Here is a 115,343-nt window from a genome sequence, read left to right as displayed (position 1 = left end):
CTCGGAAACCTGCTGCTTCAGGTCGCGGACGGTACGCTGTCGCTGACCGGCACAGACCTGGAAATGGAAATGATCGCGCGCGTTACGCTGACTCAGCCACACGACGCGGGTGCGACCACGGTTCCGGCACGTAAATTCTTTGATATTTGCCGTGGGTTGCCGGAAGGCGCTGAAATCGCCGTGCAGCTGGAGGGCGACCGCATGCTGGTGCGCTCTGGCCGCAGCCGTTTCTCGCTTTCCACGCTGCCTGCTGCGGACTTCCCGAACCTGGACGACTGGCAAAGTGAAGTTGAATTCACCCTGCCACAGGCGACGATGAAGCGTCTGATCGAAGCCACGCAGTTTTCTATGGCGCATCAGGACGTTCGATACTACTTAAACGGCATGCTGTTCGAAACCGAAGGTGAAGAGCTGCGTACCGTGGCGACCGACGGCCACCGTCTGGCGGTCTGTTCCATGCCAATTGGCGACTCACTGCCAAACCATTCGGTGATCGTGCCACGTAAAGGCGTGATTGAGCTGATGCGTATGCTCGACGGTGGTGATACCCCGCTGCGCGTGCAGATCGGCAGCAACAACATTCGCGCTCATGTCGGTGATTTTGTCTTCACCTCGAAGCTGGTTGACGGTCGTTTCCCGGATTATCGCCGCGTATTGCCGAAGAACCCGGACAAAACGCTGGAAGCGGGTTGCGATAGCCTCAAGCAGGCGTTTGCCCGTGCCGCCATTCTCTCTAACGAGAAATTCCGCGGTGTGCGCCTGTATGTGAGTGAAAACCAGATCAAAATCACCGCTAACAACCCGGAGCAGGAAGAAGCAGAAGAAATTCTGGACGTCACCTACGCCGGAGCTGAGATGGAAATCGGCTTTAACGTCAGCTACGTGCTGGATGTGCTGAATGCACTGAAATGCGAGAACGTGCGCATCCTGCTGACCGATTCCGTTTCAAGCGTACAGATTGAAGATGCCGCATCGCAGTCGGCTGCCTATGTTGTCATGCCAATGAGACTGTAATGTCGCTCACCCGTCTGTTGATCCGCGACTTTCGCAATATTGAAAGCGCGGATCTTGCTTTATCCCCGGGCTTTAACTTCCTGGTTGGCGCGAACGGCAGCGGCAAAACCAGCGTGCTGGAAGCCATCTATACGCTCGGCCACGGCCGGGCGTTTCGCAGTTTGCAAATCGGTCGCGTTATCCGCCACGAACAAGAGTCCTTCGTTCTGCACGGGCGTTTACAGGGTGAGGAGCGGGAAACCGCCATCGGCCTGACCAAAGACAAGCAGGGCGACAGCAAGGTTCGTATCGACGGGACCGACGGCCATAAAGTTGCCGAGCTTGCGCTGTTAATGCCCATGCAGCTGATTACGCCGGAGGGGTTTACTTTACTCAACGGCGGCCCCAAATACAGAAGAGCGTTCCTTGACTGGGGATGCTTTCACAACGAAGCCGGTTTCTTTAATGCCTGGAGCAACCTGAAGCGTCTGCTTAAGCAGCGTAACGCTGCACTGCGCCAGGTCACCCGTTACGCCCAGCTGCGTCCGTGGGACATGGAGTTAATCCCTCTCGCGGAACAAATCAGCCGCTGGCGTGCCGAATACAGCGCAGGTATTGCCGAAGATATGGCGGATACCTGCAAACAGTTTTTACCTGAGTTCTCTCTCTCCTTCTCCTTCCAGCGCGGCTGGGAGAAAGAGACGGATTATGCCGAGGTGTTAGAGAGAAACTTCGAGCGTGATCGCATGTTGACCTACACCGCGCATGGCCCGCACAAGGCGGATTTCCGCATTCGTGCCGACGGTGCGCCGGTGGAAGACACGCTGTCGCGCGGGCAGCTTAAGCTCCTGATGTGCGCGTTACGCCTGGCACAGGGGGAATTTCTCACCCGCGAGAGTGGAAGACGCTGCCTGTACCTGATAGATGATTTTGCCTCGGAACTTGACGACGCGCGGCGTGGGCTGCTTGCCAGCCGCTTAAAAGCCACGCAGTCGCAGGTTTTCGTCAGCGCCATTAGCGCTGAACACGTTATGGACATGTCGGACGAAAATTCGAAGATGTTTACCGTGGAAAAGGGTAAAATAACGGATTAACCCAAGTTGAAATGAGCGAGAAACGTTGATGTCGAATTCTTATGACTCCTCCAGTATCAAAGTCCTGAAAGGGCTGGATGCGGTGCGTAAGCGCCCGGGTATGTATATCGGCGACACGGATGACGGCACCGGTCTGCACCACATGGTATTCGAGGTGGTAGATAACGCTATCGACGAAGCGCTCGCGGGTCACTGTAAAGACATCGTGGTCACGATCCATGCGGATAACTCCGTCTCCGTCACCGATGATGGTCGTGGCATCCCAACCGGTATCCACCCGGAGGAAGGCGTGTCCGCTGCGGAAGTTATCATGACTGTGCTGCACGCAGGCGGTAAGTTCGATGATAACTCCTATAAAGTTTCCGGCGGTCTGCACGGCGTAGGTGTCTCCGTGGTTAACGCCCTTTCGCAGAAGCTGGAGCTGGTTATTCAGCGCGAAGGCAAAATTCACCGCCAGCTGTATACCCACGGCGTGCCGCAGGCACCGCTGGCCGTCACTGGCGATACCGACAAAACCGGTACCATGGTGCGCTTCTGGCCAAGCCTGGAAACCTTCACTAACGTCACCGAATTCGAGTACGACATCCTGGCGAAACGCCTGCGTGAACTGTCGTTCCTGAACTCTGGCGTCTCTATTCGTCTGCGTGATAAACGCGACAACAAAGAAGACCACTTCCATTACGAAGGTGGTATCAAGGCGTTCGTTGAGTACCTGAACAAGAACAAAACGCCAATTCATCCAAATATCTTCTACTTCTCCACCGAAAAAGACGGTATCGGCGTAGAAGTGGCGTTGCAGTGGAACGATGGTTTCCAGGAAAACATCTACTGCTTCACCAACAACATTCCACAGCGTGACGGCGGTACTCACCTTGCAGGCTTCCGTGCGGCGATGACCCGTACTTTGAACGCCTACATGGACAAAGAAGGCTACAGCAAAAAAGCGAAAGTCAGCGCCACCGGTGACGATGCCCGTGAAGGCCTGATTGCTGTGGTTTCCGTGAAGGTGCCGGATCCGAAGTTCTCCTCACAGACCAAAGACAAACTGGTTTCTTCTGAGGTGAAATCGGCGGTTGAACAGCAGATGAACGAACTGCTGAGCGACTACCTGCAGGAAAACCCGTCTGACGCGAAAATCGTTGTCGGCAAAATTATTGATGCGGCACGTGCCCGTGAAGCGGCGCGTAAAGCCCGTGAAATGACCCGTCGTAAAGGCGCACTGGACTTAGCAGGCCTGCCAGGCAAACTGGCTGACTGTCAGGAACGTGACCCGGCGCTGTCTGAACTGTACCTTGTGGAAGGGGACTCCGCGGGCGGTTCTGCGAAGCAGGGCCGTAACCGTAAGAACCAGGCTATCCTGCCGTTGAAGGGGAAAATCCTCAACGTTGAGAAAGCACGCTTCGACAAAATGCTCTCTTCTCAGGAAGTGGCGACGCTTATCACCGCGCTGGGCTGCGGCATTGGCCGTGATGAGTACAACCCGGACAAACTGCGCTATCACAGCATCATCATCATGACCGATGCGGACGTCGACGGCTCGCACATCCGTACGCTGCTGTTGACCTTCTTCTATCGTCAGATGCCGGAAATCGTTGAACGTGGCCACGTCTACATTGCACAGCCACCGCTGTACAAAGTGAAGAAAGGCAAACAGGAACAGTACATCAAAGATGATGACGCGATGGATCAGTACCAAATCGCCATCGCCCTTGATGGTGCGACTCTGCACGCCAACTCCAGCGCACCAGCGCTGGCAGGTGAGCCGCTGGAACGCCTGGTGTCTGAGTTCAACGCCACGCAGAAAATGATTGGGCGTATGGAGCGCCGTTATCCGAAAGCGCTGCTGAAGGAGCTGGTTTATCAGCCAACGCTGACCGAAGCTGACCTGAGCGATGAACAAACCGTGACCCGCTGGGTGAATACCCTGGTAAGCGAGCTGAACGAGAAAGAACAGCACGGTAGCCAGTGGAAATTCGATGTTCAGCAGAACGCCGCTCAACAGTTCGAGCCGATTGTTCGCGTGCGTACCCATGGTGTCGACACTGACTATCCGCTGGAGCACGAATTTGTTACTGGCCCAGAATACCGCCGTATTTGCACGCTGGGTGAGAAGCTGCGCGGTCTGATCGAGGACGATGCGTTTATCGAACGTGGCGACCGTCGTCAGCCGGTAGCCAGCTTCGAACAGGCGCTGGACTGGCTGGTGAAAGAGTCCCGTCGCGGTCTGTCTATCCAGCGTTATAAAGGTCTGGGTGAAATGAACCCGGATCAGCTGTGGGAAACCACTATGGATCCGGAAAGCCGCCGCATGCTGCGCGTGACCGTTAAAGACGCGATTGCTGCTGACCAGCTGTTCACTACCCTGATGGGCGATGCGGTTGAACCACGTCGTGCCTTCATCGAAGAGAACGCCCTGAAAGCGGCTAATATCGATATTTAATGCCGTAATACTGCAAAACACAGGCCGCGCTTTTAGCGCGGCTTTTTTGTAGGTGTGGGCAGATCCAGCGACATCACGGACGGTAAACGGCTCGCCAGCGTATCGATAGCAATTCTTACCCTTAGCGGCAGATGCGGCGTCTGCTGCCAGACCGCGTGAACGTCGAAACGCACATCCGGTGCCTGCTTTAAGAGCGGGATGAGTTTTCCCTGATGAATTTCTTTGCTGACCATCCAGCAGGGTAGCCATGCAATGCCGTGTCCGGCCAGCGCAGCGTCGCAGATCGCCTGCAAATCATCCATATTGAGTGATGACCGGGGAATAAATGTGCGCGGCGTTCCGTCGTTGTCCATCAGTTGCCAGGGGAGCACTCTGCCTGCGCGCAGATAGTTAATGGCCGTATGCAGGGGTAAATCATCAACGCTTTGTGGCTGGCCTTTCTTAAGCAGATAATCCGGCGCGGCGCACAGCACCATGCGGTGCTCCCCCAGTCTTCTGGCAACCAGCACGCTGCTGTCCTGAAGCACGCCGTTACGCACCGCCATATCAAACCCTTCCTCGACAAGATCCACCACGCGGTCACTGAATGACATTTCCAGTTCAAGTCCGGGGTGTTCCTGCGCCAGTTCAATCAACAGCGGGGCGACGCACTGGCGACCAAACAGCACCGGCATGGCAACACGCAGGCGGCCACTGACCTGCTGTTTCCCTGTTTCAAGCAGTGATTCTGCACCGCGAATTTCCTCCAGCGCGCGCAGACAGCGCTCATAAAAAAGCGCGCCGTTATCGGTCAGGCTCTGGCTGCGGGTGGTGCGCTGGAAGAGACGAACGCCCAGTCGCTCTTCGAGGCGAGCGATACTTTTCCCTACCGCCGAGCGCGATAAATGCAGGCGAGTTGCGGCCTGAGCAAAGCTCCCCGCCTCAACGGCGGCCACAAAAACAGGAATATCCTTCAGTGTATCGGTCATGAATTGTATCCATTGTGGCGACAATAAAGAGAAAACTTATCGCCACTGGTGATGGTGAGTCAACGGTAGACTGTGAGTCCTGAAACTCATTTGATGGCTGGAGAAATACAATGGCAGAGACAATGCAACGCTGGTCGATGAATGCCCTCGGGCGTGAAAACCTCAGACTCATTCAGGAACCTGTTCCACAACCTGGTCCAGGTGAAGTGCGCGTGCGGGTGAATGCCGTTGCGCTCAACTACCGCGATAAAATGGTGATTGAAGGCAACATGCCGATTTCACGTTCCTTCCCGTTCACACCGGCGTCTGACATGGCGGGCGTGGTGGACAGCATTGGCGAAGGTGTGACACGTTTCAAACCCGGCGCTCGCGTCATCTCAACCTTCTTCCCTGAGTGGATCGACGGCAAGCCGCAGGCGGACGCGCGCAATTTGCCCTATAGAACGTCCGGTGGATACTTCCAGGGGATGCTGGCTGAATATGTGATTGTGAATGCAGACTGGCTGGTGGCCGCCCCGGAAACTCTGGATGACGCAGAGGCCAGCACCCTACCCTGCGCAGGGCTTACCGCATGGTTTGCGCTGGTGGAACGCGGCCAGTTACGCGCCGGGCAATCGGTGCTGGTACAGGGGACGGGCGGCGTAGCGATATTCGCCCTGCAAATTGCAAAAGCACACGGAGCAGAGGTTTTTGTCACGTCCGGGAGTGATGAAAAACTGGCACTGGCCAAAAAACTCGGGGCTGACAAAGGGATCAACAGGCTGAAAGGAGACTGGGCTGAAGCCATTCTGGCGCTGACTCAGGATCGCGGTATCGACCATATTATCGAAACCGTAGGGGGTGAAAACCTGAAGCATTCCCTGCGCGCCGTTGCCGTTCATGGACGTATCTCGGTTATCGGCGTTCTGGCCGGGACCGAAATTTCACTCCCAGCTGGCGAGCTGTTGCTGAAATCTCCGGTTATTCAGGGGATTGGCGTTGGGCATCGTCGGGCGCTGGAGGATTTCGTTCAGGCTGTCGATGTAACCGGATTAAAACCTGTGATTGAGCATCGCTACCGTTTTGACGAGCTTGAACAGGCGCTTGAGCACCTCGATCGCGGTGCGTTTGGCAAAATAGTCCTCACCCGCGAGTGAATTGTCGTTCCCCGGGATAAGCCTGAAAAGGGGTGATCTGGTTGCGCAATCTAGCTCTATTTTTGTGTGCTTAATCGCGTTAGCATGGGTTGCATTCATTTATTCCGGGGACCTCATGGCTATCAAACTCATTGCAATCGATATGGACGGCACACTGCTGCTGCCAGACCACACCATCTCTCCAGCCGTTAAAAACGCAATTGCCGCGGCACGCGCAAAGGGCGTGAATGTGGTACTGACCACTGGCCGTCCGTATGCCGGTGTGCACAGCTACCTGAAAGAGCTGCACATGAATCAGCCGGGCGATTACTGCATTACTTATAACGGCGCGCTGGTGCAGAAAGCTGCGGATGGCAGTACGGTTGCGCAAACCGCGCTGAGCTATGATGACTACCTGTTCCTCGAAAAGCTGTCCCGCGAAGTGGGTTCTCACTTCCACGCACTCGATCGCAATACGCTCTATACCGCCAACCGCGATATCAGCTACTACACCGTACATGAGTCCTTCGTTGCGACCATTCCGCTGGTGTTCTGTGAAGCCGAGAAAATGGACCCGGCGACGCAGTTCCTGAAAGTGATGATGATCGACGAGCCTGAGATCCTGGATAAAGCGATTGCGCGCATCCCTGCCGAGGTGAAAGAGAAATACACCGTGCTGAAAAGCGCGCCGTACTTCCTCGAAATTCTCGATAAACGCGTGAATAAAGGTACCGGTGTTAAATCACTGGCCGATGCGCTGGGCATCAAACCTGAGGAGATCATGGCCCTGGGCGATCAGGAAAACGACATCGCGATGATTGAATACGCGGGTATGGGCGTGGCAATGGACAACGCGATCCCGTCGGTAAAAGAAGTGGCCAATTTTGTCACCAAATCCAACCTGGAAGACGGCGTGGCGTACGCCATTGAGAAATTTGTCCTGCGGTAACAGCAACCAAAATCATCAGCCTCGGTTATCAACCGGGGCTTTTTTTTGCGCTGAATTTATTGGATTGTTCTTTTTGTGATCTTGATTGTAGTACAACACATGTTGATTGTACTACATTATCATCAGGACAAAGATGAAAGGACTCACGTTTGTACTGCAAAAGTGAGGCGAAATTCGGCGGACACGGTAAAGTAGTGATGGACATACAGAGCACAAGGACTCTCCATGACGCTTAACAAAACCGATCGCATTGTCATCACGCTGGGCACTCAAATTGTGGGGGGCAAATACGTCCCGGGTTCGCCGCTCCCTGCTGAGGCCGAGCTGTGTGAGGAGTTTGAAACCTCGCGCAACATCATCCGGGAAGTGTTCCGCTCGCTGATGGCGAAGCGGCTGATTGAAATGAAACGCTATCGCGGCGCGTTTGTTGCTCCTCGCAACCAGTGGAACTACCTCGATACCGACGTATTGCAGTGGGTTCTGGAAAACGACTACGACCCACGGCTGATTGGCGCGATGAGTGAAGTCCGAAACCTGGTGGAACCGGCCATCGCCCGCTGGGCGGCGGAGCGCGCAACCTCCGGCGATTTGGCCCAGATTGAGTCGGCTTTAAACGACATGATCGCCAATAACCAGAACCGGGAGGCGTTCAACGAGGCGGACATTCGCTATCACGAGGCGGTGCTGCAGTCGGTGCATAACCCGGTGTTACAGCAGCTTAGCGTGGCGATCAGCTCGCTACAGCGAGCGGTATTTGAACGAACCTGGATGGGCGATGAGGCCAACATGCCAAAAACGCTCCAGGAACATAAAGCGTTGTTCGATGCGATAAGGCATCAGGACGGCGATGCGGCAGAGCAGGCGGCCCTCACGATGATCGCCAGCTCGACACGAAGGTTGAAGGAAATCACATGACATCTCGCTACATCGCAATTGACTGGGGATCGACCAACCTGCGCGCCTGGCTTTACCAGGATGGGCAGTGCCTGGAGAGCAGGCAATCAGAGGCAGGCATCACACGCCTGAACGGTAAATCCCCCGAGGCGGTGTTAGCAGAGGTGACGCAAAACTGGCGCGATGGCGCCACGCCGGTGGTAATGGCGGGCATGGTCGGCAGCAACGTGGGCTGGAAAATCGCCCCTTACCTGCCGGTTCCTGCGCATTTCTCTGCCATTGGCGAGCAGTTAACGTCCGTTGATGACAATGTCTGGATTATTCCCGGCCTGTGCGTCTCTCGCGACGATAACCACAACGTGATGCGCGGCGAAGAGACGCAACTTCTTGGCGCGCGCACGCTTTCTCCTTCTTCTGTTTACGTTATGCCCGGTACGCACTGCAAGTGGGTGCAGGCCGATGCTGAGCAAATCCATGATTTTCGCACCGTAATGACCGGCGAACTGCACCATTTGCTGCTGACGCTTTCGCTGGTGGGGGCGGGGTTGCCAGCGCAAGAGACGTCGCCCGCAGCGTTTACCGCCGGGCTTGAGCGTGGTCTCGCATCACCTGATGTTCTGCCGAAACTCTTCGAAGTTCGCGCCTCGCACGTGCTGGGAAATCTCCCGCGCGAGCAGGTTAGCGAATTTCTCTCAGGCCTGCTGATTGGCGCAGAAGTCGCGACCATGCGCGATTTTGTCCCGACCGGACAGGCAATCACGATTGTTGCCGGAAGCGCGTTAACGTCGCGCTATCAGCAGGCATTTCACGCTATTGGGCGTGATGTGGCGGCGATCTCCGGCGATACGGCATTTCAGGCAGGAATAAGGAGCATCGCTCATGCAGTGGCAAACTGATCTTCCCCTTATCGCGATTTTGCGCGGCATTACGCCCGATGAGGCGATCGCGCACGTAGGCGCAGTGATTGACGCCGGGTTCGATGCGGTGGAAATCCCGCTCAACTCTCCGGAGTGGAAAAAAAGTATTCCGGCCGTGGTGGATGCCTTTGGTGATAAGGCACTGATTGGCGCGGGAACCGTGTTACACCCGGAGCAGGTGGATGAGCTGGCGAAAATGGGCTGCAAGCTTATCGTCACGCCCAACATTAATCCTGAAGTGATCCGCCGCGCGGTGAGCTACGGCATGACCGTCTGTCCGGGATGTGCGACAGCTACGGAAGCCTTTACTGCCCTCGATGCGGGCGCGCAGGCGCTCAAAATTTTCCCGTCATCGGCCTTTGGCCCGGACTACATCAAAGCGCTGAAAGCGGTATTACCCACCAGCGTGCCGGTCTTTGCCGTGGGCGGCGTAACGCCAGAAAACCTGGTGCAGTGGATGAAAGCCGGTTGTGTGGGGGCGGGGCTGGGCAGCGATCTCTATCGCGCCGGGCAGTCAGTTGAACAAACCGCGCAGCAGGCGACAGCATTTGTGAAAGCGTATCGAGAGGCAGTGAAATGAAAATTACCAAACTCACCACGTACCGTTTACCCCCGCGCTGGATGTTCCTGAAAATCGAAACCGACGAAGGCGTTGTCGGCTGGGGCGAGCCGGTGATTGAAGGGCGTGCGCGCACCGTTGAAGCGGCAGTGCATGAGCTGGGCGAATACCTGATTGGCCAGGATCCGGCGCGCATTAACGACCTGTGGCAGGTGATGTATCGCGCGGGCTTCTACCGTGGCGGTCCGATCCTGATGAGCGCTATCGCCGGGATCGACCAGGCGCTGTGGGATATCAAAGGTAAAGTCCTGAATGCGCCGGTCTGGCAATTGATGGGCGGCCTGGTGCGCGACAAAATCAAAGCCTACAGCTGGGTGGGCGGCGACCGCCCTGCGGAAGTGATCGACGGCATTAAGCAGTTGCGCAATATCGGTTTTGACACCTTCAAGCTCAACGGCTGTGAAGAGATGGGCGTTATTGATAACTCGCGTGCGGTAGACCGTGCGGTAAATACCGTCGCGCAAATCCGTGAAGCCTTCGGCAACGAGATTGAGTTTGGTCTGGATTTCCACGGCCGCGTCAGTGCGCCAATGGCTAAAGTGCTGATTAAAGAGCTTGAGCCGTATCGTCCGCTGTTTATCGAAGAGCCGGTGCTGGCCGAGCAGGCGGAGTACTATCCGAAACTGGCTGAGCAGACCCATATTCCTATCGCGGCGGGTGAACGTATGTTCTCGCGTTTCGAGTTCAAACGCGTGCTGGAAGCGGGCGGCATTGCCATACTGCAACCCGATCTCTCCCACGCAGGCGGCATCACCGAATGCTACAAAATTGCCGGAATGGCGGAAGCCTACGATGTGGCGCTGGCACCGCACTGTCCGCTTGGGCCGATCGCGCTGGCTGCCTGTCTGCACGTGGACTTTGTCTCCCGCAATGCTGTGTTCCAGGAACAGAGCATGGGCATTCACTATAACAAGGGCGCGGAACTGCTCGACTTTGTGAAAAACAAAGAAGACTTCAGCATGGAAGGTGGTTTCTTTAAACCGTTAACGAAGCCGGGCCTTGGCGTGGATATTGACGAAGCCAAAGTCATTGAGCTCAGCAAAAATGCGCCGGACTGGCGTAATCCACTCTGGCGTCATGAAGACGGTTCCGTAGCCGAGTGGTAGTTCGCCGGATGGCGCTTCGCCACCGGACAAAAACCTTACCTACAAAAAAAATAACCCTCTGTAAATTACAGGGCATGGTGAGCGGCTTCGCTATGCCCAAAATCTGGAGACAGATTGCGATGGATATTCCAGTTACTGCTACAAAAACCGGGCGTCGCCGCTACCTGACGCTGATTATGATCTTTATCACCGTGGTCATTTGCTATGTCGACCGCGCCAACCTTGCCGTGGCATCGGCCCATATTCAGGAAGAGTTTGGCATCACCAAAGCGGAAATGGGCTACGTCTTTTCGGCGTTCGCCTGGCTTTATACGCTGTGTCAGATCCCCGGTGGCTGGTTCCTTGACCGCGTAGGTTCTCGTTTAACCTACTTCATCGCCATTTTCGGCTGGTCCGTGGCGACCCTGTTCCAGGGGTTCGCCACCGGGCTGATGTCGCTAATTGGTCTGCGCGCCATCACCGGGATTTTCGAAGCCCCGGCGTTTCCGACCAACAACCGCATGGTGACCAGCTGGTTCCCGGAACATGAGCGTGCTTCTGCCGTTGGTTTTTACACTTCCGGTCAGTTTGTCGGCCTGGCGTTCCTGACGCCGCTGCTGATCTGGATCCAGGAGCTGCTGAGCTGGCACTGGGTATTTATCGTCACCGGCGGGATCGGCATTATCTGGTCGTTTATCTGGTTCAAGGTTTACCAGCCACCGCGTCTGACTAAAAGCATCACCAAAGCCGAGCTGGACTACATCCGCGACGGCGGTGGTCTGGTAGACGGCGATGCGCCAGCGAAAAAAGAGGCGCGCCAGCCGCTGACCAAAGCGGACTGGAAGCTGGTTTTCCATCGTAAGCTGGTAGGCGTTTATCTGGGTCAGTTCGCGGTTACCTCGACGCTGTGGTTCTTCCTGACCTGGTTCCCTAACTATCTGACGCAGGAAAAGGGGATCACTGCGCTGAAAGCTGGCTTTATGACTACAGTACCGTTCCTTGCGGCATTCTTCGGTGTACTGCTCTCGGGCTGGCTGGCGGATAGACTGGTGAAGAAAGGTGTCTCACTGGGGGTCGCGCGTAAGACGCCGGTTATCTGCGGCCTGCTGATTTCTACCTGCATCATGGGCGCCAACTACACCAACGATCCGGTATGGATTATGACCCTGATGGCGGTGGCGTTCTTCGGCAACGGTTTTGCCTCCATCACCTGGTCACTGGTCTCATCCCTGGCGCCAATGCGCCTGATTGGCCTGACCGGTGGCGTGTTCAACTTTGTCGGTGGGCTCGGCGGCATCACTGTACCGCTGGTCATCGGCTACCTGGCACAGGATTACGGCTTTGGCCCGGCGCTGGTCTATATCTCAGCGGTAGCACTGATCGGTGCGCTCTCCTACATTCTGCTGGTGGGCGATGTGAAACGAGTAGGCTAAATCCCGCTGATGTTTTACCCTGATGCGACAACTGCGCATCAGGGTATCTCCATGAAACAAATCACCTTCGCTTCCCGCCATCACCAGCTGACCAATATCAATACCTGGACGCCGGACAGCCAGTGGCTCGTCTTTGATGTGCGCCCGTCGGGCGCATCGTTCACCGGTGAAACCATTGAGCGAGTCAATGTCAGTACGGGTGAGGTTGAGGTGATTTATCGTGCCACTGACGGCGCGCATGTCGGCGTGGTGACCGTTCATCCCGCTGAAGATAAGTATGTGTTTATCCACGGCCCGAAACACCCGGATGCAGACTGGCACTATGATTTTCACCATCGTCAGGGGGTGATTGCGCATCATGGCCAGGTGAGCAACCTGGATGCGATGGATATCACCGCGCCTTATACCGCAGGCGCGTTGCGCGGCGGCAGCCACGTACACGTCTTCAGCCCGAACGGGCAGCTCGTTAGCTTTACCTATAACGACCACGTCCTGCACGAGCGCGATCCGAAACTTGATTTACGTAACGTGGGTGTTGCCGCACCGTTTGGCCCAGTGAACCCACAGGGGAACCATCCGCGAGAATATGTCGGTGCATACTGGAGCGTGCTGGTGAGCCGCACGACGCCAACACCTCAGCCCGGCAGCGATGACATCAACCGCGCCTATGAAGAGGGCTGGGTGAGTAATGACCGGCTGGCGTTTATTGGCGATACCCTGTCAGTGCAGGGCGAGAAAGTGCCAGAACTGTTTATTGTTGAGTTGCCTGAGAACGAACAGGGCTGGAAGCAGGCTGGCGATGAGCCTTTGCAGGGTACGACAGAGACCCTGCCTGCCCCGCCAGCAGGGGTTAAGCAGCGTCGTCTGACCTTTACGCATCAAAGGGCGTATCCGGGGCTTGTGAACGTGCCGCGTCACTGGGTGCGCTGTAATCCGCAAGGGACGCAGATCGCGTTTCTGATGCGAGATGATAACGGTATTGTGCAGCTGTGGCTGATCTCTCCTGAGGGTGGCGAGACGCGCCAGTTAACCCATACGGAGAGCGGTATTCAGTCAGCGTTTAACTGGCACCCTTCCGGGAACATGCTGGGATTCGTGCTTGAAAATCGGATCGCCTGTTGCGATGCGCAGACTGGTGCGGTGACGTTTTTGACGTCCGATCACGGCAACCCACCTTCAGCAGATGCGGTAGTGTTTTCCCCAGACGGACGTTTTATTGCGTGGATGGAAGAGACAGGCGGTTTCCGTCAGCTTTGGTTAACAGAAACCGCGCAACACTAGCGTGGAGGCAATTCAGCGGGCGGAATAACGGCGTTTGTCGCCAGATTCTCCTGCTCGCTTTTTTCTACCCGTGAGCGCACAGAATTGTCCTTACGAAACATATCCCACGGCAGCAGAAGCGTATCCGCCACAGCCGTAAACGGCATATCCAGGATAACCAGGGATTTGGTGCCCCAGTTTGTATCGTCATCGGAGATCATCGCCGCGCTGGCACGTGTCCCAGGATATGTTCCTTCTTTACCGCCGGTGTGAGACATCACGCTCGAACACCCGCAAAGTAAAACTACCCCGCTGAACGTCGTCAGCTTTATCAGAACATTTTTCATCATCACTCAGTCATCATTAATGGCACTGCAAAGACCTGCAACTCAGGTTTATAGCGAGCCTTAACCAAAATGGATAGCCCGATAACCCCGCACTGTGGCAGCCATCGCAATTTAACCCTTTGTGCTGTTGTCCCAGTCTAAGCGAGATGCAAGAAAGTGCAAAAAAAAGTGCAGCTGTCGTGCTTGAAAAGCCCGGTTCCAGACCCATTTTAAGAATGTAACCACGAAAACGAACACGCCTGATGGGTGTTCGGGGTACTAAGGCCTGTCCATGGTGGAAGGCTACATTTTCTCGCTGATTTCAGGAGTTTTATTTATGCGTAACTTCGATCTTTCTCCGCTATACCGTTCTGCAATTGGTTTTGACCGCCTGTTTAACCATTTAGAAAATAACCAAAGCCAGAGCAACGGCTACCCTCCATACAATGTTGAGCTGGTTGACGAAAACCACTACCGCATCGCGATTGCTGTCGCCGGTTTTGCAGAAAACGAACTGGAGATCACCGCCCAGGACAACCTGCTAGTGGTGAAAGGTTCCCATACGGCCGAGCAGAAAGAACGTACCTACCTTTACCAGGGCATTGCAGAGCGCAACTTTGAACGTAAGTTCCAGTTAGCTGAGAACATTCACGTTAAAGGCGCGAACCTGGTTAACGGCCTGCTGTTTATCGAACTGGAACGTGTGATCCCGGAAGAGAAAAAGCCGCGTCGTATCGAAATTAACTAATTATGCGGGTCGCCTAAGCGGCCCATCCAGAATTGCTTGCCGTAATGGGAGCATATGCGAATCCATCGGGATTTGCAGGAATAACTGCGCACAAAATTAAACTGTGCCGAACTCGCTTCTCAGAAGGAGATTTAGTATGCGTAACTACGATTTATCCCCCCTGCTGCGTCAGTGGATTGGTTTTGACAAACTGGCTAACGCCCTGCAAAGCACCACTGAGCAACAGACATTTCCGCCGTACAACATCGAAAAGAGCGATGATAACCACTATCGCATTACCCTGGCGCTGGCCGGTTTCCGTCAGGACGATTTGGATATCCAGCTTGAAGGTACGCGTCTGACCGTGAAGGGTACGCCGGAAAAACCAGAAACCGAGACCAAATGGTTACATCAGGGATTGGTCACTCAGCCGTTTAGCCTGAGCTTTACCCTGGCCGATCATATGGAAGTCTCCGGTGCGACTTTCACCAACGGGCTGTTGCATATCGACCTGACCCGTAATGTGCCGGAAGCTATCGCGCCACAGCGTATCGCCATTAGCGAGCGGCCTGCGTTAAACAGTTAACAAGCCCGCCGATCCTGTAGGTCGGGTAAGGCGTAGCCGCCACCCGACAATACTCACCGACTGCACAAAGCCCTGCTCCGGCAGGGCTTTTTTGTGCGCCATCGCCCATACAACTACGTCTGGCTCTGAGAGAATCCTCGTCATAACTAAGGTTATGCACAGGAAGTGGATCATGAGTGATATCGCGTTAACGGTTAGCGTGTTGGCCCTGGTCGCTGTAGTTGGACTGTGGATAGGTAATATCAAAATCCGTGGCGTCGGGTTTGGGATTGGCGGGGTCCTGTTTGGCGGAATTTTTGTCGGGCACTTTGCCGACAAACTCGGGCTGGTCCTCAGCGCCGAAATGCTCCACTTTATTCAGGAATTCGGTCTGATCCTCTTCGTTTATACCATCGGTATTCAGGTGGGGCCGGGCTTTTTTGCCTCACTTCGGGTTTCCGGATTACGGCTTAACCTGTTTGCTCTCGGCATTGTGGTGATGGGCGGGCTGGTTACCGCTATTCTGCATAAAGTCTTTGATATCCCGCTGCCTGTGGTGTTGGGTATCTTCTCCGGGGCGGTGACCAACACACCGGCGCTCGGTGCGGGGCAGCAAATTCTGCGCGATTTGGGTATCGAACCCGGTATTGTCGACCAGATGGGGATGAGCTACGCCATGGCCTATCCGTTTGGGATTTGCGGCATTCTGCTCTCCATGTGGCTGGTACGCGTCCTGTTCCGGATTAACGTCGACAAAGAGGCGAAGGACCACGAAACCACCCTCACTAACGGCCATATGCCGATCAAAACCATCAATATTCGGGTTGATAACCCCAATCTGAACAACATGGCGATTCAGGATGTGCCGATCCTGAACAGCGCCAATATCATCTGCTCCCGCCTTAAGCGTGACGATATGCTGATGGTGCCCGCGCCAGGCACCGTCATTCAGCAAGGCGATTTGCTGCATCTGGTCGGCCAGCCAGGGGATTTAAACAACGCGCGGCTGGTGATTGGTCAGGAAGTGGATACGTCGCTCTCAACCCGTGGCACCGATATGCGCGTGGAACGTGTGGTGGTGACTAACGAGCACGTTCTGGGCAAGAAAATACGCGATCTGCAGGTAAAAGAGCGCTACGACGTGGTGATCTCCCGTCTTAACCGTGCGGGTGTCGAGTTGGTCGCCAGCCCGGAGGCCAGCCTGCAGTTTGGGGATATCCTCAACCTGGTCGGGCGGCCGTCTTCGATTGATGCTGTTGCGGATATGGTGGGTAACGCCCAGCAAAAACTGCAGCAGGTACAGATGCTGCCCGTGTTTATCGGTATCGGGCTTGGCGTGCTGCTGGGCTCCATTCCGCTGTACGTGCCGGGTTTCCCGGTTGCGCTGAAGCTGGGCCTGGCGGGCGGGCCGCTGATTATGGCGCTCATTCTTGGTCGTATCGGCTGCATCGGTAAGCTCTACTGGTTTATGCCACCGAGCGCCAACCTGGCGCTGCGCGAGCTCGGCATCGTGCTGTTCCTGGCCGTTGTCGGCCTGAAATCCGGCGGTGATTTTGTCGATACCCTGGTCAAGGGCGAAGGGATGAGTTGGGTCGGCTACGGGATATTTATCACGGCGATCCCGCTGCTGACGGTGGGCATTCTGGCGCGGATGTTCGCCAAAATGAACTATCTGACGCTGTGCGGTATGCTGGCGGGCTCCATGACGGACCCTCCCGCGCTGGCCTTTGCCAATAACCTGCACGCCACCAGCGGTGCGGCGGCATTGTCCTATGCCACGGTATACCCGCTGGTCATGTTCCTGCGCATCATCACCCCGCAGCTACTGGCGGTGCTGTTCTGGGGGATGAGCTAGTAATTCGTCCGGGTGGATGCGTCGCAGATGGTAGTCCACCTGGTAATCGCTGGTATTTCGGAACATCACGGAATAATTGAGGAACTCGCCGCTGTCGCTGTATGAGAGAGACGTAATTCGCAGCAGCGGCGTTTGTTCCGGCAGGTTCAAATAACCAGCCAGCTGTTTATCTGCCAGCACTGGCGTCAGGCTCTCGTAATTACCGCTGATAGTGATCCCGCACTCCTTCTCGATGTAATCAAACTTCGACCCTTCAAGATGCGCCAGCGACAGATTGCGAAACAGCTTCACGGGCATAAAGCTGTCCTCCAGCATCAGGGGTTTCCCATCAACGAAACGCACGCGACGCGAAAAGTAGATCCGTTCATCCACCTGTATCCGCAGCTGGCTGGCGATGGCGGGCGGTGCGGGCATGACTTCGAACTGCAACACCTTGCTCTGCACCTCTTTCCCCTGCTGACGCAGCACCTCCACCAGCCCGGTCAGGTTAGTGGTTTCATGGTGGACATCTTTACGCGATACAAACGTCCCGCTGCCGTGGCGCCGCTCCACCAGCCCCCAACTGACCAGCAGGTCCAGTGCCTTTCGAATGGTCATCCGCGCCACGCCGAATTCCTGTGCCAACGTCTTTTCACCAGGAAGCGGGCTGCCGATGTTGTAGTCCGACGAATTCAGCCGCAGCCGTAATCTGTCAGCAATAGATTTGTAGATCACCAGTAGACCTCTCTGCCCTTTTCTGGAGGTGGATTGCGTCCTGACATGTCCATATTTACAACGAAAAGTAGACCTGACTGGTCAAAATAAAACCATGAATGCGATCACGAATCGCAGCGGCACGCCATGTTCGCGCATCAGTAAGTTCTTATGCTCACCTCAGGCCAGCAAAAAACCATAAAGGCCTCTACCCCCTACAGGTTGTTACGTGAGGATTTAAAAATGCTCAGTCAAATACAACGTTTTGGCGGTGCCATGTTTACCCCGGTGTTGCTGTTTCCGTTCGCCGGGATCGTGGTGGGAATTGCCATCATGCTTCGCAACCCGCTGTTTGTGGGCGAGGCTTTAACCGCTCCGGATAATCTTTTCGCGCAGATCGTTCACATCATTGAAGAGGGCGGCTGGGCGGTGTTTCGCAATATGCCGCTGATTTTTGCCGTCGGCTTGCCGATTGGTCTGGCGAAGCAGGCGCAGGGCCGTGCCTGTCTGGCGGTGCTGATTAGCTTCCTGACATGGAACTACTTTATCAATGCGATGGGGATGACCTGGGGTCATTTCTTTGGCGTCGATTTCTCCGCCGAACCGACGGCCGGAAGTGGGCTGGCGATGATTGCGGGCATCAAAACGCTGGATACCAGCATTATTGGGGCGATTGTGATTTCGGGCATCGTCACCGCGATCCATAACCGCTATTTCGACAAGCCGCTGCCGGTTTTTCTGGGGATTTTCCAGGGTACGTCGTTCGTCGTTATCCTCGCATTCTTCGTTATGATCCCCTGCGCCTGGCTGACGCTGCTGGGCTGGCCGAAAGTGCAGATGGGCATTGAGTCTCTGCAGGCCTTCTTACGTTCTGCCGGTGCATTGGGTGTCTGGGTTTATACCTTCCTGGAACGCATTCTGATCCCAACCGGATTGCATCACTTTGTCTACGGTCCGTTTATTTTCGGCCCTGCGGCAGTGGAAGGGGGGATTCAGGTCTACTGGGCGCAGCATCTGCAGGAGTTCAGCCAGAGCACGCTGCCGCTGAAAACCCTATTCCCGGAAGGCGGATTCGCGCTGCACGGCAACTCAAAGGTGTTTGGCTCTGTCGGGATTGCGCTGGCGCTGTGGTACACCGCGTCGCCGGAAAACCGCGTCAAGGTAGCGGGGTTGCTGATCCCGGCCACGCTCACCGCCGTACTGGTGGGGATTACCGAGCCACTCGAATTCACCTTCCTGTTTATTTCGCCGCTGCTGTTTGCCGTCCACGCCGTACTGGCCGCGACGATGGCAACGGTGATGTACATCTTTGGCGTGGTAGGGAATATGGGCGGCGGCATGCTGGACCAGTTCCTGCCGCAAAACTGGATCCCAATGTTCCATAACCACGCCTCAATGATGTTCACCCAAATCGGTATCGGCGTCTGCTTCACCGGTATCTACTTCGTGGTCTTCAAAACGCTGATTGAGCGTCTGAACCTCAAAACACCTGGCCGGGAAGAGAGTGAAATCAAACTCTACAGCAAGGCTGACTATAAGGCCGCGCGCGAGCAAACCACCGCCCCGGCGGCGGCCAGCCAGCAGGTTGGACAAGCTGCCGGATTCTTACAGGCACTCGGCGGTGCGGCCAATATCGAAAGCATCAACAACTGCGCCACCCGCTTACGTATCGCGCTGGTGGATATGGCGAAAACCCAAAGCGATGACGTCTTCAAAGCCCTGGGCGCACACGGTGTCGTCCGGCGCGGCAACGGCATTCAGGTGATTGTCGGCCTGCACGTTCCTCAGGTGCGCGACCAGCTGGAATCGCTGATGAAAACCCCTTTAACGAATGAACAAACCACCCTGACAGAGGCTATATCATGAAAAAATTCTCAGTTGTCATTGCAGGCGGCGGTAGCACCTTTACGCCTGGTATCGTCCTGATGCTGTTAGCCAACCGCGACCGTTTCCCGCTGCGCGCGCTGAAGTTCTATGACAACGACGGCGCACGTCAGGAGACCATCGCCGAAGCGTGCAAAATCATCCTTAAAGAACAGGATCCGGAAATTGAATTCAGCTACACCACCGATCCAAAAGCCGCCTTTACCGATGTCGATTTCGTGATGGCGCATATCCGCGTGGGCAAATACCCGATGCGTGAAAAAGACGAGAAAATCCCATTGCGTCACGGCGTGCTGGGTCAGGAAACCTGCGGCCCGGGTGGGATCTCTTACGGCATGCGCTCTATCGGCGGCGTGCTGGAACTGGTGGATTATATGGAGCAGTACTCCCCGAACGCCTGGATGCTGAACTACTCCAACCCGGCGGCGATTGTGGCGGAAGCTACCCGCCGTCTTCGTCCGAACGCCAAAATCCTCAATATCTGCGATATGCCGATCGGCATTGAAGGGCGCATGGCGCAGATTGTTGGCCTGAAGGACCGCAAAGAGATGCGGGTTCGCTACTACGGGTTGAACCACTTCGGCTGGTGGACGTCGATTGAAGATCTGAACGGCAACGATCTGATGCCGAAACTGCGCGAATACGTTGCGAAAAACGGCTATGTCCCGCCTTCGGAAGATGCGCATACCGAAGCGAGCTGGAACGATACCTTTGCCAAAGCAAAAGACGTGCAGGCGCTGGATCCGGACACCATGCCGAACACCTACCTAAAATATTATCTGTTCCCGGACTACGTGGTCGCGCACTCCAACCCGGAACGCACCCGCGCCAATGAAGTCATGGATCACCGCGAGAAGCACGTGTTCAGCTCTTGCCGGGCGATTATCGAAGCCGGTAACTCCGCCGCCGGTGAGCTGGAAATCGACGAACATGCGTCGTACATCGTCGATCTTGCCACCGCGATTGCCTTCAACACCCAGGAGCGCATGCTGCTGATTGTGCCGAATAATGGGGCCATCCATAACTTTGATGCCGACGCGATGGTGGAAATTCCGTGCCTGGTGGGCCACAACGGGCCGGAACCACTGACCGTGGGCGATATCCCGCACTTCCAGAAAGGATTGATGAGCCAGCAGGTGGCGGTGGAAAAACTGGTGGTGGATGCCTGGGAACAACGCTCATACCAGAAACTCTGGCAGGCGATTACCCTGTCGAAAACCGTGCCGAGCGCGTCGGTCGCCAAAGCGATCCTCGATGATCTGATTGAAGCCAACAAAGAGTACTGGCCAGAGCTGCACTAATCTTCCTGACCGGCATCATCAGGGTGCCGGTCCTTTATCTTGCTTACTGCCGAAGGCGCATAGCCGAACTTATTCTTGAATGCTTTACTGAAGTGAAAAGAGTCAAAAAAATTCAGGATGTCCGCTACCTTGTTAACCGTATTTCCTTCCTGCCGCAGCAGCGATTGCGCCAGCTCCAGCCTTGCATCAAGGTAATATTCCTTCGGCGATTTTCCCGTATAGCGTAAAAAGAGCCGCCGCAGCCAGGCTTCACTGCACTGCATCCGCTGGGCCATTTCGGCCACGCTCCAGCGCTTTTGTACGCTGGCGTGCAGCTCTGCCAGAAGGTTTTCCAGGCGCAACAGTTCGCGGTCTTTTCTGCCGTTTTCTGAAATAAGACAAATCCACTGATAAATTATTTTAGTGAGAAACGCGACGGCAAGATTGTTTTTTATGGGGGAACGTAAAGCCAGTAATTCTGCGACCTCAGTCAGCTCTTTATTAAATTGTTCACCGTTATAAATTATGCCGGTCTGTAATATGGGTATTTCCATAATATTGGTGGGGATAAATTCCATCCAGTATTGTTCCCAGACCAGCCCGTCACAGTAATAAGATGTTATATCCGTCGGTTTTAAGAATATAACGTTATTTCCATTGAGCGTAATTTCGGAATTATCTTTGAGCTGGATCTTCCCGCATCCCTGAACGGTGTAAACGGCTACCCAGGAGTTGGCAATAAGCGGTTTTTTCTTATCACGAGGCCAGATAACACGGTAACTCTCATCTGCCAGCGTATGCCAAAGTGAGATCAGTGAAATTCCGCTTGAGATCACACTTTCATCAAGAACTAACGGAATATTGTACGTTGTTTCGTTTTTTACATGCGAAATTTGAATTTTTCCATTCATTTTAATTTCCCGTCAGCAAATTATGCCCACAACCCGAAGCGGAATTTATCAGAAAATTACCGCAATGGGGAAACCAGTCTTGTCATTTAAGATATCGAATAGCCTGGACCCGGTGCGTTTTATTCCTCTGTATACCCAAATGCCGGGCATAATCATAAATAAGGGCAACAAGATGAATATTCAGCAAATTGTGAGCTTTATTGCTTTTACGCTGCTGGTGGCTGTTATCACCTGGTGGAAGTTACGTAAGGCCGATACCGGTTCGCAGCAGGGGTACTTTCTGGCCGGGCGCTCGCTGAAAGCGCCGGTCATTGCCGCGTCGTTGATGCTGACTAACCTTTCCACCGAGCAACTGGTGGGATTAACCGGCCAGGCTTACCGTAGCGGGATGTCGGTCATGGCATGGGAAGTGATATCCGCTATCCCTCTGATTTTTCTGGCGCTAATTTTTCTGCCACGCTATCTACAGCGGGGCATTGCCACCATTCCTGATTTCATTGAAGAGCGTTATGACAAAACCACGCGCATCATCGTGGACTGCTGCTTCCTGATTGCCACCGGCATCTGCTTCTTGCCTATCGTGCTCTACTCTGGCGCACTGGCGTTTAATAGCATGTTCCACGTTACTGAAGCCTTTGGTATTTCTCAACATGCCGCCATCTGGGCGATGGCTGTGGTACTGGGTATTTCTGGCATTCTTTACGCCGTCGTCGGCGGGATGCGCGCCATTGCGATTGCGGATGTCATCAACGGTGTCGGTCTGGTCATTGGCGGGCTGATGGTGCCGCTGTTTGGCCTGATGGCGATGGGGGACGGCAGCGTGATGCGCGGCATTGATAAACTCACCCACGATCACAGCGAAATGCTCAACTCCATTGGCGGCAGCCACGACCCGGTGCCCATTGGTGCTGCGCTGACCGGGCTGATTCTGGTCAATACCTTCTACTGGTGTACTAATCAGGGTATCGTCCAGCGTACGCTGGCCTCGAAAAGCCTGGCGGAAGGGCAGAAAGGAGCGCTGCTGACAGCAGTGTTAAAGATGCTCGATCCGCTGATACTGGTGCTGCCTGGCGTGATTGCCTTTCATCTGTTCCAGGATCTGCCGAAAGCCGATATGGCCTATCCGGCGCTGGTGAACAAAGTGATGCCATTACCGCTGGTTGGCTTCTTTAGCGCAGTGCTGTTCGGCGCCATTATCAGTGCGTTCTGCGGGTTCCTGAACAGCGCCAGTACGCTCTTTAGTCTGGGCATTTACCGGCGCATCATCAATGAAAACGCTTCGTCTGAACAACTGGTACGGGTGGGGCGCCGCTTTGGCCTGATCGTCGCCATCGTCTCTGTGCTGGTCGCGCCATGGATTGCCTATGCACCACAGGGGCTCTATTCATGGATGAAGCAACTCAACGGTATCTACAACGTGCCGCTGGTGACTATTGTCATCATGGGCTTCTTCTTCCCACGCATCCCTGCGGTGGCGGCCAAAATGGCGCTGTTCTTCGGCATTGTCAGCTATATCGTCATCAACTACCTGGTGAAGTTCGACTTCCACTTCCTGTATGTGCTGGCCTGCACCTTCTGTATCAACGTGGTGCTGATGCTGGTGATTGGCTACTTCTTCCCGAGAGCCACACCGTTCAAATTCCAGGATGCGTTCGCCGTCGACATGAAGCCGTGGAAAAACGCCAAAATCGCCTCTGTTGGCGTCCTGTTCGCGATGATTGGCGTCTATTCCGGCCTGGCGCAGTTTGGCGGTTATGCCAGCCGCTGGCTCACCATTTTCAGCTATCTGGTGGTGACGGTGGTGGTGGTTTATCTGATTGTCGATGCCAGACGCTCGCGCCGTAACCCTCCGCTTATCTATGCTTCCGACGTTAAGGACAAACCATGAAACGCCCAAATTTCCTGTTCATCATGACCGATACCCAGGCCACCAACATGGTGGGCTGTTACAGCGGTAAGCCGCTGAATACGCATAATATCGATAAGCTTGCGGATGAAGGTATTCGCTTTAACGCGGCTTATACCTGCTCTCCGGTATGTACACCCGCACGCGCCGGACTGTTTACAGGGATCTACGCTAATCAGTCCGGGCCGTGGACCAACAACGTTGCACCGGGTAAAAACATCTCCACGATGGGTCGCTATTTTAAAGATGCGGGTTACCAGACCTGCTATATCGGTAAATGGCACCTCGATGGTCATGACTATTTCGGCACCGGCGTTTGCCCGCCGGAGTGGAATGAAGAATTCTGGTTCGACGGGGCAAACTATCTGGCGGAACTGACCGAGGAGCAGATTAACCTGTGGCGCAACGGGCTGAACAGCGTCGAAGAGTTACAGGCTAACAATATCGATGAAACCTTTACCTGGGCGCATCGTATCAGCAATCGCGCGGTCGATTTTTTACAGCGCCCGCAGACGGATGACGAACCTTTTCTGATGGTGGTTTCCTATGACGAACCCCATCATCCGTTTACCTGTCCGGTGGAGTATCTCGAGAAATATCAGGACTTTTACTACGATTTAGGCGAAAAGGCGCAGGACTCGCTGGCGGATAAACCGGTGCACCATCGTCTGTGGTCGCAGGCCATGCCGACGCCAGTAGAGGAGGGCAGCCGTTATTACCATCATCCGCTCTACTTCGCCTGTAATGACTTTGTGGATGACCAGATTGGCCGGGTCGTGAACGCGCTGACGCCAGAACAGCGAGAGAACACCTGGGTGATTTATACCTCCGATCACGGTGAAATGATGGGGGCGCACAGGTTAATCAGCAAAGGCGCGGCGATGTACGACGACATCACCCGTATCCCGCTGATCATGCGCCCGCCGCAGGGTGCGCCGAAGCAGGTTGATACGCCGGTCAGCCATATTGATCTGCTGCCGACCATGATGGCGCTGGCAGGCATACATAAGCCTGACATCCTGCCGGGCGACAATATTCTGGCGGCGGATGCGCAGCGTGGCGTGATGGTGGAATTTAACCGTTACGAGATAGAACATGACAGCTTTGGCGGCTTTATTCCGGTACGCTGCTGGGTTACGGATGCGTACAAACTGGTGCTGAACCTGTTCACCACCGATGAACTCTACGACCGTCACAACGACCCGGACGAAATGCATAACCTGATCGACTCGCCGCGCTTTGCCGGGGCGCGTAATCAGATGCACGACGCGCTGCTGGATTATATGGATAAAATCCGCGATCCGTTCCGTACCTATCAGTGGGCGTGTCGCCCGTGGCGTGCGGATGCCGCGCCGCGCTGGATGGGCGCTTTCCGCCCGCGCCCGGAAGATGGCTATTCGCCGGTGGTGCGTGACTACGACACCGGACTGCCAACGCAGGGGGTGAAGGTGGAAGAGAAGAAACAGAAGTTTTAAGGAGAACCCATGAAAATTTCCCGCGTCGGCGAAGCGCCGGACTACCGCTTCTCGCTGGCGAATGAACGCACGTTTCTGGCGTGGATCCGCACCGCGCTGGGTTTTCTGGCTGCGGGCGTTGGTCTCGACCAGCTCGCACCCGATTTCGCCACGCCGCTGATCCGTGAAGTGCTGGCGCTGCTGCTGTGCCTGCTTGCGGGCGTGCTGGCTATCTATGGCTACCTGCGCTGGTTGCGAAATGAAAAAGCGATGCGCCTGAAAGAGGATTTACCCTATACCCGCGGGCTGCTGATTATCAGCGTCATCCTGCTGGTGGTGGCCGTGGTGGTTATGGGGCTGGTATTCTATGCCGGATAGCCGTAAAGCCCGCCGCGAGGCCGATCCCGGTCTGCAACCGGAACGGACATCACTTGCCTGGCTGCGCACGCTGCTGGGGTATGGCGCGCTTATCGCCCTGGCCATCAAACATAACTGGCACCGTTCGGGCCTGCCGTTCTGGATCTCGCTCGGCGTGCTGGCGCTGGTGGCGATTATCCTGTGGCGTTACACCCGCAGCCGTAACCTGATGGACGTTGAACGTGGGGATTTTGCTCAACCGAAAGCCGTGCGTGACAAATTTATGATCGCTCTCGCTGTTCTCTCCCTCGCATTACTGTTTGCTGTGACACACTTAAGTCAAATTATGCTGTTTCTTGAGGATGTGTGATGACAGGATGTCATGTGATGGCCAAGCCGGCCAGTTCCCGCTGTAACCTGAACTGCCGCTACTGTTTTTATCTCAATAAACGCCAACAACTGCACATGGACGACGCCACGCTGGAGGCATTTATTCGCCAGCAAATCGCCGCTCAGCCGGGTGTCGATGTTCAGTTCGCCTGGCAGGGCGGAGAACCCATGCTGTGCGGCATTGATTTTTTTCGCCGTGCGGCAGCGTTGCAACAACGTTACGGGCAGGGCAAACGTATCCAGAACGCCTTTCAGACCAACGGCGTATTACTCAACGACGTATGGTGCCGCTTTTTCCGCGAGCATGGTTGGCTGGTGGGGATATCTATTGATGGACCTGCTGAACTGCATGATATCTATCGTGTTAATCGTCGCGGTAATCCCACCCACCAAAAGGTTGTTGCGGCGATTGCGCATCTGCGTGAGCATCAGGTTTCGTTTAATCTTCTGACGGTGGTTAGCCGTGAAAACAGCCAACAACCGGAGCAGATGTACCGCTATCTTCGCACGCTCGGCACGCCGTTTTTGCAGTTTATACCGCTAGTGGAGCAGGATAACCCAGCCTCGGTCACCGGCGAGCAGTGGGGAACGTTTCTCAAAACCGTTTTTGATATCTGGGTAAGAGAAGATGTGGGTCGCGTATATGTGCAGCTCTTTGATTCAATGCTCGGTGTCTGGAGTGGATACCCCGCGCAGATGTGTTCTCTGGCCGAATGCTGCGGACATGCGTTTGCGCTGGAGGCGAACGGCGATCTTTACCAGTGTGACCACTTTGTTTATCCCGAATATCGATTGGGAAATATTCATCAGACGACGCTGGCAAAGCTTAATGCCAGCAGTGCCGCGCGCGAATTTGGTACGTATAAGCAGCGCACATTATCGGATGAATGCAGGCAATGTCCGGTGCTTCGCCTGTGCAACGGCGACTGCCCTAAACATCGCCTGAACGGTAAAAGTGTGCTCTGCGTGGGTTATCGTGACTTCTTTTGCCATACTGCGCCCTCTATGCGGGTGATGCGTGATCTCATCAGGCATCACCGCTCGCCGATTGAGCTGATGGCGATGTTAACGGCCTTTTGCTAAATATTTCGCCATCTCGTCTTCCGGTACCATTCCGCCGCCGGTCGCCCAGACCAGGTGGGTGACGTTCGCACCGGCATCCACGCGCACCGGCCCGGCCATGCCTGCCAGCGCCGACGGTTCCAGGCGGATCCCTTCCTCCTGCGCCAGCCAGCCGAGCATGTCGTACATGCTCTGATCGGAAAGCGTATAGAACCCGTCAAGCAGGCGTTCCATCGCGCGGCCCACGAAGCCGGACGCCCGTCCTACGGCCAGACCGTCCGCCGCCGTCACGTTATCAATGCCCAGATCCTGCACCGCGATTTCATCGTGCAGGCCGGTGTAGACGCCCAGCAGCATGCACGGCGAATGCGTTGGCTCCGCGAAGAAGCAATGAACGTTATCGCCAAAAGCCAGCTTCAGGCCAAACGCCACACCGCCAGGACCGCCGCCGACGCCGCATGGCAGGTAAACATACAGCGGATGTTCTGCATCCACTACGCGTCCCTGGGCAGCAAACTGTGCCTTAAGGCGCTCGCCTGCTACCGCATAGCCCAGGAACAGGGTGCGGGAGTTTTCATCGTCAATGAAGAAGCAGTTCGGATCGCTTTCTGCCGCTTTGCGCCCCTGTTCCACCGCCACGCCATAATCCTGCTCATACTCCACGACGATCACGCCGTGGCTGCGCAGTTTGGCTTTCTTCCACTCGCGGGCGTCGGCGGACATATGCACCGTCACCTTAAAGCCGATGCGTGCGCTCATTATGCCGATAGACATCCCCAGGTTGCCGGTTGAGCCTACCGCAATGCTGTACTGGCTGAAGAAGTCCTTAAAGCGCGGCTCCAGCAGGATGCTGTAGTCGTCTTCAATGCTCAGCAATCCGGCTTCCAGCGCCAGTTTTTCGGCGTGGGTCAGTACTTCATAGATGCCGCCGCGCGCTTTGATGGAGCCAGAGATCGGCAGATGGCTGTCTTTTTTCAGCAGCAGGGTGCCAGGAATGTTTGTAGCAAATTCCTTCTCCAGCCGTTTTTGCATTGCCGGAATGGCAACCAGTTCAGATTCGATGATGCCTTTGGTCGCCGCTGTTTCCGGGAATGCTTTCGCCAGATACGGCGCGAAGCGGTTGAGGCGAGCATGCGCGTCGTCCACGTCGGCTTTGGTCAGCCCGACGTAAGGCAATCCTTCTGCCAGCGTGGTGGTACGCGGGTTAAGCCAGGTGGTTTCTTTCAGGGCAATCAGATCCTCAACCAGAGGAAACTGTGCGGTTAAAGTAGTGATAGTTGCGTTTTCCATAATACGTCTCTTCGCGCTCAGATAATGAAAGAAAGCAGGAATGTGCCGGCAAGTGCAAGCACCGAGGCGATAAACGTCGCCGTCGTATAGTATTTGAAGGTCTCATTCAGGGTCGCGCCGCAGTACTGCTTCACCAGCCAGAAGAGAGAATCGGTGACGATCGTGCAGCCAATGGCGCCGGAACCGATGGCAATAGTAATGATCTCCGGGCTCACGTTCGGATAGAGCGGCAGCATCGGTGCAACAATCGCGGTGGCGCCCATCATCGCCACCGTAGCCGAACCCACGGCGGCATGCAGAACCAGCGCCACCAGCCAGGCGAGCAGGATAGGGTGCATGTGCAGGTTCGAGAGAATATGCGCCAGCGTATCCGCCAGCCCGCTGGTTTTCAGGATGGCGTTAAACGCCCCGCCCGCGCCGATAATCAGCAAAATGTTGGCGATAGAGCCAAAACCGTGCTCGGTATGGGTCAGCATTGCGCCCATGCTCATATGCTGGCGGATCCCCAGCAGGTAGTAGGCGACAAACACGGCGATAAACATCGCAGTGATCGGGTTGCCGATAAACTCCAGTAGCGTATACAGCGTGCCGTCTTTCGCCATATTTAACTCAGCGATGGTTTTCACCAGCATCAGGGCAATCGGCAGCAGCACCGTGAACAGCGTCGCACCCAGCGATGGCAGCGTATGCTCTTCCCGCACTTTCAGGTCTGAAAATTCCGCCGGAACCGGTTTAAACGGCAGACGGTTGCCAAGCAGTTTCAGGAACAGCGGGCCGCCGATCAGCGAGGCCATCAGGCCCACCAGCAGACCGTAGACGATAACCGTTCCGACGTCCGCACCTAATTTATTGGTGACAAACAGCGCCGCAGGATGGGGAGGCACCACACAGTGCACCGCCATCAATGCGGTACAGAGCGGAATGGCAAGTTTGAGCAGTGAGGTGTGGGTCTTTTTGGCGATGGAAAACGCCAGCGGTATCAGCAGCACCACGCCCACTTCCACGAACAGCGTGATACCGCAGATCAGGCCCACCAGCACCATAATCACGTCTGCTGACAGCCAGCGGCAGCGCTGCAGTGCGATCCCGATGCGCTCTGCCGCGCCGGAGACTTCCATCATCTTGCCGAGAATGGTGCCAAGACCGATTACTGCCGCCAGGAAGCCCAGCGTACCGCCAATCCCGCTCTCAATGGCGTTCACCATATCCAGCGGGCTCATCCCCATCATGGCGCCGACGAAAAAGCTCGCCAGCAGCAGCGCGAGGAACGGGTGAAACTTCAGTTTTACGATGGTTAAAACAATCAACACGATGCTGACAAGCAGCGTTGCCACAACCCAGACCTGAGATCCCATATCTCACCTCACCCTTAAGTAATCTACGGGTATTGGACGAAAAAACGGCATGGGCTGACAAACGATATAAATTGGCTTTCAGATGAGCCAGATTGGATCAACTGAGTGACTAAACTCTAAAAAGTGCACTAAATTCGTATTAGGTTCACATAAATTCATCTTTGAACGGTATGCTGAACATGAAAATAAGGCGTGGGAATTGTGATGAACGATGTGAATGAAGCCCGAAACCGGCTGTTAAACGGCTGGCAGCTGTCGAAAATGTACACCTTTGAGGTAGCTGCCCGGCACGAGTCCTTCGCGCTGGCTGCGGAAGAGTTGTCGCTCAGCCCCAGCGCGGTGAGTCACCGCATCAACCTGCTGGAAGAGGAGCTGGGCATTCAGCTGTTTGTCCGCTCGCACCGTAAAGTCGAGCTGACGCAGGAGGGAAAACGCGTTTACTGGACGCTAAAATCTTCACTCGACACCCTGAACCAGGAGATCCTGGATATCAAAAACCAGGCGCTGTCCGGTACGCTGACGGTCTACTCCCGACCGTCGATTGCCCAGTGCTGGCTGGTCCCTATGCTGGGGGATTTTACCCGTCGCTACCCGTCTATTTCTCTCACCATCCTGACCGGCAACGATTACGTCAATATGCAGCGAACGGGCGTCGATCTGGCGCTGTATTTTGACGATACGCCGCCAAATCACCTTTCTCATCACTTTTTGATGGATGAGGAGATTTTGCCTGTCTGCTCACCGCAGTATGCCCGCGAGCATGAACTGCTGAAAAACCCCGATAACCTCAGTCACTGCACGCTGCTACACGACCGTCAGGCCTGGAGCAACGATTCCGGTACGGATGAATGGTTGAGCTGGGCGCAGCACTTTGCGGTGAATATGCCGCCATCGTCGGGCATTGGTTTCGATCGTTCCGATTTAGCGATTATCGCGGCCATTAACCATGTCGGCGTCGCGATGGGCAGAAAGCGGCTGGTGCAGAAACGGCTGGAACGAGGCGAGCTGATTGCCCCGTTTGGCGAAAAGACCCTGAAATGTCATCAGCACTACTATATTTCGACGCTTTCTGGCCGTCAGTGGCCGAAAATTGACGCCTTTATCGGCTGGCTGAGAGAACTGGCAGGTTGAAGAATTATTACGCTTTCGCTCTACACCAAATGTGAAAAAGCGTGCTAAATACAGGTAATGCTTTCGATTTATCCAGGGTAAACCGTGTTAAAGCTTTTTATTGCCTCTGCATTACTGATCTCTTCCGGCTGGGCGATTGCCGCTGAGCCGCCGCTGACGGCCGCCCTTTATGCGCAGCAGCTGGGTGTCGGGATGGATGTGGACTGGGCGCGCACCGAGCGCGGCATACGTGAATTCGACCCGCTGGTGGTACGCGATTTTCGAGCAAAAGGCATTACCCACGTGCGCATCCGCGTCGCCGATGAGCCGACGGAAGCGCGGCTGATCCACCTGCGCAAGCTGGTGGAAGCCTGCGAGCAGTATGGCGTGATCCCGATAGTCGCGTATCAGGCAGATGAATATAAAAACGACCCGAAAGCCGATAACGAGAAAGAGACGGTCAACTGGTGGATTGCCGTGGCGCACTATTTCGGTCAGAGCTACCCTCTGCTGGGTTTTGACCTCATCTATGAGCCGGCCGACAAGCTCAACCACAACCTGGCGTCGTTAAACCGCGTCTATGAAAAGACCATTAAAGCGATCCACGACATTGACCCGCAGCGCATGATCTTCATTGCGCCGCGCCTGCGTGCCGCGCCGGAGGATTTATCCAACCTGAAGCTGCCCGCGCACAGCCAGAACTACCTGCTGGCGGAGTGGCATATTTTCCCGTGGGGGCCGCTGAAGAATGGCGGCAAATACCCGTGGACGTCCGGCACGGCGGCAGAGAAAGCGGCTATCCGTAACCGCATCAATGCCGCGCTGCACTGGCAGCAAAAAACCGGGCACGTTAGCTGGATCGGGGGTTGGGGCGTTGGGGAATCAAGCCGTTTCACCCCAACCGCTTCGCAAATGGCCTTTGCCACCTTTATGGCCTGCGAGCTGCAAAAGGCGAAAATCCCGTATGCGCTTAACGCGGATTTCCAGTTTTACGACGGGGAGGAGGGCGCCTGGCGGCCTGCGCCAGAGCCGTTATTGCAGGCGATGATCGCCCCTGTCTGTGAAAAGCCCAGCGAAAAGCCGGGCCATCATGCGGTTAAACAGGCTGCTCGTGATGCGGGACACGCGACGCCAGCGGCAGCCAGCACAGTAAAATCAGCAGCCCCATCAGCGTCATCAGCAGGCCCAGACTAGCCTGCCCGGTCTGCGGCATCATGGCGGATAGCCAGGCCAGCGCGCCGGAACCGATGTTCTGCAAACCGCCCACCAGCGCTCCCGCAGTGCCTGCCAGGAACGGGAACGGCTCCATCGCGCCGCTGGTGGCGAGAGGGAACAACATCCCCGCACCGAAGAAGAACAGTGCCGCCGGGATCAGCAACGTCCAGACGGTCATCACGCCGAACAGCCCCGGAACCCACATCATTACGCCTGCCAGCAGGCAGCTAATGACCGATTGCCACATTAACGTCGAGAAACGTTTGTTGGGACGTCCGGCAAACCAGGCACCGAAGAACGCCGCAGGAATAGGCAGAATAAACAGAATACTGACCACCATGCTGCTCAGGCCAAGCCCTGCGCCCAGGAGTACACCGGAGCAGGCTTCGAACACCGCAATACCCGCCAGGCCACCGATCAGCATCAGCAGGTAACAGGTAAATGCCCCGTTGCCGAACAGCGTTTTATAGCTGGCAATAAGCTTCGTACGCGGTGCATCTTGCGGGCGCGTTTCCGGCATCCAGCGCGCCATGCTAAAAGTGACGATCATGCACAGCACCAGCAGGAAAGCGTAACAGGCACGCCAGGACCACATGGTATCCAGCAGTCCACCAATCAGCAGGGCCAGCAGCGGGCTGACCAGAATCCCCATGTTCAACAAACTGTTAGCATGGCGAAGCTGAGTGCCCTGATACATATCCCGCGGTAAGGTACGCGCCATCACCCCGCCAACGCCGGTACCGACACCCTGCAGGGCGCTGGCGGCAATCAACACGGTCAGGTTGTGGGTGGTCATCGCGATCGCCGTGGCGACCATGAAAATAGACATACCGACTAAAATCACCGGGCGGCGGCCGATACGGTCGGAGAGCGGCCCATAGAACAACTGCGAAACGCCATAGGTCAGCAGGTAGGCTGCCATCACGCTTTGTACTGCGCCCTCACGGACGTTAAGTTCCTTTGCCATGTCGGCAATCGCCGGAATGTAGATGGTTTGTGCCATCTGACCGACGGCCACCAGTAACACCAGCATCAACAATAAGTTAACGTTCCTTTGTTTTTTCATGTCGCTGAATACTTTTGCCAAAAGAGAAAAATGAAGAATAAGTGACTGCGCATTCCCATAAATGCGCGAGGAATCTACCACAGTGAGATGACAATTTAAGCATTGTCGTGGTGAATGAAAAAACCGGTAAAGGCAGGATTTGTAAACAAGATCGGCAACTAATGTTGCCAGTGGATTACGCCAGGCGTAGCAAGATAGCCCCGCCGGCAATACCCAGCGCAGCAGCGATGCGCAGGCCGGCAACCTTCTCTTTCAAAAGCACAAAAGCAATTAACGCACCGAAGAGAATTGAGGTTTCACGTAGCGCGGCGACAACCGCAAGCGGAGCCTGAGTCATCGCCCATAATGCCAGGCCATACGATCCCATCGTCCCGACACCGCCGAGCAGCCCTTTTTTCCAGTGCAGACCCAGGTAACGAGAGGCTTCGCGTCGTCGCGCGACCATCGCCCAGCACAGCAGACAGAAGCCATTCATAAAGAAGGTCCAGAGCGTATAACCCAGTGCGGTGTCGGATAAACGTACGCCCGTGCCGTCCACCAGCGTATACCCGGCGATAAAACATGCGTTGAGTAGCGCCAGCCATATCCCTTTGCGCGACCGCATACGGCCATTCATCGCCATGGCCAGAATTGACAGGCAGATCACGCCGATGCCGGACCATGCGAGCCATGAGAGGCTATCCCCGAGCACCAGCACGCTGATCAGCGCCACCAGCAACGGGGCTGTCCCGCGCATCAATGGATAGGTCTGGCTCATGTCTGAGACCTGATACGTCTTCGCCACCAGTACGGTATACACCACCTGTAAGGCACAGGAGACAATCAAAAACGGCCAGCTTTCTGCAGAAGGCTGTGGGGAAAACGGCAGTAAGACCAGAGCGATAACCGTGGCGGAGCCGCTGACGCTAATCGCGGAATAGAGCTTGTCCGTTCCGGCTTTGACGATGGCGTTCCAGCTGGCATGCAGCAGTGCGGCGAAGAGCAAAATGCAGAAAACGGTGATGGTCATGGGGTATCGGCTGATGAATTGTCACTCAACTGTAACACTCACACCCTGATGCTGCCAGCCGGTCACACCGCACAAAAGAGGCGGTGCGTCACCCGTGGTTCGTCCGAGACCAGCGTAAAACCCGCCCGGCGATAGAACCCGTAAGCGGTGTCAGGCGCGTGGGTATTGAGAAAATCAAACCAGATGCTGGCATCGGCCATCACCACGGTCAAAAGCTGTTTGCCAATGCCCAGCCCACGGCATTTCTCGCTGACATAGAGGTGGCGAATGCGCCCGGCACGCGGCTGCTGGCTGAAGGGATCGCGGTTGAGGCCGCACACGCCTACCAGTTTGCCGTTGAGAAACGCCCCCAGTAGCTTTTCACCCGGCGCGTTAAAGCGGTTTTCACCCCGCTGCCAGTTCTCTTCCAGCCTGCGCAGCATGTTGAAATTCAGTGCGATACTTTCCGCCTTCAGGGCGATGTAGCCCGGCTCATCCGGGGTGACGGGCTCAATTAACAGACGCGACATAGCATTCCCTCGTTATTAAAGAGGGGCGGTTGCCCGCCCCTCTCAGGTGCGACTTGAACCTGAATCACCGAAGGTATTTCAGGACAGCATCAAGCAGTTGCAGTGCAGCAACAATGAGTTTGAGGATAAGTATCACCATATCCACTACGCTCATACGCGTCTCCTTTTGGTAAAAAGGAGCACGATGCTGGCGTACCTTTCCGCCGCCTGTTGCCAGCACCTGGATTGACGTAACACAGTGTGCTCACTTCAGGGGTTAAGGCACTGACGGCACCACCCGTTTCAGCCAGGACTTTGTTGCGCCGGTAGAACAGCGGCCCCCTCGCGCACTGCGAACACCCTCAGTATAGATAAATACTGTATGCATGAACAGTATTTTATGGACAAAATTAGGAAGACGATCCATACTCAAAAACGTCAAAATCCGTGCCCGAATTGCGCGTTCTTCTGCGATCGCGTATACTTTTTGCGTTGACGTAACACAGTGTGTTCTGCGGCGACCAACCGCAAACCCTGATAAAAACCTCGCTTAGGCGGGGTTTTTTGTTTTCATCACCCAACAAACGAAACGTGATCCCTGACGCATTTTTGCGCAGATGAAAATATTTCCATTGTCACGCCAGAAAACCTGTGTTTGTATAAATTCCATCAATGATTCCAAACATAGGTCCCCAATGACTTCATCCATCTTCACTTCGACCCTACTAAAAACTGCGCAACCAGCCGCAGTGGTCGTCGTGCGTGTGGTGGTGGTCGTCGGCAATGCGCCGTAGGGACTGGATCAACACACGAATCCAAAACCCCGCCGGCGCAAACCGGGCGGGGTTTTTCGTTTAAGAGCCTCCCCGGAAAGTCGGCCCAGAAGAAAAGGACTGGAGCATGGCAAGTTCGGGCACAACATCCACCAAGACGCGTTTTACTGGCGCGCAGTTAATCGTTCATTTACTGGAACGACAGGGCATCACCACGGTTGCGGGTATCCCTGGCGGGACGGTACTGCCGCTGTACGATGCGTTAAGCCAAAGCACGCAGATCCGCCACGTCCTGGCGCGTCACGAGCAGGGGGCGGGATTTATCGCCCAGGGCATGGCGCGTACGCAGGGCAAACCGGCGGTCTGTATGGCCTGTAGCGGCCCCGGGGCGACCAACCTGGTGACCGCCATTGCCGATGCGCGTCTCGACTCCATCCCGCTGATCTGCATTACCGGCCAGGTACCATCCTCAATGATTGGTACTGATGCGTTCCAGGAAGTGGATACCTACGGCATCTCTATCCCCATCACCAAACATAACTATTTAGTTCGCGATATCGCCGAGCTTCCTCAGGTTATCAGCGATGCGTTCCGCATTGCGCAGTCCGGCCGTCCAGGCCCGGTGTGGATAGACATTCCTAAGGATGTCCAGACCGCAGAGATCGAGATCGACGTACTGCCTGAGCCGGGCGGCCGTGCCCCTGCCCCGGAATTCAGCGCTGAAAGCGTACGTGACGCCGCAGCCATGATTAACGCCGCCAAACGCCCGGTGCTCTATCTGGGCGGCGGGGCGATTAATGCCTCTGACGCGGTGCGTGAGCTGGCAGAGAAAGCCAACCTGCCCACCACCATGACGCTGATGGCGCTTGGTATGCTCCCGAAAGCGCACCCGCTGTCACTTGGGATGCTGGGGATGCACGGTGCGCGCAGCACCAACTACATTCTGCAAGAGGCTGATTTGCTGATTGTTCTCGGCGCACGTTTTGATGACCGGGCGATCGGCAAAACCGAACAGTTCTGTCCGAATGCCAAAATCATTCACGTGGATATCGATCGCGCCGAGCTGGGTAAAATTAAACAGCCGCACGTCGCGATTCAGGGTGACGTTGCCGAGGTACTGGCACAGCTGATCCCGCAGACAGAAGCGACCGGGCGTGAAGAGTGGCGTCAGCTGGTAGCCGACCTGCAACAGGAATTCCCTGGTGCAATCCCAACGGAAGGCGACCCGCTCAGCCACTACGGACTGATTAACGCCGTGGCTGCCTGCGTGGACGACAGCGCGATCATTACCACCGACGTGGGCCAGCACCAGATGTGGACCGCGCAGGCCTACCCGCTGAACCGTCCGCGCCAGTGGCTGACCTCCGGCGGCCTCGGGACCATGGGCTTTGGCCTGCCTGCGGCAGTAGGCGCGGCGCTGGCGAATCCGGACCGCAAGGTTATCTGTTTCTCCGGCGACGGCAGCCTGATGATGAACATTCAGGAAATGGCGACCGCGGCCGAAAACCAGTTAGACGTGAAAATCATCCTGATGAACAACGAAGCGCTGGGGCTGGTGCATCAGCAGCAGAGCCTGTTCTATAAGCAGGGCGTGTTTGCCGCGACCTATCCCGGTATGATCAACTTTATGCAGATTGCCGCCGGCTTTGGCTTGCATACTTGCGATTTGAACGCTGAAGAGGATGCCCACGCGGCATTGCAGGAAGCGATTTCACGCCCGGGCCCGGCGCTGATCCACGTGCGTATCGACCCTGAACAAAAAGTGTATCCGATGGTGCCGCCGGGTGCGGCAAATACTGAGATGGTGGGGGAATAAGCTATGCAGAAACAACATGATAACGTCATTCTGGAACTCACCGTCCGCAACCACCCTGGCGTCATGACGCACGTCTGTGGGCTATTCGCCCGTCGCGCGTTTAACGTTGAAGGCATTCTCTGTCTGCCGATTCAGGGCAGCGAGCACAGCCGCATCTGGCTGCTGGTCAACGACGATCAGCGCCTGGAACAGATGATGGCGCAGATCGATAAGCTGGAAGATGTCACCAAAGTGGCGCGCAACCAGTCCGATCCCACCATGTTTAATAAAATTGCGGTGTTCTTCGAATAAATCGCTCATTGCTTGAACACCCACGCGCTTATCGTTAAGGTAAGCGCGTTTTTTTATCTGCTCGCCAGGAACGCGCCATGACGACCATCGCTCTTATCGACGACCACCTTATCGTCCGCTCCGGATTTGCTCAGCTTTTGAACCTTGAACCTGATTTTCAGGTCGTCGCAGAGTTCGGCTCCGGGCGCGAGGCGCTGGCGGGTTTACCCGGACGTGGCGTGCAGGTCTGTATTTGTGACATCTCAATGCCGGATCTCTCCGGGCTGGAACTGCTGAGTCAGTTACCGAAGGGAATGGCGATCATTATGCTTTCGGTCCATGACAGCCCGGCGCTGGTGGAGCAGGCGCTCAATGCGGGGGCGCGCGGGTTCCTTTCAAAACGCTGTAGCCCGGACGAACTGATCGCCGCCGTGCGCACCGTCTCCACCGGCGGCTGCTACCTGACGCCGGATATCGCCATCAAGCTGGCCGCCGGGCGACAAGATCCGCTGACTAAACGCGAGCGGCAGGTGGCGGAGAAGCTCGCTCAGGGGATGTCGGTGAAAGAGATTGCCGCTGAGCTGGATCTGTCGCCGAAAACGGTTCACGTTCACCGCGCCAACCTGATGGAAAAACTCAACGTCAGCAACGACGTCGAGCTGGCGCGCCGCATGTTTGATAGCTGGCAATGAGCCCCGTGCTTTCGCGGCTGATCGCCGTCGTCGCCAGCTTTTTTATCTTCTCTGCCGCCTGGTTTTGCCTGTGGAGCATCAGCCTGCATCTGGTGGAGCGCCCGGAACTGGCAGTACTGCTGTTCCCATTCGGCCTGCGTCTGGGGTTAATGCTGCAGTGCCCGCGTGGCTACTGGCCCGTTTTGCTGGGCGCAGAATGGCTGATGCTGGTCTGGCTGGCGCAGGAAGTGGCGCTGGTGCATCTGCCCTTATTGATGACCGGAAGCCTGCTCACGCTTCTCCCTGTTGCCCTTATTTCCCGCTACCGCCACCAGCGCGACTGGCGCACGCTGTTGCGTCAGGGGGCGGCGCTGATTGCCGCCGCGCTGCTGCAATCTCTCCCGTGGGTCGGCGAGAAAGAGATGCTCAACGCTCTGCTACTGACCCTTACCGGCGGCCTGACGCTCGCGCCAACCTGTCTGGTGATCTGGCATTACCTCACCAGTACCGTCTGGCAGCCGCTGGGCCCCGCGCTGGTTTCTCAGCCGGTGAACTGGCGCGCACGGCACCTCATCTGGTATCTGCTGCTGTTTGTGGTAAGCCTGTGGCTGCAGCTTGGTCTGCCCGCTGAGCTCTCGCGTTTTACTCCGTTTTGTCTTGCCCTGCCGATTATTGCGCTTGCGTGGCACTACGGCTGGCAAGGGGCGCTTATCGCCACCCTGATGAACGCCATTGCACTGATAGCCAGCCAGACCTGGCACGATCATCCGGTAGATTTACTCCTCTCCCTGCTGGCGCAAAGCCTGACCGGGCTGCTGCTCGGGGCGGGCATTCAACGGTTGCGTGAACTGAACCAGTCTTTGCAAACCGAGCTGGCGCGCAACCGTCGTCTGGCCGAACGCCTGCTGGAAACCGAAGAGAGCGTACGGCAGGAGGTCGCGCGCGAACTGCACGATGACATCGGCCAGACCATTACCGCCATCCGCACGCAGGCGGGCATCGTTCAGCGTCTGGCGGCGGAAAACGCCGGCGTGAAGCAGGGTGGGGCGCATATCGAACAGCTCTCGCTGGGTGTGTATGACTCGGTAAGGCGTTTGCTCGGAAGGTTACGTCCACGCCAGCTGGATGATTTGTCTCTGGAGCAGGCGGTGCGATCGCTCATGCGCGAGATGGAGCTGGAAAGTCGCGGGATTGTCAGCCATCTCGACTGGCGGATTGAAGAATCGCTGCTGAGTGAAGGCCAGCGTGTGACGCTGTTTCGGGTGTGTCAGGAAGGGCTGAATAATATTGTGAAGCACGCCAATGCCAGCGCGGTAACGTTGCAGGCCTGGCAGCAGGACGAGCGTCTGATGCTGGTAATTGAAGATGACGGCTGCGGCCTGCCGCCGGGCTCCGGCCAGCAGGGATTTGGTCTGGCGGGGATGCGCGAGCGTGTGAAGGCGCTGGGCGGCACGCTGAATATCTCCTGCACCCATGGAACGCGCGTCTGCGTCAGTTTGCCGCTGAGGAGTTACCATGTTTAAAGCCCCGGCTAATGCCACCCCGATCGGCGATAAAAATGAAATTGACGCCCGCTATAGTTACTGGCGTCGCCATATTCTGATCACCATCTGGCTCGGCTATGCTCTGTTCTACTTCACCCGCAAAAGCTTCAACGCCGCCGCACCGGAGATCCTCGCCAGCGGCGTGATGGCCCGCACCGATATCGGCCTGCTGGCGACGCTGTTTTACATTACTTATGGCCTGTCGAAGTTCTTCTCCGGCATCGTCAGCGACCGCTCCAACGCCCGCTATTTTATGGGCTTCGGGCTGATTGCCACGGGAGTGGTGAATATCCTGTTTGGTTTTTCCACCTCGCTGTGGGCTTTTGCGCTGCTGTGGGCGCTGAACGCCTTTTTCCAGGGCTGGGGCGCGCCGGTTTGTGCCCGATTACTTACCACCTGGTACTCGCGCAACGAGCGTGGCGGCTGGTGGGCAGTCTGGAACACCGCGCATAACGTGGGTGGTGCGCTGATCCCCATCGTCGTCGGCGCAGCGGCGCTGCATTACGGCTGGCGTGCAGGCATGATGATTGCGGGCGGGTTAGCGATTATCGCCGGGTTGTTCCTCTGCTGGCGTTTGCGCGACAGGCCGCAGACCGTAGGACTTCCCGCGGTGGGTGACTGGCGTCATGATGAGATGGAAATTGCCCAGCAGCAGGAAGGGGCGGGGTTAACCCGTAAAGAAATCCTCACCAAATACGTGCTGAAGAACCCCTATATCTGGCTGCTGTCGCTCTGTTACGTGCTGGTCTACGTGGTGCGCGCGGCGATCAACGACTGGGGTAATTTGTACATGTCCGAGACGCTTGGCGCGGATCTGGTGACGGCCAACTCGGCGGTGACCATGTTTGAACTGGGTGGGTTTATCGGCGCGCTGGTGGCGGGCTGGGGATCGGACAAGCTGTTCAACGGCAACCGTGGCCCGATGAATCTCATTTTTGCTGCCGGGATTTTGCTCTCGGTAGGCTCGCTGTGGCTGATGCCGTTTGCCAGCTACGTGATGCAGGCGGCGTGCTTCTTCACCACCGGTTTCTTTGTGTTTGGCCCGCAGATGCTGATCGGCATGGCGGCGGCGGAGTGCTCGCACAAAGAGGCGGCCGGTGCGGCGACGGGCTTTGTCGGGCTGTTTGCCTACCTCGGCGCATCGCTCTCCGGCTGGCCGCTGGCGCGGGTCATCGACATCTGGCACTGGAGCGGCTTCTTCGCGGTGATCGCCATCGCGGCGGGGGTTTCTGCTCTGCTGCTGTTGCCGTTTTTGCACGCCCAGGTGCCGCGCGAAGCGTGATACGTCTCACCTTTTCGCCCCGAATGGGGCAAAACTAGGAAATATTCCCGGTTTCACCTGGACGCTGTCTCAGGCGTCTCTCCCGGCTGATTTTTACAATGCCTGCCATTCGCAGGTATAAAAATCAGCTCAGGAGCAAACCATGCTGGCCTTCTTAAACCAGGTGCGCAAGCCGACCCTGGATCTGCCGCTCGACGTGCGGCGTAAAATGTGGTTCAAACCGTTCATGCAGTCCTACCTGGTGGTCTTTATTGGCTACCTGACCATGTACCTGATCCGCAAAAACTTTAACATCGCGCAGAACGACATGATCTCCACCTACGGGCTGAGCATGACGCAGCTGGGGATGATTGGCCTGGGCTTCTCCATCACCTACGGCGTGGGTAAAACGCTGGTTTCCTATTACGCTGACGGCAAAAACACCAAGCAGTTCCTGCCGTTTATGCTGATCCTCTCCGCCATCTGTATGCTCGGCTTTAGCGCCAGCATGGGCGCGGGCTCGGTTAGCCTGTTCCTGATGATCGCCTTCTACGCCCTGAGCGGTTTCTTCCAGAGTACCGGCGGGTCGTGCAGCTATTCCACCATCACCAAATGGACGCCACGTCGCAAGCGTGGTTCGTATCTCGGCATGTGGAACATCTCCCACAACCTCGGTGGTGCGGGGGCGGCAGGCGTGGCGCTGTTCGGTGCCAACTATCTGTTCGACGGCCATGTGATCGGCATGTTTATCTTCCCGTCTATTATCGCCCTGATCGTCGGTTTTATCGGTCTGCGCTTCGGTAGTGATTCCCCGGAATCTTATGGCCTCGGCAAAGCTGAAGAGCTGTTTGGCGAGGAGATCAGCGAAGAGGATAAAGAGACCGAAGAAAACGAGATGACCAAGTGGCAGATCTTTGTTGAGTACGTGCTGAAAAACAAAGTGATCTGGCTGCTCTGCTTCTCGAACATCTTCCTGTACGTGGTGCGTATCGGTATCGACCAGTGGTCAACCGTGTATGCCTTCCAGGAGCTGAAGCTCTCTAAAGAGGTCGCGATTCAGGGCTTTACCCTGTTCGAAGTGGGCGCGCTGGTCGGCACGCTGCTGTGGGGCTGGCTCTCGGATCTCGCCAATGGCCGTCGCGCGCTGGTGGCCTGCATCGCGCTGGCGCTGATTATCGCCACCTTGGGCGTTTACCAGCATGCCAGCAACCAGTATGTGTACCTGGCGTCACTGTTTGCGCTCGGCTTCCTGGTGTTTGGTCCACAGCTGCTGATCGGCGTGGCCGCCGTTGGTTTCGTACCTAAAAAAGCGATCGGCGCTGCCGATGGGATTAAGGGCACCTTCGCCTATCTGATTGGTGATAGCTTCGCCAAGCTCGGTCTGGGGATGATCGCCGACGGCACGCCAATTTTCGGCCTCACCGGCTGGGCTGGCACCTTCGCCGCGCTGGATGCGGCAGCGATCGGCTGTATCGTCCTGATGGCGATGGTCGCGGTGCTGGAAGAACGTAAAATTCGCCGCGAAAACCGCGCGCAGAAGCAGAAATTGAAAGCAGCCTGAGTGTGCAGGTGACTTCTTTGCCCGGCTGACCGCCGGGCTTTTTTATTAACTGAGTTAAGACCTACCCCAAAACAAAAATATCCCCTGTTGACGGGGTGACTGTGCCGGGCAACCACAAATTGCCCCATTTACCCGTACAGTGGCAGCCCATTATTTTGTCCGGTTTTAGGCCGTGTAGAAACTGCCTGACTGCCCAGAGCTTACGAGGTGATGCACTGCGAAGATGGAAACCACCGAAAATTGCATGGATGTGATTGATGCCAGTTATGCTCTGGCAGTGACGCACAATATCCATCAGACCCCGGTGACCGCAGCCGATAAAAATGATCAGTCCAAGGTCAGATTTATAAATCAGAGCCCCTTCATCTTTTACATAGTCCGCATTCGCTTTTTTTCTGCCGATAACACCGTATGCGTGCGGTTTGGCGACAGGAATCTCCCCTGACCACATAAAACGCTTTCCAATCTGAAGCGGGGTACTGCTGTATTCCATGCGATAGCGTGAATAATCATTATTCAGCGACAATTTTTTTAGTCTGGCGGTATACCCTAAAAAAGGTATTGCCGAGTAGCGCTCACAGGCCACGTGGGGATGGCATACGATCCGGCAATTATCCGGTAACCACGGAACGCCGCCGCAATGGTCATAGTGCCCGTGAGAAAGTACCGCTGCGGTCAGGCGGGTCAAATCGATGCCCATTAGAGCAGCGTTATACAGGAAGCTATCATCAGGACCGGTATCAAACAGAATGGAATCATTTTCATCCTGTATAAACAGGCTAAGTCCTGCTTTAGCCCGCAGTAAGTTTTTACCGCCGGGGTTAGCCCGATTCTCCAGCAGGACACTGATTGTTATGGACATGTTCGCTCTTTCCCTGAAGTGATTATTTGTTACCGCCAGGCATTGACCATACACCGTGGATATACAATCGTCCCAATAAAAACCAAAGTGGCTTTCCTGCCCTTTTTCCAGCGCTTTTCAGTTCACTATTATGGTTCTGCCCGCTTTTGACGCCGTGTGTTTCCCGCTATGATGAGCGGCTATTCTAAGGAGAACGCATGGTCTGGATAATGCTGGCAACGCTTGCTGTGGTGTTTGTGGTCGGATTTCGGATCCTGACCTCGGATTCCCGACGCGCCATCAAACGCTTAAGCGAACGTCTGGGGATCACCCCGATGCCCGTTGAGTCGATGATCGACCAGTTTGGCAAAACGCCGGGGAATGAGTTTATTCGTTATCTTGAGCGCCCGGACGAGGCGCACCTGCAAAACGCGGCACAAGTGTTGCTGATCTGGCAGGTCTGCATCGTCGATGGTAGCGAAGAGAACCTGCACACCTGGCACCGCATGCTGCGTAAAGCCCGCCTGGCTGCGCCAATCACCGATGCGCAAGTCCGACTCGCGCTCGGCTTTATGCGCGAGATCGAGCCCGATCTGCAGGAACTTAATGCCTTCCAGCTACGCTACAACCAACTTTTCTTGCCGGAAGAGGGCGTGTTTTACCTGCATTAAGCCATTTTGCCGCACAAGATATTCTGCGCGTTCAGAATTTCTTCTCTGTTTTCATTGAGGCGGGTTGCCGCGTAGATATCAATATTTAATCTCTTTGCTTCATCGTCCGTTAGCTCCCGGTAGCATAGCCCCTCCTGATTGAAGGTGCATTTTGACTGCGGTAGCAGCGCAAATCCTTTCCCTCTCGCTATTCGACTCAGCATCACGAGTGAATCGTCCGGCTCTTTTATTCGTTTCAGCGGTGTTTTCAGCGTGTCAAAGTAGTTTTCACATTTGTCGTAAAATGAAGGGTTTGCACTTCTGGAAAACCAGAAAATGGGTAAGTCACTGATATCTTCGAGGGAGACTTTTTCTTTCAGGCTGGCAGGGTGTAAAGAGGGCATGGCGATGAGTAACGGCTCCTGACAGACCCAACGGTACTGAACAATATCTTCATGGCCTGTCCCTTTTTCCCCGGTTAACACCAGATCCAGCATATTTTTTGACAAGCTTTGCAGCAGCTGGGCTGACGTCAGGTCCGGTGTTTCGACATCATCCCCGGCGTTCAGTTTTTGCAGCTGGCTATTCACCGGTTCAATATATTCAAAATTAAGCGTTCGCGTGAGTCCGATACGCAGGTTGGTTTCAGAAGAGAGTGAATCCGATTTTAGTTCACTGATTTCGCGTAGGATTTTCTCAGCTTGTACCACCAGTGCACGTCCCGCTTCTGTGAGGCTGACGTCGTGCGTACTCCGACTGAAAAGCTGGCGCTGCAAAACGGCTTCAAGACATTTTATCTGGCGAGTCAGGGGGGGTTGCGTCATCCGCAGACGTTCAGCAGCCTTGCGGAAGTTCAACTCATGTGCAACAGCGAGAAAGCATTGCAATTGTTTGATACTGGGAAGGTTATTGCTGATTAAATGTTCTGCTGTAGCCATAACGGTGATCCTGAAAAGCGAAAAGGTATTTTCGTCTATTTTCTCGTCTCAGATCTTACACGGTAATGCTTAAAATAAAAACCTAATTCAATAGTAATACAAAAACTATATTACAGATTTAATAATTCCATTTGGACGCTGAGTTGATAAATTCTCCCTGTAATTATTACTCTTTATTACAAGACAAATGTGCCCTTTAAAATTTTTTAGTATTCGCGTTATTTAAATAATTATTGAGGTAAGTAATATGGATTCAGAAAAACCTACGCAAAAGATGACCATAAAGTCGTGGCTTGCTTTATTTATTCTGGCAATTTCAACGTTCACCATTGTCACCACTGAATTGGCACCTGTAGGGTTATTAACGCCTATCGCCGAAGGTCTTCATTCTTCAGAATCCGCGATTGGCATGACCGTTTCTCTTTATGCATGGGTCGGGGCATTAAGTGCACTGTTTGCCTCTGTGTTTTTGGGGAATGTGGCAAAGAAGCGTCTTTTACTGGTGCTCACCGTCGTTCTTATGATGTCCAATGTCCTGGCCGCTACGGTAGACACTTACAATGTACTGCTCAGTGCACGCGTATTGGGTGCACTTGCGCATGGGGCATTCTGGGCGATGATCGGCGTGACAGCGGTAGCCATCGTTCCTGCAAGATATATCGGGACGGCCACATCAATCGTGTTTGGCGGCGTATCTGCCGCAAGCGTGTTTGGTGTACCGATATCTAACTATATTGGCATTCATTTCGGCTGGAGACAGGCATTCTGGCTGATGGCGACGCTCAGCGTCGTGGCTTTTGTGGGGATTACTGTTCTTGTTCCACAGATCACCAATAAGAGTGCAATTGGTCTTGATGCGCTGAAAAGCGTGCTGAAATCATCCACGCTATGGAAAATTTACTCTGCCACATTGCTTGCCGTTACCGCCCACTTTGCTGCATTTACCTACATTGAGCCCTGGTTACATACGCAGAGTTTACTCACCGCTGCTTTTATTCCTGCTGTGCTTTTTGTTTACGGCATCGCGGGTCTGGCCGGGAATTTCCTGACCGGGGTATTGATTGATAAATATCTTAAGGTGACGGTGGCTTTATCCGTTCTCCTTATCTGTGCAGTGTTGATCACCCTGGGATTGTCAGGTTCTTCGCTCTCTGCCGCATACATTTTGACTGCCATGGTTATCTGGGGTGTAGCGGTGTCAGGCATCTTTGTCGGCTTCCAGACATGGGTATTACGGATGGCGGAAGATAAAACGTTTCCTGCCTCGGCACTCTATGTTTCGTTTTTTAATATCGCCATTGGTATCGGCGCGTCAGTGGGTGCCTGGATGGTGTCATCATTCTCGGTCCCTCTTCTGTATATCGTAGCAGGTACAGCCATCGGCCTTTCCGTTCTGCTTGTTGCGATCGTTCCTGCAAGTCTTACTGCTAAACACTCTCACGTTGAGAAATCGTATGAGCCAAATTAATGGCAGCATGCGGTACAGCGGAGAAATAAAAATATCATGAGTTCTTCAGATATAAAAAAACCGGGTTACCCGGTTTTTTATTTTTATGATAACGTATCAGGCATTCACCCCTTTCATACCCTCTGCAGAATAGCGATCGCCTTTTATGTCTATTTGTCGATGAAGAGTGTTCAACGAATCAATATCTGTATTCTCAAGCACAATGTCGGCAGCGCGCGCATTCTCGGTCAGATAATTGAGGTGCTTCGTGCCCGGAATGGGGACCAGCTTATCGTATTGCGCTAACAGCCATGCAAGCGCAATCTGACCTGCGGTACAGCCATATTTTGTCGCCAGCGGAGTAATGATATCGAGCAGCTGGCGATTATGATCGAGACTGGACTGAATAAAACGCTCGTTATTCTTGCGGAAATCACCCTCTGCAAAATCACTGTTGTTCAGGTATTTCCCGGTAAGGAAGCCTCTACCGAGAGGCGAGTAAGGAACCAGGCCGATATCCAACTCTTTCACGACCGGCAGAACGGTATCTTCAATATCACGCGTCCACAGGGAATATTCTGTTTGCAGCGCGGTGACAGGATGTACTTCATGGGCTCGTCGCAGCGTGGAAGCTGAAACCTCACAAAGACCAATATGGTTAATTTTACCTTCTTTAACGAGCGCACTCAGGCAATCCATGCTTTCTTCGATCGGTGTTTCGTTGCTCACTCTGTGAAGGTAAAAGAGATCGATGCGCTCAACGCCAAGGCGCTTAAGGGATTCGTTACAGCAACGGATGATATAGTCGGGTTTGTTATTAATGGAGCGGGCATAGGACTCGTCGGGAGAGCGATCGATACCGCACTTCGTGGCAATTTTAAACTGCTCGCGTGTGCTTTTATCCAGCCCGGCAAGAAAGTGACCGATCAGCCTTTCATTGTGACCGCGGCCATACAGATTTGCGGTATCAATGAAAGTCACGTTCAGTTCAATGAGCTTATGCAACACCTCAAGTGATGCATAGTCATTCGCCTGCCCGTAAAATTCACTCAGCCCCATCGCACCAAAGCCAATAGAACTAACAGTAAGATTTTGAGATAAGTTACGAGTTTTCATAGTTTCTCCTTTTCAGACGCTATGATTGTTTCACCTCAAATGTGGATACTGAATTTTCATTTTCGTTATGCTGAAAAGGTATCAGGGTAATGGTGCCAACTTACTGATTTAGTGTACGATGGTGTTTTTGAGGTGCTCCCGTGGCTTCCATCTCCATCAGTTGTCCCTCCTGCTCAGCTACTGAAGGCGTGGTGCGTAACGGTAAAAGTACTGCCGGACATCAGCGCTATCTCTGCTCTCACTGCCGTAAAACATGGCAACTGCAGTTCACTTACACCGCTTCTCAACCCGGTACGCACCAGAAAATCATTGATATGGCCATGAATGGTGTTGGATGCCGGGCAACCGCCCGCATTATGGGCGTTGGCCTCAACACGATTTTACGTCACTTAAAAAACTCAGGCCGCAGTCGGTAACCTCGCGCATACAGCCGGGCAGTGACGTCATCGTCTGCGCGGAAATGGACGAACAGTGGGGCTACGTCGGTGCTAAATCACGTCAGCGCTGGCTGTTTTACGCGTATGACAGGATACGGAGGACGGTTGTGGCGCACGTCTTCGGTGAACGCACTCTGGCCACACTGGAGCGTCTTCTGAGCCTGCTGTCGGCCTTTGAGGTCGTGGTATGGATGACGGATGGCTGGCCGCTGTATGAATCCCGCCTGAAGGGAAAGCTGCACGTAATCAGCAAGCGTTACACTCAGCGAATTGAGCGGCATAACCTGAATCTGAGACAACATCTGGCAAGGCTGGGACGGAAGTCACTGTCGTTCTCAAAATCGGTGGAGCTGCATGACAAGGTCATCGGGCATTATCTGAACATAAAACACTATCAGTAAGTTGGAGTCATTACCAGGTATCAGTTCCCGCCGATCTGCCTCCCGGAAAATTAAAAACGACAAAAGTTGTCAAATCGTTAAATTCGTCACACTTTTGATGATAAACTGCGCGACTTTTCCGCACGTTTTTATCTTCAGGTGACGCCATGACAGAACATATCCAGCCCACGACCAGACCGCAGACCAAAGAGGTTTCACGCCCGAACTGGTCGGCGGTTTTCTCCGTGGCATTCTGCGTCGCCTGCCTGATTACCGTTGAGTTTTTACCGGTCAGCCTGCTGACGCCCATGGCGCAGGATCTGGGCATTTCCGAAGGTGTGGCGGGACAGTCTGTTACCGTAACTGCCTTTGTGGCGATGTTCGCCAGCCTGTTTATCACCCAGGTGATTGGTACCATTGACCGCCGCAAAGTGGTTATTCTGTTTAGCGTGCTGCTGACGCTCTCCTGCCTGCTGGTCTCGTTTGCTGAAAACTTCACTTTGCTGCTGCTCGGCCGTGCCTGTCTGGGTTTAGGCTTGGGCGGTTTCTGGGCGATGTCAGCATCCCTCACTATGCGCCTGGTGCCCGCGCGCACGGTGCCAAAAGCGTTGTCCGTTATCTTTGGTGCCGTTTCTATTGCTCTGGTGATCGCCGCGCCGCTGGGCAGTTTCCTTGGTGGGATTATCGGCTGGCGAAACGTGTTTAATGCGGCGGCGGTAATGGGTTTTCTGTGCATTATCTGGGTGTGGAAAGCACTGCCGTCCCTGCCCGGTGAAGCCGCGCATCATAAACAGAACATGTTCAGCCTGCTGAAGCGCCCGGGTGTGCTGGCGGGGATGACTGCTATCTTTATGTCTTTCGCCGGGCAGTTTGCCTTCTTCACCTACATCCGCCCGGTGTTTATGACCATGGCGGGCTTTGACGTGGATGGCCTGACGCTGGTGCTGTTGAGTTTCGGTATCGCCAGTTTTGTGGGCACCTCACTCTCGTCCCAGTTCCTGAAACGCTCCCTGAAAGTGGCGCTGGCGGGCGCACCGCTGGTGCTGGCTATCAGTGCCACGGTTCTGGTGCTGTGGGGTAGCGATAAATGGGTGGCGTCGGCGATTGCCATTATCTGGGGCTTTGCCTTTGCGCTGGTGCCGGTGGGCTGGTCAACGTGGATCACCCGCTCACTGGCCGATCAGGCGGAAAAAGCCGGTTCCATTCAGGTGGCGGTGATCCAGCTGGCGAACACCTGCGGTGCTGCCATCGGCGGTGTTGCGCTCGACCATCTGGGGTTGACGTCACCGCTGGTGATTTCCGGTACGCTGATGCTGCTGACGGCGCTGCTGGTGGCGGGTAAGGTTAAAGCGAAGTAGTGGTTTTCTCCCTCTCCCCGTGGGAGAGGGAATCTGGCTACGCCGATGTCTGAACCCGTCTTCTCGAATCCATCGAAATCAGCACTACCGACGACACAATCAACAGCGTGCCCAGCCAGTCCGGCAGGGTGAACGCCACGCCCAGCAGGATAACCGACAATAGCGCGCTGCTCAGCGGCTCGGCGCAGCTCAGAATGCTCGCCTTTGGCCCGCCAATCATCTGCGCACCTTTCAGGTACAGGCTGAACGTCAGCGCGGTACCGATCACCACCAGGTAGAAGAACGCCAGCAGCAGGCTGCCATCAATGACAAACGTTGTCCCGCGCCCGGCGTAGAACGGAGTCAGCATTACCCCGGCAATCAACATACTCCAGCCAACAATCGGCAGCGTGCCGTAGCGGGCGATCAGCGTTGACGGGTAAGTGGTATAAAACGCGGCGGCAAAGGCGGAAGCGATCCCGAAGAACAGCGCCGCAGGCGAAATAGAAAGTGAGGTTGGATCGCCATGCGTCACCAGCAGGAACGTGCCGACAAGCGACGTCATTATCGCAGATAAGACAAACACACCAGGGCGCTTTTTCCGCGCCAGCGCAAACCACGCCACGATGATGGTCGGCGACAGGAATTGCAGCACGGTGGCGGTTGCTGCGTTGGATTTTTCAATCGTCAGCAGGAAAGTAAGCTGCACGGTGAGCGCGCCAACCAGCGAGAAAATCAGCAGGCTGAGGGCATCTTTTCGATTTTTGATGACCGAGAAAATCTTGTCGCCGTGAACAAAGGAAAGCGTAAGCAGGATCACGCCGGTAAACAGCAGGCGAACCATGGTCAGATAAGGCGAAGAAATATGGCTTTTCTCCATGATGTACTGCGCGCAAACTCCTGAGCTTCCCCATAAAACGGCGGCGATCAGGACGTTCAGCATCCCTTTACGTGTGGAACCCATGTTCTCCCCTGTTATGTTGGTTTTTTCCCAGCATAACATGGGTCGATTGCCTGTGGCGTGCAGCCAGGAGCCCTAAACCAGACTCGTCATGGGAAACGTAGCGGCGTACTTAATAATCTTCCATACAATCCACCTGACCAATCGCAGCCCAGTAGGCGTCCAGATTGTCGCGCTTCACGGCGGTAATGGCGTTTTTGATCAGGAGTTGATTGGCCTCGGACGACAAAATCATCTCCTGCCAGGCTTTATCGCTCTGCTTTTTCTGTGGCGTACAGGTTTTCTTAATATCTTTAAGGACCTGCTGCTTTATTTGTGCCTCTTTCGCCGGGTCGTCCTTTTCCTGTGCATGGACAAACGCGGCGAAGAGCAGACAAACCAGCAGGCAGACCAGGTGCGCAGCTTTCATCAAAACCCCCTTTAGAAGTCACATGCTTCCTATGAAATATATCGTTACATTCAGTGTAGCGACTCCAGTCGAAAGTATGAATTTTCTCCAGGATGAGTGTGTGAGATAGTGAAACGGCACAGAAAAATAAGGAGAAAAATATGCACCTGAGCATTACTGATACAGTCACCACGCAAGAGAAAGAGGAGTTACTGACGGGGCTGAGAGCCTATAACGGGCAGTTTCTCGATCTATCGAATTTTAGCGGTGAAATTGGCGTTTACATGCGAGATGAAAATGGCGTGATGCTGGGCGGATTAATTGGCGTACGTAAAGGCGACTGGCTGAATATCGACTTTCTCTGGGTCAGCGATACCGTGCGGGGTTCCGGTGTGGGTAGCCAGATCATTAAATCGGCCGAAGAGGAAGCCAGACGCAACGGCTGTAAACATGCGCTCGTCGACACCGCCAGCTTCCAGGCGCGCCCGTTCTATGAAAAACAGGGGTACCAGCTACAGATGTCTTTGCAGGATTATCCTTATCCTGGCATGCAGCGACATTATCTGGCGAAAGCGCTTTAAATCCTGAATCTGTAGGCAGGATAAGCCCGGCAATCGACCGCATATAACTTATCCTTCTTATTGATTCTTTTTCGGTTTTTAGCTCATCGCCGCGTTGTCGATATAGTCATCAAAACGTTTATCAAAAGGAACTGTATCGTGAAACTCCGATTGGGTGTGCTTCTTCTGACCGGCCTGCTGCTGGCGGGCTGTGACCAAAGTGGCAATGATGTTAAGCACATTAAAGTGGGCGTCATCAATGGCGCCGAACAAGACGTGGCGGAAGTTGCCAAAAAGGTGGCGAAAGAGAAATATGGCCTGGATGTGGAGCTGGTGGGCTTCAGCGGATCGCTGCTGCCCAACGATGCCACCAACCACGGTGAACTGGATGCCAACGTCTTCCAGCATCGCCCATTCCTTGAAGAAGATAACAAGGCGCACGGCTACAAACTGGTCGCCGTGGCGAACACCTTTGTTTTCCCGATGGCCGGGTATTCCCGCAAGATCAAATCCGTGTCCGATCTGAAAGATGGCGCGACCATTGCTATTCCGAACGACCCGACTAACCTCGGCCGCGCGCTGTTGCTGCTGCAAAAAGAGAAGCTGATTACCCTCAAGCCAGACGTTGGCCTGCTGCCGACGGCGCTGGATATCACGGCAAATCCCAAAAACCTGAAAATTATGGAGCTGGAAGGGGCGCAGCTGCCGCGCGTGCTGGATGACCCGAAAGTTGATGTTGCCATCATCAGCACCACCTATCTCCAGCAAACCGGGCTGTCGCCGGTGCATGACGGCGTATTTATCGAAGACAAAGATTCACCGTACGTGAACATTGTGGTGACGCGTGAAGACAACAAAGACGCAGAAAACGTGAAGGAGTTTATTCAGTCGTATCAGTCACCTGAGGTGGCGAAAGCGGCGGAGACGATCTTTAACGGTGGGGCGGTACCAGGCTGGTAAGCACGCTGGCGGGGAAACCCGCCTTTTCCTATTGGCCCGATTCCATCGATCATCGCCCTTTAGCCCACATCGCAAAACTGCCCCTCTGGCTATTCTCCTTATCACACCAACCGGAGGATACCCTATGAACATCACCCAAATTCGCAATGCCACTCAGCTGATTACCTACGCCGGAAAACGTTTATTAATTGACCCAATGCTGGCACCAAAAGGCGCGTATCCCGGTTTTCCGGGCACGGCGCGTGCAGACATTCGCAACCCGATGGTCGACCTGCCCGTTGACGTAAAAACGCTGCTGGATGCCGATGCCGTGATTGTCACCCACACCCATGACGATCACTGGGATCAAACGGCCATTGAGCTGATCGCCAAAGACAAACCGGTCTATGTGCAAAACGACAGCGACGCCGCGTTGCTGCGCACCCAGGGGTTTACCCACCTGACGGTGATGACCGAAGAGACTCGCTTTGGCGATATCCGCATCACGAAGACCCACGGTGGCCAGCACGGTACCGATCGTGCTTATGCGGTGCCAGAGCTGGCAGAACGTCTGGGCGAAGCCTGCGGTGTGGTGTTGCGCCATCCTGATGAGAAGACGCTGTACATCGCAGGCGATACCATCTGGCGCGAAGAGGTGGCGACCGATCTGCAAAAACACCAGCCGGATGTGGTAGTACTGAATGCCGGTTACGCGCATGTGCTGGGTTTCGGGCCGATTATCATGGGCGAGCAGGACGTGCTGAACGTCCATTTCCTGCTGCCGCAGGCACAGATTGTGGCGGTCCATATGGAGGCGATCAACCACTGCCTGTTAACCCGCCACGCACTGCGTGAGTACGCCGAAGCCAACCAGTTCAGTGATGCGCTGAGCATTCCACAGGATGGCGAAAGCGTTATATTCTGAGTGTTTAAAGGGGAAGGGAGAGACAGATGCCGCCAGTAAACGTCGCGATTGTTGCGGTGGACGGGTTTAGCCCGTTCCACTACTCCGTTCCCTGCATTCTGTTTGGTGATACGGTATCCGGTGAAAAGCGCTTTAACGTGACGATCTGCGCCGAAACGCCGGGTTTTCTCACCTCAAAAGACGGATTTGCCCTCAACGCCACGCAGGACTACACCGCTATTGGTCAGGCCGATATTGTTGTCGTTCCCTACTGGCAGCATGTCCTTGAACGCCCGCCTCAGGTGCTGCTCGACAGCCTGGCGCAGGCAAGAGACAACGGCGCGGAAATCGTCGGGCTTTGTCTGGGATCATTTGTGCTGGCCTATGCGGGCATTCTCGACGGCAAACGTGCGGCCACGCACTGGGAGTTTGAGCACCAGTTCCAGTTGCTTTTCCCGAACGTTCAGTTGGATATCAACGCCCTCTACGTGGATGACGACAACATCATCACTTCAGCGGGCACCGCCGCTGCGCTGGATTGTTGTTTGTACATTATCCGCCAGCGCTTTGGCAGCGTGGTCGCGAACCAGATTGCCCGGCGGATGATTGTGCCGCCGCACCGTGAAGGCGGACAGGCGCAGTTTATTGCCCAGCCGGTGCCAAAAGACACCCGCGATGCGCGGATTAACTGCCTGATCGATTATCTCCAGCAGCACATTACCGAGCCGCATAATCTGGACTCGCTGGCGGAGGTGGTTTCCATGAGCCGCCGCACCCTGACTCGCCATTTTATTAACGCTACGGGGATGAGCGTCGCCGACTGGCTAACTGCGGAACGGTTGCGACGCAGTCAGATATTACTGGAAGCCGGAAATATACCGATTGAACGCGTGGCAGAACAGGTGGGATTTGTGTCGGCGGTGACGTATCGCCAGCAGTTTAAAGCGCGTTTTGGGGTCAGCCCGGCGGAATGGCGAAAAACCTTCCGTCTTCACTGCTAGTGTATTAGGGCTTACTCAAGATTTAAGGGTTAGTTAAATCATTTCGTATTTATTCTTAATACCCTTCTCACTTTTCTGAAAGAAAGATTTATTTTAGGTTCCCTAACGTAAATTACATATACTCACTTTAGGAATACTCTTATATTACTAAAATAATAATTTCGAACATTTTTGTGGCATGGATGAATAGCTCCGGAATAAACAATAGAATAATTTCATTAGTAAATTATGCTGCTGCTATCTTATTAGCTGTGTTTTTTTTAGCGAGCGCAAATGCTGCGCCGCTGTCGCCAGCCGATCGCGACTCCATTCAACAGCAACAGCAGCAGCTTTTATTACAAAACCAGCAACAGCGTGAAGAACTGGAGCGCAGTATTCCTCGCCCCGCGCCTGCCAGACCGCTACCTGTTACCGGATCCGGGCCCTGTTTCACCATTCATACCATTACCCTTTCCGGTGCGACCTTAATCTCCCCGAAAACCCGTCAGACCCTTGTCGCACCGTGGCAGGGGCGGTGTCTGGATATGGCGAAAATAACGGAACTTCTCGCCCATATTTCTGACTGGTATATCAGCCGGGGATATATCACCAGCCGCGCTTTTCTTACCGAGCAGGATCTCTCCGGCGGCCAGCTGGATATTGTTGTGCTGGAAGGCCGGCTGGAAGCGATCCGTCTGGAAGGCGAAACGCCGCGCATGCTGAAAATGGCTTTTCCGGGACGGGTGGGGGGCATTCTTAATTTACGCGACATCGAACAGGGCATGGAGCAAATTAACCGTTTGCGCACCGAACCGGTTCAGATCGAAATTCTTCCGGGGACGCAGGCCGGATATTCCATCGTTAATCTCACGGCAAAACCGGAATTTCCCTTAAGTGCATCCGTAAGCCTGGATAATAGCGGGCAGAAGAGTACCGGGGAAGATCAGCTGAGTGGCGTGCTCACCGCCAATAATATGCTGGGGCTGGCGGATAAATGGTTTGTCAGCGGCGGGCGCAGCAGTGATTTTGCCAGCGCGTACGATGCGCAGAATTTCCAGGCGGGCGTCAGCGTGCCGTTTGGTTACGGATTACTGGACTACAGCTACGCCTGGAGTAACTACCGGACCACCATCAGTAACCAGGGGTTCAACTGGCTCTCCACGGGCGATACCAAAACCCACCGCGTTAACGCGTCATGGGTGGTCTTCCGCAACGGGGATGTCAAAACCGGCATTGCGGCAGGCGTGGTTCAGCGCTCCAGCCGCAACTGGCTTAACGACGCGCCGCTTCAGAGCAGCACGCGTAACCTCTCCAGCCTGGTCCTGGGAATTACCCACACGCAAAAAATGCTGGGCGGTGTGGCGACCTTCAACCCGACCTGGAGCCACGGTATGCCGTGGTTCAATGCCGAAACCGACGAAGATAAGTCCGGGGATATGCCGCGCGCTGAATTCCGCAAATGGAGCCTGAACGCCAGCTTCCAGCGGCCGATTACCCGTAACGCCTGGTGGCTGACCAGCGCCTACGGCCAGTGGTCGCCCGACCGCCTTTACGGCTCCGAGCGCCTGACGCTCGGCGGTGAAAGCTCCGTGCGCGGTTTTAAAGAGCAGTACCTGTCCGGGGACAACGGCGGCTACTGGCGTAACGAGCTGGGGTATTCCCTCTTCACCCTCCCGGTGCTTGGTGCGGTGAGCGCAACGCTCGCCGTTGACGGCGGCTGGCTGGAAAAAGACCGTCAGGACCGCTTTGCCTCCGGCACGTTATGGGGTGGTTCGGTGGGGCTGAGCAGCGCAGGGCGCTGGTACAGCAGCCAGATTTCGGTCGGTACGCCGTTGCACTATCCCGACTGGCTCGGCCCGGATCATGTGAGCGTTAACTGGCGCATTGCCTTCATGCTTTAAGAGACTCTACGACTATGGATACCCGTCACCCACCCGTTCGTTTCTCGCAGCGTCTGATCAGCTGGATTGTCTGCGGCCTGATGGTCTGGCAGCCGATGGCACCTGCCGTCGCGGCGGCGCTTACGCCGACCGGGCAAACCACGGTCGATCGGGCGGGGAACGGGGTGCCGGTCGTCAACATTGCTACGCCGAACGGGGCGGGTATTTCGCATAACCAGTTCGGTGAGTATAACGTCGGCAAAGAGGGGCTTATCCTCAACAACGGTACGGACCGTTTAACCCAGACCCAACTCGGCGGGCTTATCCAGAACAACCCCAACCTGCAGGCCGGGCGGGAAGCGAAAGGCATCATCAACGAAGTCACGGGGGCAAACCGCTCCCAACTGCAGGGCTATACGGAAGTCGCCGGCAAGGCGGCAAACGTCATGGTGGCCAACCCGTACGGCATCACCTGTAACGGGTGCGGATTTATCAACACCCCGAACGTCACCCTGACCACGGGGAAACCGCAGTTCGACGCCAGCGGTAACCTGCAGGCGCTGGAGGTGACGAAAGGCGCCATCACGGTTGAAGGCCAGGGGCTGGATGCCAGTAAAAGTGACGCGCTGACGCTGATTGCGCGCGCGACGGAAGTGAACGCCGCGATACATGCGAACGACCTGACGGTAACGGCAGGGGCGAACCGCGTGGGCGCAGACGGCAGCGTCAAACCGATTGCCGGTGAGGGCGCCGCGCCCGTGGTGGCCGTGGATACCGGCGCGCTCGGCGGGATGTATGCCAACCGTATCCGCCTGGTCTCCAGCGAGACGGGCGTGGGGGTGAACCTCGGCAACCTCACCGCGCGCCAGGGCGATATTCAGCTGGACGCGGGCGGGAAACTGACGGTCACCAACAGCCTGGCCAGCGGCTCGATTACCGCGAATGGCGCGGGAGTGGTCCTCAACGGCAGCCATCAGGCCGGGGGCGCGCTGAATGTAACCAGCTCGCAGGATGTGGAACTCAATAACAGCACGCTCGCCAGCCAGGGCGATATGCGCCTTTCCGCTGCGGGGAAAGTGCAGACGACGGGCGGCGGGACAAACAGCGCGGGCGCGCTGTCGGTGAGCAGCGGGCAGGGGATGACGCTCAGCAATACCTCCCTGGTCTCCCGCAGCGCGGCGACGCTGGACAGTAAAGATACCCTGATCGTCAACGGCGGCGGCGTGTCGGCACAGGGTGGGGCGCTAACCGTCACGAGCAAACAGGGAATGGCGCTTGCGGATGCAACGCTGACGGGTCAGGCCGACACTACGCTGTCCACCGACGGCAGCCTGACGCAGCGCGGCGGCAGCGTCACCAGCAAAGGCGCGCTCAGCGTGGCGGCCGGGAAAGATATCACGCTGACGAATACCCGCAGCGGTAGCGATACCCGCGCGACGCTCAGCAGCGGCGGTACGCTGACATCCACGGCCAGTGCGGTCTCGGCAGGGGAGAGTCTGGCCCTGAGCGGCGGACAGCTGGTGATGGACGGCCAGAGCCGGGCCGATGCCACGGGCGATGTCCGCCTGACGGGCAGCACCGTCAGTAGCCAGGGGCAGGTGAATGCAGGGCGCGACATTGCGCTCTCCGGCAACAGTGTGTCCAACAGCGGCCAGCTGGCGGCGAAAGGCCACCTTGACGTGAACGCAGGAGAGCTGACAAACGGCGGCACGGTGCAGGGTAATGACGTCACCCTGAAGGGGCAGACGGTTACCAATAGCGGCACCTTGCAGAGTGTCGGCAACCTGGCGTTAAGCGCCGGAACCCTGGAGCAGCGGGGCACGCTGAGCGCGAAAGGCAATGCAAACGTCACGGTGCAGCAGACCCTGCGTAACGGCGGCAGCCTGCTGGCTGACGGCGCGATGAGCGTGACGGCAGACGCGCTTGAACAGAATGGCACCCTTTCCGGCGCGACGGCGCTGACGGCGCAGGCCGGTACTCTGACCAGCGGTCAGGCGTCCCATACCACCAGCCAGGGTAACGTACAGATTACCGCGACCCGCAGCGCCAGCCTGAACGGGCAGACGGACGCGGCGGGGGCAGTCACCGTCAGTACCGGCGACCTGACCACTGGCCAGGATGCGCATCTGCAGAGCGGGCAGGGGCTCACTCTGCAGGCGCAGAATGCCGCGCTGAACGGCACGCAGGCGGCGAAGGGCGCCCTGTCGGTGACGGCGGGCGCGATTGCGCATACCGGGAAATCCACCGGTAACGCGCTGAGTTTTAACGCGACCGGCGACCTGAACAGCGGCGGAGAGCTTACCGCCAGCGCCATCGCGCTCAGCGGACAGAACATCCTCCAGTCCGGCGTCGCAAAAGCGGACCGCATGACCCTGACGGCTCCTGAACGCATCACCAACAGCGGTACGCTGGTTGCCGGTACGCTGGCGCTGGACGGTGCGGCGGTGGAGAACAGCGGGCTGCTGCAGGGGACCACCCTGCTCGGCCTGAAGACCGGGTTACTCACAAACCTCGCGGGCGGATCGGTCTACAGCACGCAGGATTTAACGCTGAACGTCCCAACGCTGGCTAACAGCGGGCTTATCACCACCGACGGCGCGCTGCGCCTCCGGGGCGACACGCTGACAAACCAGGGCGAAATCAACGGCGTCAGCCTGAGCAGCGACTACCTCAGCCTGACCAACACCGATACCGGACGCCTGCTGGCGGACGACCGGCTCACCCTGAACGGCACTGCGTTTACTAATGCGGGCAATATTGCGGCCAGCGACCTGCACATCACGGCGGACAGCCTGCAGAACCAGGGCACCGTCGAGGGGGACTTGGCGCTGACGCTCGGCGTAACAGACCTCACTAACCGTGGCGCGCTGCGCAGCAGCGGAACGCTGACGCTCGGCGGTGAAACGCTTGGCAACAGCGGCGAGCTCAGCGCCACCGCGCTGCTGCTGAACCTGACCCGCCAGGCCAGCAACGATGCCGACGGGCGGGTGATTGCCCGGGACGGCCTGACGCTGACCGCCGCCAGCCTGACGAACAGCGGGCTGATGGCCGGTACCGACGCGCAGTTTAACAGCGCGTCGGTGACCAACGACGGCACGCTGCAGGGGACACATTCCCTGACGGCGACAGGGGCACAGCTCAGCAACCAGCAGGCGGGCATGCTACTCTCCGGCGGCGCGCTCGACCTGCACCACACCACCCTGAACAACGCCGGGCTGCTGCAGGGCAACACCCTGAACCTCGCTACCGGCGAGTGGATTAATACCGGTAACGCGCTGGGGGAAACGGGCGTGACGGCGGCGGTGACCGGCATGCTGACCAACAGCGGTAAGGTGCTCAGCCAGCTGGCGCTGGACGTCCAGGCTGGCAGTAGCGATAACCGTGGCCAGCTGCTGGCGAAAGTGCTGACCCTGCGGGGTGACCTGCAGAACAGCGGCCTGCTTCAGGGCAGCAGCACGCTGGCCTGGTCCGGGAACACCTTCGCGAACCAGGCTCAGGGGCAGGTGACGGGAGGCGAAACCCTGACCCTGAGCGGACAAACCCTCAGCAACGCGGGCAGCCTTCAGGCGCGCAGCGCGACGCTTGAGGCAGGGAGCCTGAATAACCAGGGCAGCGTTCAGACGCTGGACGGCCTGACCCTTTCCACGACCGGCAGGCTGGATAACACAGGTGCACTGCTCAGCCAGAACCTGTTTACGCTGACGGCGGCGCAGCTGTTCAACGACGGCCAGCTGGCCGGGAAAGCCCTCACGGTGAAGGCTGCGCAGCTGAACAACACCGGGATTCTTCAGGGCAACGACACGCTGGCGCTGACCACCCGCGCGCTGAGCAACGGCGCCACCGGGCAACTGGTGAGCGGCAGCCCTCTGGATTTATCCCTCGACACGCTCGATAACGCTGGTCTGCTGCTGGTGAACGGCGGGTTCACCCTGCGGGGCAGCGACCTGACGAACCGGGGCGATATTCAGGCGCAGAGCCTGGATTTGGGCCTGAGCAAGGCCCTGACCAATACGGGGAACATCGTTGCCACCGAAGATGCTGCACTTAACGCAACGACGCTGACCAGCAGCGGCACGGTGGCGGGCAAAACGCTGACAGCAGGCGGTACTGAGCTGCGCAACAGCGGCCTGATGCAGGGCAGCAACGCGGTTAACGTCACCGCCGACCGCTTTATCAACGAGCTGAACGGTAAATGGCTCTCCGGCGGCGGCTTCACGCTGACCGGCGGACAGCTGACGAACGCCGGTACGCTGCAGGGCGCCACGTTGGGCATGACCGGCACCGCCCTCACCAACAGCGGCACGGTAAACGGGCAGACGGGACTCAGCGGCACGCTCAGTGGGGCGTTAACCAATACCGGGCTGCTGCAGAGCGGCGGCACGACCACCTTCACCGCGGACACCCTGGCGAACCCGGGGCGCATCACGGGCGGTACGCTGTCCCTCACTGCCCGCGATATGAACAACGGCGGGCTGATGCAGGGAACGAACGGTCTGGCGCTCACCGGCACCACGCTGACCACGGGCGCGACCTCGCGCACCCTCTCCGGCGGCATGCTGACGCTGGATGCAGGCCATCTGACCACGCAGGGCACGCTGCAGGGGAACGGCGCGGACATCAGCGCCAGCGACTGGACGCACGGCGGGTCTCTGCTCAGCCAGGGAACGCTGACGGCCACGACCGGCGGCACGCTGACCTCAACCGGCTCGCTGATGAGCCAGGGCAGGGCGGATATCTCCGCACAGACGCTGGATAACCGCGGGCAACTCCTCAGCGAGGGCGATGTGACGCTCGGCGGCAGCACGCTTAAAAACAGCGGCACCGTGCAGGGGAACACCCTCGCGCTGCGTCAGAGCAGCATTAACAACCAGGGCACCTTAACCGGTCTGCAGAGCCTGACCGTTCAGGGGCAGCAGCGGCTGATGGCGCGCATGGCGATGGCCGCGCCGCAGCAGGAGCTGATCAACGACGCAGGCGGTAAGCTTCTCACCCAGGGTACTCTGACGATTGCGTCCGGGGCAGTGACCAACGCCGGCAGCTGGCAGGCACAGAACATCCTGCTTAACGCCCGGTCGCTCACCAACAGCGGCGCGGTGCAGAGCGCCGACGCGCTGCAGATGACGCTGACCGATACGCTCACCGGAACCGCAGGCAGCAGGATCACCGCGCTGGGTGCGGCAACGCTGCAGGCCGCAACGCTGGCGAACCAGGGGCAGTGGGCGGCGAAAAACCTGACGCTGACAGGCGGCACGCTCAGCAACAGCGGCGCCATCAGCGGCGTGAATGGCCTGACCCTCAGCCAGACCGGCGCGGTCAGCCAGCAGTCTGGCGGCACCCTGCTGTCCGGCGGGGCGCTGAACGTCGCGGCGGCCTCCGTCACCAGCGACGGCAAAATGCAGGGGGGCACGCTCGGCATCACCACCGGGGCGCTCACCAACAACGGACGTCTGCAGGGCGATAACGGCGCGACGCTGGCCCTAAGCGGGACGCTGACCAACAATAGCGGGGGCGAAATCGTCAGCCGCGATGCGCTGACGCTGACCACGCCCACGCTGTTTAACTACGGCCTGATCCAGGGCGGCGGCGAGACGCGCGTGACCGCCTCCTCCCAGGCGCGTAACGACGGCAGGCTCCTCTCCGGTGCGCGCCTGACGCTCGGCACGCCGCAGTTCACCGGCACCGGCTGGCTGCAGGCCACCGACCTGATCCTGAATGCGGCAAACGCCACCAACGGCGGCACGTGGGTGGCCGATCGCGCCACCCTTACCGGCACCACCTTCGCCAGCCAGGGCACCACCCAGGCGGGACAGCTGACGGTTAACTACAGCCAGCTGAACAACAGCGGCACGCTGCTCGGCAACACGCAGCTGAATATTGGCGCGGACCAGGTAACCCAGAGTGCGGGCGGCAAACTGCTGAGCGGCGGCAACCTGTGGCTGCAGAGCCGGGGGCTGGACCTTACCGGCCAGCTGGTGTCCCTGGGGGACTTAACGCTGCAGCTGACGAACGCGTTTACCAGCCGAACCGCCGTGGCGGCAGGCAGAACTCTGACCATCAACAGCGGCGGCGACATCGATAACCGCAGCGTGCTGCAGGGGCAGGCGGTGAACCTGAACGCGGGCGGGCAGCTCAGCAACAACGGACAAATCACCACCGGCGGCAGCTCGAGTACGCTCTCCGGCAGCAGCGTGGCGCTGAACGCCGCGGGTTCGGTGCAGGGCGGAGGTGACATCACCGTTGCCAGCCGGAGCAATATTACCGTGGACGGCTTCACCGGCACGCGCGGCTCGCTGACCCTGAGCGCGCCGGGTTCCATCGTCAACACCGCGCTGCTGTACGCGGCGAATAACCTGGCGCTGTTTGCCGACAGCATCACCAACCAGCGCGGCGACATCATGGCGGGGAACAACCTGTGGATGCAGCGGGATGCGGCGGGCAATGCCAACAGCCAGGTGGTGAATACGTCAGGGAATATTGAGACGCAGAATGGCGATATTGGGATCAGAACGGGGCATTTGCTGAATGAACGTGATGGACTGAATATCAGTAGCTATGAAAATAAATACTCGAATGCTTTACCCGACACGTCTAAGTATCTGAGCCGTGTTTATTATGTGAAAGATAAGCCGGATTTTGAAATTAGCCTGGAGGAATGGAAGAACAATGGAGAGCAGGTTGTTTATCATTCATGGCAAAATTGCACGGGAGCAATGAATGAACACTGTCGTGATGTAATCGAATATCGTCTGTCTGGCGAAGATACCAGACGATTTATTCTTAGTGATTCCGTCGTTCAGGTTTCAGCTAACGGGGGTGCGGCTCGCATTGCCGCTGGGCGCGATATTAATATTAATGCTGGCTCAATGGAAAACAAAGCTAGCAATATCCTTGCAGGACGGGATATAGCACTCTCCGGTTCAACTTTAAATAACCTTTCCGCAGAAGGTGGGCGTAAAGTTGAATATGTTGAGGCAAATTATCGTTGTGAATGGTTCTACCAGGATTGTGGTAGTGATTATTGGCAACCATTGGAGAAGCTTAGTAATAATAAATGGTATTGGTGGGATGAAGATGAATTAAAATACCGCAGTTATGTTCCTTATCGGTTAGGTGAACATAAGACGGAATTTACTACTGATGGAGCTGCATACCGCGCCGTCATCCAGGCGGGCGGTAACGTCACAGCAAACTTCACCAGTAACATCAGCAACACCAATACCACTGCGAACGCGGGCGGCGTTAGCAACGTCATCTCCACCCCGTCGCTGAACACCCTCAGCAACCAGAGTGTCGGCAGCGGCGTACAAAAACAGGGGCTGAGCAATACCGGCACCGTGGCGGTGAACTCGCCGCAGTGGAACGATCAGCTTCAGGGGGCGCTGCAGCAGCTTAACGGTGGCGGCGCGCTGGAAAACGGCGGCGCGTCCGGCACGCCTCTCAGCAACATTGGCACCACGCAGAAAGGCAACGCGAACCTCGGCCAGCTGGGCGCGCTGGCGAATGCCGGGGTCACCACTGCCGATCTCAGAACCGCTCAGGGCGGTACCGTCGGGCATTATCAGGGCCAGCGCGTCGATACCAGCGCTTACCCGCTGCCGTCGGGCAACAACGGCTATTTTGTTTTCTCCGACAATCCGAAAAGCCCGTATCTGATCAGCATCAACCCGAAACTGAACGGTCTCGGACAGCTTGATCCCGCCCTGTTTGCCGACCTGAACGCGATGCTCGGGGTCAAACCATCGTCCACGGCGCCGCAGGAGACGCGGCTGGCGTTTACCGACGAGAAGCAGTTCCTCGGCTCGTCTTACATGCTCGGCCGCCTCAACCTGAACCCGGATTACGATTACCGCTTCCTCGGCGATGCGGCGTTCGATACCCGCTATGTCTCCAACGTGGTGCTCAACCAGACCGGTAACCGCTACCTGAACGGCATCGGCTCCGATCTGGATCAGATGCGCTATCTGATGGACAACGCCGCGGCGGCGCAGCAGTCGCTGGGCCTGCAGTTTGGCGTCTCGCTGACCGCCGATCAGATTGCCGCACTCGATCACAGCCTGCTGTGGTGGGAGAAAGCCACCGTCAACGGCGAAACCGTGATGGTGCCGAAACTCTACCTGTCGCCGAAGGACGTCACCGTCAATAACGGCAGCGTGATCGCGGGTAACAACGTTACCCTGAAGGGCGGCGACATCACCAACAGCGGCAGCTCGCTGCTGGCGAAAAACAGCCTGACGCTCGACAGCCAGAACAGCATCAGCAACCTCAACAACGGCCTGATGAAAGCGGGCGGCGACCTGAACCTGAGCGCCATTGGCGATATCAATAACATCAGTTCCACCATCAGCGGCAAAACGGTCGCGCTGGAGAGCCTGGACGGCAGCATCAACAACCTGACCCAGGTTGAGCAGATTGATATCAACGCCGGAGGGAAGTACGGCAAGATCGGCCTGAAAGACACCCTGCTGGGCAACACTGCGTCCATTACCGCGCAGGATGGCCTGTCGCTTGAGGCGGGGAAAAACATCACCGTTACCGGGGCGAACCTGTCCTCCGGCGGCGATATGCTGCTGAACGCGTGGGGCGATATTGCCGTCAACGCGAATCAGATCAACGACGCATTCAGCTCTAGCCGGGCGAAAACCAGCCGTTCGTCCGTCACGTATCAGGGAAGTAACGTCACCGCGGGCGGCAACCTGCTGGTGAATGCCGGGCACAATCTTGACGTGACCGCCAGCGACCTGAAGGCGGGCGGCAGCGTGGGGCTGAGCGCGGGCAACGATCTCAATCTGAACGCGGCACAGACCAGCGAAAGCAGCCGAAAAGGGAAAAGCGAGTCCCACAGCACCGGGCTCGACCGCACCACGATTTCCGCAGGCGATAACCTGGTGCTGAAGGCCGGGCAGGATATCAACGCTCAGGCCGCCGCGCTGGCGGCGGAGAAAAGTGTAGGGCTGCAGGCGGGTCGCGACGTGAATCTGGCGGCGGAAGAGACCACGCAGGGCGACAGCTATAAGTCAGGCAAGAAAACCGTCATCAACGAATCGGTACGCCAGCAGGGAACCGAGATCGCCAGCGGGGCGAATACCCAAATCCTTGCCGGACGAGATGTCACCACCGAAGCCGCGCAGGTGACGGCGAAGGGCGATATCGGCGTGGCGGCGGGCCGCGACGTCAGTCTCAATACCGCAACCGAAAGCGATTATCACTACAAAGAGCAGACCAAAACCAAAAAAGGGTTCCTGAGCAAGAAAACCACCCACACTATCGAGGAGAACAGCGCGACGCGTGAATCCGGCTCATTGCTGAGCGGCGACAACGTGCAGGTGGTGGCGGGCAATAACCTGCAGGTGTTCGGTTCCGCCGTGGCGGGCGATGGCGACGTGAAGCTTAAGGCGGGCAACAACGTCGATATCGTGGCAGCCACGAACAGCGACACCTCCTGGGGCTTTAAGGAAGAGAAAAAATCCGGCCTGATGGGCTCGGGCGGGATTGGTTTCACCATCGGCAGCAGTAAAAGCACCCAGGATCTTCGTGAGAAGGGCACCACTCAGAGTCAGAGCTTCAGTACGGTGGGTTCGACGGGGGGGAGCGTTGATATTGCCGCCGGTAATCAGCTGCATGTCGGCGGCGCGGACCTGGTGGCTGGCAAAAATATGGCGCTCAGCGGCGACAGCGTGACGATCGAGCCGGGTCATGACAGGCTCACCAGCGATCAAACCTTCAGGCAGAAAAGCAGTGGCCTGACGATTGCCCTCTCCGGCGCAGTGGGTGACGCGGTGAACACTGCGGCCAGTACGGCAATGGCGGTGAAAGACCAGAGCGATGGACGTCTCGCCGCACTGCAGGCGACCAAAGCGGCGCTGTCGGGTGTTCAGGCCGTGCAGGCCAACCGTCTCGCTGAAGCGACTAACGGCAGCGACCCCACTAGCAATGGTGCGTTTGGCGTGATGGCCTCCATTGGCGGACAGTCCTCTAAATCCACCTCACACTCGGAGCAGGACAAAACGACCGGCAGCACGCTGAATGCCGGGGGTAACCTCGCCATCACGGCGACAGGTCAGGGAAAAACGGCCAACAGCGGTGATATTACCGTGGCGGGCAGTCAGCTGAAGGCTGGCAAGGATCTGACGCTCAATGCGGCTCAGGATATCAACCTGACGAGTGCAGCCGACACGAACAAACTGACGGGCAGTAACTCCAGCAAGGGTGGCTCAATCGGGATCGGTATTACCGCCGGTCCGAATGGCGCGGGCATCACCGTCTCTGCCAGCGTAAACGCCGCCAGAGGCAGCGAAAAAGGCAATGGAACCTCCTGGAACGAAACGACACTGGATGCCGGACAGAACGTCAGCCTGACCAGCGGCCGCGATACGGTGCTTAAAGGCGCGCAGGTCAACGGCGATAAGGTCACGGCGGATGTCGGGCGCGACCTGACCCTCAGCAGCCTGCAGGATAGCGACAAATACAACAGCAAACAGCAGAGCATGAATGCGGGTGCAAGCTACACCTGGGGAGCGGGCGGCGGTAGCGGCAGCTTTAGCGTCAGCCGCGATAAGATGAAGAGCAACTACGACTCGGTGCAGGAGCAGACCGGGATCTTCGCAGGCAAAGGCGGCTTTGATATTAACGTTGGCAACCATACGCAGCTGGACGGTGCGGTGATTGCCAGCCGTGCTGATGCAGACAAAAACCGCCTTGAGACCGGCACGCTGGGCTTTACGGACATCAACAATAAGGCGGAGTATAAGGTTGAGCATCAGGGTGTGGGCTTCAGTACTGGCGGCGGGGTTGCGGGTAATCTGGTTAGCAACATGGCCAGCACAATGCTGGCAGGAATGGGCGGCAGCGGCCATGCTGAAGGGACCACGCAGTCAGCGGTAGCCGACGGTGCTATCATTGTTCGCGACCAGGCTAACCAGAAGCAGGACGTCAGCACGCTCAGCCGTGACACTGACCATGCCAACGGCAGCATCGGCCCGATCTTTAACAAAGAGAAAGAGCAGAAACGCCTGCAAACCGCGCAGATGATTGGCGATATCGGCAATCAGGTTGCGGATATTGCGCGCACCAACGGCAAGATTGCGGCCACGGAAGCGGCCAACGAGAAGATGAAAACCGCTGGCGGCGATGCGCGTAACGCCGCCATCAGCCAGCTGAAAAAAGACGGTAAAGAGATTACCGATCAGGCGATTCATGACCAGATGTACCAGACCTTCTATAACGAAGCGTTTAACAAGTCTGGTATGGGTACGGGGCAGAGCACCCAGCGGGCCATCACGGCAGCAACGGCAGCGGTTCAGGCGCTGGCAGGCGGAGACATTAAAGCCGCGATTGCGGGCGCTTCTGCGCCGTATATCGCCAATGCCATCGCGAATGCCATTCCGGATACGGATCTTAAGGGACGCGTGCTGGCCCATGCGGTTGTCAACGCCGCGCTTGCAGCCGCTTCCGGCAGAGATGCGGCGTCCGCCGCAGCCGGTGCGGCGGTGGGTGAGCTTGTCGGTAAAATTGCGGTAGACAAGCTGGCCGGTAAGATTGCGGTTGACGGTTTTGGCAAACCGGTCAGCGAACTGAGCGAGGAAGAGAAACAGACGGTATCTGCGCTGGCGACACTGGCTTCTGGCCTGGCTGGCGGGCTGGTGGGAGACAGCAGCGCGAATGCGTTAACGGCGGCTCAGGCGGGCAAGACGACGGTTGAGAATAACACGCTGAGTCCTGGCCATGATGAAGAGAAAATTGAGAAAGAACACGGCAATTTCCCATTAAAAGTTTATCCAATTAATCCTCTGAAAATGGGGGTGGTAGATGATGATGGTATTGTCCAGGGGGCCGGAGGTAAGGTAATAATTATTAATAAATCGAAGTACCCCGAATCTGCTAAGCATATTGAAGATGCTCAGGCTGCAGGGCAGCCAGCTGTTTTAACTATTGATCGTGGCGGTGCAGCTCAGAGACGGCGGGAGTCATTAAAGGATACACCCCCAGTGAAAGGTATGGATAGAGATGAATATCCGCCGGCAATGTTTAAAGAAGGTGGCACCGGCGCTTCGGTTAGGCCCATCACATCTTCTGATAATCGTGGTGCTGGTGCTTGTATTGGTGCACAATGCCGAAATTTACCAGATGGTACATCTGTAACTATAAAGACAGATGGGGATATTAAGAAATGAGTACTTTTATGAAAAAATTACTATCTATTAGTGGTGATGAATTATCATCAAATCAATCGGTTAAGGATTGCTCTGTATTGTTCAACTCGCCAATCGCAGCTCAATTAGATGAGTTGTTGAGGGAAAAAAATGGGTTTTATGGTTTTGAGTCAGCATTACACGTTTTCCCTTATGAAACGACAGATAAAGAGATAGGGTTGCTGGACTGGAATGAAAAGGAGTTATGGATTTCCGCTTATGAAGATATGGCTTTAGATGCATTGTATTTTGCAGAGGATATCTTTGGTGGACAATTTTGTTTAAAAGATGATGGTGTTTATTATTTCGATCCAGAAACGGCAAATGTAGGTAAATTAGCTAATACCATAAATGAGTGGAGTAAGTTAATTCTATCAGATTATAGGGTTATAACTGGTTATCCTTTGGCACATTCATGGCAATTGATTAATGGTCCCATTCCTACAGGATGTCGTTTAGTACCAAAAATCCCATTTATAGCAGGCGGATTATATGAACTTAGCAATCTATACATGTGTACCTCACATGAATCATTGAAAATAAGAGCAAATATTGCATTGCAGGTTCGAGATATTCCTGATGGTAGCAATATCCAGATAATTATTAGCGATGAATAAATATCTGTTATGCAAAGGAATTTTGTAACCCAGTGAGTGAAAAGATAAAGTTGTGTAGGCAGCAGAAGCCACTCAATCAAATTTTTCCGGAAATTTCGCTAAGCTTGGGTAATGGTGCCAACTTACTGATTTAGTGTACGATGGTGTTTTTGAGGTGCTCCCGTGGCTTCCATCTCCATCAGTTGTCCCTCCTGCTCAGCTACTGAAGGCGTGGTGCGTAACGGTAAAAGTACTGCCGGACATCAGCGCTATCTCTGCTCTCACTGCCGTAAAACATGGCAACTGCAGTTCACTTACACCGCTTCTCAACCCGGTACGCACCAGAAAATCATTGATATGGCCATGAATGGTGTTGGATGCCGGGCAACCGCCCGCATTATGGGCGTTGGCCTCAACACGATTTTACGTCACTTAAAAAACTCAGGCCGCAGTCGGTAACCTCGCGCATACAGCCGGGCAGTGACGTCATCGTCTGCGCGGAAATGGACGAACAGTGGGGCTACGTCGGTGCTAAATCACGTCAGCGCTGGCTGTTTTACGCGTATGACAGGATACGGAGGACGGTTGTGGCGCACGTCTTCGGTGAACGCACTCTGGCCACACTGGAGCGTCTTCTGAGCCTGCTGTCGGCCTTTGAGGTCGTGGTATGGATGACGGATGGCTGGCCGCTGTATGAATCCCGCCTGAAGGGAAAGCTGCACGTAATCAGCAAGCGTTACACTCAGCGAATTGAGCGGCATAACCTGAATCTGAGACAACATCTGGCAAGGCTGGGACGGAAGTCACTGTCGTTCTCAAAATCGGTGGAGCTGCATGACAAGGTCATCGGGCATTATCTGAACATAAAACACTATCAGTAAGTTGGAGTCATTACCCTAAGCTTGTTAGATGGATATCAAGTCCAACTGTACGAAATTATTTGCTAAGTGCAATTTTTAATGAGCTATAATTAATAATATTAATATAAAAGATGCTTTTGCAAAAACCGTTAGGTTGTTGTAAAGTGTGGTCTACTTATTTTATTGATGTTTGATTTTTCCTCTCGAATTTTGATTGTAATTAAATTAATTATCAGTCATGTGGTTTTTATGGTTGGAGATTAAACGGATGCCAGTACAAATGTTATTGCATCAATCGTGGCAATCGTCAGGTAGTCGAGATAGACAATCTTCAATGTAAGCGCTGAGAAGAGGTCTATACGTATCTCGACGTACGGCCAATGATGAGTACTAAATATTACGAAAGGAATGATGGACGATTATTCAAAATGATGATTAATCCGCGATTAAAACTTTTCTTGTTACTGGTCTTACTCTGGATGTCTGGCCTCTTTATCACTATGGCTGGTGGCCGTCTGCTGATTGCAGCGGCCTCGTATCTCTTCATAAATGATTTTGATTTCAAGTGGAGCGACTTGATTACTGCGCTCAAAATCTCTGTAGGCGCAGGGTTCATCATTGGAGGGGGGCAGTCCCTGCAGGTGAAAGAGAAAAAATGAAAATTTCATTTTACTGGACTTCAAAGGAAGAGAATGCGGCTTACCCCAGCCTCTCCACCCTCGTCTCCCCCTCCACCATCGACAGCTGATACAGCGAAAACGATCGCTGCTTCTCAATCAACTTTGCCAGCTCCGGCGAGTGGCTGGTGAGCCAGATCTGCGAGTAGCGGCTGGCTTCGGCGATTAAGCTCGCCAGGGCTGGCAGCATCTGCGGGTGCAGGCTGTTTTCCGGTTCGTTCAACGCGATAAACGCCGGTGGGCGCGGGCTTAACAGCGCTACCGCCAGGCACAGGAAACGCAGGGTGCCGTCGGAGAACTCCGCCGGTTCCAGTGGTCTGCTCAGCCCCTCGCGCTGCATCATCATGCGAAAACGTCCGCCGGTGTTGTCGCTGTAAAACACGCAGCCGGGGAAGGCCTGGTCAAGGATGCGCATCAGCAGCAGCTCGTCGCCAATCTCGACAATGGTCTGAAACGCTGCGGCCAGATTTGAGCCATCGCTGGCGAGCACCGGGGAGCGGAAACCGACCTGCGGAGCCCGCATCGCCGAGCCGGATGAGACGGAAAACTCATGATAAAAGCGCCAGTTACGCAGGGACTCGCGCATCTGCGAAACTTCCGGGTAAAGATGCGGTTCGCCGAGCTGTCCGAATACCGATTCGTTCTCGTACAGCGTGCCGCTGTGGGTCACTTTCTCGTGATGCACGTTGTTCAGAAACACTGCCTGGTTCTTACGCTTCATCAGCTGTGACGAAGGACGACGGTGCTGGCCGCTCAGCCAGATGGACTCTTCTTTGATCACCGGATCGAGCTGAAACTGCGAGGGATAGGGCAGCTTCTCCACAAACCCGACCTGCAGCTCGTATTCGTAGGTCTCTGTTTCCACCGCCAGATTCATCCGCCGCAGCTGGTCGCTGCGGGTTTTGCCTGCCCAGAATACTTTCAAAATTCCACCTTCATTCGCCAGCGCCTGGGAAAACTGCCCCTGCGCGGCGCTGTGCATCAGGTGTATCGCCTTGTAGATATTCGATTTTCCGGTGCCGTTCGGCCCGAAGACGATATTGAGCTGCTCCAGCTCCAGCGACATGTCGCGGATGGATCGGTAGTTTTGAATGTGCAGGGTGTTGATCACAGGCAGGCCCCTTTCGCAGAATAAGCCTGTATATAATCACAGCCTTTGAGATGAAATGCAAAAAAGAGACGACAGTGAGGATGTCGTCTAAACGGGGTACTGCTTTGGGCCTCTAAGGGTCAATGGGGCCTTCGCATTTTTATGATCACTTGACTGCCAGACGCAGACCCAAATCATCAGGATAGGGATCAAAGTAGTTTTGCGTCATCAGATACCGGTCGGGGTATTCGGCCAGGTAATGCTTCAGCAGCGTTATCGGGGCGAGAATAGGCAACTGTCCGTTGCGATAGTGCAGGATTACGTCGCGCAGCTCGCCTCGCTGGCGGGTGTTCAGCTGGTTACGAAAATACCCCTGAATATGCATCAGCACGTTGGTGTGATTCTTACGCGAAGCGGGTTTTTTCAGGATGGTCATCAGCTTTTCCCGGTACGCCACGAAGAAGGCGTCCAGGTCTTCCCACTCGTGCAGCGAGGCAACGAACGGGCCGATTTCACGGTAACCCGCCTGATGGTGCGCCAGCAGCTGGAGTTTGTAACGGCTGTGGAAGTCCAGCAGCGCGCGGCGCGTGAGGCCATTTCTACGCAGCGTGTTCAGTTCGTGCAGGGCAAAAACACGTTCGACAAAGTTTTCCCGCAGAACCGGGTCGTGCAGCCGTCCATCCTCTTCCACGGGCAGCCACGGCCAGGTTTCAAGGAGCGCGGCGGTGAACAGCCCGACACCCTCCTTGCGGCCCCGGTTGCCGTTTTCGTCATACAGCCGCACGCGTTCCATGCCGCAGCTTGGGGATTTTGCACAGACAATGAACCCCGCCAGATCGCCGATTTTCGACAGATAATCTGTCGTAAAGTCAGCCATTTTCTGCGTGAGATTGTCATGAGGTGGCTTGCTGAAGCGCAGCTGCGTTTCACAGCTTTCTGTCAGCGTTAAACGAATGGCAGGGCGTGGCGTAGGCAGCCCAATCGCCATTTCAGGGCAGACCGGCTTGAAGCTTACCCACTGGGCCAGTTCGTCCATGACAAAACCCATACGTTTATGCCCGCCGTCAAAGCGAACGGCGGAACCGGTCAAACATCCGCTAATACCCAGCACAGGTTTTTTTGTCATGGTGTGGTCCTCCCATTCTCCCTTTAAAACTTACACAACATGCGTAATTTGTCCAAGTATTAGCGTAAGTATTTTTTATATTCCTTTAAAATCAATGAATATTAACTTCCCTTGTAGGTCGAGTAACCGTACTGGCTCAGCAGGAGTGGGATGTGCAGTTTTTCGTTGGTGCGGGTCACGGTAAACAGCACCGGGATCTCCGGGAAGAAGGAGTCCAGCTTTTTGCCGTGGAAGTAATCTGCGGTTTTGAAGGTCACTTTATACACGCCAGGCTGCATATCCTGATCCTGCGGATAAAGCGATTTGATACGTCCGTCGTGGTCGGTTTTACCGCTGGCAACCTGCGTCCATTTGTCCTGCTGCTGTTTTTCCAGCGTGACGGTAACGTCGGATGGCGGCATCCCGGTTTGCTGGTCAAGAACGTGTACACTCAGCGTGCCGACAGGGGCACTAAATACAGCCGGAGCAAAGGCCAGGGTGGTCAGCATCAGCAAAGGGGCGGTTTTTTTCATGGTGTTTTCCTGTTGGGTTATTCGTCACAGGAAAACGTTAGCATCTGCGGTGCGAAAAAATATTCAACTTTTCGTGAAGATTCCCACAGGAGAAAATCGTCAGAGGATAATCACTTCAAGCGATACCTGCTGCTGCCACTGCTCCACCTGCTTTTTCCGTGCAGCGGTGAGTTTACCGCTGGTGACCAGAAGCCATTTACGATCCGGGAATATTTCCGGTGCCAGCGCGGCAGGAGGCGAGGGCAGAATGTCGATCCGGTGACCTTGCCCGGTGCGCGTTAAGGCTTCGAGCCAGATCTCGCACGGGTCATTCAGATGCCAGCCACTGAGCAGAATATTATCGCCAGGCGCTTTTTTATCTCCCTCGAGACAAAACGAGGTGTAGGCGATGATGATGCCATCGAGGATTTCACGCAAGGTCATGGCAGCAGCGACGTTAGCGGAGACCTGACTACGCAAGGGGCGCAGTACGTTCGCGACCAGCTCTGGCCGAGGGTATTCGCGTCCGGCGTCGTAAATCATCTGGCGCAGGGACTCGACTTTACCGTCCTGCAGGCGTTGCAGCATGTTCTGTTGCAGGGTTTGCCAGTTATTGGTCCGACCCGGTGTCGGGCGTTCCAGCAGGGGTTTGACCTGGCCAATCGGGACCCCTTTTTTTACCCAGTCGAGGATTTTTAGCGCCTGCTGGACGTCTTCATCGCTGTACTGGCGGTGACCGCCATCCGTGCGCTGCGGCTTGAGTAAACCATAGCGACGCTGCCACGCCCGCAGCGTGGTGGCGGTGATGCCGCTGAGTCTGGCGAATTCGCCGATGGAGTAAGCCATGCCCGTGTCCAGAGTGGAGGAATATTCTCAATATACTACGAATTTTCCCGGACGGGATGAAGCGTCGAAACGGTGCACTACAATTAACGTCCAACCATGCAAATGAAAGGAGTTCTCATGAAGGTATGGCCTGTTGTGACCGGTGTCGCCATCGCTCTGACACTGGTCGCCTGTAAATCTCCTACGCCGCCGAAAGGCGTACAGCCCATTTCAGGCTTTGATGCCAGCCGCTATCTCGGCAAATGGTACGAAATCGCTCGCCTGGAAAACCGCTTTGAACGCGGGCTGGAGCAGGTGACTGCCACCTACGGCAAACGCAGTGACGACGGTATTAGCGTGCTAAACCGGGGTTATGACCCGGTGAAGAAGACGTGGAATGAGAGCGAAGGCAAAGCGTATTTTACCGGTGAACCGACCACGGCGGCGCTGAAGGTGTCGTTCTTCGGCCCGTTCTACGGCGGCTATAACGTGATCAAGCTGGACGATAAGTACCAGTACGCACTGGTGAGCGGCCCGAACCGCGATTACCTGTGGATTTTGTCGCGTACCCCGACAATCCCGGATGCCGTGAAACAGGATTACCTGAATACCGCGCGCGGATTGGGTTTTCGTGTTGATCAACTGGTGTGGGTGAAACAGTGAAGATCGTGCTTTCTTCGTAGGGTATTACTGGTCTGCCTGGATAGACTTTCGTTATTAGCGTAACGGGAGACAACGAGATGAACTGGCAGCCTTTTCGCGGCGACGCGCCGGAAAATATGACGATTTTCAGTGCGTCATTTCCCGATGTCAGCGACCAGTGGCCGATGAAAGACGATGCTGCCCGTGAGATCGCTGCGCTTGACCGGGCGCTGAAAGCCGAGCCAGCGCTCCGGCCCCCGCTGATTGAATACGAAGAAGGCGGGCAAGCCGTGCTTGTCCCTCAGAACCGTTATTCCGAACAGGCTTTTCGTAACCGGCCGGCGCTTACCGCGTGGCGAACGCGACTGGTGCCCTCCGCGCTGGCGTTGTTTGTGGTGCAAAACCCGCTGGAAGACCGTCTGCCTGACGGTACAAAAATGGACAGCGACAGCCGCCAGTGGTTTATCCACGCTAACGATGCGGTTGGCGTGCGCTCCCGTGCCAAAGTACTGGCCGCGCTGGTGGAAAAGTACATTCATAACGAAAGTGAGAACAACTGGGTCAGCCTGGCGAGTGGGGCCGCTATTCCGGTGCTTGAGGCGCTGCGCGAGGCAAAGCTCGACGGTCAGCAGGTTTTTCTCACGCTGGTGGACAAAGACCCCGTGGCGCTCAGCTGGGCCGAAACCATGGCGGCGCAGGAAGGCATTGTGGTGGGCGAACAGCTTACGCTACTCAGGCGCAACTTGTTGCACACGCTGGTGCGTAACGAGGACTTACTGCTGGAGCTGGGCGAGCAGCAGGCCGAGCTTGTCGATGCATTGGGGATTTTCGAATACTTCAATGATGCCGATGCGGTGATTTTCCTCCAGCGCGCGCTGCGGATGGTAAAGCCCGGCGGCCCGGTGATTGTCTCGAACATGTTGACCAGCAGCCCGCAGATTGATTTTGTGCTGCGGGGTATCGGCTGGGAGGATATTCACCCGAGGTCGTTACAGCAGCTGCAGGATATCCACCTCGCGGCGGGCGTGCCGGTGGAAAACGTCACCGTGGTTGTGCCGAAGGACGGGGTGTATGCGGTGATGGAAATTAAGGTTTAGCACGGTCGGTTCCCTCTCCCTGTGGGAGAGGGGGAACAGGCCGCAGAGAAGCGTTATTATTTGCTCAAAATACAGACATAGGAGGTTGAGGGTACTGCAATTCCTGGCACAACTTGTGACAGAACACATGTAGGTTTGTATGGATCAGAGGAAGGCTTATCAGCTATTGAATCTATTACCCCTATCAAAATGCAGAGGACAATAATGAGCGAATAGGGTAGGTGAACAAAATCCTGAAATGCAGCGCTTCTGAATCGGTGCCATTTATTGGCTGGTCTGTAGGCGGTTTCGTAATCGTAGATGGGTTCATCTTTCGAGTAAGACTTAAACCACCAATGATAAATTTGTAATGGCTTCGGATCTTTGAATAACACATGTGGATCCTGGCGAAAGTGCGCTTCAATAATCCGGATTCGATCAGCAATGGCATACTGGAATGTTTTCCATTTTGCCTCGAGATACCAAAAGCACATGGCGATCAACGAAATAGCAAACAGAGTGAGTAATGTTACATGTTTGTCTGCATTGGTACCCAATGCGAACCCCGCCAATGCCCCAGCACCAATCCATCCTTTTATAACTAAAGCTCTGCGATCGTAGTCTTCATATTGGTCCTGTAGCTTTAAATATTCATCTTTAAGAAAGCCATCGCTTTGATCTGCCATTTCAGGATCTCCAGCCGCTTATGTAGCCATCGTATTCAGATCATAGTTTTGTTCTTGGTTGGTGTTTTCACATTCATGCCTTTGCATTAGCCCTGCAACTTTTTCCTTTTGGCCTAAGACTTTTCACTATTTCTGATGGCTTGATTTTAGGTTGGCTGATAGCCATGATCCCCCCATGAAAATAGAAACCGCACTCCCCACACACTTCGAACGTCTGGTCGCGATCTGGGAATCTTCCGTCCGCGCCACCCACCACTTTTTACAGGAAAGCGATATTGCGGCGCTGCGCCCGTTATTGCTCAGTGCGTATTTACCTAACCTCAAGGTTGTGATTGCTGAAGATAACGCAGGCGCTATTCACGGCTTTTTAGGCGTTGATGAAAATCGCATTGAAATGTTGTTTGTTGATGATGAGAGCCGGGGGAAGGGCGTCGGGAAATTGCTGCTGCAATACGCCATCGCAGAGTTTGGCGTGAATGAAGTGGATGTGAACGAGCAAAACCCGCAGGGGGTGGAATTTTATCGTCATATGGGGTTTGAGCAGGTTGGCCGCTCAGAGCTGGACGGGCAGGGAAACCCGTTTCCGCTGTTGCATATGCGGTTGGTTAAGTGAATATTCACTTAACGCAGAAATCACATTTGTTAGATATGAAATGCAACGCGTTTTCCTGTGGGAAGTTCAACGTCGATACAAAGTTTCCCACCCATTGCCTCAATGTAGCGCTTAAGTGTGGCAATTTTTAGTTCATTTCCACGTTGCTCTATCTGAGTTACTGCGGGCTGGCTTACCCCCATAAGCTCGGCAACATTTTTTTGCGAAAGCCTGAGCTCTTCACGTAAAAGTTGCAGACCCGTTTCGAGGATCATTTCCTCTGCCATTTCTTTAATTCGTTGTTGGCTATCCGGTGAACGTGACGCAATCACTTCATTTAAGGTTTTCACTTGGTTGCCTCCAGGCTTGTCAGATGAAGGGAAAATTCGGTATCTGCGATGCGAATCATTTTTTCATAAAAGGTTTTGTCGTTACTCTTATCGCCCGCGCAAAGCACAATGGCCTGACGTACAGGATCAAATGCGAAGAAAGCACGAACAGGACGACCAGCATATTGAATACGTAATTCTTTCATATGTTTATACCGTGAGCCTTTAACCGTATCTGCATAAGGACGAGGAAGACGTGGCCCATAGTGTTGCAGATTTAGCAGGTCTGCCAGTACCTTATCCTGTAATCCTTCTTCCTGTTCAAACAACCACTGCTCGAATACCTTTCCGAACCGAACCGTCCACATGCTTTCGTCCATGATAAGCTGTAGCTTATAAAAAGAATATAAGCTGTAGTTAATAAATGCAATGGCTGTCATCGACAGCCAGGCTGTTAGTGGCAGGAGTATGACAAAGAGGGGATTTCAAACGGATCGTGCAATTAAGAAATTGCGAGGCGTTTTCCAGCGTTTTTCATTCATGCTGGAGAGTAAAGCTGCCGTTTGTCCATAAATAACCTTTTTACCCACTATTACTGGAAGGTCTGGGTGGCCCTTGGTGGAACTGGACGGCTCGAGGAGGACGGTACCCGACGTCGAGTATTGCTTCGAGGTTGTGGTGCTCTATCTCTCTGAAATCTGCTGTTTTTCTTCAGGTGAACTATCCGGAATTTCCGGATAGTTGAATGTTACTCAATTTTGCCTGCCGGAGACTGGATGACATCTTTGTCTGTAATGCCACCTCCATATTCTCAGCGTTAAGCTCGGCGGTGTGTATTCACTTTTGCGAGGCGCTTTCCAGGACGCGGAGTTTGGATCGCTGCGAGGGCGTCCTCTATCTCAACGAGCTTTGCTTTCGTCCGTTTATAATCATCCTGTAACCGCTGCTCCTGCTCGTTATATGCCACCAGAACGATGCAACCCTTCATCACCTTCACCGTGACCTGATGCCCGGTTTCAAACCCCGCCGCGCGCAGCCACTTGCCGGACAGAATGATATTGGGCGTGGATTTGTCGAAAACATTCGGGCGGTATCCCACAATTAATGAACGCTCGATTCCGGATTGGTCGGTGTCTGGGGTAGAATGCGAATCAGCCATAATCAACTCCTTGATAGTTGGTGAGGTTAGACGCTCCAGTTGTGTTCCTGCACATTGGGGCGTTGCAAAAACAGGAGGTTTAGGTGGCCTCCTATACGTGTCAGAGTAGATGGATAGGTGGCCTCATGTCAATCATATCGCGCGAAAAAAAACCAAAAGGCGGCGGGCAGTCTCCGCAGTTTAAGATGCGTATTGATCCGGCATTGAAGGAGCAGTTGGATGCGGTGGCGGCTGAGGAAGGGGTAAGTCTTGCCAGTTGGTTAAAGGAACTGGCGAGGGAGGCGTTAAGAAGAAAAGGATTTGAACCAAAAGGATAAGAAATCTCGTTGTTTATAATGAATCAGGACTTTGAATTCGTTAGGAAAATAAAAGGAATTTTTTATGACACGGACAACTAATCAACTAAAATTGTTAGCCGCTCTTAGAAGAAATGAAAAAAACAATAACACATTTACACCATCAGAATTGGCAAGCGAAACAGGTTACTCTGAAAATAGTATTAGAAAGTATATTAATGAGAAGTTGAATGGTCAGTATGTACATAGTACAGATGGAAAATTGTGGAGATGTCAGGGCATTCTAAAATTATCAAATGATGAATTTATCTCGCTGATGTCACAATCTTTAAAGGCAAAATCATTAACACCAGATACCAAGATTTATAGATCACTTTTAAAACGAAGTTTGGACGCCTTCATATTATCTCTAGAAATCTACAACAGACCCAGCTTAGATAATCGAGTTGAAGCATTTTGTATATTGGCAGTAAATGCTTGGGAGTTATTATTAAAAGCAGAGTTAATAAAATCCGCTGGAATAGGCGAGGTTTTCAATAAAAATGGATATTCAGTTTGCATCTCAGAAGCGATCCATAAGCGTTTTCAGCAAAATGATCCGGTAAAGAAAAACTTAGATGTATTAATTGAGCTTCGTGATGGAGCAATACATCTTCTTCTCCCAGAGCTTCAGCCAGAGCTATCACGTCTTTTTCAGGCGTGTGCTTTAAATTTTCAACAAAGATATTTAAATGAAACAGGAATGTCTCCATTAGCAGGGCAAAGTGTAGGGATGCTTAGTCTTGTTATAGATGGTCCTAAAAGTGATTTAATGACAATTAAAGAAAATTATGGAGAGATGACTGCGAATGTAGCAAAAGATTTTTTGACACGGTTTCATACTACGGTAGAGGAACAAAACTCTAATGAATTTAGTATATCAATTGATTATAGACTCACTTTAACCAAATCAGAAAAAGATAGCGATCTTTCTTTAGGAGTGGGAAGTAATGGTAACAATGCCATTATCATTCGTGAAACACGAGATCCAGATGTCACTCATCCATATTATCAAGGTTCGGCAATTGAGCGTATTAATGAGTTGCAAAAAAATATAACAATAACAACATACGCCTTCAATGCTATAGTCAAAAAGCATAATATTCAAAAATCAAAACGATCTGAGATGCATTATACAATTGATGAACGCCATCGTTACTCTGAGAAATTTATACAATGGGTTGTCAAAAACTTGGAGCAACCAAAATGGTTAGAAGATTCAATTTTATTTTATAGAAAACTACTAAAGAAAAAATAGCAAACTTTTGGCGGAAGATCACAGGAGTCAATGTTGAGTTGTAACTTCATGTTTTATATTGTTATTTTTACTGCGCTATGATGTTTTTATACGCATTGCTATACACATGTGCTGTGGCACAGTGTATAGCAATTTAACTCCGGCTCAATCCAGCTTGGTCACTACTTCATTCATTGTATAGTGCACAAATTGCTTTCCTAGTTCGGTCAGTACATAAGATTTTGTGTTCTCGAAAGCAGACTCAAGCGTTGATGTGCCACGCTTGGCTTGCGGGGCATGTCTTTGTTTTAAGAACTGACCATCTTCTGTGGTATTACGTGCTTGCCTAATCACTCCACCTGTTGACAGATCTCTAATTAACATTTTGTAGAGATCAGCCTCAGCCGAATCTTCGCGCGGAATTATTTCATGCAATTCCATCCATATTTCATAACGGGTTACGCCTGGATTTTGATAAATAATTCTGATGACTTGAAAATGCACTTCGTGATAAATATTAAGCCAATCTATAAATAAACGAATAATATCATCAGAACATATTTTAGAACTGACAGCATTAGTTATCATATTAGAGACTAGCTGTCTTTTTTCTTGTGTATCAGCATCATTCCATACACGAAAACTTTTGCGGACTAAATCAAGATACTCCTCAGACTCAAGTCTTTCATTGATATCCTCGCCTAGTTGTTCAAATCTCTTTGCTATAACATTTAAAGTTGAATTTAAATTTTCTAGTTTTTTATGATGTTCTTCAAGCCACTTTGTTTGTAATGAGTTTAATTTTATATTGCCTTCTTCGCTTTTAAAATTTGCAATAGCACCTAAAAAACCTCCAATCCAAGGTATGCTCCCTAATGCTGCAAGAGCGAACTGTTCTGCTAATCTTTTTTTATTAGAAGGATTTAAACTATCTATTTCATTTCTAAAGTCAATAATATCGAAATTATCATCATCCATCTGAATGATTCCTTATATGTTGCATGATAATACTTAAAATATATGCTTGTTTAACATAAGGATGAATCGATTTTTGAGATTTCTATCAAGGATTAACATTTTAGTTACTATGGGCACGCAGTACTTTCCATTCAAGCGCTAGTTTCGACTATAACTACAAAAAAGTTTTTTTGCATTTAACTGTTCACACTGTTCACACTGTTCACACTGTTCACACTGTTCACACTGTTCACCTTGCCATTTTTCTTTTTAATATCATAGCGATAAGTGATGAATAGTTGGTGAAGAGTGAACAGTCGACTCTTCACCTTTGTGATTTTTGATCGTCTGGATGAGTCCGGTCAGGTGATGCGCGGGGGGATAAAAAAATTTTTTTGGGTTTGACTGTTCACACTGTTCACCTCTGGTTTTTTATTAATAATTTCATGGTGATACAGGGTGAATATACGGTGAAGGGTGAACAGTGGATTGTTCACCCTATGAAAATGGCCAGAAAGGAAAAGACCGGCTGTTGCCGGTCTGGAGTTGGTTATGTCGCTGCAGGGTCATCGCATTTCGGCAGCCAGTCGCCGTAGCTTTCTTCTTTCAGCGACAGGTTAGTTTGTATCCCCTGCTTTGTGTGTCGCTTTTCATAATTCAGGCCGTACTCTTTCAGCATCATGGGCAGCCCCAGCCCGAACATTTTCAGGCTGAGCACGTTCCTGTATCCGTTAGCCTCCATATAGGCCAGATACGCGTGATAGAGATATTTACGGTAATTACGCGGGACAATGCTGGCATTGCCCATAAACATCCCGTTAGTCTGCGGCAGCATTTCCAGATAGCCGCAAAAATCAAACGTCGGGTCAGCATCACGCTTGATACTGAGCGCCTCGTCGGAGTTCTGCTGCGACTGGAGCAGTGCGCGCGCGGTCATCGGGTCGCTGAATTTCTGCATAAGCTGGCGCACGATGACGGCCAGCTCTCGCGCAATTTTATCCCTGAGCTGCGGGTCGCGTTCCTCCGGGGCAATCTGCTCCGGGAAATGAATAATCACCCGGCGACGTGACACACCGCCGCTGCGGTCGGTGAAGCGCATCGGGTTATTGTTCACGGCCAGAATGACCGCCGGAATATGCGTTGAATAAGGGTTCTGGTATTTCGGGTCAACCGAGACCGCATCGCCGCCGGTGATGGCCTTCAGCCCTGCACCGTCACCGCTCCATTTTTCCTGGTCAGGCAGACGTATCAGCGAGAAGCCAATCAGGGAGGCACGCTTGCGCGGGTCTTCCAGCGTGTCGATATCGGCCGACGTGGCGTTATCCTCTCCGGCAAGCAGGGTCGCAATTTCGGCCAGAATACTTTTCCCGCTCCCGCCGGGACCGGTGACTTCGAGAAAGAGCTGCCAGTCGTAGCGGTTCGCCAGCACCATAAACAGCGCGGCCAGAATTACATCGCGTTTTTCTGGTCTGCTACCGGCAGCACGGTCGAGCCAGCGCCAGAAGTTCGGCGCGTGAGTCTCCAGCATTTCGCCTTCCACCGGCGGGGTAAAATCCACGTCGCACAGCGTACGCAGCCAGTGCGATTTATGATGTGGACTGAACAGGCCGCTTTGGGTATCGAGTACCCCGTTGCGAAAGCCAATCAGACGGCGTGCCGGTGCGGCCTGCTGAGGAATAATCAGCTTCAGCGTTTCCACCACTGAGGTGATTCTCCCCGACGAGAACGGGGCGCGCAGGCGCTGGAAAAGCCCGGCTACGTCGCGTTCGAAACTGGACGGCTGTATGACTTTCCATATCCCTGCTTCATAACGGGACAGGAGCTGGCCGTTCGCATCCACCGCCAGCGCTTCGCCGTAATGCTCATGTACCCGCCAGGCCTTGTCGCTGGCGCTCATAGCGGTAAATTCCGCCTCGCTCATGATGTCGAACGGACTTTGCGCCGGTGGCCGGATGGCGTCATATATCGCTTTCCGCGTGGCCTCCCCGCCGTGCTGCATAAACGTATCATTCCAGTCACCGAACACCGGAGGCAGGGCAACAACGCCCTCACAGGCGTCTGCGGCCGCAGCGGCTTTACTCTGACCATCGCCGCTCAGGTCACGGTCGGCGGCGAGGACAATCTGACAGGCCGGGTGTTTCTGACGGGCAAGGCTCGCCAGAGAAAGGAGGTTCACGGACGACAGCGCCACCATAACGGTTTCGCCGGTCAGGTGATGCACGGTGAGCGCGGTCGCATAGCCCTCTGCAATCCACAGGCGTTTTCCAGCCTGTTTTTTCCCTTCGATGGTATGGCTCGCTCCTTTTACCGCCCCGCCTTTCAGGGTACGTTTGAGCCCCTCAGAATTGATAAGCTGAAGGTTAACCAGTGCGCCGGTATCGTCATACAGCGGGACAACCACATCACCGGCGCGGAACATCACGCCGCCGGTTTTATGTGTGGCCGTCAGCATGACACATTCATGACCGGGAAATCCCTTGCGGGTCAGATAGGCGTTGCCGCTGGCCGTGCGGGTTTTCTCCATCAGTCTGACGGCCAGCGCGGCCGCCGCTTTGCGGTCTGCTTCGGTTTCAGCCTCTGCGGCCGCAATCACTTCGGGGGCAACCGGTGGCAGGTTGCCGGTCACGGCACCCACCTTTCCGGCGGCCTCTGATGCGGTCACGCCGAACACTTTCTCGACCAGCTTAAGACCGTCACCCGCACCGCACTGGTTGCAGAACCATGTGCCTCGCCCCTCTTTATCGTCAAAGCGGAAACGGTCAGAGCCACCGCATACCGGACAGGCCTGATGGCGGTTTTTAATCACCTTCACGCCCAGCGCCGGGAGAATGCGCGGCCAGTGGCCGCACGCCTGTTTTACGGTTTCCGTTACGTTCATTTTCATCGTTATTTTCTCCCTCAGTGCACAACAGGCGATTGAATGTGACGGGCGCAGAGTTCATCCATCACGGCCAGCCCGAGAAAGGACAGTGAGGGCGCGGCCTTGAGTGGTCCGTCTTCCATTAAATCCTCCAGCAGTGCACAGGCAATCTGACGCCCTTTTTCCTCGCCGTGCTGGCGCAGGTAGAAGCCCTCCAGCTCGTCGGCAATCGCACTTTCCAGCGCGTCGAGGGTAAGGTTTGGGTAGCGGCGCTGGCGTTCGCATACCGTCAGCCATGCACAGGCCACGGCGCGACGATACAGCGCGGCGCGTAATACGGGCGGTAATGGCTTTTTCATACGTTGCCCTCCCCGGTCAGCCAGCGCTGATTGCAGCGCTCTACCACGCCGTCGAGCTGGGCGGTCATAAGGTAAATCACGGAGGTGAGTTGCGACTGCTGCGCAGGATCACGACGAACGGTGGCGCAGTCCTGTACCTGCATCAGCTCATTGACGAGCTGGCCGACATTGCGCATGTGCTCAAGGCATTCGAGGTCACGGGCGGTAATGGTGGTGTGTCTCATGCGCGCACCTCCGCAACCGGCAGACGGCCGGCAAACGAGAGGACGTAATCGCGAACGAGTGAACGACGTGCAGCGTGTTCATCACTGGCAACGGTGCGGAGCATACAGATACGGGGTTTACGGTCTGCGCGAGGAACGGCGGCAAACACAAAGACAAATTGCGGGTGTGACGGGGTGAGGGTCGTAGCCATAGTGGCAACCTCCAATGTTTGCATGTGACTGCTACCACTGGAAACGCCAATTTCACTGGTGGTAGCCCAGACGGGGTTGGCGTAACCGGCAACATTGGAAACCGGCGCTTCGTGAGAAGCCCCCGCCTGAGCCACCATTACACGAAGGATCCATAGACAGATAAATCTCTGGATCAAAAATGGATGCGCTGAGGCATAGACACAAAAAAAGACGCAAGGCGCGTCCGGTGTCGCCAATGTTGTAAACGGGACGCCAATCCCGGCTGCCGATTTTGCGACAGCGGGAAAACTATACCTGGAAACGGCGAAAAGAAGCAAGCCAGAAAAAGGGGCTGTTTGCTGAACGGTCATCATCATGCGTCATAGCCCCGGTTACGTTCGGCAATGCGATCCGCCATCCATGCAGTGATTTCAGACTGCGCCCACGCCACATTTTTTCCGCCGAGGGAGATTTGTTTCGGGAAAGCCTCGCGGCTGATGAGGTCGTAAATGGTTGACCGGGACAGGCCGCACAGATGCATCACTTCAGGCAGGCGGATAAAGCGCTCCTGAACGGCATCAGAGACCGGTATCAGTGGCGCGGCAGGGGCAGAAGACGGGGAAGAAAAAGCGGTGTGCATCGGGCTACCTCACAAAGTCCATACAGTGCCGGTCATGTCCGTCCGGCTTCGGGTAGCTCCTTATTATGTCTATATTTTTCCTCAGGTCATGTGAGATTTTTGGGGAAACAAACATTGACTTTTCGCTATGGCAAACAAAGGAAAACGCTGGCAAACATATGCAAATCACTGCATTACAATGCAGCAATTTCTATTGCTTTTAGTTATACGTTTTTCATTTTTAATCGAAATAAAGTCTAAGTGGTATAGACAGAGCAAAACAGGAGGGTGAACAGTGGTGAACAGACGGTGAACAGTCATGCTGTCAACTGTTAACCCTTTATCTCACTGTATTTATTATATTTTTATTTAAGGTGAACAGTGGTGAATAGTTATATGTAAAAAAACAAACGATGAGTAAGGTTTTGCTGAGACCTTTCTCTGGCAAGCCGGGTTTTGAGTGCTGTTTGTGCCAGAACTGCCACAACTGCAATGAATCGAGATGTTGTGTGATGAAGGGCAGAATCATATCAGGTTGAACACACGGAGAGCCTGAACATGAAACCCGAAACAGTCATTACCGCCCTGCAGAATGTAGCTGCTCAGCAGTCCGCAGAGAACAGCCAGCACATCACCGATAAGCTGAGCACATTCACTGCGGCCAGAGACACCCACGCGGCCAGCATGCAGGAACTGAAAGAGATTGATACTTCCATTGAACGCTGTAAGCAGGAGCGGCAGACCGCCCTCAGTGAGAGTGCAGAGGCGGAGCAGGACTGGCGCAGTCGCTTCCGCACCCTGCGCGGCAATCTCACCCCTGAAATGAAAGCTGAGCACAGCAAGCGTATCGCCAGTCGCGAGCTGGCCGACGAATTCACCGGCCTGATTGCGGAGCTGGAAACCGACCGGACACGCGCCATGCTGAATGCCTGCTCCACTGCCAGTAAATACCTGTCAGCGCATGACGATGCCTTTACCGCTTATGCCGGTGCGGAATGGGCTCAGGCGGTCAACACGCTCCCCGTCGCGCTCATACGTGCTTTCCTGCTGCGCATTCGCGCCCTCGAAATGAAGGGAGACAGTGCACCGCAGCCCGTGGCCATCGGTGAGCTGCGCGATGCGCTGAGCCGTCAGGGCAGCCTGTATCACTTCGATATGAAGCAGGAGCCGGTATTGTCCGTGACGGGCATGCACCGGCCGCAGATAACCGGTGTGGATACGGAGTTGTTACGCAGCCCGGCGAAGAGAATGAAGCTCGCCAGAAAGCTGTCTGAAAATGACGGCACTAAGGCGGAGGCATAAGTATGTTTCACTGTCCGTTCTGCAAAACCAGTGCACACGCCCGCACCAGTCGTTATCTGTCAGAGAACGTTAAACAGCGCTATCACCAGTGCGTGAATATCGAGTGCTCGGCAACTTTCCGCACGCTTGAATCCGTTGACGGGATTATCTGTTCGCCGCCGACAGAGCCGGTCATTCCTGCATCCGAACCGGCAGCCACCGTTAACCGTGCGGGCGCTTAAACACGACCAGTCATCAGGAGAAACTTACGTGACCACACTGACGCTACAGAAAGCCTTTGAGGCCTGTCAGACAAATAAATCCGCCTGGCTGCAACGCAGGGAAGAACTGACTCAGGCCGAACAGGCATACCGCGAACAGCTTGCCGGTAGCGGCCACAGCGGCCGGAGCCTGCAAACACTGCGCGAGATTATCGACGTGAAAAAGTGGGAAATTAACCAGGCTGCCGGGCGTTATATCCGCTCGCATGAGGAGGTGCAGCGCATCAGCATACCTAACCGTCTGAATGATTTTATGCAGGCGCACGGCGCGGAGCTGGCCGCCGCCCTTGCCCCGGAGCTGATGAATTATTCCGGGCAACATTCCGCCGTTCAGCGCTGCGCCATGCAGCACTCACTCGACTATCTGCGTGAAGCGCTGCAGGTCTGGCTGGCCGCCGGAGAAAAAATTAATTATTCGGTGCAGGATAATGAAATTTTAACGGCCATTGGGTTCAGGCCTGACGCGGCCTCGCGCGATGATAGTCGTGAAAAATTCACACCTGCACAGAACCTGAATTACACCCGCCGCCGTGCAGAACTGGCTGCGCAGTAGTCCTTTCAAAAATCCCTGAAAATCCCGCCATTTTTACGTAAAAAAGCCATGCATGCATAAGGTGCATGGTTTTGCATGCGTTTTACCGACACTGAATCCCCCGCCAGCACCAGCACTGACGAGCTCAGAGGCCGGTCATGCACCTGCATTAAAAGCGCCCCCTTAAGCGGGCAGGCGGGGCGGGGAGAGCATTGCGCGCCGGCGCGGTGCTTTATTTGTTTAGCCCTTGAGTTCGTTGTGATGGCTTTGATTGAAAATTACTGCTTTGCTGTTGTCTTGCACGATTTGCTAAGAACGAGAGTACGGGAGATTAAGGTATGAAGGGTATGCTTATAGGAAATGTACAATAACACCGCCTTTCGGCGGCATTATTATATGTTACTAGTCTTTATTACGATGGCGCTCGTAAGCGATAATTTTTACGCTTTCAAGTGTTTTCATGATTTCTGATTTTATATTATTGATTTTAGTATTAGATGCACCTTTACCATTGAAAGATTTGAAATCAATTACTAACTCTGCTGCTTCATTTTTTTTAGAAGCATATTCAGGGAATTCATATGATATTTTACATTCAGCATCATAATCTATATCCTGCATAGTGTAGTTTGCGACTAGTTTTGCTATTTTTAGGCTCGGGTGAATGCTTTTGTTTCTAAAGAAAATTGAATCACCAAGAGTCCCTTTGAGCTTAAGTTCTTCTATGTTTTTTCTAACCACTCCATGCCCTGAGGGAAAGTAGCATTTTCATCTGGATGGAAATCAACATCAATAATTTTATTGAAATAGAACTCATTCTTACGATGACTTTCAGATATATCTTTAAGAAAAGCTATGCGCCCTTCATTGTTGAAGTGGTTAAATTGTATTTTTAAGATTTCAGCGTTTTGTTTAATGTGATTGTTTTCTTTAAAATGAGAGTTTAACCTTCTAAGGATTTTATCAGCAACAAGTTTTGTTTCATTAGAAGTATGGTTGATAGATATATTTACTTCAACTTTATCAGATTGTCCATTTTTTTTCTCAAGTTCAATTCTACCTGAGAAGAATTGCTCCGTTTCATTCCATCCACTCATTAAATCGGTACGTTTAACTTCAAAGTCTAGGGCAACAAGATTTTCTTTATCTTCTTTAGCATAAAAATCAGAAATAAAAGATATTTCATAATTGCTAAATGGGTCCTCTATTAAACCTGTTAGATCTACATCCCCACCAATTGCATCAATTAGTGTATCTTTAGAATCCCATTCTAAAGTTCGCATGCTTATTTTAGAACTATGCTCTTTAGTTTTTATTTTTTCTACCAGCTCATTAAACTCTAGTGGTGAAATTAATGATTTCATAAGCAAAGGGACAGTGTTACTCTTCTCATCGCTTGAACAAAACACCCCTCTCTGTCGTAATATAGATTTAACATCAGCCTTTGTGATTTTACTCTGGGAGAGAAGAGTTTTTAAGTTATCTCCGCTTGGTAATATAATGTGGTCCATTTTTACCCCCTGAAATCGCTATTGTAAGATTCAATTTCTATATTTATATTTTTATCAGTTGCTAGCTTGATAGCATCTAAAGATTCTTTGCTATTAAGTTTATTATAATGCTCAAAAACAAACATTAGATTCTGGGAAATATCAGCAACTAAATCTCTTGTACAGCTTATTAACCCATCTAATAAATCGCTTGAATAAGGTTCAGAGCAAACCATGCATATAATGGGTTGTTCGTTATTTTCTTGCTCAATAAGGAAAGGGATTATTGGCGATGATATGTATTCGACTGGAAAGATTTTCCCAAAGTATTTTTTCTGTATCATCATTAAATTTAGGGATGTTGGTGGGTAGAAGAAGTTAACCTTATCTTTCCCATATTTTTTTCTAATGAAGGTTATGCTGTCAAATAAAAATGCGGCTCTTTTATTATCAATGACATGAATTGTTCTGTATTTTAACTCACTATTGCTTTGTGTGTTTTTTATTTGATTAATGATGCTTTGCTTTTCAGGGGTTTCATCGTTATTAATATAAAACAAAACACCTGTCTCAACTTTACGACATGATCCATTAGTACTGAGACGCTCATTAATCTCTTTTTTAAGAGTTGATTTGTTGTAGCGATTCTATCGCTAGTGCAATGTCTTCAAAGTGCGCCTTAAACGTAGATGGTACGCTAGAATAAGGATTTGAGGAGTATTTTGATGATACTATGACATTTTCAATAGTTTTACTTTCTAAGGGGGAATGATAGGCGAAAAGCGCATCAATCCCATGTGTTTCTTTTTGATGCTTTTGGGTATGGCATTTAACATATTTATTTGTTACGTGATTTTCCCACCCAAATAAATCTAAAAAATTCGTGACGATATTTTCACCAACGTCACCAACTAATTTTGAGAACTCACCCATGATTTCATCCTTTCAATTTCGTGAGATAATCAGAATACCATTGTATCATTTCTCTACGCTTCTCAAGATATAGAGCATGATTATAAGTGCCTCGAATGCTATTTTTATCCACGTGTGCCAACTGCATCTCAATCCAAGCACTATCAAACCCTTGCTCGTGTAGAATTGTCGACATTGTATGCCTAAAACCGTGACCTGTAGCACGTCCTTTGTAACCAAGTAACTCAATAACTTGCGAGACGCTTTCTTTCGAGATCGGTTTGCTGCGGTTGTTCCTGCCAATGAAGATGTAAGGGTAATGGTCGGTAATAGGTCTGAGCTGCTTAAATAGGTCAACTACCTGGGTAGATAAAGGAACAATGTGAGGCCTACGCATTTTCATACGTTCAGCGGGGATTTCCCATATACCTTTCTCAAGGTCAACCTCATCCCATGTAGCAAAGCGCATCTCTTGGGTTCGTACACCGGTCAGCATGACGATTTTTGTCGCATTCTTAGTGATGATGCTGCCGGTATACGCTTCAAGATCCCGAATAAAATGAGGTAACTCTTCAGCGGATAAAAATGGATGATGCTTTTGCTTCGGAACGGCTAAAGCAATAGCCAAATCAGGAGCAGGATTGTATTCAGCGCGGCCAGTTATGATTGCGTAGCGATAAACCTCACCGCACCTCTGACGCACCTTACGTGTTTTCTCAAGTGCCCCACGCTTCTCTATTCGTCGCAATACTTCAAGCAGTTCTAACGGTTTGATTTCACTGATAGGGCGTTTACCAATGAACGGGAACACATCTTGCTCAAATGTCTTAATGATTTCTTCGCGATAGGCCACTGTCCAGCGGTCAGCTTTGTTAGTGTGCCATTCTCGACATATGGTTTCGAATGAGTTCTCTGTTGAGAGTTGCAGTGCCAGTTTTTGGGCTTTACGTTCTTCCACTGGGTCTATGCCGTTTGCTACCTGCTTACGAGCGGTATCGCGTTTCTCACGTGCTTCTGCGAGGCTCACAAGGTCGTAGCTGCCAAATGACATTAGCCGTGCTTTACCGGCAAAACGAAAGCGGAAGCGCCAGCCCTTTGACCCGTCTGGATTGATAAGTAATGACAGACCTTGTCCATCGTTCAATGTATAGGGTTTGTCTTGGGGCTTTGCTCGTTTAATTTGTATGTCTGTTAGTGGCATGTGTATAAGTCAAAAATGTGTATAAAAAATCTATACACATCACTATACATATTTTTCATGGACTCAGGGAGAACTTGTCGGACGGTTACGGATAAGTGATTTACTATGTATGTTGAAAATAAAGGATTTTTAGACGTTCCCGGATAGCGGCGGAGGAATTTTGGCGGAAGATCACAGGAGTCGAACCTGCCCGGGAACGCTGGCGTCCCCAACTGGATTTGAAGTCCAGCCACCTCACCGGAGATGACGATCTTCCGCGCCTGCATTGCTACATGGAGGCGGGGCGCATTATAGCTACTTTCAGGGATTTACCACATACCCCTACACACTTTTTTCACCTCTCTTTTGACCTGTACCGGATCATTTCAGCTAATTCCTAAGAAAATCCTCATGTTAGCCCCTCGTGCTTCCCAACATTTACCGCGATCACAAAAAACAAGAAACGTAATCTCTTAACCAGAAAACGCAATACCCGCCTTTGAAACAATGGTTTAAAACCAATGTAACCGGTCTCAGCGCCCCCTACAGCGTGAAGGATAAAAAAAGATGAGCGAAGTATTGTCAGTAAAAGAGAAGATTGGCTACGGCATGGGAGACGCCGCCAGCCACATCATTTTTGATAACGTCATGTTGTACATGATGTTTTTCTACACCGATATTTTCGGCATTCCCGCCGGGTTTGTCGGCACCATGTTCCTGCTGGCGCGCGCACTGGATGCGATCTCCGACCCGTGCATGGGGCTGATTGCCGACCGCACCCGCAGCCGATGGGGCAAGTTCCGTCCGTGGATTTTGTTCGGCGCTATCCCATTCGGCATCGTCTGCGTGCTGGCTTACACTACGCCGGACCTCAGCCTCAACGGTAAAATGGTTTACGCCGCCGTTACTTACACCCTGCTGACCCTGCTCTATACCGTCGTCAACATCCCCTACTGCGCGCTGGGCGGCGTGATCACCAATGACCCGACGCAGCGTATCTCCCTTCAGTCCTGGCGCTTTGTGCTGGCGACCGCGGGCGGAATGCTCTCCACGGTGCTGATGATGCCGCTGGTGAACCTGATTGGCGGCGACGACAAAGCCTTTGGATTCCAGGGCGGGATCGCCGTGCTGTCGGTTGTCGCGTTCCTGATGCTGGCGTTCTGCTTCTTTACCACCAAAGAGCGCATCCAGGTCCCACCGAGCACCACCTCCATGCGTGAAGACCTGCGTGATATCTGGCGAAACGACCAGTGGCGCATTGTTGGCGTGCTCACCATCTTCAACATCCTTGCCGTCTGCGTGCGCGGCGGGGCGATGATGTACTACTGCACCTGGATCATGGGTTCGCCGGAGGTGTTCGTCGCCTTCCTTACCACCTACTGCGTTGGCAACCTGATTGGCTCCGCGCTGGCAAAACCGCTCACCGACTGGAAGTGCAAGGTCAGCATCTTCTGGTGGACCAACGCCGCGCTGGCGGTGGTCAGCGTGGCGATGTTCTTCGTGCCGATGCATGCCACCGTCCTGATGTTCGGCTTCATCTTCGTTATCGGCGTGCTGCACCAGCTGGTGACGCCGATTCAGTGGGTAATGATGTCCGATACCGTCGACTACGGCGAATGGACCAACGGCAAGCGCCTGACCGGCATCAGCTTTGCGGGCACGCTGTTCGTGCTGAAACTCGGCCTGGCGCTGGGCGGGGCGATGATCGGCTGGATGCTGGCAGGCGGCGGCTACGACGCGGCAGCCAAAACCCAGAACAGCGCGACCATCAGCATCATTATCGGCCTGTTTACCCTGGCCCCGGCGATCTGCTACGTGCTGAGCGCCATTATCGCCAAACGCTACTACACGCTGAAAACCCCTTTCCTGACCAAAATCCTGGGCGAGCTGGCGCAGGGCGCGCGCCGCAATCAGCAGGAGTTTGAAAACCTGCCGGTCAGCAAAGAATTGCAGAACTAAGAGGACGAGAGTATGAAAATCAGTGATGGAAACTGGCTTATTCAACCGGGCCTGAACGTGACCTATCCGGTGCAGGTGTTCGACGTGGAGCAGCAGGGCAATGACCTGGTGGTCTACGTGGCGCCGCGCGACGTGCGCGAACGCACCTGGCAGCTCGACACGTTGATGTTCACGGTGCGCCTGTTTGCCCCGCAGGAAGGGATCGTCGGGGTGCGTATCGAGCACTTCCAGGGCGCACTGAATAACGGCCCGCACTATCCGCTGAATGTGCTGAAAGACGTGAAGGTAGAGATTGAAAACAACGCCGAATTTGCCGAGCTGAAAAGCGGCAGCGTTAGCATACGCGTCACCAAAGGTGAGTTCTGGACGCTGGATTTCCTGCGCAACGGCCAGCGTATTACCGGCAGCCAGCTGAAAAACAACGGCTACGTGCAGGACAGCAATACCGACCGCAGCTACGTTTTTGAGCGTCTGGATCTGGGCGTGGGGGAAACGGTCTACGGCCTGGGCGAGCGCTTTACCGCGCTGGTGCGCAACGGGCAAACGGTCGAAACCTGGAACCGCGACGGCGGCACCAGCACCGAGCAGTCCTACAAAAATATCCCGTTCTACCTGACCAACCGCGGCTACGGCGTGCTGGTGAATCACCCGGAAAACGTCTCGTTTGAAGTCGGCTCCGAGAAGGTCTCCAAAGTGCAGTTCAGCGTGGAAGGAGAATATCTCGAGTACTTCGTGATCGACGGCCCGACCCCAAAAGAGGTGCTGAACCGCTATACGCAGTTCACCGGGCGTCCGGCGCTGCCGCCAGCGTGGTCGTTCGGCCTGTGGCTGACCACCTCGTTTACCACCAACTATGACGAAGCCACGGTCAACAGCTTTATCGACGGTATGGCCGAGCGCGACCTGCCGCTACACGTCTTCCACTTCGACTGCTTCTGGATGAAGGCCTTCCAGTGGTGCGATTTCGAGTGGGACCCGGTGACCTTCCCGGATCCTGAAGGGATGATCCGTCGCCTGAAAGAGAAAGGATTGAAGGTTTGCGTGTGGATCAACCCGTACATCGGCCAGAAATCCCCAATCTTCCAGGAACTGAAAGAGAAGGGTTACCTGCTCAAGCGCCCGGATGGCTCCCTGTGGCAGTGGGACAAATGGCAGCCGGGTCTGGCGATCTATGACTTCACCAACCCGGAAGCCTGCAAATGGTACGCCGACAAGCTGAAAGGCCTGGGGGATATTGGCGTGGATTGTTTCAAGACTGACTTCGGCGAGCGTATCCCGACCGACGTGCAGTGGTTCGACGGTTCCGATCCGCAGAAGATGCACAACCACTACGCCTACATCTATAACGAACTGGTGTGGAACGTACTGAAAGAAACCGTCGGCGAAGACGATGCTGTACTGTTCGCCCGTTCAGCGTCCGTGGGTGCGCAGAAGTTCCCGGTGCACTGGGGCGGTGACTGCTACGCCAACTATGAATCAATGGCAGAAAGCCTGCGCGGTGGGCTGTCGATCGGCCTGTCTGGCTTTGGCTTCTGGAGCCACGATATCGGCGGGTTCGAAAATACGGCTCCGGCGCACGTCTACAAGCGCTGGTGCGCGTTTGGGCTGTTCTCCAGCCACAGTCGCCTGCACGGCAGCAAATCCTACCGCGTGCCGTGGGCGTACGATGACGAGTCCTGCGACGTGGTGCGCCATTTCACTCAGTTGAAATGCCAGATGATGCCGTATTTGTATCGTCAGGCTGCGCTGGCGCGCGAGTGCGGTACCCCGATGCTGCGGGCGATGATGCTCGAGTTCCCGGACGATCCGGCGTGCGATTATCTTGACCGTCAGTACATGCTGGGGGATTCCATGATGGTTGCGCCGGTGTTCTCCGAAGTGGGTGACGTGCAGTTTTATCTGCCGGAAGGACGCTGGACGCATCTGTGGCATAACGATGAAATCCAGGGCAGCCGCTGGCATAAACAGCAGCACGATTTTATGAGCCTGCCAGTTTATGTGCGCGATAACACACTGCTGGCGCTGGGCAATAATAACCAGAAGCCGGATTACGCGTGGCATGAGGGCACAGCTTTCCAGCTGTTTAACCTGGATGACGGCGCAACGGCGATGAGCGAAGTGCCTGCGACGGACGGCTCCGTGACGTTTACGCTGAAGGCGTCACGTCGGGGCGAAATCGTGACCCTTACCGGCGCGGGAGACGCGCAAAACTGGTCGGTGTGCTTGCGCAACGTGCAGAAGGTGAGCGGTGTGAAGGGCGGTTCACTCGCGGGCAGCGAGTGGGGTGTGGTGGTGAAAGCCGAGGGGGATGAGGTGGTGATTCACCTCTGAGCCGTACAAATGCCCGGTGGCGCTTCGCTTACCGGGCCTATGATAATTGTGCGGTCTGATGCCCTCACCCTGACCCTCTCCCACAGGGAGAGGGAACAAACATCAAAAACGGCAACAGGGTTGCCGTTTTGCATTTACCTTGCGCCACCCGGCTTGTTTATTGCATCGGTGTTGAAACCACACCGCCCGTCATTGTCTGCTCGACCTGCTGCTTATCCATATTGACTGCATTCAGTTTCCCGTTAACGGTTGGCTTCAGCGGGGCTTTGTCCTGCACGCTGCCGCTGGCGGTGAGCTGAATATTGCCGTCACCCGCAATCGGCAGCGCTGGCCAACCCCAGTGCTCGATCACGTTCAGCGGCACACCGCGCCCGTTCAGGCTAACAGTGGTTTGCCGTTGGGGCAGTTGTGAAACCGTCGCCGTGGCTTCCAGAATGCCTTTCTCAGTAAACGCGCTCAGGTCAGTAATATTCACCGTGGCAGCGTTAGCATTCAGTGCCAGTGACGGACGACGCACATCCACGCGGTTAAAGGTTGCCGCCGCGCCGTTCAGGGTTGCGCTGCCGCCCCAGACGCCCCACTGGCGATCTTTCACCAGTTGCAGGTTCGCGCCATAGCCATCAAGAGAGGTGATCTGCCACGGGAAGGTCGGATCGATGTCGATCACCAGGTTGCGGCTCAGACTGAATTTTTGCAGCGTCACGCTGTTCAGCCATTCCGGCAGAGGCTCCATCCACAGCGTTTTCCAGTTCTGCGGCAGGGTATACTCCAGCCCGGCGATGGCGACATCGTCCAGCATCAGCGCTTTGCCGTCGCGCTGCCAGTTGCCAGAGGTGCGCACCATGCCGCCTTCCCAGCGGGAGGTTAGCTGGCGCAACGCCACGCCCTGCGGAGAGAATTCCGCATTCAGGATTGGGTCAAACAGATGCAGCGAACCGTAGATGAATTCGCTGGCGTTCATGGATAAACGCCCTTCCTGGCTCTGCCAGTCGCCTTTACTCAGCGTCAGGTTGCGCAGGCTTAAATCAAGATCAGTAACTGCCCAGTCCGGGCCCTGCAGGCGGGCATCGGTCACGTCCAGGCGGCCAATCTGCAGAGAGGGGATGGTGGTCAGCGGTGCGAAGAAATCCATCAGCGTTTTATCGCTCTGCAGGCGGATTTCGTTCAGACGCAGGGTGTCGATGATCCAGCTTCCGTCGGCGTTACGCAGGGCGGAGCCGGTGAGTGAACCGCGGGCCATATCGGCACCGATGGTGTTCAACACCACTTCCTTGCCGTTCAACTGACCCTCGATCAACACGTTGGTGGCCGGCACGCCGTTCAGGGTGAGCGATCCTGCGCTCATCTGGATCTGCGCATTTTTACCCAGCACGTTGCCTGCTTCTGGTTGCCATGGGCTGACACCCCCCGTGACTTTCTGGGCACTTAAATCCCACTCCGTATTGGGGCTGTTAAAGGCCATGTTGTTCAGTTGCAGACGGTCTGACTGGAAAGGCAGCGGCGCAGTCTGAGGAGAAAGATTCAGCGTGCCATCGAACAGGGAGATGGTGTCCATATGCAGCGGATCGGTAACCTGTCGGCTACTGAGGCCAATATCGACTTTTTTGGCAACCAGCGTGGCGGGTTTGCCATCCCGGCCAAAGGTGACGTTTTCCAGAATGATGTGGGAAGGCGACGAAAAGCGGTGATTCATCTTGTCGAAACTGAGCTCGTAGTCGGTATTTACCGTCACCCAGTTGCTGACCTGACTCGCACCCCAGCGGGTCTGGAGCAGGATATAGAGCGCCAGCACCACAATCAGCACGGCTACCAGAAGATAGACGAGTAGCTTTCCAATAAATTTCATGGTCTTCCATCCCGCAAAACGCACATAAAGGAGTTATGCACGATTTATGCGCAATCCTCAAGGCGGGAATGGTGTAATTAGATGTCACGGCAGGCATTGACTGCCTGCCGTGAGAGAGATCAATTTTTCTCAGGCGGGAATACGAGGTTCAGAACGATAGCGGTGATACCGCCCGCGGCAATGCCGGAAGAGAGCAGGTTTTTCACCCAGTCCGGGGCAAACTGCAGGATCAGCGGCTGCTGAGACACACCCAGACCCACGGCCAGCGACAGCGCGATAATCATAATTGCACGGCGGTTCAGCGGTTCGCGGGAAACGATACGTACGCCGGAAGCGGCAATTGTGCCAAACATCACCAGCGTTGCACCGCCCAGTACCGGCTCAGGAATGTGCTGCACAAAGCCGCTTACCGCCGGGAACAGACCGAGGACAATCAGCATCAGCGCCACCACAAAACCGACGTAGCGGCTGGCAACGCCAGTCAACTGGATCACGCCGTTGTTCTGGCCGAAGCAGGAGTTCGGGAAGGTATTGAATACCGCAGAGACAAACGAGTTCAGGCCGTTCGCCAGCACGCCGCCTTTCAGGCGCTTCATGTACAGCGGGCCGGAAACCGGCTGCTCGGAGACGTCTGACGTGGCAGTGATATCGCCGATGGTCTCCAGAGAGGTGATCATAAAGACCAGCATCAGCGGCAGGAGCAGGCCCCAGTCAATGCCCAGGCCGTAGTAGAGTGGTGTTGGAACGGTGATCAGCGCGCTGTTGGTCGGCGCGGTGTTCTCTGGCAGCATGCCCAGCGCCCACGCCAGCAGATAACCCGCCGCCATGGCAATCACCAGCGAGGCGACGCGCAGATACGGGTTGCGCTGACGGTTAAGCAGAATAATGATCGCCAGCACGACACCCGCCAGCAGCAGGTTTTTCGGCGCGCCGAAGGTGTGGTCGCTCATTGCGGCATAGCCGCCGCCGATGGAGGTGAGGCCCACCTGGATCAGCGACAGGCCGATAATCATCACGACGACGCCAGACACCAGCGGGGTGATGACGCGGCGAGCCAGATGCAGCACGCGGGAGATCACCATTTCCGTACAGCTGGCCAGCATCAGCGTACCGAACAGCGCCGCCATCATCGTCGGCACATCCGCACCGCCGGTTTTCAGCGCTGTACCACCCATGATCAGTGGTGCCACGAAGTTAAAACTGGTGCCCTGAATCGACAGCAGACCAGATCCCACCGGACCCCACGCTTTAATTTGAATAATCGAGGCCACGCCAGAGGCGAAGAGAGACATGCTGATGATGTGCTGAGTGTCCTGAGCCGGTAAACCGAGCGCCTGGCAGATCAGCAGCGCCGGGGTGATCACCGCAACAAACATCGCCAGAAGATGCTGGCAGGCGGCGAAAAGCGTTTGCGGCAGCGGCGGGCGGTCTTCAAGGCGGTAAATCAGTTCGCTATTTTGCTTCTGCGCAATCGGTTGCGCATCTGGCGACTCTATGGTGTTAACGGACATCGGCGGCAATCCCACGGTGGAAAAGCGGGCATTTTATCTGACCATCTGGTAAAAGCAAACGATTGCCAGCAAAAAAAAGGAAGAAAATCTGCCGCTTTGAGCAGGTTTTCTACAACGTATCGGGAAAAAAAATTACACTTTTTGCGCCGGTGGCTCATGAAGAGCGCAAACCGGCCCAGGATAACGCCGCGTGTGTATGGAACACGCGCAATACAGGAGCCTTCTATGATTCATCTCGATACGTTGTCGACCCTTGTTGCCGCAACGCTGGTCTTACTGCTTGGCCGTAAGCTGGTGCATAGCGTTTCCCTTCTGAAGAAATACACCATTCCCGAACCTGTCGCCGGTGGCCTGCTGGTAGCGCTGGCCCTGCTGGTGTTGAAAAAGAGCATGGGCTGGGAAATTGATTTTGATATGTCCCTGAAAGACCCTCTGATGCTGGCTTTTTTTGCCACCATCGGCCTGAATGCCAACCTCGCGAGCCTGCGGGCGGGCGGTAAAGTGCTCGGCGTATTCCTGATAGTGGTGGTGGGGCTGCTGCTGATGCAAAACGCTATCGGCATCGGAATGGCGACGTTGCTGGGGCTGGATCCGCTGATGGGGTTGCTGGCCGGGTCAATTACATTGTCCGGGGGACACGGTACCGGCGCGGCGTGGAGCAAGCTGTTTATCGAGCGCTATGGCTTTGAAAACGCAACTGAAGTGGCGATGGCCTGTGCGACCTTTGGCCTGGTGCTGGGTGGACTGATTGGTGGCCCGGTGGCGCGTTATCTGGTGAAGCACTCCACCACGCCGGACGGCAGGCCGGACGATGAGCTGGTGCCGACTGCATTCGAAAAACCGGATGTTGGGCGCAGCATTACTTCACTGGTGCTGATTGAGACCATCGCGATGATTGCCATCTGCCTGACGGTGGGAAAGATGGTTGCGCAATGGCTGGCAGGTTCCCCGTTCGAACTGCCGACGTTTGTCTGCGTGCTGTTTATCGGGGTGATCCTGAGCAACGGTCTGGCGCTGATGGGTTTTTATCGTGTGTTCGAACGTGCGGTTTCAGTGCTGGGCAACGTCTGTCTGTCGCTGTTCCTCGCGATGGCGCTGATGAGCCTCAAACTGTGGGAACTGGCCTCGCTGGCGCTGCCGATGGTGGCCATTCTGGCGGTGCAGGCACTGTTTATGGCGCTGTACGCGATGTTTGTTACCTGGCGCATGATGGGGAAAAACTACGATGCGGCGGTGCTGGCAGCGGGTCACTGCGGGTTTGGTCTGGGGGCAACCCCAACGGCTATTGCCAACATGCAGGCGATCACTGAACGCTTTGGCCCATCGCATATGGCGTTTCTGGTGGTACCGATGGTCGGTGCGTTCTTTATAGATATCGTCAACGCGCTGGTGATTAAGCTGTACCTGATGCTGCCGATGTTTGCCTGAGATCAGGCGTTGGAATAACGTTCGGTTTCCGGCATCCAGCGCTCTATTAACGCTGCCGCCTGTTCGGGGTAGCGTTCATGAATGTGGCGAGCCAGGCGTTGAACTTCGGGGATCATCGCCTGATCGCGCAACAAATCCGCCACTTTGAATTCAGCATTCCCCGTCTGCCGCGTGCCCAAAAGTTCTCCCGGGCCACGTATCTCAAGGTCTTTTTGCGCAATAACAAAACCGTCGTTGCTGTCGCGCAGCACCTGCAACCGCATCTGGGCGGTTTTTGACAGTGGGGCTTTATAGAGCAGTACGCAGTGGGACGCCACCGCGCCGCGGCCAACGCGCCCGCGCAGCTGGTGGAGCTGGGCAAGGCCCAGACGCTCCGGGTTTTCGATGATCATCAGGCTGGAGTTTGGCACGTCGACGCCTACTTCAATGACCGTCGTAGCAACCAGTAAATGCAGCTCCCCCTGTTTGAACGACTGCATCACCGCCTGTTTCTCCGCGGGCTTCATACGTCCGTGAACCAGACCCACCTTCAACTCTGGCAGTGCCAGTTTCAGTTCTTCCCACGTCGCTTCTGCAGCCTGCGCCTCCAGCAGCTCAGACTCCTCAATTAACGTGCAGACCCAGTACGCCTGACGCCCTTCGTGAGTGCAGGCATTGCGCACGCGGTCGATGATATCGCTGCGACGCGTGTCAGGAATGGCGACCGTTGTAACCGGTGTACGACCCGGCGGCAACTCGTCGATGGTGGAGGTATCCAGATCGGCGTAGGCGGTCATTGCCAGGGTGCGGGGGATCGGCGTCGCGGTCATGATCAGCTGATGCGGGTGGAAACCCTGCTGCAAACCTTTCTCCCACAGCGCCAGACGCTGATGCACACCAAAGCGGTGCTGCTCGTCGATAATCACCAGCGCCAGGCCGTTAAACTGAACCTGTTCCTGGAAGATGGCATGTGTGCCAACAATCATTTGTACCTGACCGCTGGCAATTGCGTCCTGTTGTGCAAGGCGAGCTTTGCCTTTTTGCTTCCCAGCAAGCCAGCCCACTTCAATGCCCAGCGGCGCAAACCAGGCGCGGAAATTGTTGGCGTGTTGTTCGGCCAGCAGTTCCGTCGGTGCCATCAGCGCCACCTGTTTGCCGTGGGTAATGGCGCGCAGGGCGGCCAGGGCGGCAACCAGCGTTTTTCCGGAGCCTACATCGCCCTGCACCAGGCGCATCATCGGTACATCAAGCGCCATATCGCGTTCGATCTCGGCGGTGACCCGCGCCTGTGCACCGGTGGGTTTAAACGGCAGCGAGGCCAGCAGCTTATCTTTGAGCTCATCATGCGGGCTTAAGGGCTGGGCATGGAAACGTTGCGCACCCGCACGAAGCGCCAGCATGCTCAGGTTATGCGCCAGTAATTCCTCAAGGATAAGACGCCGTTGGGCGGGGTGTTTGCCGCTTTCTAAATCGCTGAGCTGGAGCGATGGTGGTGGACGGTGAAGAGTACGCAGCGCCTCGGGCAGACTCATCATGCCCTGCGCCAGCTCTGGCGGCAGCAGCTCGGTGATGGCGCAGGTATCCAGCAGCTCCAGGGCCTGATCGGTGAGCTTACGCAGCGTCGCTTGCTTGATGCCTTCGGTAGTTGGGTAAACCGGGGTGAGTGTTTCCTGCAGCTCCGGTGTGCTGAGATCGCCCTGTACGCGGTATTCCGGGTGGATCATCTCTGCGCCGTATTTTCCGCGTTTGGCTTCGCCATAGGCCAGTACTCTTCGACCTGTCGCCAGGCTGTTTTTCATTGCCGCGTTGAAGTTGAAAAAGCGCATGGTGAGAATACCGGTGCCGTCGCTGATCTGACAGGTCATCATCCGGCGTCCACCAAACGTGATATTGCAGTTCAGGACTTCGCCTTCAACGGTGGCATAAATGGCAGGCAGCAAATCGCCAATTTTGTACAGCTGGGTGCGGTCTTCGTAACGCAGAGGGAGGTGGAGCAGGAGATCCTGCACGGTGTGCAGGCCGATTTTAGCCAGCTTATTGCTTTGCGCCGCGCCCACGCCCGTCAGGCTGTTAAGCGGGATGGCATCCAGCAGGCGGCCTTTCATCGCTTACCCGGCGTACTGCATGGTGGCCCACCACTCGGCATCGGCTTCAATTTCGCCCTGCGCGTTGACGTGGGGGTAAGGCAATTTTTTCTGCTTCGCAACGCGAGCCAGCACCGGATAACCACCTTCGAACAGCAGGCGCTGCTGTTCATCTTCCGGCAGCATACTGTTGCTGCGTTTGTACATTCCGGCATTCTGACGCTGGCGCTGCGCTTCATAAAGAATAAGCGCGGAGGCCACAGAAACATTGAGGGACTGAACCATACCGATCATCGGAATGATAATGTCCCGATCCGCCAGATCCAGTGCTTCCTGAGTGATCCCGGTTTTCTCCTGACCCATCAAAATACAGGTCGGACGGGTGTAGTCGATCTCGCGGAAATCTACGGCTTTAGCGGACAGGTTAGTGGCAAGTACCTGCATACCGCGCCCTTTCAGGTGGGTTACGGCTTCGCCTATGCTCTGGTGGTGTTTGACAGAAACCCAGCTGTTACTGCCTGCAGCGGCAGATACCATGGTTCGCATGCGGGAGCCCGGCCAGACAGCGTGCACTTCATGCACGCCGACGGCGTCTGCAGTACGGACAATGGCAGAAACGTTATGGGGCTTATGGACCTGCTCCATGCAGACTGTCAGGTCTGGCTGACGCCTGGCGAGCATCTCACAGATACGTGCATAACGTTGTGCATTCATAAAACTAGTTTCTGTTTCGGGTGACTTTAATCACGTCCGGCATGACGCGGATCTTGCGCATAATGTTCGCCAGATGCACGCGGTCGCGGGCGGTCAGACGAATAAAGGCGCTGTATACGCGGCCATCTTTTTCTTCCGTATTCAGACTCTGAATGTTGGAAGAGGCCGTGTTGATCGCTGCCGTCAGGTTCGCCAGGGCACCCTGGTGGTTGAACATATCCACCTTAATTTCGGTGATAAATTCCTGTGCGGTCTCTTTATCCCACTCGACCGCCATAAACTTCTCGGCTTCTTTCTGGTAGCCGCGAATGTTACGACAGGATTCGTGGTGGATAACCAGCCCTTTGCCCGGGCTGACGTGCGCAATAATCGGGTCGCCAGGGATTGGACGGCAACATTTTGCGAAAGTGATAAGCACGCCGTCTGCGCCTTTGATAGGCAAATGACCGTGGCTTTGCGTAGCGGGCTGCGCAACGGAGGCATCCCCCTGTTGCAGATTTTTCGCTACCACTACACTCATGGCGTTTCCGAGGCCGATCTCTGCCAGCAGGTCATCAAGCGAGGCGAGTTTCATGCGCTCCAGCTCACGCTGAATGTTCTCTTGCGGGATCTCAGCCAGCTTACGGCTGCCGCCCAACGCGTGGTTGAGCAGACGACGTCCCAGACTGACCGAATCATCGCGCTTGAGGTTTTTCAGTAACTGACGGATTTTGGCGCGTGCTTTAGAACTCACGACAAAGTTCAGCCAGGCCGCGTTCGGACGTGCGCCCGGTGCGGTAATAATTTCCACCGTCTGGCCACTGGAGAGCGGCTGAGACAGCGGGTAAGGCTGTCTGTCGACGCGTGCACCCACGCAGGCGTGCCCGATATCGGTATGCACGGCGTAAGCGAAGTCGACCGGTGTTGCCCCAGCAGGCAGTTCGACAATGCGACCCTCTGGGGTGAAAACGTAAATCTCATCCGGGAAGAGATCGGATTTAACGCTCTCGATAAATTCAAACGAGCTACCCGCACTCTGCTGAAGTTCCAGCAGGCTCTGCATCCAGCGTTGTGCGCGGATTTGTGCGGTGGTGCTGCTTTCACCGCCGTGCTCTTTATACGCCCAGTGTGCGGCCACACCCATTTCTGCCATCTGGTCCATATCTTCGGTGCGGATCTGCACTTCGACAGGCACGCCGTGTGGACCGATCATTGAGGTATGCAAAGATTGATAGCCGTTCGCTTTTGGAATGGCGATGTAATCTTTCATGCGCCCCGGGCGCGGTTTGTAGAGGCTGTGCATCTGCCCCAGCACGCGATAGCAGGTATCGGAGTCGTGGACGATCACGCGGAACGCGTAGATATCCATAATCGAATGAAAACGCTGCTCTTTGAGCACCATTTTGCAGTAGATGGAGTACAGATGTTTTTCACGACCGCTGACGCGGCACGGAATTCCCGCTTCCTGTAAACGCCCTTCAATTTCCGAGAGGATCTTTTGAATCATCTCTTTACGGTTACCACGTGCGGCTTTCACCACCTCTTTAATCACACGATAGCGGTTCGGGTACAACGCTTCAAAACCCAGCTCTTCCAGCTCGGTTTTAATGTGATGGATACCTAAACGGTGCGCCAGTGGACTGTAGATTTCGAGGGTTTCACGGGCAATGCGGCGACGTTTATCCGGGCGAAGTGAGCCCAGCGTGCGCATATTGTGGGTACGGTCAGCGAGTTTGATAAGAATGACGCGGATGTCCTGCACCATCGCCATAATCATCTTGCGGAAGTTTTCGGCTTGCGCCTCTTTCTTGTCGCGGAAATTCAGCTTATCAAGCTTAGAGACCCCTTCCACCAGTTCGGCAACGCTTTTGCCAAACAGCTGTTCCATGTCCTGGTAAGTGGCAGGGGTATCTTCAATCACGTCATGCAGCAGAGCGGCCATCAGTGTTTCGTAGTCGAGTTTCATCTCGGCCAGAATACAGGCTACCGCTACCGGGTGCGTGATATAGGGTTCACCGCTTGAACGTGTCTGGCCCTCGTGAGCGTCACGTGCAACGAGATACGCCTGCTGAAGACGCTTAATCTGGTCTTCAGGCAGGTAGGTTTGAATCAGTTGATTCAGGCTTTCAAACAGATACAAGGGCGACCCGCAGGTTTAATTAACGACGACCTTCAGCAATAGCGGTTACGGCCTGCAGTTCTGCGGCTTCCTGCTCTTGCTGCTCCTGGCGCTCACGCACGTCGAGAATCTGGTTGTTAATCAGACCTTCTTCGATTTCGCGAAGCGCGATAACGGTAGTTTTATCGTTTTCTTCCGGTACCAGCGGATCTTTACCGCCTACCTGCATCTGACGAGCGCGACGCGCGGCGACCAGCACCAGGTCAAAACGGTTACCAATTTTCTCTACAGCGTCCTGAACAGTTACGCGTGCCATACTTAAAATGCTCCACAGGTGAAGAAATGACTGGGCATGATACTGAAAGTGGGTTCAGTCTGCCAACAGTTTGGTGATTAATGCGTCATGTCGCTGCTTCTGGCGGCTCATACGCAGACGTTCTGCGCGAAGAATGGTTTTGAGATCGCTCAGCGCGGCATCAAAATCATCATTCACAATAAGGTAATCATATTCCGCGTAATGGCTCATTTCTGCAACTGCCTGTTCCATACGCTTTGCGATCACTTCTTCGCTGTCCTGGCCACGACCGCGCAGGCGGCGATCCAACTCATCTTTCGATGGCGGTAAAATAAAGATGCTGCGTGAGTCAGGCATCTTCTTGCGAATCTGCTGTGCGCCCTGCCAGTCGATATCCAGGAACACATTTACGCCAGTTGCCAGAACTTGCTCAATGGTTTCACGCGAGGTGCCGTAATAGTTACCGAACACTTCTGCGTGTTCAAGAAACGCGTCTCTGCCAATCATCGCTCTGAATTCGTCGTGATTCACAAAGAAATAGTGCTCACCATGTACTTCACCCGGACGCGGCGCTCGCGTGGTGTGAGAAACAGAAACCTGTGTGTCGTACAACGGTTGGGTTTTTAACAGTGCCTGAATAAGGCTGGATTTACCCGCGCCACTAGGGGCAGAAACAATATAAAGCGTGCCTTGAGCCATGAGAGTCTTTTGTATGTGTTAGCGAAGAAGTCCTACATACGGGCTTATTATACACGTCACCGCTCTGTGACGTAGTCTTTGTCACACTTTTTCCCCTCGAATATTGAATTTTGCGTGCCGTTTTCAGGTTTTATCTGTGGTTTTCAGCAACCAAAAGAAATACCGGACAGCGTCTCGCATTGTGAAACGTTGACGTTAGCGTTGTGTCAGGCATCCGGGTATACCTCCTGCAACACAAAGGAGGGTTGAGATGTGGCAATGGATAAGCGGGTTAATGCTGTTGTGGTGTGGTTATGGGGTTGCTGTGTGTCCGGTGTGGTCACAGGCAAAAGCAGAGAAAGAAATTGCGTCCTTAAGTGCGCAAATCAAACGCTGGGATGATGCCTACTGGAAACAGGGCGTTAGCGAGGTCAATGACGAGGTATACGACCAGCTTAGCGGCCGGTTAAAACAGTGGCAGCACTGTTTTGGCAGTGAATCACTGGATGCCGCCATTCCTGCCCTGACGGGAAATATCAAACATCCTGTCGCCCATACCGGGGTCCATAAAGTGGCCAGTAAAGAGGCGCTTCGCACGTGGATGCATGCCCGGCACAATCTCTGGATGCAGCCAAAAGTCGATGGCGTGGCGGTGACGCTGGTCTATCGTGACGGAAAGTTAATTCAGGCCATCAGTCGTGGTAATGGCCTTAAAGGTGAGGACTGGACTGCACAAGTGCGTTTGATCCCGTCAGTCCCTCAAGACGTGTCGGGTGCGCTGGCAAACAGTGTCCTGCAAGGGGAGCTTTTTTGGTTGCGCGAAAACCACATTCAACGACAGATGGGGGGATTGAATGCACGCGCAAAAGTGGCGGGTGCGATGATGCGGCAAAAGGACAACGCGCTTCTGAAACAGACAGGGATATTTATCTGGGCCTGGCCGGATGGACCCAAAGATATGCAAAGCATGTTGTCTGAACTTACCAGTGCAGGGTTTCCTCTGACGGCGCGCTATACCTTGCCAGTTGAGACTGTAGAAGGCGTCGATAAACAGCGTTCAACGTGGCAAAACACGGCATTACCCTTTGCCACGGATGGCATTGTAGTGCGATCCGCAGATTCTCCCCAGGGTGAAAACTGGTTGCCCGGGGAAGGTAACTGGGTTGTCGCGTGGAAATATTCCCCTGCAACACAGGTAACAGAGGTCAGTGATATTCGTTTTACCGTGGGGCGAACGGGCAAAATTTCCGTTGTAGCAGCGCTGGAACCGGTGCTACTGGATGATAAACAGGTGCAGCGAGTGAGCCTGGGATCGGTCGGTCGTTGGCAGAGTCTGGATATTGCCCCGGGCGATCAGATACAGGTTAGCCTGGCCGGTCAGGGTATCCCCCGGTTTGATAAGGTGGTCTGGCGAGGAACGGACCGACAAAAACCACTCCCTCCGCCCTCGCGTTATCATTCAATGAGCTGTTTTTATGCTTCACCGGAGTGTATGGAACAATTCTTTGCGCGGTTGACGTGGCTCAGCTCAAAGCAGGTATTCAACATTGAAGGTTTAGGAGAATCAGGATGGCGGGCACTCTGGCAAGCACATCATTTTGAACATCTCTTCTCATGGCTGTTATTAACTCAGTCGCAGCTGCAGTCTACGCCGGGGTTTTCCGCTGCGCGTGGGTTAGCGCTCTGGCATCGCTTTAATCTGGTGCGTGAGCAACCTTTTATTCGCTGGCTTATGGCGTTGGGTGTGCCGCTGACACAGGCCTCGCTGAAGGCGATGGGGGACATGTCCTGGCAGAAGATGAGCGCGCGTAATGAAAAGGACTGGCAGTCCTTGCCGGGGACGGGAGAGGAGAAAGCGCGGCAAATCGTTAACTGGATGCACGCGCCTCAGGTAGATGTGCTGGCAAAGTGGCTAGCGGAGCAGCACATCAAGGGATTTTGACATCAATGAGCGCTGTGTTTGTAGTGAAAAACAGGCAGTCCAAGCTTCAGCCGCAGCGCCAGCATGCGCGCTGTAAAGCCGAACAGCAGCGTGGAGATGACCACCACATCATGGTTCGACACGTAATGTTGCAGGGCGATATACAGCACTGCTGCTGCGAAGGATATGCCGGCATACAGCTCTTTTTGAAAGACCAGAGGAATGCGTTTGCAGAACATATCGCGCAGTACACCTCCGAATACGCCCGTGATCACCGCGGCAATGGTGGCAATAACAGGTCCTTCACCCATATCGAGCGCGATTTGTGCTCCGATGATCGAAAAGACGATCAGCCCCAGTGCATCAAGCACCAGGAACAAGCGGCGCAGATGAGGCATAACGGGGGCAACAATGGTGGTTAATACTGCGGCTGTCGCCACGATAATCACATACTCGGGGTGTTTAACCCAACCGAGTGGGTAATGACCAAGCAGGATATCGCGTACAGAACCGCCGCCCAATGCGGTAGCAGTGGCGATAATGATCACACCGAAGGTGTCCATCCGGCGACGTCCGGCGGCGAGTGCGCCAGTCATGGCCTCTGCGGTGATACCAATAATATAGAGAATGTGAAGCAACATATAACCTCCGGAGTGAACGTGGGGAGGTTAGCGATTTGTGCGCAAGATCACGATTGAGATTTTCTAAGGCGATTCAGTTTGCCATATAAAATATTATCAAGCCTTACCGTAAATGGCTTATGAATGGTGGTGAGATGAGAAATCCCGGCATGTAACGGATTAGAAATAATAATGGATGGCGCCATCCGACGCCATCCGGAAGGTGTTACTCGATATTCTGGATCTGCTCGCGCATTTGCTCAATCAGAACCTTAAGTTCAATCGCTGAGTTGGTTACTTCGGCATTGATCGACTTAGACGCAAGGGTGTTCGACTCGCGGTTGAACTCCTGCATCATAAAGTCCAGACGGCGGCCCACAGCTTCCTTCTTCTTCAGGATGTTGTAGGTCTCTTTAACGTGCGCTTCCAGACGATCCAGCTCTTCAGCTACGTCAACGCGCTGCGCCATCAGCACCAGCTCTTGTTCCAGACGGTTATTTTCCAGCTGAACTTCGGCTTCTTCCAGTTTGGCGACCAGGCGCTCGCGCTGCCATTGCAGCACTTCAGGCATATGGGTGCGCACTTTCGCTACTTCAGTGCTAACGCCTTCAAGACGCTGCTCAATCATCGCCTTCAGTGCCTGACCTTCGGTTTCGCGGGCAACGATAAAGTCATCCAGGGTGCTGTCAAGGGCACTGAGAATTTCAGCGGCAATGGCATCCAGGTCCTGCTCACCGGCGGCCATGACGCCTGGCCAGCGCAGAATATCAACCGGGTTGATTTCGCCTTCATCGCTCTGCATTTTGACCCAGTTCGCTGCATTAACGAGCTGTTTTGCCAGTTTTTCGTTGAGGATCAGTTCGCCCTGCGCGCTGGCATCAGGCTCAAAACGCAGGTTACATTCCACTTTACCGCGCGTCAGACGCGTACGGATTCGCTCACGTACGACGGGCTCAAGGCTGCGGAACTGCTCCGGCATACGGAAATAGGTTTCCAGATAGCGCTGGTTTACCGAGCGCATTTCCCAGGTAGCGCTACCCCAGCTACCCTTGATTTCACGCCGGGCGTAGGCGGTCATACTGCGGATCATAGATATTCCCGTTTTTAAAGGAGAGATGGGGGGATTATAGCTTTCGGGGGCTTCTCAGGATAGGAATAAGCGTCCTTTATCCGTATAATGCGCAGCCACATTCGTTTCAAGCCGGAGAATTCATCATGCGTCCAGCAGGTCGTAGCGCCAATCAGGTGCGTCCCGTCACCCTGACCCGTAACTATACAAAACACGCTGAAGGCTCCGTGCTGGTTGAGTTTGGTGACACCAAAGTACTGTGTACTGCATCTATTGAAGAAGGTGTTCCGCGCTTTCTGAAAGGTCAGGGCCAGGGCTGGATCACGGCTGAATACGGCATGCTGCCGCGTGCGACCCATACCCGTAATGCCCGCGAAGCGGCAAAGGGTAAACAGGGTGGCCGTACCATGGAGATTCAGCGTCTGATCGCGCGTGCGCTGCGCGCCGCCGTTGATCTGAAAACCCTCGGTGAATACACCATTACCCTTGACTGTGACGTGATTCAGGCAGACGGCGGTACGCGTACGGCGTCGATTACCGGTGCCTGTGTAGCGCTGGCCGATGCCCTGAATAAACTGGTTGCAGCCGGTAAGCTGAAAACCAATCCAATGAAAGGGATGGTTGCAGCCGTTTCCGTGGGTATCGTTAACGGTGAAGCGCTTTGCGATCTGGAATACGTGGAAGATTCCGCTGCCGAGACGGACATGAACGTGGTGATGACCGAAGACGGTCGCATCATTGAGGTGCAGGGCACTGCAGAAGGTGAGCCATTCACCCATGAAGAACTTCTTACCTTGCTGGCTCTGGCCCGAGGGGGAATCGAATCTATCGTAACGACGCAGAAGGCGGCGTTAGAAAATTGATTTTAAAGGCGACCAATGAGTCGCCTTTTTTTTTGCCTGTAAGACAGAAAAACCAAAGGAGCAAATCCATGAAATCGTATCAGCGCCAGTTTATTGAGTTTGCGCTTAACAAGCAGGTACTTAAGTTTGGCGAATTTACGCTGAAATCCGGGCGTAAGAGTCCCTATTTCTTCAACGCCGGGCTGTTTAATACCGGGCGCGATCTGGCATTGTTAGGCCGTTTCTATGCCGAAGCGCTGGTGGATTCCGGGATTGATTTTGACCTGCTGTTTGGCCCGGCCTATAAAGGCATTCCGATTGCGACCACCACAGCGGTGGCGCTGGCAGAACATCACGACCGCGACGTGCCATACTGCTTTAACCGCAAAGAGGCCAAAACCCACGGTGAAGGTGGGAATCTGGTCGGCAGCGCGTTGCAGGGCCGCGTCATGCTGGTCGATGATGTGATCACTGCAGGCACAGCAATTCGTGAATCTATGGAAATTATCCAGGCCAATGGCGCGACGCTTGCAGGCGTGCTGATTTCTCTGGATCGTCAGGAACGTGGTCGCGGAGAGATCTCTGCCATTCAGGAGGTGGAGCGCGATTACAACTGTAAAGTGACGTCGATTATCACCCTGAAAGATCTGATTGCGTATCTGGAAGAGAAGCCTGAGATGGCGGACCATCTTGCAGCGGTACGCGCATATCGAGAAGAGTTTGGCGTGTAATGTTATTGCCCGGAAGCGCTACGCTTACCGGGCCAACGGCGTTACTGCAATTGGGCAGCCACTAACGGCCAGCGGGCGTCAAAATCGTCCGTTGGACGGTATTTGAATTCGCTACGCACAAAGCGGGAGAGCATCCCTTCACAAAATGCCAGAATCTGGCTTGCCAGCAGCGTCTCATCAGTGTTGTAACCTTCCCCTTCACGCATTTTCTTCTCACGCAGAACTTGGCGCAGTTGCGCTTCAATACGCTCGAAAAGCTGGTTAATGCGGCCCTGCAGTCTGTCCTGCTCAAACATCAGTGCGTGACCGGTCAGGATACGGGTTAAGCCCGGATTGCGTTCACCAAAGCCAAGGATTAACAGCACAATCAGACGCAGACGCGCGGTGGTGTCTTTTTCGTCTTTCAGAATCAGGTTGATGCGAGTGATCAGGCTGTCTTCGATAAACTCGATCAGGCTGTCGAACATCCGGGTTTTGCTGGGAAAATGACGATACAGCGCCGCCTCAGACACGCCTACAGAAGCGGCCAGTTTCGCGGTGGTGATGCGTTGACTGCCATCGCTGGATTCAAGCATCAGAGCCAGAGATTGAAGTATTTCTTCGCGACGATTCCTTTTCGCGGTTTGTTTTTCTGCCATGTTACAAAATACCCCTGAAAATAAGCACTTGCCAGGCTGGCATCCACACAGCGACCGCAAACTGGGGCTTGCGGTTTGTTATTGCATTATGGCGCTGTGGGACGCGTATTTATTGGGCGATTATTTACGCCCGGAATGGCCGAAGCCGCCTTCGCCACGGTCGGTGGCGTCAAAGTCTGCCACCAGGTTAAATTCTGCCTGTACCACCGGTACGAAGACCATCTGCGCAATACGCTCGCCAGGTTCAATGGTGAAGCTGTCCTGACCACGGTTCCAGACGGAGACCATCAGTTGACCCTGGTAGTCGGAGTCGATCAGGCCGACCAGGTTACCCAGCACAACGCCATGCTTATGGCCCAGGCCAGAACGTGGCAGGATCACTGCGGCGAGTGATGGGTCTGCAATGTGGATCGCCAGACCCGTCGGGATCAGCGTAGTGGCACCCGGAGCCAGTTCTACGGCGTCATCGAGACAGGCTCGCAGGTCAAGTCCGGCAGAGCCGGAGGTGGCATAGGTTGGCAGCGGAAATTGCTCGCCAACACGCGGGTCCAGAATCTTAACGTCGATTTTTTTCATCATAACGGGTAACGATCTCGTCCAGTAATTGTTGGCCCAGGAGTTCCTTGCGCTCAAGCGGTAAGACTTTATCTCCATCCTGCCAGAAAAGGTGCAGTGCGTTGCTGTCGCTGTTAAATCCTTGCGTGGCCAGCGATACGTCGTTCGCGCAAATCAAATCGAGGTTTTTGCGGGTACGTTTTTGCCGGGCATATTCTTCCACATTATTTGTTTCTGCGGCAAACCCAACAACGTAAGGTCGATGGCTTTTTAGTGCGGCGACACCGGCAACGATATCCGGGTTTTTCACCATTTTTATTGTTAATTCATCACCTTGCTTTTTGATTTTAGCCTCGGCGATGGTCTCGGCGCGATAATCTGCGACGGCCGCACAGCCGATAAAAATCTGTTGGTTTTGCGCATGTGCTTGTACTGCGGCTTCCATTTCCAGCGCGGTAGTCACATCAATGCGCTGAACAAACGGCGGTGTAGGTAATGAGACCGGGCCGCTCACCAGCGTAACGTTTGCACCGCGCTTTGCTGCCGCTGCCGCAATCGCAAAGCCCATTTTACCGGAGCTGTGGTTAGTGATGTAACGCACCGGATCCAGCGGTTCACGCGTTGGGCCCGCGGTAATCATGATATTGAGATGTTGCAGATCGTTGACAGGGGAAAAATGGGCTGCAGCCATATCAACGATAGTCAGCGGGTCGAGCATACGTCCTGGGCCGATATCACCACAGGCCTGACTGCCGCTATCCGGTCCCCAAATTAACAGGCCACGAGCGGCCAGCGTCTCCAGATTATGCTGGGTGGCGGCATTGCGATACATCTGCTGGTTCATCGCGGGTACGACGGCGACGGGGGCAGGCGTGGCCAGGCAAATGGTTGAGACCAGGTCATTTGCCATGCCGGCCGCCACACGAGCGATTAAATCCGCTGTCGCTGGGGCAAGAATAACCAGGTCAGCCCATTTCCCAAGCTCAATATGGCCCATCGCAGCTTCGGCTGCCGGATCAAGCAGGCTGTCAGATACCGGGTATCCTGAAACGGCCTGCAGGCTCAATGGAGTGATAAAGGCTTTACCGCCTTCGGTGATCGCGACCCGCACATCGGCTCCACGCTCACGCAGACGACGCACCAGTTCCGGCGCTTTATAAGCAGCAATACCGCCGCTCACGCCAAGAACGATTTTTTTACCGGCCAGGCTCATCATGATTCTTTCCTGTTGGGGTTCACCAGAGAGCGGGCATTTTATCACAATCCCTAATATGGGGTGATTTTGTCCTTCGGACACTTTGCGAGGCGTTACGCAAGACTGCAACGTCGCCGTCGAGCGCCTGTCTGGCTTGTGGCAGCATGAGAGGAAAAGGGAGAAAGAGCATGGAAGAAGAGGATGAGCAGTTGCTGCCGCGCGAAAAACTGCTGCGTTATGGAGTGACCCTGTTAAAAGACGATGAGCTCCTGGCGCTCTTTTTACGTACCGGCACGCCCGGAAAAACGGTATTTACGCTGGCAAAAGAGCTGATAGGGCATTTTGGTTCACTGTATGGCTTGTTGACTGCCGACCTGGCTCAGTTTAAGCACGTCGAGGGGATCGGCGTGGCGAAATATGCTCAATTGAGGGGCATTGCCGAACTTGCACGGCGTTTTTACAATGTCCGTCTGGAAGAAGAGGATCCAGTTCTGACCCCAGAAGGCGCGCGTGAATTCCTGCAAAGCCAGCTGGCGGATGCGGAGCGCGAGATCTTTATGGTGATCTTTCTCGACAACAGAAACCGGATACTGAAACATAGCCACCTCTTTTCGGGCACATTGAGCCACGTTGAGGTACATCCGCGTGAAATTGTGCGCGAAGCGATAAAAGTGAATGCAGCCGGCGTGATCCTCGCGCATAATCACCCCTCTGGCTGTGCACAACCGAGCAGAGCTGACAAAGAAATTACCGAACGCATTATCAAATGCTGTCAATTCATGGACATTCGTGTGCTGGACCATCTGATAATTGGCCGCGGAGAGTACATTTCTTTTGCAGAACATGGCTGGATTTAGGCTATTTCTCGCGATCCATCGGGATCTTTGTCTGTTCGGGACTTGAGCACACCGCCGAGTCAGCGTATACTACGCCACCTTTGAGAATCTCGGGTTTGGCATTTGGGCCTGGCAATCGAGAGTTCACTTAGAACTATGCGATGACCGGGCTGTAAAGCCTGACGAGGCGCCGATACCCCATACGAAGCTCGAGCTAATTTGATTTTTGGAGAATAGACATGTCCCGAGTCTGCCAAGTTACTGGCAAGCGTCCGGTGACCGGTAACAACCGTTCCCACGCACTGAACGCGACTAAACGCCGTTTCCTGCCGAACCTGCACTCTCACCGTTTCTGGGTTGAGAGCGAGAAGCGTTTTGTCACCCTGCGTGTATCTGCTAAAGGTATGCGTGTAATTGATAAGAAAGGCATCGATACAGTTCTGTCTGAACTGCGTGCCCGTGGCGAAAAGTACTAAGTACTTAAAGAGGAAATAAATCATGGCTAAAGGTATTCGCGAGAAAATCAAGCTGGTTTCTTCTGCTGGTACAGGTCACTTCTACACCACCACGAAGAACAAACGTACTAAGCCGGAAAAACTGGAACTGAAAAAATTCGATCCAGTTGTACGCCAGCATGTACTGTACAAAGAAGCTAAAATCAAATAATTTTAGTCTCCTTGTATTGAAAAACCCCGCAACTGCGGGGTTTTTTGCATTCTGTATCTCAACGGAGGAACCATGCCAGAATTACCAGAGGTAGAGACTAGCCGCCGCGGTATTGAGCCGCATCTGGTCGGTGCGACTATTCTTCATGCGGTTGTCCGTAATGGGCGTCTTCGCTGGCCGGTTTCCGATGAGATCCATGCGTTAAGCG

107 protein-coding genes, 1 tRNA gene and 1 other annotated feature (2 of these 109 only partly in view) are annotated in these 115,343 nt (G+C 54.5%); of the genes, 61 read left to right on the top strand and 47 right to left on the bottom strand.

Annotation, left to right across the window (positions count from 1 at the left end; translation table 11 throughout):
* The 3 genes in view from dnaN to gyrB are tightly spaced (at most 28 nt apart) and all read left to right on the top strand, a layout consistent with a single transcriptional unit that may run on beyond the window.
* A protein-coding gene (dnaN, locus tag AC0XWG_RS06965; protein ID WP_008500170.1) for a DNA polymerase III subunit beta crosses the window boundary here: on the top strand, positions 1-1,014 show its 3' portion. 87 nt of this gene lie to the left of the window's left edge; the window shows 1,014 of its 1,101 coding nt (coding positions 88-1,101); the start codon falls outside the window, past its left edge; it ends in the stop codon at positions 1,012-1,014.
* Complete coding sequence (gene recF / locus AC0XWG_RS06960) at positions 1,014-2,087, top strand: DNA replication/repair protein RecF (protein ID WP_049007086.1); 1,074 nt, start codon at positions 1,014-1,016, stop codon at positions 2,085-2,087. Before dnaN ends, recF begins: the two co-directional genes overlap by 1 nt.
* A gap of 28 nt (positions 2,088-2,115) precedes the next feature.
* On the top strand, positions 2,116-4,527 hold the full coding sequence (gyrB, locus tag AC0XWG_RS06955; protein WP_028017779.1) for a DNA topoisomerase (ATP-hydrolyzing) subunit B: 2,412 nt from the start codon (positions 2,116-2,118) through the stop codon (positions 4,525-4,527).
* A 32-nt stretch (positions 4,528-4,559) separates the two neighbouring features.
* Here gyrB and AC0XWG_RS06950 read toward each other — a convergent pair whose 3' ends face one another.
* Positions 4,560-5,495, bottom strand: a complete 936-nt coding sequence (locus AC0XWG_RS06950; protein WP_128348468.1) for a LysR family transcriptional regulator — start codon at positions 5,493-5,495, stop codon at positions 4,560-4,562.
* Between the two features lie 110 nt (positions 5,496-5,605).
* Here AC0XWG_RS06950 and AC0XWG_RS06945 point away from each other — a divergent pair, with 110 nt between their 5' ends.
* The 8 genes from AC0XWG_RS06945 to AC0XWG_RS06910 all read left to right on the top strand — a co-directional run bounded on the left by AC0XWG_RS06945 (position 5,606) and on the right by AC0XWG_RS06910 (position 13,788).
* Entirely contained in the window at positions 5,606-6,631 is a 1,026-nt protein-coding gene (locus AC0XWG_RS06945) for a zinc-dependent alcohol dehydrogenase family protein (protein ID WP_128348469.1), read from the top strand.
* Positions 6,632-6,746: 115 nt separating this feature from the next.
* On the top strand, positions 6,747-7,559 hold the full coding sequence (gene yidA, locus AC0XWG_RS06940; protein WP_108089285.1) for a sugar-phosphatase: 813 nt from the start codon (positions 6,747-6,749) through the stop codon (positions 7,557-7,559).
* A 225-nt stretch (positions 7,560-7,784) separates the two neighbouring features.
* Positions 7,785-8,474 carry a D-galactonate utilization transcriptional regulator DgoR gene (gene dgoR, locus AC0XWG_RS06935; protein WP_003861109.1) on the top strand — a complete coding sequence of 230 codons (690 nt, stop codon included), beginning with the start codon at positions 7,785-7,787 and terminating at the stop codon, positions 8,472-8,474.
* Entirely contained in the window at positions 8,471-9,349 is an 879-nt protein-coding gene (locus AC0XWG_RS06930; protein WP_049007077.1) for a 2-dehydro-3-deoxygalactonokinase, read from the top strand. Before dgoR ends, AC0XWG_RS06930 begins: the two co-directional genes overlap by 4 nt.
* Positions 9,333-9,950 carry a 2-dehydro-3-deoxy-6-phosphogalactonate aldolase gene (locus tag AC0XWG_RS06925; protein ID WP_128348471.1) on the top strand — a complete coding sequence of 206 codons (618 nt, stop codon included), beginning with the start codon at positions 9,333-9,335 and terminating at the stop codon, positions 9,948-9,950. Before AC0XWG_RS06930 ends, AC0XWG_RS06925 begins: the two co-directional genes overlap by 17 nt.
* Positions 9,947-11,095 (top strand): galactonate dehydratase, encoded by a 1,149-nt coding sequence (dgoD, locus tag AC0XWG_RS06920; protein WP_028017785.1) that lies wholly within the window; start codon positions 9,947-9,949, stop codon positions 11,093-11,095. Before AC0XWG_RS06925 ends, dgoD begins: the two co-directional genes overlap by 4 nt.
* Positions 11,096-11,169: 74 nt before the next feature.
* Positions 11,170-12,507, top strand: a complete 1,338-nt coding sequence (locus AC0XWG_RS06915; RefSeq protein WP_475680499.1) for an MFS transporter — start codon at positions 11,170-11,172, stop codon at positions 12,505-12,507.
* Positions 12,508-12,558: 51 nt separating this feature from the next.
* Positions 12,559-13,788 (top strand): YidR family protein, encoded by a 1,230-nt coding sequence (locus AC0XWG_RS06910; protein WP_176691050.1) that lies wholly within the window; start codon positions 12,559-12,561, stop codon positions 13,786-13,788.
* Here the strand turns inward: AC0XWG_RS06910 and AC0XWG_RS06905 are convergent.
* Positions 13,785-14,117: a YceK/YidQ family lipoprotein gene (locus tag AC0XWG_RS06905; RefSeq protein WP_028017788.1), complete on the bottom strand. Its 333-nt coding sequence runs from the start codon at positions 14,115-14,117 to the stop codon at positions 13,785-13,787. The genes AC0XWG_RS06910 and AC0XWG_RS06905 overlap by 4 nt on opposite strands.
* Before the next feature lie 247 nt (positions 14,118-14,364).
* Positions 14,365-14,437 (top strand) — a sequence feature (ROSE (Repression Of Heat Shock gene Expression) occurs in the 5'-region of heat shock genes and acts as an RNA thermometer to modulate expression.).
* Between AC0XWG_RS06905 and ibpA the strand changes: the two genes are divergently transcribed.
* The 3 genes from ibpA to AC0XWG_RS06890 all read left to right on the top strand — a co-directional run bounded on the left by ibpA (position 14,431) and on the right by AC0XWG_RS06890 (position 17,240).
* On the top strand, positions 14,431-14,841 hold the full coding sequence (gene ibpA, locus AC0XWG_RS06900) for a small heat shock chaperone IbpA (protein ID WP_008500162.1): 411 nt from the start codon (positions 14,431-14,433) through the stop codon (positions 14,839-14,841). Its footprint overlaps the feature before it by 7 nt.
* A gap of 136 nt (positions 14,842-14,977) precedes the next feature.
* The gene (gene ibpB, locus AC0XWG_RS06895) at positions 14,978-15,406 is read left to right on the top strand and encodes a small heat shock chaperone IbpB (protein WP_028017790.1); all 429 of its coding nucleotides are present in this window, start codon (positions 14,978-14,980) and stop codon (positions 15,404-15,406) included.
* 172 nt (positions 15,407-15,578) lie between these two features.
* Positions 15,579-17,240 (top strand): putative transporter, encoded by a 1,662-nt coding sequence (locus AC0XWG_RS06890; protein ID WP_028017791.1) that lies wholly within the window; start codon positions 15,579-15,581, stop codon positions 17,238-17,240.
* Here AC0XWG_RS06890 and AC0XWG_RS06885 read toward each other — a convergent pair.
* Positions 17,208-17,954 (bottom strand): GntR family transcriptional regulator, encoded by a 747-nt coding sequence (locus tag AC0XWG_RS06885; protein ID WP_128348473.1) that lies wholly within the window; start codon positions 17,952-17,954, stop codon positions 17,208-17,210. The genes AC0XWG_RS06890 and AC0XWG_RS06885 overlap by 33 nt on opposite strands.
* A gap of 222 nt (positions 17,955-18,176) precedes the next feature.
* Here AC0XWG_RS06885 and AC0XWG_RS06880 point away from each other — a divergent pair, with 222 nt between their 5' ends.
* Positions 18,177-19,799 (top strand): alpha-glucoside-specific PTS transporter subunit IIBC, encoded by a 1,623-nt coding sequence (locus AC0XWG_RS06880; RefSeq protein ID WP_028017793.1) that lies wholly within the window; start codon positions 18,177-18,179, stop codon positions 19,797-19,799.
* Entirely contained in the window at positions 19,796-21,118 is a 1,323-nt protein-coding gene (locus AC0XWG_RS06875; protein WP_128348474.1) for a 6-phospho-alpha-glucosidase, read from the top strand. Before AC0XWG_RS06880 ends, AC0XWG_RS06875 begins: the two co-directional genes overlap by 4 nt.
* Here the strand turns inward: AC0XWG_RS06875 and AC0XWG_RS06870 are convergent.
* Positions 21,115-22,008, bottom strand: coding sequence for a helix-turn-helix transcriptional regulator (locus AC0XWG_RS06870; protein WP_407220021.1), 894 nt, complete (start codon positions 22,006-22,008; stop codon positions 21,115-21,117). The two genes, AC0XWG_RS06875 and AC0XWG_RS06870, sit on opposite strands and share 4 nt — an antisense overlap.
* A 172-nt stretch (positions 22,009-22,180) precedes the next feature.
* Between AC0XWG_RS06870 and AC0XWG_RS06865 the strand changes: the two genes are divergently transcribed.
* The 5 genes from AC0XWG_RS06865 to AC0XWG_RS06845 are packed head-to-tail and all read left to right on the top strand — an operon-like array spanning position 22,181 to position 27,198.
* Positions 22,181-23,896 (top strand): solute:sodium symporter family transporter, encoded by a 1,716-nt coding sequence (locus AC0XWG_RS06865; RefSeq protein WP_128348476.1) that lies wholly within the window; start codon positions 22,181-22,183, stop codon positions 23,894-23,896.
* Positions 23,893-25,389: a sulfatase-like hydrolase/transferase gene (locus tag AC0XWG_RS06860; protein WP_128348477.1), complete on the top strand. Its 1,497-nt coding sequence runs from the start codon at positions 23,893-23,895 to the stop codon at positions 25,387-25,389. The genes AC0XWG_RS06865 and AC0XWG_RS06860 overlap by 4 nt, the downstream gene beginning before the upstream one ends.
* A gap of 9 nt (positions 25,390-25,398) precedes the next feature.
* Positions 25,399-25,746 (top strand): YidH family protein, encoded by a 348-nt coding sequence (locus AC0XWG_RS06855; RefSeq protein ID WP_128348478.1) that lies wholly within the window; start codon positions 25,399-25,401, stop codon positions 25,744-25,746.
* Positions 25,736-26,095 carry a DUF202 domain-containing protein gene (locus AC0XWG_RS06850; RefSeq protein WP_407220023.1) on the top strand — a complete coding sequence of 120 codons (360 nt, stop codon included), beginning with the start codon at positions 25,736-25,738 and terminating at the stop codon, positions 26,093-26,095. The genes AC0XWG_RS06855 and AC0XWG_RS06850 overlap by 11 nt, the downstream gene beginning before the upstream one ends.
* Positions 26,095-27,198, top strand: a complete 1,104-nt coding sequence (locus AC0XWG_RS06845) for an anaerobic sulfatase maturase (RefSeq protein WP_164881348.1) — start codon at positions 26,095-26,097, stop codon at positions 27,196-27,198. The genes AC0XWG_RS06850 and AC0XWG_RS06845 overlap by 1 nt, the downstream gene beginning before the upstream one ends.
* Here the strand turns inward: AC0XWG_RS06845 and dsdA are convergent.
* Together dsdA and dsdX are read right to left on the bottom strand one after the other, a co-directional pair.
* Positions 27,181-28,467 carry a D-serine ammonia-lyase gene (gene dsdA / locus AC0XWG_RS06840; protein WP_407220024.1) on the bottom strand — a complete coding sequence of 429 codons (1,287 nt, stop codon included), beginning with the start codon at positions 28,465-28,467 and terminating at the stop codon, positions 27,181-27,183. The two genes, AC0XWG_RS06845 and dsdA, sit on opposite strands and share 18 nt — an antisense overlap.
* Positions 28,468-28,484: 17 nt before the next feature.
* Entirely contained in the window at positions 28,485-29,822 is a 1,338-nt protein-coding gene (dsdX, locus tag AC0XWG_RS06835; RefSeq protein ID WP_475680498.1) for a D-serine transporter DsdX, read from the bottom strand.
* 204 nt (positions 29,823-30,026) lie between these two features.
* On the opposite strand from dsdX, the gene dsdC reads away from it, so the two are divergent.
* A complete protein-coding gene (gene dsdC / locus AC0XWG_RS06830) occupies positions 30,027-30,953 on the top strand; it encodes a DNA-binding transcriptional regulator DsdC (RefSeq protein WP_128348482.1) in 927 nt (308 codons plus the stop codon).
* A gap of 84 nt (positions 30,954-31,037) precedes the next feature.
* Positions 31,038-32,126, top strand: coding sequence for a cellulase family glycosylhydrolase (locus AC0XWG_RS06825; RefSeq protein ID WP_128348483.1), 1,089 nt, complete (start codon positions 31,038-31,040; stop codon positions 32,124-32,126).
* On the opposite strand, the gene emrD is transcribed toward AC0XWG_RS06825, so the two are convergent.
* The 4 genes from emrD to tisB all read right to left on the bottom strand — a co-directional run bounded on the left by emrD (position 32,029) and on the right by tisB (position 34,885).
* Positions 32,029-33,213 carry a multidrug efflux MFS transporter EmrD gene (gene emrD, locus AC0XWG_RS06820; RefSeq protein ID WP_475680497.1) on the bottom strand — a complete coding sequence of 395 codons (1,185 nt, stop codon included), beginning with the start codon at positions 33,211-33,213 and terminating at the stop codon, positions 32,029-32,031. The genes AC0XWG_RS06825 and emrD overlap by 98 nt on opposite strands.
* Positions 33,214-33,388: 175 nt before the next feature.
* Positions 33,389-34,222 (bottom strand): EamA family transporter, encoded by an 834-nt coding sequence (locus AC0XWG_RS06815; protein ID WP_128348485.1) that lies wholly within the window; start codon positions 34,220-34,222, stop codon positions 33,389-33,391.
* A gap of 62 nt (positions 34,223-34,284) precedes the next feature.
* Positions 34,285-34,731: a GNAT family N-acetyltransferase gene (locus AC0XWG_RS06810; protein WP_014881927.1), complete on the bottom strand. Its 447-nt coding sequence runs from the start codon at positions 34,729-34,731 to the stop codon at positions 34,285-34,287.
* Between the two features lie 64 nt (positions 34,732-34,795).
* Complete coding sequence (gene tisB, locus AC0XWG_RS06805) at positions 34,796-34,885, bottom strand: type I toxin-antitoxin system toxin TisB (protein WP_128348486.1); 90 nt, start codon at positions 34,883-34,885, stop codon at positions 34,796-34,798.
* Positions 34,886-35,405: 520 nt separating this feature from the next.
* Here tisB and ivbL point away from each other — a divergent pair.
* The 7 genes from ivbL to uhpT all read left to right on the top strand — a co-directional run bounded on the left by ivbL (position 35,406) and on the right by uhpT (position 42,606).
* Positions 35,406-35,504: an ilvB operon leader peptide IvbL gene (gene ivbL, locus AC0XWG_RS06800; RefSeq protein ID WP_057979964.1), complete on the top strand. Its 99-nt coding sequence runs from the start codon at positions 35,406-35,408 to the stop codon at positions 35,502-35,504.
* 106 nt (positions 35,505-35,610) lie between these two features.
* Complete coding sequence (ilvB, locus tag AC0XWG_RS06795; RefSeq protein WP_028017803.1) at positions 35,611-37,299, top strand: acetolactate synthase large subunit; 1,689 nt, start codon at positions 35,611-35,613, stop codon at positions 37,297-37,299.
* Between the two features lie 3 nt (positions 37,300-37,302).
* On the top strand, positions 37,303-37,590 hold the full coding sequence (gene ilvN / locus AC0XWG_RS06790; RefSeq protein WP_010426528.1) for an acetolactate synthase small subunit: 288 nt from the start codon (positions 37,303-37,305) through the stop codon (positions 37,588-37,590).
* 77 nt (positions 37,591-37,667) lie between these two features.
* Positions 37,668-38,261 (top strand): response regulator transcription factor UhpA, encoded by a 594-nt coding sequence (gene uhpA, locus AC0XWG_RS06785; protein WP_028017804.1) that lies wholly within the window; start codon positions 37,668-37,670, stop codon positions 38,259-38,261.
* Complete coding sequence (uhpB, locus tag AC0XWG_RS06780) at positions 38,258-39,763, top strand: signal transduction histidine-protein kinase/phosphatase UhpB (RefSeq protein ID WP_128348488.1); 1,506 nt, start codon at positions 38,258-38,260, stop codon at positions 39,761-39,763. Before uhpA ends, uhpB begins: the two co-directional genes overlap by 4 nt.
* Positions 39,756-41,066, top strand: a complete 1,311-nt coding sequence (uhpC, locus tag AC0XWG_RS06775) for an MFS transporter (RefSeq protein ID WP_128348489.1) — start codon at positions 39,756-39,758, stop codon at positions 41,064-41,066. The genes uhpB and uhpC overlap by 8 nt, the downstream gene beginning before the upstream one ends.
* Positions 41,067-41,208: 142 nt before the next feature.
* Positions 41,209-42,606, top strand: a complete 1,398-nt coding sequence (gene uhpT, locus AC0XWG_RS06770; RefSeq protein ID WP_028017807.1) for a hexose-6-phosphate:phosphate antiporter — start codon at positions 41,209-41,211, stop codon at positions 42,604-42,606.
* A gap of 61 nt (positions 42,607-42,667) precedes the next feature.
* Here the strand turns inward: uhpT and AC0XWG_RS06765 are convergent, their stop codons facing one another.
* Positions 42,668-43,468: an MBL fold metallo-hydrolase gene (locus tag AC0XWG_RS06765; protein ID WP_128348490.1), complete on the bottom strand. Its 801-nt coding sequence runs from the start codon at positions 43,466-43,468 to the stop codon at positions 42,668-42,670.
* Positions 43,469-43,665: 197 nt separating this feature from the next.
* Here AC0XWG_RS06765 and AC0XWG_RS06760 point away from each other — a divergent pair, with 197 nt between their 5' ends.
* Complete coding sequence (locus tag AC0XWG_RS06760; protein ID WP_028017809.1) at positions 43,666-44,118, top strand: DUF1198 domain-containing protein; 453 nt, start codon at positions 43,666-43,668, stop codon at positions 44,116-44,118.
* Here AC0XWG_RS06760 and AC0XWG_RS06755 read toward each other — a convergent pair.
* On the bottom strand, positions 44,115-45,035 hold the full coding sequence (locus AC0XWG_RS06755) for a LysR family transcriptional regulator (RefSeq protein WP_108089299.1): 921 nt from the start codon (positions 45,033-45,035) through the stop codon (positions 44,115-44,117). The two genes, AC0XWG_RS06760 and AC0XWG_RS06755, sit on opposite strands and share 4 nt — an antisense overlap.
* 247 nt (positions 45,036-45,282) lie before the next feature.
* On the opposite strand from AC0XWG_RS06755, the gene AC0XWG_RS06750 reads away from it, so the two are divergent.
* A complete protein-coding gene (locus tag AC0XWG_RS06750) occupies positions 45,283-46,503 on the top strand; it encodes an MFS transporter (RefSeq protein WP_257246653.1) in 1,221 nt (406 codons plus the stop codon).
* 96 nt (positions 46,504-46,599) lie between these two features.
* On the opposite strand, the gene AC0XWG_RS06745 is transcribed toward AC0XWG_RS06750, so the two are convergent.
* Positions 46,600-47,598, bottom strand: a complete 999-nt coding sequence (locus tag AC0XWG_RS06745; protein WP_475680496.1) for an aldo/keto reductase — start codon at positions 47,596-47,598, stop codon at positions 46,600-46,602.
* A 140-nt stretch (positions 47,599-47,738) separates the two neighbouring features.
* Here AC0XWG_RS06745 and AC0XWG_RS06740 point away from each other — a divergent pair.
* Positions 47,739-48,436, top strand: a protein-coding gene (locus AC0XWG_RS06740) for an IS1 family transposase (RefSeq protein WP_223216367.1) whose coding sequence is annotated in 2 segments (ribosomal slippage) — positions 47,739-47,988 and positions 47,988-48,436 — 699 coding nt in all. Because the reading frame shifts where the segments join, the coding sequence is not laid out codon by codon here.
* 146 nt (positions 48,437-48,582) lie between these two features.
* Positions 48,583-49,773 carry a purine ribonucleoside efflux pump NepI gene (gene nepI / locus AC0XWG_RS06735; protein WP_475680495.1) on the top strand — a complete coding sequence of 397 codons (1,191 nt, stop codon included), beginning with the start codon at positions 48,583-48,585 and terminating at the stop codon, positions 49,771-49,773.
* Positions 49,774-49,810: 37 nt separating this feature from the next.
* Here nepI and AC0XWG_RS06730 read toward each other — a convergent pair whose 3' ends face one another.
* Together AC0XWG_RS06730 and AC0XWG_RS06725 are read right to left on the bottom strand one after the other, a co-directional pair.
* Entirely contained in the window at positions 49,811-50,716 is a 906-nt protein-coding gene (locus AC0XWG_RS06730; RefSeq protein WP_028017814.1) for a DMT family transporter, read from the bottom strand.
* A 109-nt stretch (positions 50,717-50,825) separates the two neighbouring features.
* Positions 50,826-51,122, bottom strand: coding sequence for a YicS family protein (locus tag AC0XWG_RS06725; RefSeq protein ID WP_028017815.1), 297 nt, complete (start codon positions 51,120-51,122; stop codon positions 50,826-50,828).
* A 140-nt stretch (positions 51,123-51,262) separates the two neighbouring features.
* Here AC0XWG_RS06725 and AC0XWG_RS06720 point away from each other — a divergent pair, with 140 nt between their 5' ends.
* The 9 genes from AC0XWG_RS06720 (at position 51,263) to AC0XWG_RS06680 (ending at position 70,667) form a co-directional block, all read left to right on the top strand.
* Entirely contained in the window at positions 51,263-51,682 is a 420-nt protein-coding gene (locus AC0XWG_RS06720; protein WP_108089304.1) for a GNAT family N-acetyltransferase, read from the top strand.
* 138 nt (positions 51,683-51,820) lie between these two features.
* A complete protein-coding gene (gene nlpA / locus AC0XWG_RS06715; protein WP_028017817.1) occupies positions 51,821-52,621 on the top strand; it encodes a lipoprotein NlpA in 801 nt (266 codons plus the stop codon).
* A 124-nt stretch (positions 52,622-52,745) separates the two neighbouring features.
* A complete protein-coding gene (locus AC0XWG_RS06710) occupies positions 52,746-53,525 on the top strand; it encodes an MBL fold metallo-hydrolase (RefSeq protein ID WP_028017818.1) in 780 nt (259 codons plus the stop codon).
* A gap of 26 nt (positions 53,526-53,551) precedes the next feature.
* Positions 53,552-54,505, top strand: a complete 954-nt coding sequence (locus AC0XWG_RS06705; protein WP_028017819.1) for a GlxA family transcriptional regulator — start codon at positions 53,552-53,554, stop codon at positions 54,503-54,505.
* A 182-nt stretch (positions 54,506-54,687) separates the two neighbouring features.
* Entirely contained in the window at positions 54,688-56,385 is a 1,698-nt protein-coding gene (locus tag AC0XWG_RS06700; RefSeq protein WP_475680494.1) for a ShlB/FhaC/HecB family hemolysin secretion/activation protein, read from the top strand.
* Positions 56,386-56,399: 14 nt separating this feature from the next.
* On the top strand, positions 56,400-68,534 hold the full coding sequence (cdiA, locus tag AC0XWG_RS06695; protein WP_475680493.1) for a contact-dependent inhibition toxin CdiA: 12,135 nt from the start codon (positions 56,400-56,402) through the stop codon (positions 68,532-68,534).
* 8 nt (positions 68,535-68,542) lie between these two features.
* A complete protein-coding gene (locus AC0XWG_RS06690) occupies positions 68,543-69,169 on the top strand; it encodes an SMI1/KNR4 family protein (protein WP_475680492.1) in 627 nt (208 codons plus the stop codon).
* 162 nt (positions 69,170-69,331) lie between these two features.
* Positions 69,332-70,029 (top strand): IS1 family transposase gene (locus tag AC0XWG_RS06685; RefSeq protein WP_223216367.1). Its coding sequence is split into 2 segments (ribosomal slippage): positions 69,332-69,581 and positions 69,581-70,029, totalling 699 coding nucleotides; the frame shifts between segments, so codons are not numbered across the junction.
* Between the two features lie 407 nt (positions 70,030-70,436).
* The gene (locus AC0XWG_RS06680; protein WP_028017822.1) at positions 70,437-70,667 is read left to right on the top strand and encodes a hypothetical protein; all 231 of its coding nucleotides are present in this window, start codon (positions 70,437-70,439) and stop codon (positions 70,665-70,667) included.
* A gap of 40 nt (positions 70,668-70,707) precedes the next feature.
* On the opposite strand, the gene AC0XWG_RS06675 is transcribed toward AC0XWG_RS06680, so the two are convergent.
* The 4 genes from AC0XWG_RS06675 to AC0XWG_RS06660 form a co-directional block, all read right to left on the bottom strand.
* Positions 70,708-71,796, bottom strand: coding sequence for an AAA family ATPase (locus AC0XWG_RS06675; protein WP_475680491.1), 1,089 nt, complete (start codon positions 71,794-71,796; stop codon positions 70,708-70,710).
* Positions 71,797-71,941: 145 nt separating this feature from the next.
* Positions 71,942-72,901, bottom strand: coding sequence for a YbgA family protein (locus tag AC0XWG_RS06670; RefSeq protein WP_108089309.1), 960 nt, complete (start codon positions 72,899-72,901; stop codon positions 71,942-71,944).
* A 101-nt stretch (positions 72,902-73,002) separates the two neighbouring features.
* Entirely contained in the window at positions 73,003-73,413 is a 411-nt protein-coding gene (uraH, locus tag AC0XWG_RS06665; RefSeq protein ID WP_028017825.1) for a hydroxyisourate hydrolase, read from the bottom strand.
* Positions 73,414-73,512: 99 nt separating this feature from the next.
* Complete coding sequence (locus AC0XWG_RS06660) at positions 73,513-74,238, bottom strand: MerR family transcriptional regulator (protein ID WP_028017826.1); 726 nt, start codon at positions 74,236-74,238, stop codon at positions 73,513-73,515.
* 117 nt (positions 74,239-74,355) lie between these two features.
* Here AC0XWG_RS06660 and AC0XWG_RS06655 point away from each other — a divergent pair, with 117 nt between their 5' ends.
* Both AC0XWG_RS06655 and AC0XWG_RS06650 read left to right on the top strand, forming a co-directional pair.
* A complete protein-coding gene (locus AC0XWG_RS06655; protein WP_028017827.1) occupies positions 74,356-74,880 on the top strand; it encodes a lipocalin family protein in 525 nt (174 codons plus the stop codon).
* Between the two features lie 77 nt (positions 74,881-74,957).
* Positions 74,958-75,956 (top strand): class I SAM-dependent methyltransferase, encoded by a 999-nt coding sequence (locus AC0XWG_RS06650; RefSeq protein WP_475680490.1) that lies wholly within the window; start codon positions 74,958-74,960, stop codon positions 75,954-75,956.
* 56 nt (positions 75,957-76,012) lie between these two features.
* Here the strand turns inward: AC0XWG_RS06650 and AC0XWG_RS06645 are convergent, their stop codons facing one another.
* Positions 76,013-76,621 carry a hypothetical protein gene (locus AC0XWG_RS06645; RefSeq protein WP_129324356.1) on the bottom strand — a complete coding sequence of 203 codons (609 nt, stop codon included), beginning with the start codon at positions 76,619-76,621 and terminating at the stop codon, positions 76,013-76,015.
* Positions 76,622-76,796: 175 nt separating this feature from the next.
* Between AC0XWG_RS06645 and AC0XWG_RS06640 the strand changes: the two genes are divergently transcribed.
* Positions 76,797-77,234 (top strand): acetyltransferase, encoded by a 438-nt coding sequence (locus tag AC0XWG_RS06640; protein ID WP_475680489.1) that lies wholly within the window; start codon positions 76,797-76,799, stop codon positions 77,232-77,234.
* A gap of 29 nt (positions 77,235-77,263) precedes the next feature.
* Here the strand turns inward: AC0XWG_RS06640 and AC0XWG_RS06635 are convergent, their stop codons facing one another.
* The 3 genes from AC0XWG_RS06635 to AC0XWG_RS06625 form a co-directional block, all read right to left on the bottom strand.
* Positions 77,264-77,563, bottom strand: a complete 300-nt coding sequence (locus tag AC0XWG_RS06635; protein WP_128348879.1) for a helix-turn-helix domain-containing protein — start codon at positions 77,561-77,563, stop codon at positions 77,264-77,266.
* On the bottom strand, positions 77,560-77,910 hold the full coding sequence (locus tag AC0XWG_RS06630) for a type II toxin-antitoxin system RelE/ParE family toxin (RefSeq protein WP_063927918.1): 351 nt from the start codon (positions 77,908-77,910) through the stop codon (positions 77,560-77,562). Before AC0XWG_RS06630 ends, AC0XWG_RS06635 begins: the two co-directional genes overlap by 4 nt.
* A gap of 449 nt (positions 77,911-78,359) precedes the next feature.
* The gene (locus AC0XWG_RS06625) at positions 78,360-78,701 is read right to left on the bottom strand and encodes a SymE family type I addiction module toxin (RefSeq protein WP_475680488.1); all 342 of its coding nucleotides are present in this window, start codon (positions 78,699-78,701) and stop codon (positions 78,360-78,362) included.
* Between the two features lie 125 nt (positions 78,702-78,826).
* On the opposite strand from AC0XWG_RS06625, the gene AC0XWG_RS06620 reads away from it, so the two are divergent.
* Positions 78,827-79,018 carry a toxin-antitoxin system HicB family antitoxin gene (locus tag AC0XWG_RS06620; protein WP_256068201.1) on the top strand — a complete coding sequence of 64 codons (192 nt, stop codon included), beginning with the start codon at positions 78,827-78,829 and terminating at the stop codon, positions 79,016-79,018.
* A gap of 64 nt (positions 79,019-79,082) precedes the next feature.
* Positions 79,083-80,294 carry a DUF3644 domain-containing protein gene (locus AC0XWG_RS06615; RefSeq protein ID WP_475680487.1) on the top strand — a complete coding sequence of 404 codons (1,212 nt, stop codon included), beginning with the start codon at positions 79,083-79,085 and terminating at the stop codon, positions 80,292-80,294.
* A gap of 144 nt (positions 80,295-80,438) precedes the next feature.
* Here AC0XWG_RS06615 and AC0XWG_RS06610 read toward each other — a convergent pair whose 3' ends face one another.
* The 6 genes from AC0XWG_RS06610 to AC0XWG_RS06585 all read right to left on the bottom strand — a co-directional run bounded on the left by AC0XWG_RS06610 (position 80,439) and on the right by AC0XWG_RS06585 (position 85,484).
* The gene (locus AC0XWG_RS06610) at positions 80,439-81,251 is read right to left on the bottom strand and encodes a hypothetical protein (protein WP_003844494.1); all 813 of its coding nucleotides are present in this window, start codon (positions 81,249-81,251) and stop codon (positions 80,439-80,441) included.
* 529 nt (positions 81,252-81,780) lie between these two features.
* Complete coding sequence (locus AC0XWG_RS06605; RefSeq protein ID WP_475680486.1) at positions 81,781-84,114, bottom strand: primase-helicase zinc-binding domain-containing protein; 2,334 nt, start codon at positions 84,112-84,114, stop codon at positions 81,781-81,783.
* Positions 84,115-84,128: 14 nt separating this feature from the next.
* A complete protein-coding gene (locus tag AC0XWG_RS06600) occupies positions 84,129-84,449 on the bottom strand; it encodes a DUF5375 domain-containing protein (RefSeq protein WP_070533644.1) in 321 nt (106 codons plus the stop codon).
* A complete protein-coding gene (locus AC0XWG_RS06595; RefSeq protein WP_017692848.1) occupies positions 84,446-84,673 on the bottom strand; it encodes a hypothetical protein in 228 nt (75 codons plus the stop codon). Before AC0XWG_RS06595 ends, AC0XWG_RS06600 begins: the two co-directional genes overlap by 4 nt.
* Positions 84,670-85,221, bottom strand: a complete 552-nt coding sequence (locus AC0XWG_RS06590) for a host cell division inhibitor Icd-like protein (RefSeq protein ID WP_475680485.1) — start codon at positions 85,219-85,221, stop codon at positions 84,670-84,672. The genes AC0XWG_RS06595 and AC0XWG_RS06590 overlap by 4 nt, the downstream gene beginning before the upstream one ends.
* Complete coding sequence (locus tag AC0XWG_RS06585; protein ID WP_475680484.1) at positions 85,218-85,484, bottom strand: helix-turn-helix transcriptional regulator; 267 nt, start codon at positions 85,482-85,484, stop codon at positions 85,218-85,220. Before AC0XWG_RS06585 ends, AC0XWG_RS06590 begins: the two co-directional genes overlap by 4 nt.
* A 537-nt stretch (positions 85,485-86,021) precedes the next feature.
* Here AC0XWG_RS06585 and AC0XWG_RS06580 point away from each other — a divergent pair.
* From AC0XWG_RS06580 to AC0XWG_RS06570, 3 genes are read left to right on the top strand one after another with little or no spacing between them, the layout of a single operon-like run.
* Positions 86,022-86,765, top strand: a complete 744-nt coding sequence (locus AC0XWG_RS06580) for a capsid protein (RefSeq protein ID WP_475680483.1) — start codon at positions 86,022-86,024, stop codon at positions 86,763-86,765.
* A 2-nt stretch (positions 86,766-86,767) separates the two neighbouring features.
* Complete coding sequence (locus tag AC0XWG_RS06575; RefSeq protein ID WP_045408790.1) at positions 86,768-86,986, top strand: ogr/Delta-like zinc finger family protein; 219 nt, start codon at positions 86,768-86,770, stop codon at positions 86,984-86,986.
* A 28-nt stretch (positions 86,987-87,014) separates the two neighbouring features.
* Positions 87,015-87,578 carry a phage polarity suppression protein gene (locus AC0XWG_RS06570; RefSeq protein WP_475680482.1) on the top strand — a complete coding sequence of 188 codons (564 nt, stop codon included), beginning with the start codon at positions 87,015-87,017 and terminating at the stop codon, positions 87,576-87,578.
* A 381-nt stretch (positions 87,579-87,959) separates the two neighbouring features.
* Here the strand turns inward: AC0XWG_RS06570 and AC0XWG_RS06565 are convergent, their stop codons facing one another.
* From AC0XWG_RS06565 to AC0XWG_RS06540, 6 genes are all read right to left on the bottom strand, one after another.
* Positions 87,960-88,298, bottom strand: a complete 339-nt coding sequence (locus tag AC0XWG_RS06565; RefSeq protein ID WP_475680481.1) for a hypothetical protein — start codon at positions 88,296-88,298, stop codon at positions 87,960-87,962.
* Positions 88,280-89,068 (bottom strand): GapS4b family protein, encoded by a 789-nt coding sequence (locus tag AC0XWG_RS06560; protein ID WP_475680480.1) that lies wholly within the window; start codon positions 89,066-89,068, stop codon positions 88,280-88,282. The genes AC0XWG_RS06565 and AC0XWG_RS06560 overlap by 19 nt, the downstream gene beginning before the upstream one ends.
* A gap of 2 nt (positions 89,069-89,070) precedes the next feature.
* Entirely contained in the window at positions 89,071-89,661 is a 591-nt protein-coding gene (locus tag AC0XWG_RS06555) for a PD-(D/E)XK nuclease domain-containing protein (protein WP_475680765.1), read from the bottom strand.
* A 7-nt stretch (positions 89,662-89,668) separates the two neighbouring features.
* Positions 89,669-89,980 carry a PD-(D/E)XK nuclease domain-containing protein gene (locus tag AC0XWG_RS06550; RefSeq protein ID WP_475680479.1) on the bottom strand — a complete coding sequence of 104 codons (312 nt, stop codon included), beginning with the start codon at positions 89,978-89,980 and terminating at the stop codon, positions 89,669-89,671.
* Between the two features lie 4 nt (positions 89,981-89,984).
* The gene (locus tag AC0XWG_RS06545) at positions 89,985-91,160 is read right to left on the bottom strand and encodes a tyrosine-type recombinase/integrase (RefSeq protein WP_475680478.1); all 1,176 of its coding nucleotides are present in this window, start codon (positions 91,158-91,160) and stop codon (positions 89,985-89,987) included.
* Positions 91,161-91,321: 161 nt separating this feature from the next.
* Positions 91,322-91,416: transfer RNA gene (locus AC0XWG_RS06540), tRNA-Sec, on the bottom strand.
* A gap of 290 nt (positions 91,417-91,706) precedes the next feature.
* On the opposite strand from AC0XWG_RS06540, the gene AC0XWG_RS06535 reads away from it, so the two are divergent.
* Both AC0XWG_RS06535 and yicI read left to right on the top strand, forming a co-directional pair.
* A complete protein-coding gene (locus tag AC0XWG_RS06535; protein WP_108089314.1) occupies positions 91,707-93,098 on the top strand; it encodes a glycoside-pentoside-hexuronide family transporter in 1,392 nt (463 codons plus the stop codon).
* 12 nt (positions 93,099-93,110) lie between these two features.
* Positions 93,111-95,429 carry an alpha-xylosidase gene (yicI, locus tag AC0XWG_RS06530; RefSeq protein WP_475680477.1) on the top strand — a complete coding sequence of 773 codons (2,319 nt, stop codon included), beginning with the start codon at positions 93,111-93,113 and terminating at the stop codon, positions 95,427-95,429.
* Positions 95,430-95,586: 157 nt separating this feature from the next.
* Here the strand turns inward: yicI and AC0XWG_RS06525 are convergent, their stop codons facing one another.
* Complete coding sequence (locus AC0XWG_RS06525) at positions 95,587-97,275, bottom strand: AsmA family protein (RefSeq protein WP_475680476.1); 1,689 nt, start codon at positions 97,273-97,275, stop codon at positions 95,587-95,589.
* 119 nt (positions 97,276-97,394) lie between these two features.
* The gene (gene xanP, locus AC0XWG_RS06520) at positions 97,395-98,786 is read right to left on the bottom strand and encodes a xanthine/proton symporter XanP (protein WP_014881972.1); all 1,392 of its coding nucleotides are present in this window, start codon (positions 98,784-98,786) and stop codon (positions 97,395-97,397) included.
* A 225-nt stretch (positions 98,787-99,011) separates the two neighbouring features.
* Between xanP and gltS the strand changes: the two genes are divergently transcribed.
* Positions 99,012-100,214 (top strand): sodium/glutamate symporter, encoded by a 1,203-nt coding sequence (gene gltS, locus AC0XWG_RS06515; protein WP_475680475.1) that lies wholly within the window; start codon positions 99,012-99,014, stop codon positions 100,212-100,214.
* A gap of 2 nt (positions 100,215-100,216) precedes the next feature.
* Here gltS and recG read toward each other — a convergent pair whose 3' ends face one another.
* The 5 genes from recG to gmk are packed head-to-tail and all read right to left on the bottom strand — an operon-like array spanning position 100,217 to position 106,083.
* Positions 100,217-102,298, bottom strand: coding sequence for an ATP-dependent DNA helicase RecG (recG, locus tag AC0XWG_RS06510; RefSeq protein WP_475680474.1), 2,082 nt, complete (start codon positions 102,296-102,298; stop codon positions 100,217-100,219).
* A gap of 3 nt (positions 102,299-102,301) precedes the next feature.
* Positions 102,302-102,991, bottom strand: a complete 690-nt coding sequence (gene trmH, locus AC0XWG_RS06505) for a tRNA (guanosine(18)-2'-O)-methyltransferase TrmH (protein ID WP_475680473.1) — start codon at positions 102,989-102,991, stop codon at positions 102,302-102,304.
* Between the two features lie 4 nt (positions 102,992-102,995).
* On the bottom strand, positions 102,996-105,110 hold the full coding sequence (gene spoT / locus AC0XWG_RS06500; protein WP_028017842.1) for a bifunctional GTP diphosphokinase/guanosine-3',5'-bis pyrophosphate 3'-pyrophosphohydrolase: 2,115 nt from the start codon (positions 105,108-105,110) through the stop codon (positions 102,996-102,998).
* Between the two features lie 19 nt (positions 105,111-105,129).
* Complete coding sequence (rpoZ, locus tag AC0XWG_RS06495) at positions 105,130-105,405, bottom strand: DNA-directed RNA polymerase subunit omega (protein WP_000135058.1); 276 nt, start codon at positions 105,403-105,405, stop codon at positions 105,130-105,132.
* A 54-nt stretch (positions 105,406-105,459) separates the two neighbouring features.
* Complete coding sequence (gene gmk / locus AC0XWG_RS06490; RefSeq protein WP_028017843.1) at positions 105,460-106,083, bottom strand: guanylate kinase; 624 nt, start codon at positions 106,081-106,083, stop codon at positions 105,460-105,462.
* 250 nt (positions 106,084-106,333) lie between these two features.
* On the opposite strand from gmk, the gene ligB reads away from it, so the two are divergent.
* Positions 106,334-108,004 (top strand): NAD-dependent DNA ligase LigB, encoded by a 1,671-nt coding sequence (gene ligB / locus AC0XWG_RS06485; RefSeq protein ID WP_208595157.1) that lies wholly within the window; start codon positions 106,334-106,336, stop codon positions 108,002-108,004.
* Between the two features lie 2 nt (positions 108,005-108,006).
* Here ligB and AC0XWG_RS06480 read toward each other — a convergent pair whose 3' ends face one another.
* Both AC0XWG_RS06480 and AC0XWG_RS06475 read right to left on the bottom strand, forming a co-directional pair.
* On the bottom strand, positions 108,007-108,624 hold the full coding sequence (locus AC0XWG_RS06480) for a trimeric intracellular cation channel family protein (RefSeq protein ID WP_028017845.1): 618 nt from the start codon (positions 108,622-108,624) through the stop codon (positions 108,007-108,009).
* Between the two features lie 205 nt (positions 108,625-108,829).
* The gene (locus AC0XWG_RS06475; protein ID WP_028017852.1) at positions 108,830-109,693 is read right to left on the bottom strand and encodes a YicC/YloC family endoribonuclease; all 864 of its coding nucleotides are present in this window, start codon (positions 109,691-109,693) and stop codon (positions 108,830-108,832) included.
* 125 nt (positions 109,694-109,818) lie between these two features.
* Between AC0XWG_RS06475 and rph the strand changes: the two genes are divergently transcribed.
* Positions 109,819-110,535, top strand: coding sequence for a ribonuclease PH (gene rph / locus AC0XWG_RS06470; RefSeq protein WP_028017853.1), 717 nt, complete (start codon positions 109,819-109,821; stop codon positions 110,533-110,535).
* Positions 110,536-110,603: 68 nt separating this feature from the next.
* Positions 110,604-111,245 carry an orotate phosphoribosyltransferase gene (gene pyrE, locus AC0XWG_RS06465; protein WP_028017854.1) on the top strand — a complete coding sequence of 214 codons (642 nt, stop codon included), beginning with the start codon at positions 110,604-110,606 and terminating at the stop codon, positions 111,243-111,245.
* Positions 111,246-111,286: 41 nt separating this feature from the next.
* On the opposite strand, the gene slmA is transcribed toward pyrE, so the two are convergent.
* From slmA to coaBC, 3 genes are all read right to left on the bottom strand, one after another.
* Complete coding sequence (gene slmA / locus AC0XWG_RS06460; RefSeq protein ID WP_028017855.1) at positions 111,287-111,883, bottom strand: nucleoid occlusion factor SlmA; 597 nt, start codon at positions 111,881-111,883, stop codon at positions 111,287-111,289.
* 120 nt (positions 111,884-112,003) lie between these two features.
* Entirely contained in the window at positions 112,004-112,462 is a 459-nt protein-coding gene (gene dut / locus AC0XWG_RS06455) for a dUTP diphosphatase (protein WP_015570042.1), read from the bottom strand.
* Positions 112,440-113,651, bottom strand: coding sequence for a bifunctional phosphopantothenoylcysteine decarboxylase/phosphopantothenate--cysteine ligase CoaBC (gene coaBC / locus AC0XWG_RS06450; RefSeq protein ID WP_028017856.1), 1,212 nt, complete (start codon positions 113,649-113,651; stop codon positions 112,440-112,442). The genes dut and coaBC overlap by 23 nt, the downstream gene beginning before the upstream one ends.
* Before the next feature lie 170 nt (positions 113,652-113,821).
* Between coaBC and radC the strand changes: the two genes are divergently transcribed.
* From radC to mutM, 4 genes are all read left to right on the top strand, one after another.
* On the top strand, positions 113,822-114,490 hold the full coding sequence (gene radC / locus AC0XWG_RS06445) for a RadC family protein (protein WP_028017857.1): 669 nt from the start codon (positions 113,822-113,824) through the stop codon (positions 114,488-114,490).
* Positions 114,491-114,708: 218 nt separating this feature from the next.
* Positions 114,709-114,945: a 50S ribosomal protein L28 gene (gene rpmB / locus AC0XWG_RS06440; protein ID WP_002436699.1), complete on the top strand. Its 237-nt coding sequence runs from the start codon at positions 114,709-114,711 to the stop codon at positions 114,943-114,945.
* Positions 114,946-114,967: 22 nt separating this feature from the next.
* Positions 114,968-115,135, top strand: coding sequence for a 50S ribosomal protein L33 (rpmG, locus tag AC0XWG_RS06435; RefSeq protein ID WP_003024094.1), 168 nt, complete (start codon positions 114,968-114,970; stop codon positions 115,133-115,135).
* A gap of 72 nt (positions 115,136-115,207) precedes the next feature.
* On the top strand, positions 115,208-115,343 hold the 5' portion of the coding sequence (mutM, locus tag AC0XWG_RS06430) for a bifunctional DNA-formamidopyrimidine glycosylase/DNA-(apurinic or apyrimidinic site) lyase (protein ID WP_028017858.1). It continues 674 nt past the right edge of the window; only the first 136 of its 810 coding nucleotides appear in the window; the start codon lies at positions 115,208-115,210; the stop codon falls past the right edge of the window.

Source organism: Enterobacter sp. DVT3837, assembly GCF_056238685.1.
Note: the sequence above shows the minus strand (reverse complement) of the source record. Positions and strands in the feature narration are given on the sequence as shown.

Bases quoted from the DNA above. Each gene is read 5' to 3' on its own strand.
- AC0XWG_RS06650 (WP_475680490.1), top strand. From the start codon at position 74,958: ATGAACTGGCAGCCTTTTCGCGGCGACGCGCCGGAAAATATGACGATT.
- dut (WP_015570042.1), bottom strand. From the start codon at position 112,462: ATGATGAAAAAAATCGACGTTAAGATTCTGGACCCGCGTGTTGGCGAG.
- ivbL (WP_057979964.1), top strand. From the start codon at position 35,406: ATGACTTCATCCATCTTCACTTCGACCCTACTAAAAACTGCGCAACCA.
- AC0XWG_RS06930 (WP_049007077.1), top strand. From the start codon at position 8,471: ATGACATCTCGCTACATCGCAATTGACTGGGGATCGACCAACCTGCGC.
- AC0XWG_RS06525 (WP_475680476.1), bottom strand. From the start codon at position 97,275: ATGAAATTTATTGGAAAGCTACTCGTCTATCTTCTGGTAGCCGTGCTG.
- AC0XWG_RS06925 (WP_128348471.1), top strand. From the start codon at position 9,333: ATGCAGTGGCAAACTGATCTTCCCCTTATCGCGATTTTGCGCGGCATT.
- AC0XWG_RS06590 (WP_475680485.1), bottom strand. From the start codon at position 85,221: ATGATGATGACCGTTCAGCAAACAGCCCCTTTTTCTGGCTTGCTTCTT.
- ibpB (WP_028017790.1), top strand. From the start codon at position 14,978: ATGCGTAACTACGATTTATCCCCCCTGCTGCGTCAGTGGATTGGTTTT.
- AC0XWG_RS06725 (WP_028017815.1), bottom strand. From the start codon at position 51,122: ATGAAAGCTGCGCACCTGGTCTGCCTGCTGGTTTGTCTGCTCTTCGCC.
- AC0XWG_RS06760 (WP_028017809.1), top strand. From the start codon at position 43,666: ATGGTCTGGATAATGCTGGCAACGCTTGCTGTGGTGTTTGTGGTCGGA.
- AC0XWG_RS06620 (WP_256068201.1), top strand. From the start codon at position 78,827: ATGTCAATCATATCGCGCGAAAAAAAACCAAAAGGCGGCGGGCAGTCT.
- ilvN (WP_010426528.1), top strand. From the start codon at position 37,303: ATGCAGAAACAACATGATAACGTCATTCTGGAACTCACCGTCCGCAAC.
- AC0XWG_RS06720 (WP_108089304.1), top strand. From the start codon at position 51,263: ATGCACCTGAGCATTACTGATACAGTCACCACGCAAGAGAAAGAGGAG.
- AC0XWG_RS06850 (WP_407220023.1), top strand. From the start codon at position 25,736: ATGCCGGATAGCCGTAAAGCCCGCCGCGAGGCCGATCCCGGTCTGCAA.
- slmA (WP_028017855.1), bottom strand. From the start codon at position 111,883: ATGGCAGAAAAACAAACCGCGAAAAGGAATCGTCGCGAAGAAATACTT.
- AC0XWG_RS06690 (WP_475680492.1), top strand. From the start codon at position 68,543: ATGAAAAAATTACTATCTATTAGTGGTGATGAATTATCATCAAATCAA.
- AC0XWG_RS06625 (WP_475680488.1), bottom strand. From the start codon at position 78,701: ATGGCTGATTCGCATTCTACCCCAGACACCGACCAATCCGGAATCGAG.
- AC0XWG_RS06845 (WP_164881348.1), top strand. From the start codon at position 26,095: ATGACAGGATGTCATGTGATGGCCAAGCCGGCCAGTTCCCGCTGTAAC.
- rpoZ (WP_000135058.1), bottom strand. From the start codon at position 105,405: ATGGCACGCGTAACTGTTCAGGACGCTGTAGAGAAAATTGGTAACCGT.
- emrD (WP_475680497.1), bottom strand. From the start codon at position 33,213: ATGAAAAAACAAAGGAACGTTAACTTATTGTTGATGCTGGTGTTACTG.
- AC0XWG_RS06810 (WP_014881927.1), bottom strand. From the start codon at position 34,731: ATGTCGCGTCTGTTAATTGAGCCCGTCACCCCGGATGAGCCGGGCTAC.
- AC0XWG_RS06700 (WP_475680494.1), top strand. From the start codon at position 54,688: ATGAATAGCTCCGGAATAAACAATAGAATAATTTCATTAGTAAATTAT.
- recG (WP_475680474.1), bottom strand. From the start codon at position 102,298: ATGAAAGGCCGCCTGCTGGATGCCATCCCGCTTAACAGCCTGACGGGC.
- AC0XWG_RS06815 (WP_128348485.1), bottom strand. From the start codon at position 34,222: ATGACCATCACCGTTTTCTGCATTTTGCTCTTCGCCGCACTGCTGCAT.
- gyrB (WP_028017779.1), top strand. From the start codon at position 2,116: ATGTCGAATTCTTATGACTCCTCCAGTATCAAAGTCCTGAAAGGGCTG.
- AC0XWG_RS06750 (WP_257246653.1), top strand. From the start codon at position 45,283: ATGGATTCAGAAAAACCTACGCAAAAGATGACCATAAAGTCGTGGCTT.
- cdiA (WP_475680493.1), top strand. From the start codon at position 56,400: ATGGATACCCGTCACCCACCCGTTCGTTTCTCGCAGCGTCTGATCAGC.
- AC0XWG_RS06945 (WP_128348469.1), top strand. From the start codon at position 5,606: ATGGCAGAGACAATGCAACGCTGGTCGATGAATGCCCTCGGGCGTGAA.
- dsdC (WP_128348482.1), top strand. From the start codon at position 30,027: ATGAACGATGTGAATGAAGCCCGAAACCGGCTGTTAAACGGCTGGCAG.
- AC0XWG_RS06560 (WP_475680480.1), bottom strand. From the start codon at position 89,068: ATGGACCACATTATATTACCAAGCGGAGATAACTTAAAAACTCTTCTC.
- nepI (WP_475680495.1), top strand. From the start codon at position 48,583: ATGACAGAACATATCCAGCCCACGACCAGACCGCAGACCAAAGAGGTT.
- xanP (WP_014881972.1), bottom strand. From the start codon at position 98,786: ATGTCCGTTAACACCATAGAGTCGCCAGATGCGCAACCGATTGCGCAG.
- rpmB (WP_002436699.1), top strand. From the start codon at position 114,709: ATGTCCCGAGTCTGCCAAGTTACTGGCAAGCGTCCGGTGACCGGTAAC.
- AC0XWG_RS06745 (WP_475680496.1), bottom strand. From the start codon at position 47,598: ATGAAAACTCGTAACTTATCTCAAAATCTTACTGTTAGTTCTATTGGC.
- dgoD (WP_028017785.1), top strand. From the start codon at position 9,947: ATGAAAATTACCAAACTCACCACGTACCGTTTACCCCCGCGCTGGATG.
- ligB (WP_208595157.1), top strand. From the start codon at position 106,334: ATGTGGCAATGGATAAGCGGGTTAATGCTGTTGTGGTGTGGTTATGGG.
- tisB (WP_128348486.1), bottom strand. From the start codon at position 34,885: ATGAGCGTAGTGGATATGGTGATACTTATCCTCAAACTCATTGTTGCT.
- AC0XWG_RS06710 (WP_028017818.1), top strand. From the start codon at position 52,746: ATGAACATCACCCAAATTCGCAATGCCACTCAGCTGATTACCTACGCC.
- uraH (WP_028017825.1), bottom strand. From the start codon at position 73,413: ATGAAAAAAACCGCCCCTTTGCTGATGCTGACCACCCTGGCCTTTGCT.
- gmk (WP_028017843.1), bottom strand. From the start codon at position 106,083: ATGGCTCAAGGCACGCTTTATATTGTTTCTGCCCCTAGTGGCGCGGGT.
- AC0XWG_RS06950 (WP_128348468.1), bottom strand. From the start codon at position 5,495: ATGACCGATACACTGAAGGATATTCCTGTTTTTGTGGCCGCCGTTGAG.
- rpmG (WP_003024094.1), top strand. From the start codon at position 114,968: ATGGCTAAAGGTATTCGCGAGAAAATCAAGCTGGTTTCTTCTGCTGGT.
- AC0XWG_RS06595 (WP_017692848.1), bottom strand. From the start codon at position 84,673: ATGAGACACACCACCATTACCGCCCGTGACCTCGAATGCCTTGAGCAC.
- AC0XWG_RS06475 (WP_028017852.1), bottom strand. From the start codon at position 109,693: ATGATCCGCAGTATGACCGCCTACGCCCGGCGTGAAATCAAGGGTAGC.
- AC0XWG_RS06705 (WP_028017819.1), top strand. From the start codon at position 53,552: ATGCCGCCAGTAAACGTCGCGATTGTTGCGGTGGACGGGTTTAGCCCG.
- AC0XWG_RS06855 (WP_128348478.1), top strand. From the start codon at position 25,399: ATGAAAATTTCCCGCGTCGGCGAAGCGCCGGACTACCGCTTCTCGCTG.
- AC0XWG_RS06585 (WP_475680484.1), bottom strand. From the start codon at position 85,484: ATGCACACCGCTTTTTCTTCCCCGTCTTCTGCCCCTGCCGCGCCACTG.
- AC0XWG_RS06660 (WP_028017826.1), bottom strand. From the start codon at position 74,238: ATGGCTTACTCCATCGGCGAATTCGCCAGACTCAGCGGCATCACCGCC.
- AC0XWG_RS06615 (WP_475680487.1), top strand. From the start codon at position 79,083: ATGACACGGACAACTAATCAACTAAAATTGTTAGCCGCTCTTAGAAGA.
- uhpA (WP_028017804.1), top strand. From the start codon at position 37,668: ATGACGACCATCGCTCTTATCGACGACCACCTTATCGTCCGCTCCGGA.
- AC0XWG_RS06915 (WP_475680499.1), top strand. From the start codon at position 11,170: ATGGTGAGCGGCTTCGCTATGCCCAAAATCTGGAGACAGATTGCGATG.
- trmH (WP_475680473.1), bottom strand. From the start codon at position 102,991: ATGAATGCACAACGTTATGCACGTATCTGTGAGATGCTCGCCAGGCGT.
- AC0XWG_RS06680 (WP_028017822.1), top strand. From the start codon at position 70,437: ATGATGATTAATCCGCGATTAAAACTTTTCTTGTTACTGGTCTTACTC.
- AC0XWG_RS06875 (WP_128348474.1), top strand. From the start codon at position 19,796: ATGAAAAAATTCTCAGTTGTCATTGCAGGCGGCGGTAGCACCTTTACG.
- AC0XWG_RS06645 (WP_129324356.1), bottom strand. From the start codon at position 76,621: ATGGCAGATCAAAGCGATGGCTTTCTTAAAGATGAATATTTAAAGCTA.
- yicI (WP_475680477.1), top strand. From the start codon at position 93,111: ATGAAAATCAGTGATGGAAACTGGCTTATTCAACCGGGCCTGAACGTG.
- radC (WP_028017857.1), top strand. From the start codon at position 113,822: ATGGAAGAAGAGGATGAGCAGTTGCTGCCGCGCGAAAAACTGCTGCGT.
- dsdA (WP_407220024.1), bottom strand. From the start codon at position 28,467: ATGGAAAACGCAACTATCACTACTTTAACCGCACAGTTTCCTCTGGTT.
- AC0XWG_RS06640 (WP_475680489.1), top strand. From the start codon at position 76,797: ATGAAAATAGAAACCGCACTCCCCACACACTTCGAACGTCTGGTCGCG.
- gltS (WP_475680475.1), top strand. From the start codon at position 99,012: ATGATTCATCTCGATACGTTGTCGACCCTTGTTGCCGCAACGCTGGTC.
- AC0XWG_RS06910 (WP_176691050.1), top strand. From the start codon at position 12,559: ATGAAACAAATCACCTTCGCTTCCCGCCATCACCAGCTGACCAATATC.
- uhpC (WP_128348489.1), top strand. From the start codon at position 39,756: ATGTTTAAAGCCCCGGCTAATGCCACCCCGATCGGCGATAAAAATGAA.
- AC0XWG_RS06880 (WP_028017793.1), top strand. From the start codon at position 18,177: ATGCTCAGTCAAATACAACGTTTTGGCGGTGCCATGTTTACCCCGGTG.
- dsdX (WP_475680498.1), bottom strand. From the start codon at position 29,822: ATGGGATCTCAGGTCTGGGTTGTGGCAACGCTGCTTGTCAGCATCGTG.
- AC0XWG_RS06765 (WP_128348490.1), bottom strand. From the start codon at position 43,468: ATGTCCATAACAATCAGTGTCCTGCTGGAGAATCGGGCTAACCCCGGC.
- recF (WP_049007086.1), top strand. From the start codon at position 1,014: ATGTCGCTCACCCGTCTGTTGATCCGCGACTTTCGCAATATTGAAAGC.
- AC0XWG_RS06535 (WP_108089314.1), top strand. From the start codon at position 91,707: ATGAGCGAAGTATTGTCAGTAAAAGAGAAGATTGGCTACGGCATGGGA.
- rph (WP_028017853.1), top strand. From the start codon at position 109,819: ATGCGTCCAGCAGGTCGTAGCGCCAATCAGGTGCGTCCCGTCACCCTG.
- AC0XWG_RS06870 (WP_407220021.1), bottom strand. From the start codon at position 22,008: ATGAATGGAAAAATTCAAATTTCGCATGTAAAAAACGAAACAACGTAC.
- ilvB (WP_028017803.1), top strand. From the start codon at position 35,611: ATGGCAAGTTCGGGCACAACATCCACCAAGACGCGTTTTACTGGCGCG.
- coaBC (WP_028017856.1), bottom strand. From the start codon at position 113,651: ATGAGCCTGGCCGGTAAAAAAATCGTTCTTGGCGTGAGCGGCGGTATT.
- AC0XWG_RS06550 (WP_475680479.1), bottom strand. From the start codon at position 89,980: ATGGGTGAGTTCTCAAAATTAGTTGGTGACGTTGGTGAAAATATCGTC.
- uhpB (WP_128348488.1), top strand. From the start codon at position 38,258: ATGAGCCCCGTGCTTTCGCGGCTGATCGCCGTCGTCGCCAGCTTTTTT.
- AC0XWG_RS06890 (WP_028017791.1), top strand. From the start codon at position 15,579: ATGAGTGATATCGCGTTAACGGTTAGCGTGTTGGCCCTGGTCGCTGTA.
- AC0XWG_RS06545 (WP_475680478.1), bottom strand. From the start codon at position 91,160: ATGCCACTAACAGACATACAAATTAAACGAGCAAAGCCCCAAGACAAA.
- AC0XWG_RS06860 (WP_128348477.1), top strand. From the start codon at position 23,893: ATGAAACGCCCAAATTTCCTGTTCATCATGACCGATACCCAGGCCACC.
- AC0XWG_RS06865 (WP_128348476.1), top strand. From the start codon at position 22,181: ATGAATATTCAGCAAATTGTGAGCTTTATTGCTTTTACGCTGCTGGTG.
- AC0XWG_RS06580 (WP_475680483.1), top strand. From the start codon at position 86,022: ATGAAACCCGAAACAGTCATTACCGCCCTGCAGAATGTAGCTGCTCAG.
- AC0XWG_RS06905 (WP_028017788.1), bottom strand. From the start codon at position 14,117: ATGATGAAAAATGTTCTGATAAAGCTGACGACGTTCAGCGGGGTAGTT.
- AC0XWG_RS06730 (WP_028017814.1), bottom strand. From the start codon at position 50,716: ATGGGTTCCACACGTAAAGGGATGCTGAACGTCCTGATCGCCGCCGTT.
- yidA (WP_108089285.1), top strand. From the start codon at position 6,747: ATGGCTATCAAACTCATTGCAATCGATATGGACGGCACACTGCTGCTG.
- AC0XWG_RS06670 (WP_108089309.1), bottom strand. From the start codon at position 72,901: ATGACAAAAAAACCTGTGCTGGGTATTAGCGGATGTTTGACCGGTTCC.
- ibpA (WP_008500162.1), top strand. From the start codon at position 14,431: ATGCGTAACTTCGATCTTTCTCCGCTATACCGTTCTGCAATTGGTTTT.
- AC0XWG_RS06575 (WP_045408790.1), top strand. From the start codon at position 86,768: ATGTTTCACTGTCCGTTCTGCAAAACCAGTGCACACGCCCGCACCAGT.
- uhpT (WP_028017807.1), top strand. From the start codon at position 41,209: ATGCTGGCCTTCTTAAACCAGGTGCGCAAGCCGACCCTGGATCTGCCG.
- AC0XWG_RS06480 (WP_028017845.1), bottom strand. From the start codon at position 108,624: ATGTTGCTTCACATTCTCTATATTATTGGTATCACCGCAGAGGCCATG.
- AC0XWG_RS06630 (WP_063927918.1), bottom strand. From the start codon at position 77,910: ATGTGGACGGTTCGGTTCGGAAAGGTATTCGAGCAGTGGTTGTTTGAA.
- AC0XWG_RS06610 (WP_003844494.1), bottom strand. From the start codon at position 81,251: ATGGATGATGATAATTTCGATATTATTGACTTTAGAAATGAAATAGAT.
- AC0XWG_RS06755 (WP_108089299.1), bottom strand. From the start codon at position 45,035: ATGGCTACAGCAGAACATTTAATCAGCAATAACCTTCCCAGTATCAAA.
- pyrE (WP_028017854.1), top strand. From the start codon at position 110,604: ATGAAATCGTATCAGCGCCAGTTTATTGAGTTTGCGCTTAACAAGCAG.
- AC0XWG_RS06600 (WP_070533644.1), bottom strand. From the start codon at position 84,449: ATGAAAAAGCCATTACCGCCCGTATTACGCGCCGCGCTGTATCGTCGC.
- AC0XWG_RS06655 (WP_028017827.1), top strand. From the start codon at position 74,356: ATGAAGGTATGGCCTGTTGTGACCGGTGTCGCCATCGCTCTGACACTG.
- AC0XWG_RS06605 (WP_475680486.1), bottom strand. From the start codon at position 84,114: ATGAAAATGAACGTAACGGAAACCGTAAAACAGGCGTGCGGCCACTGG.
- dgoR (WP_003861109.1), top strand. From the start codon at position 7,785: ATGACGCTTAACAAAACCGATCGCATTGTCATCACGCTGGGCACTCAA.